The sequence below is a fragment of the Phaeobacter sp. JH20_34 genome (assembly GCF_048056095.1).
GTDB lineage: Bacteria > Pseudomonadota > Alphaproteobacteria > Rhodobacterales > Rhodobacteraceae > Phaeobacter > Phaeobacter bryozoorum.
The window spans coordinates 1076530-1187506 of record NZ_JAYMWT010000004.1 but is presented as its reverse complement, the minus strand read 5'-3'; the positions used below and the strand labels follow the sequence as shown (position 1 = coordinate 1187506).

Annotated in this window: 113 protein-coding genes and 2 tRNA genes (2 of these 115 running past the window's edge); 65 read left to right on the top strand and 50 right to left on the bottom strand. The window is 61.0% G+C overall.

What is annotated here, in order from left to right:
- From soxZ to VWZ81_RS07200, 7 genes are all read left to right on the top strand, one after another.
- Positions 1 to 50, top strand: the end of a protein-coding gene (gene soxZ / locus VWZ81_RS07230) for a thiosulfate oxidation carrier complex protein SoxZ (RefSeq protein WP_340545304.1). 280 nt of this gene lie to the left of the window's left edge; 50 of the gene's 330 nt are visible here — the last part of the coding sequence; its start codon lies beyond the left edge, outside the window; its stop codon occupies positions 48 to 50.
- A 73-nt stretch (positions 51 to 123) separates the two neighbouring features.
- Positions 124 to 975 (top strand): sulfur oxidation c-type cytochrome SoxA, encoded by an 852-nt coding sequence (gene soxA, locus VWZ81_RS07225; protein ID WP_416536194.1) that lies wholly within the window; start codon positions 124 to 126, stop codon positions 973 to 975.
- Between the two features lie 98 nt (positions 976 to 1073).
- On the top strand, positions 1074 to 2771 hold the full coding sequence (gene soxB / locus VWZ81_RS07220; protein WP_416542408.1) for a thiosulfohydrolase SoxB: 1698 nt from the start codon (positions 1074 to 1076) through the stop codon (positions 2769 to 2771).
- A 76-nt stretch (positions 2772 to 2847) separates the two neighbouring features.
- Positions 2848 to 4119: a sulfite dehydrogenase gene (gene soxC, locus VWZ81_RS07215; RefSeq protein ID WP_416538631.1), complete on the top strand. Its 1272-nt coding sequence runs from the start codon at positions 2848 to 2850 to the stop codon at positions 4117 to 4119.
- A 61-nt stretch (positions 4120 to 4180) separates the two neighbouring features.
- Positions 4181 to 5212 carry a c-type cytochrome gene (locus tag VWZ81_RS07210; RefSeq protein ID WP_416542464.1) on the top strand — a complete coding sequence of 344 codons (1032 nt, stop codon included), beginning with the start codon at positions 4181 to 4183 and terminating at the stop codon, positions 5210 to 5212.
- Positions 5213 to 5396: 184 nt separating this feature from the next.
- Positions 5397 to 6647 carry an Hsp70 family protein gene (locus tag VWZ81_RS07205; protein ID WP_416542406.1) on the top strand — a complete coding sequence of 417 codons (1251 nt, stop codon included), beginning with the start codon at positions 5397 to 5399 and terminating at the stop codon, positions 6645 to 6647.
- Positions 6648 to 6828: 181 nt separating this feature from the next.
- Positions 6829 to 7638 carry a lytic murein transglycosylase gene (locus VWZ81_RS07200; RefSeq protein ID WP_416542463.1) on the top strand — a complete coding sequence of 270 codons (810 nt, stop codon included), beginning with the start codon at positions 6829 to 6831 and terminating at the stop codon, positions 7636 to 7638.
- A 59-nt stretch (positions 7639 to 7697) separates the two neighbouring features.
- Here the strand turns inward: VWZ81_RS07200 and VWZ81_RS07195 are convergent, their stop codons facing one another.
- Positions 7698 to 8705, bottom strand: coding sequence for a GlxA family transcriptional regulator (locus tag VWZ81_RS07195; protein ID WP_340545309.1), 1008 nt, complete (start codon positions 8703 to 8705; stop codon positions 7698 to 7700).
- A 273-nt stretch (positions 8706 to 8978) separates the two neighbouring features.
- Between VWZ81_RS07195 and VWZ81_RS07190 the strand changes: the two genes are divergently transcribed.
- The 3 genes from VWZ81_RS07190 to VWZ81_RS07180 all read left to right on the top strand — a co-directional run bounded on the left by VWZ81_RS07190 (position 8979) and on the right by VWZ81_RS07180 (position 11486).
- Entirely contained in the window at positions 8979 to 9611 is a 633-nt protein-coding gene (locus tag VWZ81_RS07190) for an ATP-dependent Clp protease proteolytic subunit (protein WP_340545310.1), read from the top strand.
- A 140-nt stretch (positions 9612 to 9751) separates the two neighbouring features.
- Complete coding sequence (clpX, locus tag VWZ81_RS07185) at positions 9752 to 11020, top strand: ATP-dependent Clp protease ATP-binding subunit ClpX (RefSeq protein WP_340545311.1); 1269 nt, start codon at positions 9752 to 9754, stop codon at positions 11018 to 11020.
- 106 nt (positions 11021 to 11126) lie between these two features.
- On the top strand, positions 11127 to 11486 hold the full coding sequence (locus VWZ81_RS07180; RefSeq protein WP_340545312.1) for a RidA family protein: 360 nt from the start codon (positions 11127 to 11129) through the stop codon (positions 11484 to 11486).
- Between the two features lie 29 nt (positions 11487 to 11515).
- On the opposite strand, the gene VWZ81_RS07175 is transcribed toward VWZ81_RS07180, so the two are convergent.
- Positions 11516 to 11803 (bottom strand): hypothetical protein, encoded by a 288-nt coding sequence (locus VWZ81_RS07175; RefSeq protein WP_416542405.1) that lies wholly within the window; start codon positions 11801 to 11803, stop codon positions 11516 to 11518.
- 172 nt (positions 11804 to 11975) lie between these two features.
- Between VWZ81_RS07175 and VWZ81_RS07170 the strand changes: the two genes are divergently transcribed.
- From VWZ81_RS07170 to VWZ81_RS07160, 3 genes are all read left to right on the top strand, one after another.
- Positions 11976 to 12362 (top strand): NADH:ubiquinone oxidoreductase subunit NDUFA12, encoded by a 387-nt coding sequence (locus VWZ81_RS07170; RefSeq protein WP_416542404.1) that lies wholly within the window; start codon positions 11976 to 11978, stop codon positions 12360 to 12362.
- Between the two features lie 95 nt (positions 12363 to 12457).
- Complete coding sequence (mlaD, locus tag VWZ81_RS07165; RefSeq protein ID WP_340545315.1) at positions 12458 to 12910, top strand: outer membrane lipid asymmetry maintenance protein MlaD; 453 nt, start codon at positions 12458 to 12460, stop codon at positions 12908 to 12910.
- Complete coding sequence (locus VWZ81_RS07160; protein WP_416542403.1) at positions 12910 to 13272, top strand: DUF2155 domain-containing protein; 363 nt, start codon at positions 12910 to 12912, stop codon at positions 13270 to 13272. The genes mlaD and VWZ81_RS07160 overlap by 1 nt, the downstream gene beginning before the upstream one ends.
- Here the strand turns inward: VWZ81_RS07160 and aat are convergent.
- The 9 genes from aat to VWZ81_RS07115 form a co-directional block, all read right to left on the bottom strand.
- Positions 13236 to 13868 carry a leucyl/phenylalanyl-tRNA--protein transferase gene (gene aat, locus VWZ81_RS07155; protein WP_416536180.1) on the bottom strand — a complete coding sequence of 211 codons (633 nt, stop codon included), beginning with the start codon at positions 13866 to 13868 and terminating at the stop codon, positions 13236 to 13238. The genes VWZ81_RS07160 and aat overlap by 37 nt on opposite strands.
- A 128-nt stretch (positions 13869 to 13996) precedes the next feature.
- On the bottom strand, positions 13997 to 15349 hold the full coding sequence (accC, locus tag VWZ81_RS07150; RefSeq protein WP_340545318.1) for an acetyl-CoA carboxylase biotin carboxylase subunit: 1353 nt from the start codon (positions 15347 to 15349) through the stop codon (positions 13997 to 13999).
- Positions 15350 to 15358: 9 nt separating this feature from the next.
- Positions 15359 to 15853: an acetyl-CoA carboxylase biotin carboxyl carrier protein gene (gene accB / locus VWZ81_RS07145; RefSeq protein ID WP_340545319.1), complete on the bottom strand. Its 495-nt coding sequence runs from the start codon at positions 15851 to 15853 to the stop codon at positions 15359 to 15361.
- A 160-nt stretch (positions 15854 to 16013) separates the two neighbouring features.
- Positions 16014 to 16550, bottom strand: coding sequence for a PAS and helix-turn-helix domain-containing protein (locus VWZ81_RS07140; RefSeq protein WP_340545320.1), 537 nt, complete (start codon positions 16548 to 16550; stop codon positions 16014 to 16016).
- A 201-nt stretch (positions 16551 to 16751) separates the two neighbouring features.
- Positions 16752 to 17507 (bottom strand): ABC transporter ATP-binding protein, encoded by a 756-nt coding sequence (locus VWZ81_RS07135; RefSeq protein WP_340545321.1) that lies wholly within the window; start codon positions 17505 to 17507, stop codon positions 16752 to 16754.
- A gap of 11 nt (positions 17508 to 17518) precedes the next feature.
- Positions 17519 to 18274, bottom strand: a complete 756-nt coding sequence (locus VWZ81_RS07130; protein ID WP_340545322.1) for an ABC transporter ATP-binding protein — start codon at positions 18272 to 18274, stop codon at positions 17519 to 17521.
- 12 nt (positions 18275 to 18286) lie between these two features.
- Positions 18287 to 19489 carry a branched-chain amino acid ABC transporter permease gene (locus tag VWZ81_RS07125; protein ID WP_340545323.1) on the bottom strand — a complete coding sequence of 401 codons (1203 nt, stop codon included), beginning with the start codon at positions 19487 to 19489 and terminating at the stop codon, positions 18287 to 18289.
- A gap of 4 nt (positions 19490 to 19493) precedes the next feature.
- Positions 19494 to 20516 carry a branched-chain amino acid ABC transporter permease gene (locus VWZ81_RS07120; protein WP_340545324.1) on the bottom strand — a complete coding sequence of 341 codons (1023 nt, stop codon included), beginning with the start codon at positions 20514 to 20516 and terminating at the stop codon, positions 19494 to 19496.
- Positions 20517 to 20670: 154 nt separating this feature from the next.
- Complete coding sequence (locus tag VWZ81_RS07115) at positions 20671 to 22017, bottom strand: substrate-binding protein (RefSeq protein WP_340545325.1); 1347 nt, start codon at positions 22015 to 22017, stop codon at positions 20671 to 20673.
- 232 nt (positions 22018 to 22249) lie between these two features.
- Between VWZ81_RS07115 and VWZ81_RS07110 the strand changes: the two genes are divergently transcribed.
- From VWZ81_RS07110 to VWZ81_RS07090, 5 genes are all read left to right on the top strand, one after another.
- The gene (locus VWZ81_RS07110; protein ID WP_340545326.1) at positions 22250 to 23563 is read left to right on the top strand and encodes a short-chain fatty acyl-CoA regulator family protein; all 1314 of its coding nucleotides are present in this window, start codon (positions 22250 to 22252) and stop codon (positions 23561 to 23563) included.
- 99 nt (positions 23564 to 23662) lie between these two features.
- Positions 23663 to 24109 carry a response regulator transcription factor gene (locus VWZ81_RS07105; protein ID WP_340545327.1) on the top strand — a complete coding sequence of 149 codons (447 nt, stop codon included), beginning with the start codon at positions 23663 to 23665 and terminating at the stop codon, positions 24107 to 24109.
- Positions 24106 to 24441, top strand: a complete 336-nt coding sequence (locus tag VWZ81_RS07100) for a hypothetical protein (RefSeq protein ID WP_416536172.1) — start codon at positions 24106 to 24108, stop codon at positions 24439 to 24441. The genes VWZ81_RS07105 and VWZ81_RS07100 overlap by 4 nt, the downstream gene beginning before the upstream one ends.
- On the top strand, positions 24441 to 27119 hold the full coding sequence (locus VWZ81_RS07095) for an ATP-binding protein (protein ID WP_416542402.1): 2679 nt from the start codon (positions 24441 to 24443) through the stop codon (positions 27117 to 27119). Before VWZ81_RS07100 ends, VWZ81_RS07095 begins: the two co-directional genes overlap by 1 nt.
- Before the next feature lie 81 nt (positions 27120 to 27200).
- Positions 27201 to 28583 (top strand): FliM/FliN family flagellar motor C-terminal domain-containing protein, encoded by a 1383-nt coding sequence (locus tag VWZ81_RS07090; protein ID WP_416542401.1) that lies wholly within the window; start codon positions 27201 to 27203, stop codon positions 28581 to 28583.
- Between the two features lie 201 nt (positions 28584 to 28784).
- Here the strand turns inward: VWZ81_RS07090 and VWZ81_RS07085 are convergent, their stop codons facing one another.
- The 4 genes from VWZ81_RS07085 to VWZ81_RS07070 all read right to left on the bottom strand — a co-directional run bounded on the left by VWZ81_RS07085 (position 28785) and on the right by VWZ81_RS07070 (position 31030).
- The gene (locus tag VWZ81_RS07085) at positions 28785 to 29234 is read right to left on the bottom strand and encodes a TIGR01244 family sulfur transferase (RefSeq protein WP_416542400.1); all 450 of its coding nucleotides are present in this window, start codon (positions 29232 to 29234) and stop codon (positions 28785 to 28787) included.
- Between the two features lie 11 nt (positions 29235 to 29245).
- Positions 29246 to 29677, bottom strand: a complete 432-nt coding sequence (locus VWZ81_RS07080) for a DUF6691 family protein (RefSeq protein ID WP_416542399.1) — start codon at positions 29675 to 29677, stop codon at positions 29246 to 29248.
- Positions 29677 to 30105, bottom strand: a complete 429-nt coding sequence (locus tag VWZ81_RS07075; RefSeq protein WP_416542398.1) for a YeeE/YedE family protein — start codon at positions 30103 to 30105, stop codon at positions 29677 to 29679. The genes VWZ81_RS07080 and VWZ81_RS07075 overlap by 1 nt, the downstream gene beginning before the upstream one ends.
- A 61-nt stretch (positions 30106 to 30166) precedes the next feature.
- Positions 30167 to 31030, bottom strand: coding sequence for an MBL fold metallo-hydrolase (locus VWZ81_RS07070; RefSeq protein WP_416536162.1), 864 nt, complete (start codon positions 31028 to 31030; stop codon positions 30167 to 30169).
- A 343-nt stretch (positions 31031 to 31373) separates the two neighbouring features.
- Here VWZ81_RS07070 and VWZ81_RS07065 point away from each other — a divergent pair, with 343 nt between their 5' ends.
- Positions 31374 to 31604 (top strand): hypothetical protein, encoded by a 231-nt coding sequence (locus VWZ81_RS07065; RefSeq protein ID WP_340545335.1) that lies wholly within the window; start codon positions 31374 to 31376, stop codon positions 31602 to 31604.
- A gap of 116 nt (positions 31605 to 31720) precedes the next feature.
- On the opposite strand, the gene VWZ81_RS07060 is transcribed toward VWZ81_RS07065, so the two are convergent.
- Positions 31721 to 31939: a hypothetical protein gene (locus VWZ81_RS07060; protein ID WP_416542397.1), complete on the bottom strand. Its 219-nt coding sequence runs from the start codon at positions 31937 to 31939 to the stop codon at positions 31721 to 31723.
- A gap of 233 nt (positions 31940 to 32172) precedes the next feature.
- Here VWZ81_RS07060 and VWZ81_RS07055 point away from each other — a divergent pair, with 233 nt between their 5' ends.
- The 4 genes from VWZ81_RS07055 to preA all read left to right on the top strand — a co-directional run bounded on the left by VWZ81_RS07055 (position 32173) and on the right by preA (position 36029).
- The gene (locus tag VWZ81_RS07055) at positions 32173 to 32436 is read left to right on the top strand and encodes a DUF2312 domain-containing protein (protein ID WP_014874404.1); all 264 of its coding nucleotides are present in this window, start codon (positions 32173 to 32175) and stop codon (positions 32434 to 32436) included.
- 190 nt (positions 32437 to 32626) lie between these two features.
- A complete protein-coding gene (locus VWZ81_RS07050; RefSeq protein WP_340545337.1) occupies positions 32627 to 33022 on the top strand; it encodes a RidA family protein in 396 nt (131 codons plus the stop codon).
- A gap of 314 nt (positions 33023 to 33336) precedes the next feature.
- A complete protein-coding gene (locus VWZ81_RS07045) occupies positions 33337 to 34671 on the top strand; it encodes an NAD(P)-dependent oxidoreductase (protein WP_416542396.1) in 1335 nt (444 codons plus the stop codon).
- 53 nt (positions 34672 to 34724) lie between these two features.
- On the top strand, positions 34725 to 36029 hold the full coding sequence (gene preA, locus VWZ81_RS07040) for an NAD-dependent dihydropyrimidine dehydrogenase subunit PreA (RefSeq protein WP_340545339.1): 1305 nt from the start codon (positions 34725 to 34727) through the stop codon (positions 36027 to 36029).
- A 115-nt stretch (positions 36030 to 36144) separates the two neighbouring features.
- Here the strand turns inward: preA and VWZ81_RS07035 are convergent, their stop codons facing one another.
- Positions 36145 to 36771, bottom strand: coding sequence for a TetR family transcriptional regulator C-terminal domain-containing protein (locus VWZ81_RS07035; RefSeq protein WP_416540787.1), 627 nt, complete (start codon positions 36769 to 36771; stop codon positions 36145 to 36147).
- A 240-nt stretch (positions 36772 to 37011) separates the two neighbouring features.
- On the opposite strand from VWZ81_RS07035, the gene VWZ81_RS07030 reads away from it, so the two are divergent.
- The 8 genes from VWZ81_RS07030 (at position 37012) to VWZ81_RS06995 (ending at position 45770) form a co-directional block, all read left to right on the top strand.
- Positions 37012 to 38262, top strand: coding sequence for a Zn-dependent hydrolase (locus VWZ81_RS07030; protein ID WP_416536158.1), 1251 nt, complete (start codon positions 37012 to 37014; stop codon positions 38260 to 38262).
- A 196-nt stretch (positions 38263 to 38458) separates the two neighbouring features.
- A complete protein-coding gene (gene hydA / locus VWZ81_RS07025; protein ID WP_416540294.1) occupies positions 38459 to 39913 on the top strand; it encodes a dihydropyrimidinase in 1455 nt (484 codons plus the stop codon).
- Between the two features lie 60 nt (positions 39914 to 39973).
- Entirely contained in the window at positions 39974 to 40813 is an 840-nt protein-coding gene (locus VWZ81_RS07020) for an ABC transporter ATP-binding protein (protein ID WP_340545342.1), read from the top strand.
- 105 nt (positions 40814 to 40918) lie between these two features.
- Complete coding sequence (locus VWZ81_RS07015; protein ID WP_340545343.1) at positions 40919 to 41836, top strand: ABC transporter permease; 918 nt, start codon at positions 40919 to 40921, stop codon at positions 41834 to 41836.
- An 85-nt stretch (positions 41837 to 41921) separates the two neighbouring features.
- On the top strand, positions 41922 to 42767 hold the full coding sequence (locus VWZ81_RS07010; RefSeq protein WP_416542394.1) for an ABC transporter permease: 846 nt from the start codon (positions 41922 to 41924) through the stop codon (positions 42765 to 42767).
- 117 nt (positions 42768 to 42884) lie between these two features.
- On the top strand, positions 42885 to 43871 hold the full coding sequence (locus VWZ81_RS07005; RefSeq protein WP_416536154.1) for an ABC transporter substrate-binding protein: 987 nt from the start codon (positions 42885 to 42887) through the stop codon (positions 43869 to 43871).
- Between the two features lie 137 nt (positions 43872 to 44008).
- Positions 44009 to 44227, top strand: coding sequence for a DUF6500 family protein (locus tag VWZ81_RS07000; RefSeq protein ID WP_416542393.1), 219 nt, complete (start codon positions 44009 to 44011; stop codon positions 44225 to 44227).
- Positions 44228 to 44516: 289 nt separating this feature from the next.
- Positions 44517 to 45770, top strand: a complete 1254-nt coding sequence (locus tag VWZ81_RS06995; protein WP_416542392.1) for a 4Fe-4S dicluster domain-containing protein — start codon at positions 44517 to 44519, stop codon at positions 45768 to 45770.
- 48 nt (positions 45771 to 45818) lie between these two features.
- On the opposite strand, the gene VWZ81_RS06990 is transcribed toward VWZ81_RS06995, so the two are convergent.
- From VWZ81_RS06990 to acs, 3 genes are all read right to left on the bottom strand, one after another.
- Positions 45819 to 46319 carry a flavin reductase family protein gene (locus VWZ81_RS06990; RefSeq protein WP_416536150.1) on the bottom strand — a complete coding sequence of 167 codons (501 nt, stop codon included), beginning with the start codon at positions 46317 to 46319 and terminating at the stop codon, positions 45819 to 45821.
- Positions 46320 to 46511: 192 nt separating this feature from the next.
- Positions 46512 to 47195 carry an adenylate kinase gene (locus VWZ81_RS06985; protein ID WP_416536148.1) on the bottom strand — a complete coding sequence of 228 codons (684 nt, stop codon included), beginning with the start codon at positions 47193 to 47195 and terminating at the stop codon, positions 46512 to 46514.
- A gap of 8 nt (positions 47196 to 47203) precedes the next feature.
- Positions 47204 to 49165 carry an acetate--CoA ligase gene (gene acs, locus VWZ81_RS06980; RefSeq protein ID WP_416540292.1) on the bottom strand — a complete coding sequence of 654 codons (1962 nt, stop codon included), beginning with the start codon at positions 49163 to 49165 and terminating at the stop codon, positions 47204 to 47206.
- A 602-nt stretch (positions 49166 to 49767) separates the two neighbouring features.
- Between acs and VWZ81_RS06975 the strand changes: the two genes are divergently transcribed.
- The 8 genes from VWZ81_RS06975 to VWZ81_RS06940 all read left to right on the top strand — a co-directional run bounded on the left by VWZ81_RS06975 (position 49768) and on the right by VWZ81_RS06940 (position 57780).
- A complete protein-coding gene (locus tag VWZ81_RS06975) occupies positions 49768 to 50784 on the top strand; it encodes a C4-dicarboxylate TRAP transporter substrate-binding protein (protein ID WP_340545351.1) in 1017 nt (338 codons plus the stop codon).
- Between the two features lie 86 nt (positions 50785 to 50870).
- Positions 50871 to 51521, top strand: coding sequence for a TRAP transporter small permease subunit (locus tag VWZ81_RS06970; protein WP_416542391.1), 651 nt, complete (start codon positions 50871 to 50873; stop codon positions 51519 to 51521).
- Between the two features lie 11 nt (positions 51522 to 51532).
- Positions 51533 to 52933, top strand: coding sequence for a TRAP transporter large permease (locus VWZ81_RS06965; protein ID WP_340545353.1), 1401 nt, complete (start codon positions 51533 to 51535; stop codon positions 52931 to 52933).
- 186 nt (positions 52934 to 53119) lie between these two features.
- Positions 53120 to 53602 (top strand): hypothetical protein, encoded by a 483-nt coding sequence (locus VWZ81_RS06960; protein ID WP_340545354.1) that lies wholly within the window; start codon positions 53120 to 53122, stop codon positions 53600 to 53602.
- Positions 53603 to 53721: 119 nt separating this feature from the next.
- Positions 53722 to 54090, top strand: a complete 369-nt coding sequence (locus VWZ81_RS06955; RefSeq protein ID WP_416542390.1) for a glycine zipper family protein — start codon at positions 53722 to 53724, stop codon at positions 54088 to 54090.
- Between the two features lie 194 nt (positions 54091 to 54284).
- The gene (locus VWZ81_RS06950) at positions 54285 to 54962 is read left to right on the top strand and encodes a response regulator transcription factor (RefSeq protein ID WP_416536140.1); all 678 of its coding nucleotides are present in this window, start codon (positions 54285 to 54287) and stop codon (positions 54960 to 54962) included.
- A gap of 25 nt (positions 54963 to 54987) precedes the next feature.
- The gene (locus VWZ81_RS06945; RefSeq protein WP_416542389.1) at positions 54988 to 56421 is read left to right on the top strand and encodes a sensor histidine kinase; all 1434 of its coding nucleotides are present in this window, start codon (positions 54988 to 54990) and stop codon (positions 56419 to 56421) included.
- Between the two features lie 153 nt (positions 56422 to 56574).
- On the top strand, positions 56575 to 57780 hold the full coding sequence (locus tag VWZ81_RS06940) for an MFS transporter (RefSeq protein ID WP_416542388.1): 1206 nt from the start codon (positions 56575 to 56577) through the stop codon (positions 57778 to 57780).
- 56 nt (positions 57781 to 57836) lie between these two features.
- On the opposite strand, the gene VWZ81_RS06935 is transcribed toward VWZ81_RS06940, so the two are convergent.
- Positions 57837 to 57911: transfer RNA gene (locus tag VWZ81_RS06935), tRNA-Asn, on the bottom strand.
- 86 nt (positions 57912 to 57997) lie between these two features.
- On the bottom strand, positions 57998 to 58912 hold the full coding sequence (locus VWZ81_RS06930; RefSeq protein WP_416542387.1) for an MBL fold metallo-hydrolase: 915 nt from the start codon (positions 58910 to 58912) through the stop codon (positions 57998 to 58000).
- An 84-nt stretch (positions 58913 to 58996) separates the two neighbouring features.
- Here VWZ81_RS06930 and VWZ81_RS06925 point away from each other — a divergent pair, with 84 nt between their 5' ends.
- Positions 58997 to 60316, top strand: a complete 1320-nt coding sequence (locus tag VWZ81_RS06925) for an ATP-binding protein (protein WP_416542386.1) — start codon at positions 58997 to 58999, stop codon at positions 60314 to 60316.
- Between the two features lie 21 nt (positions 60317 to 60337).
- Here VWZ81_RS06925 and VWZ81_RS06920 read toward each other — a convergent pair whose 3' ends face one another.
- Both VWZ81_RS06920 and VWZ81_RS06915 read right to left on the bottom strand, forming a co-directional pair.
- Positions 60338 to 61444: a Gfo/Idh/MocA family protein gene (locus VWZ81_RS06920; protein ID WP_416542385.1), complete on the bottom strand. Its 1107-nt coding sequence runs from the start codon at positions 61442 to 61444 to the stop codon at positions 60338 to 60340.
- A gap of 8 nt (positions 61445 to 61452) precedes the next feature.
- Positions 61453 to 62163 carry a GntR family transcriptional regulator gene (locus VWZ81_RS06915; RefSeq protein WP_416542384.1) on the bottom strand — a complete coding sequence of 237 codons (711 nt, stop codon included), beginning with the start codon at positions 62161 to 62163 and terminating at the stop codon, positions 61453 to 61455.
- A gap of 101 nt (positions 62164 to 62264) precedes the next feature.
- Here VWZ81_RS06915 and VWZ81_RS06910 point away from each other — a divergent pair, with 101 nt between their 5' ends.
- The 6 genes from VWZ81_RS06910 to dctP all read left to right on the top strand — a co-directional run bounded on the left by VWZ81_RS06910 (position 62265) and on the right by dctP (position 68063).
- On the top strand, positions 62265 to 63419 hold the full coding sequence (locus VWZ81_RS06910; protein ID WP_416542383.1) for an LLM class flavin-dependent oxidoreductase: 1155 nt from the start codon (positions 62265 to 62267) through the stop codon (positions 63417 to 63419).
- Entirely contained in the window at positions 63419 to 64309 is an 891-nt protein-coding gene (locus tag VWZ81_RS06905) for an aldo/keto reductase (protein ID WP_416542382.1), read from the top strand. Before VWZ81_RS06910 ends, VWZ81_RS06905 begins: the two co-directional genes overlap by 1 nt.
- Entirely contained in the window at positions 64309 to 64830 is a 522-nt protein-coding gene (locus VWZ81_RS06900) for a flavin reductase family protein (protein WP_416540284.1), read from the top strand. Before VWZ81_RS06905 ends, VWZ81_RS06900 begins: the two co-directional genes overlap by 1 nt.
- 62 nt (positions 64831 to 64892) lie before the next feature.
- A complete protein-coding gene (locus tag VWZ81_RS06895; protein WP_416538654.1) occupies positions 64893 to 65483 on the top strand; it encodes a TRAP transporter small permease in 591 nt (196 codons plus the stop codon).
- The gene (locus tag VWZ81_RS06890) at positions 65483 to 66958 is read left to right on the top strand and encodes a TRAP transporter large permease (RefSeq protein WP_340545366.1); all 1476 of its coding nucleotides are present in this window, start codon (positions 65483 to 65485) and stop codon (positions 66956 to 66958) included. The genes VWZ81_RS06895 and VWZ81_RS06890 overlap by 1 nt, the downstream gene beginning before the upstream one ends.
- Before the next feature lie 46 nt (positions 66959 to 67004).
- On the top strand, positions 67005 to 68063 hold the full coding sequence (dctP, locus tag VWZ81_RS06885; protein WP_416542381.1) for a TRAP transporter substrate-binding protein DctP: 1059 nt from the start codon (positions 67005 to 67007) through the stop codon (positions 68061 to 68063).
- Positions 68064 to 68122: 59 nt separating this feature from the next.
- Here the strand turns inward: dctP and VWZ81_RS06880 are convergent, their stop codons facing one another.
- Complete coding sequence (locus VWZ81_RS06880; RefSeq protein WP_340546311.1) at positions 68123 to 68596, bottom strand: tetratricopeptide repeat protein; 474 nt, start codon at positions 68594 to 68596, stop codon at positions 68123 to 68125.
- Between the two features lie 48 nt (positions 68597 to 68644).
- Between VWZ81_RS06880 and VWZ81_RS06875 the strand changes: the two genes are divergently transcribed.
- On the top strand, positions 68645 to 69961 hold the full coding sequence (locus tag VWZ81_RS06875; protein ID WP_416542461.1) for a cytochrome-c peroxidase: 1317 nt from the start codon (positions 68645 to 68647) through the stop codon (positions 69959 to 69961).
- A gap of 36 nt (positions 69962 to 69997) precedes the next feature.
- On the opposite strand, the gene VWZ81_RS06870 is transcribed toward VWZ81_RS06875, so the two are convergent.
- The 9 genes from VWZ81_RS06870 to VWZ81_RS06830 form a co-directional block, all read right to left on the bottom strand.
- The gene (locus tag VWZ81_RS06870) at positions 69998 to 71467 is read right to left on the bottom strand and encodes a mannitol dehydrogenase family protein (protein WP_416542380.1); all 1470 of its coding nucleotides are present in this window, start codon (positions 71465 to 71467) and stop codon (positions 69998 to 70000) included.
- Positions 71468 to 71496: 29 nt separating this feature from the next.
- A complete protein-coding gene (locus tag VWZ81_RS06865; protein ID WP_416542379.1) occupies positions 71497 to 72270 on the bottom strand; it encodes an L-iditol 2-dehydrogenase in 774 nt (257 codons plus the stop codon).
- A complete protein-coding gene (locus VWZ81_RS06860; RefSeq protein WP_416536116.1) occupies positions 72267 to 73271 on the bottom strand; it encodes an ABC transporter ATP-binding protein in 1005 nt (334 codons plus the stop codon). The genes VWZ81_RS06865 and VWZ81_RS06860 overlap by 4 nt, the downstream gene beginning before the upstream one ends.
- A gap of 12 nt (positions 73272 to 73283) precedes the next feature.
- Entirely contained in the window at positions 73284 to 74114 is an 831-nt protein-coding gene (locus tag VWZ81_RS06855) for a carbohydrate ABC transporter permease (protein WP_340545371.1), read from the bottom strand.
- Between the two features lie 9 nt (positions 74115 to 74123).
- The gene (locus VWZ81_RS06850; RefSeq protein ID WP_416542378.1) at positions 74124 to 74990 is read right to left on the bottom strand and encodes a carbohydrate ABC transporter permease; all 867 of its coding nucleotides are present in this window, start codon (positions 74988 to 74990) and stop codon (positions 74124 to 74126) included.
- Between the two features lie 116 nt (positions 74991 to 75106).
- Positions 75107 to 76408 (bottom strand): ABC transporter substrate-binding protein, encoded by a 1302-nt coding sequence (locus VWZ81_RS06845; protein ID WP_416538660.1) that lies wholly within the window; start codon positions 76406 to 76408, stop codon positions 75107 to 75109.
- A gap of 114 nt (positions 76409 to 76522) precedes the next feature.
- Positions 76523 to 77554: a LacI family DNA-binding transcriptional regulator gene (locus tag VWZ81_RS06840; RefSeq protein WP_340545374.1), complete on the bottom strand. Its 1032-nt coding sequence runs from the start codon at positions 77552 to 77554 to the stop codon at positions 76523 to 76525.
- Between the two features lie 193 nt (positions 77555 to 77747).
- A tRNA-Ile gene (locus tag VWZ81_RS06835) sits at positions 77748 to 77823 on the bottom strand.
- A gap of 12 nt (positions 77824 to 77835) precedes the next feature.
- Positions 77836 to 78792: a LysR family transcriptional regulator gene (locus VWZ81_RS06830; protein WP_416542377.1), complete on the bottom strand. Its 957-nt coding sequence runs from the start codon at positions 78790 to 78792 to the stop codon at positions 77836 to 77838.
- 118 nt (positions 78793 to 78910) lie between these two features.
- On the opposite strand from VWZ81_RS06830, the gene VWZ81_RS06825 reads away from it, so the two are divergent.
- The 3 genes from VWZ81_RS06825 (at position 78911) to purN (ending at position 81651) form a co-directional block, all read left to right on the top strand.
- Positions 78911 to 79888: an MBL fold metallo-hydrolase gene (locus tag VWZ81_RS06825; protein WP_416542376.1), complete on the top strand. Its 978-nt coding sequence runs from the start codon at positions 78911 to 78913 to the stop codon at positions 79886 to 79888.
- A 123-nt stretch (positions 79889 to 80011) separates the two neighbouring features.
- Positions 80012 to 81058, top strand: a complete 1047-nt coding sequence (purM, locus tag VWZ81_RS06820; protein WP_416542375.1) for a phosphoribosylformylglycinamidine cyclo-ligase — start codon at positions 80012 to 80014, stop codon at positions 81056 to 81058.
- Positions 81055 to 81651: a phosphoribosylglycinamide formyltransferase gene (purN, locus tag VWZ81_RS06815; RefSeq protein WP_340545378.1), complete on the top strand. Its 597-nt coding sequence runs from the start codon at positions 81055 to 81057 to the stop codon at positions 81649 to 81651. The genes purM and purN overlap by 4 nt, the downstream gene beginning before the upstream one ends.
- A 29-nt stretch (positions 81652 to 81680) precedes the next feature.
- Here the strand turns inward: purN and VWZ81_RS06810 are convergent, their stop codons facing one another.
- Positions 81681 to 81875, bottom strand: a complete 195-nt coding sequence (locus VWZ81_RS06810; RefSeq protein ID WP_416542374.1) for a hypothetical protein — start codon at positions 81873 to 81875, stop codon at positions 81681 to 81683.
- Positions 81876 to 82105: 230 nt separating this feature from the next.
- Here VWZ81_RS06810 and rnd point away from each other — a divergent pair, with 230 nt between their 5' ends.
- Positions 82106 to 83263: a ribonuclease D gene (gene rnd / locus VWZ81_RS06805; RefSeq protein ID WP_416536108.1), complete on the top strand. Its 1158-nt coding sequence runs from the start codon at positions 82106 to 82108 to the stop codon at positions 83261 to 83263.
- Positions 83264 to 83362: 99 nt separating this feature from the next.
- On the opposite strand, the gene VWZ81_RS06800 is transcribed toward rnd, so the two are convergent.
- On the bottom strand, positions 83363 to 83887 hold the full coding sequence (locus tag VWZ81_RS06800; protein ID WP_340545381.1) for a hypothetical protein: 525 nt from the start codon (positions 83885 to 83887) through the stop codon (positions 83363 to 83365).
- A 163-nt stretch (positions 83888 to 84050) separates the two neighbouring features.
- Here VWZ81_RS06800 and VWZ81_RS06795 point away from each other — a divergent pair, with 163 nt between their 5' ends.
- Positions 84051 to 84461, top strand: a complete 411-nt coding sequence (locus VWZ81_RS06795) for a SufE family protein (protein WP_340545382.1) — start codon at positions 84051 to 84053, stop codon at positions 84459 to 84461.
- Between the two features lie 33 nt (positions 84462 to 84494).
- On the opposite strand, the gene VWZ81_RS06790 is transcribed toward VWZ81_RS06795, so the two are convergent.
- Positions 84495 to 85205, bottom strand: coding sequence for a helix-turn-helix transcriptional regulator (locus VWZ81_RS06790; protein ID WP_416536944.1), 711 nt, complete (start codon positions 85203 to 85205; stop codon positions 84495 to 84497).
- Positions 85206 to 85300: 95 nt separating this feature from the next.
- Here VWZ81_RS06790 and VWZ81_RS06785 point away from each other — a divergent pair, with 95 nt between their 5' ends.
- Positions 85301 to 85930, top strand: coding sequence for a glutathione S-transferase family protein (locus tag VWZ81_RS06785; RefSeq protein ID WP_416542373.1), 630 nt, complete (start codon positions 85301 to 85303; stop codon positions 85928 to 85930).
- Positions 85931 to 85976: 46 nt separating this feature from the next.
- Here VWZ81_RS06785 and VWZ81_RS06780 read toward each other — a convergent pair whose 3' ends face one another.
- Both VWZ81_RS06780 and VWZ81_RS06775 read right to left on the bottom strand, forming a co-directional pair.
- Positions 85977 to 86702: a DUF1638 domain-containing protein gene (locus VWZ81_RS06780; protein ID WP_416542372.1), complete on the bottom strand. Its 726-nt coding sequence runs from the start codon at positions 86700 to 86702 to the stop codon at positions 85977 to 85979.
- A 1-nt stretch (position 86703) separates the two neighbouring features.
- Positions 86704 to 87405, bottom strand: coding sequence for a corrinoid protein (locus tag VWZ81_RS06775; protein WP_340545386.1), 702 nt, complete (start codon positions 87403 to 87405; stop codon positions 86704 to 86706).
- Between the two features lie 222 nt (positions 87406 to 87627).
- Here VWZ81_RS06775 and VWZ81_RS06770 point away from each other — a divergent pair, with 222 nt between their 5' ends.
- Positions 87628 to 88734: a PA0069 family radical SAM protein gene (locus tag VWZ81_RS06770; RefSeq protein WP_416542371.1), complete on the top strand. Its 1107-nt coding sequence runs from the start codon at positions 87628 to 87630 to the stop codon at positions 88732 to 88734.
- Positions 88735 to 88820: 86 nt separating this feature from the next.
- On the opposite strand, the gene bmt is transcribed toward VWZ81_RS06770, so the two are convergent.
- The 3 genes from bmt to VWZ81_RS06755 all read right to left on the bottom strand — a co-directional run bounded on the left by bmt (position 88821) and on the right by VWZ81_RS06755 (position 92514).
- A complete protein-coding gene (bmt, locus tag VWZ81_RS06765) occupies positions 88821 to 89837 on the bottom strand; it encodes a betaine--homocysteine S-methyltransferase (RefSeq protein ID WP_416542370.1) in 1017 nt (338 codons plus the stop codon).
- 89 nt (positions 89838 to 89926) lie between these two features.
- Positions 89927 to 92083 carry a phosphatidylglycerol lysyltransferase domain-containing protein gene (locus VWZ81_RS06760; protein ID WP_416542369.1) on the bottom strand — a complete coding sequence of 719 codons (2157 nt, stop codon included), beginning with the start codon at positions 92081 to 92083 and terminating at the stop codon, positions 89927 to 89929.
- Between the two features lie 113 nt (positions 92084 to 92196).
- Complete coding sequence (locus VWZ81_RS06755; RefSeq protein ID WP_340545390.1) at positions 92197 to 92514, bottom strand: DUF1476 domain-containing protein; 318 nt, start codon at positions 92512 to 92514, stop codon at positions 92197 to 92199.
- A 280-nt stretch (positions 92515 to 92794) separates the two neighbouring features.
- Here VWZ81_RS06755 and purC point away from each other — a divergent pair, with 280 nt between their 5' ends.
- The 7 genes from purC to VWZ81_RS06720 all read left to right on the top strand — a co-directional run bounded on the left by purC (position 92795) and on the right by VWZ81_RS06720 (position 101710).
- A complete protein-coding gene (gene purC / locus VWZ81_RS06750; protein ID WP_340545391.1) occupies positions 92795 to 93556 on the top strand; it encodes a phosphoribosylaminoimidazolesuccinocarboxamide synthase in 762 nt (253 codons plus the stop codon).
- A 102-nt stretch (positions 93557 to 93658) separates the two neighbouring features.
- A complete protein-coding gene (purS, locus tag VWZ81_RS06745; protein WP_416536096.1) occupies positions 93659 to 93892 on the top strand; it encodes a phosphoribosylformylglycinamidine synthase subunit PurS in 234 nt (77 codons plus the stop codon).
- A complete protein-coding gene (purQ, locus tag VWZ81_RS06740) occupies positions 93889 to 94557 on the top strand; it encodes a phosphoribosylformylglycinamidine synthase subunit PurQ (RefSeq protein WP_340545393.1) in 669 nt (222 codons plus the stop codon). The genes purS and purQ overlap by 4 nt, the downstream gene beginning before the upstream one ends.
- Positions 94558 to 94594: 37 nt before the next feature.
- Positions 94595 to 96364, top strand: coding sequence for an ATP-binding protein (locus VWZ81_RS06735; protein ID WP_340545394.1), 1770 nt, complete (start codon positions 94595 to 94597; stop codon positions 96362 to 96364).
- Between the two features lie 29 nt (positions 96365 to 96393).
- Positions 96394 to 97731 (top strand): sigma-54 dependent transcriptional regulator, encoded by a 1338-nt coding sequence (locus VWZ81_RS06730; protein WP_340545395.1) that lies wholly within the window; start codon positions 96394 to 96396, stop codon positions 97729 to 97731.
- Positions 97732 to 98296: 565 nt separating this feature from the next.
- A complete protein-coding gene (locus VWZ81_RS06725; RefSeq protein WP_416542368.1) occupies positions 98297 to 101212 on the top strand; it encodes an Rne/Rng family ribonuclease in 2916 nt (971 codons plus the stop codon).
- A gap of 75 nt (positions 101213 to 101287) precedes the next feature.
- Positions 101288 to 101710, top strand: coding sequence for a DUF4440 domain-containing protein (locus VWZ81_RS06720; protein ID WP_416542367.1), 423 nt, complete (start codon positions 101288 to 101290; stop codon positions 101708 to 101710).
- An 82-nt stretch (positions 101711 to 101792) separates the two neighbouring features.
- Here the strand turns inward: VWZ81_RS06720 and VWZ81_RS06715 are convergent, their stop codons facing one another.
- Positions 101793 to 102026, bottom strand: a complete 234-nt coding sequence (locus VWZ81_RS06715; RefSeq protein ID WP_340545398.1) for a sulfurtransferase TusA family protein — start codon at positions 102024 to 102026, stop codon at positions 101793 to 101795.
- Positions 102027 to 102119: 93 nt separating this feature from the next.
- Here VWZ81_RS06715 and VWZ81_RS06710 point away from each other — a divergent pair, with 93 nt between their 5' ends.
- The 3 genes from VWZ81_RS06710 (at position 102120) to VWZ81_RS06700 (ending at position 105803) form a co-directional block, all read left to right on the top strand.
- Entirely contained in the window at positions 102120 to 102872 is a 753-nt protein-coding gene (locus VWZ81_RS06710; RefSeq protein ID WP_416536090.1) for a cytochrome c biogenesis CcdA family protein, read from the top strand.
- 244 nt (positions 102873 to 103116) lie between these two features.
- Positions 103117 to 104367 carry a hypothetical protein gene (locus VWZ81_RS06705; protein WP_416542365.1) on the top strand — a complete coding sequence of 417 codons (1251 nt, stop codon included), beginning with the start codon at positions 103117 to 103119 and terminating at the stop codon, positions 104365 to 104367.
- Positions 104367 to 105803: a cytochrome P450 gene (locus VWZ81_RS06700; RefSeq protein ID WP_416542364.1), complete on the top strand. Its 1437-nt coding sequence runs from the start codon at positions 104367 to 104369 to the stop codon at positions 105801 to 105803. Before VWZ81_RS06705 ends, VWZ81_RS06700 begins: the two co-directional genes overlap by 1 nt.
- 47 nt (positions 105804 to 105850) lie before the next feature.
- Here the strand turns inward: VWZ81_RS06700 and VWZ81_RS06695 are convergent, their stop codons facing one another.
- The 4 genes from VWZ81_RS06695 to fumC are packed head-to-tail and all read right to left on the bottom strand — an operon-like array spanning position 105851 to position 107832.
- Positions 105851 to 106018, bottom strand: coding sequence for a hypothetical protein (locus VWZ81_RS06695; protein ID WP_416542363.1), 168 nt, complete (start codon positions 106016 to 106018; stop codon positions 105851 to 105853).
- Positions 106019 to 106047: 29 nt separating this feature from the next.
- Complete coding sequence (locus tag VWZ81_RS06690; RefSeq protein ID WP_029601902.1) at positions 106048 to 106266, bottom strand: ribbon-helix-helix domain-containing protein; 219 nt, start codon at positions 106264 to 106266, stop codon at positions 106048 to 106050.
- Positions 106259 to 106438, bottom strand: a complete 180-nt coding sequence (locus tag VWZ81_RS06685) for a DUF4169 family protein (RefSeq protein WP_340545402.1) — start codon at positions 106436 to 106438, stop codon at positions 106259 to 106261. The genes VWZ81_RS06690 and VWZ81_RS06685 overlap by 8 nt, the downstream gene beginning before the upstream one ends.
- Positions 106438 to 107832 carry a class II fumarate hydratase gene (gene fumC / locus VWZ81_RS06680; RefSeq protein WP_340545403.1) on the bottom strand — a complete coding sequence of 465 codons (1395 nt, stop codon included), beginning with the start codon at positions 107830 to 107832 and terminating at the stop codon, positions 106438 to 106440. Before fumC ends, VWZ81_RS06685 begins: the two co-directional genes overlap by 1 nt.
- A 312-nt stretch (positions 107833 to 108144) precedes the next feature.
- Between fumC and VWZ81_RS06675 the strand changes: the two genes are divergently transcribed.
- A complete protein-coding gene (locus tag VWZ81_RS06675) occupies positions 108145 to 108687 on the top strand; it encodes a hypothetical protein (protein WP_340545404.1) in 543 nt (180 codons plus the stop codon).
- A 231-nt stretch (positions 108688 to 108918) separates the two neighbouring features.
- Here the strand turns inward: VWZ81_RS06675 and VWZ81_RS06670 are convergent, their stop codons facing one another.
- The 3 genes from VWZ81_RS06670 to VWZ81_RS06660 all read right to left on the bottom strand — a co-directional run.
- Complete coding sequence (locus VWZ81_RS06670; protein ID WP_416538673.1) at positions 108919 to 109395, bottom strand: SspB family protein; 477 nt, start codon at positions 109393 to 109395, stop codon at positions 108919 to 108921.
- A 136-nt stretch (positions 109396 to 109531) separates the two neighbouring features.
- The gene (chrA, locus tag VWZ81_RS06665; RefSeq protein ID WP_416542362.1) at positions 109532 to 110839 is read right to left on the bottom strand and encodes a chromate efflux transporter; all 1308 of its coding nucleotides are present in this window, start codon (positions 110837 to 110839) and stop codon (positions 109532 to 109534) included.
- Positions 110840 to 110968: 129 nt separating this feature from the next.
- A protein-coding gene (locus VWZ81_RS06660) for a nuclear transport factor 2 family protein (RefSeq protein ID WP_340545407.1) crosses the window boundary here: on the bottom strand, positions 110969 to 110977 show its 3' portion. The gene runs 432 nt beyond the window's last position; 9 of the gene's 441 nt are visible here — the last part of the coding sequence; its start codon lies off the right edge, out of view — the gene reads right to left on this strand; the stop codon is at positions 110969 to 110971.

The window sequence follows — 110977 nt, the reverse complement described above, 5'->3', positions numbered from 1 at the left end:
ACGATGACGGTTCTGTCTACACGGAACAAAAACCGATCGCGATCGGCTGATCCCTTCCGGATCCATAGGCAAACGCCCTGTCCGGAACGCCGGGCGGGACGACCACCCAAGGGAGGAAACAAGATGAATAATAAGGCAATCACCGCAATTGCCATGGCGCTGGCCTTGCCCGTTACCGCCTTTGCTGAGGCGGATGATGATACGCTGGTCGTCAATGACGAGATCGAAATGGTCACCAAGACCGCCGCACCCGCGCATGTTGCTGATGTGCTGGACGAGGTGATGTCAGGCTGGCATTTCCGCTCGGATGAGACGCAGGCGCTGCAGATGGATGATTTTGACAACCCTGCAATGGTCTTTGTCGATCAGGCAATGGATACATGGTCCAAGGTTGAAGGCACCGCGGAGAAATCCTGCGCCTCCTGCCACGACGATGTCGAAGAGAGCATGGTCGGCGTCCGCGCGGTTTACCCCAAGTGGAACGAGGATGCAGGCGAGATGCGTACGCTCGTCATGCAGATCAACGACTGCCGCGAGAACCAGATGGGCGCGGAGAAGTGGAAATACACCAGCGGCAAGATGGCGGCCATGGAAGCGCTGATTTCGGTGCAATCGCGCGGGATGCCGGTTAACGTGGCCATTGACGGCCCGGCCCAGTCCACCTGGGAACAGGGCAAGGAGCTTTACTACACCCGCACCGGTCAGCTGGAACTCTCCTGTGCCAATTGCCACGAAGACAACTATGGCAACATGATCCGCGCCGACCATCTGAGCCAGGGCCAGATCAATGGCTTCCCGGTCTACCGCTTGAAGAACACTAAGCTGAACACGGCCCATGCGCGGTTCAAAGGCTGCGTGCGTGACACCCGCGCCGAGACTTACAAACCGGGTTCGGCTGAGTTTGTGGCGCTGGAGCTCTATGTCGCATCGCGTGGCAACGGCCTCTCGGTCGAGGCACCGTCTGTCCGCAACTGATCCGCGTGGCCCCGTGTCAGAGATGATGCGGGGCGCGTTTCCCTCAATATCATTCAAACATGCGAATATATCGTGTGTCTCAGTAGGAAGATGAACCCATGATCTCGCGGCGTGATTTCTTGCAGGTCTCCATGGCAGCGTCAGCGCTTGTCGGGGCCTCAGGTTTTGGCAGCTGGGCCAGACTGGCAGCGCAGCAGAAGCTGACACAGGATCAGCTCCTGCAGTTTGACACCTATGGCAACATCAGCCTGATCCATGTCACGGACATTCACGCTCAGCTGAAGCCGATCTATTTTCGTGAGCCCTCGGTCAATCTTGGGGTTGGTGACAATAAGGGCCATGTTCCGCATATCACCGGCGCGGATTTCCGCAAGGCCTATGGGATCGCCGATGGCAGCCCCTCAGCTTATGCACTGACCTATAATGATTTTGCGTCGCTTGCGCAGGGCTATGGCCGGGTCGGCGGGCTGGATCGTGTTGCAACCATTATCAATGCGATCCGCGCCGACCGCCCCGATGCGCTGTTGCTGGATGGCGGCGACACCTGGCATGGCTCCTATACCTGTCATCACACCGAAGGCCAGGACATGGTCAATGTGATGAACGCGCTGAAGCCGGATGCGATGACCTTCCATTGGGAGTTCACGCTGGGATCGGACCGGGTGAATGAGATCGTCGAGGGGCTGCCCTTTGCCGCACTTGGCCAGAATATCTTTGACGCGGAATGGGATGAACCGGCTGAGCTGTTCAAACCTTATAAGTTCTTCGACCGTGGCGGCGCGAAGGTTGCGGTGATCGGTCAGGCCTTCCCCTATATGCCGATTGCAAACCCCGGCTGGATGTTCCCGGAATACTCCTTTGGGATCCGCGATGAACATATGCAGGAGATGGTCGACGAGGTACGCGCCGCTGGTGCGGATGTTGTTGTGGTGCTGTCGCACAACGGTTTTGACGTTGATAAGAAAATGGCCGGTGTGGTCAGTGGCATCGACGTGATCCTGTCCGGCCACACCCATGATGCGCTGCCGGAACCGGTTCTTGTTGGTCAGACCCACATTGTTGCGTCTGGGTCCAATGGTAAATTCGTCTCCCGCGTGGATCTGGATGTGCGTGACAGCCAGCTGATGGGGCTGCGGCATAAGCTGATCCCGGTGTTTTCCGACGTCATTGCGCCGGATCCGGTGATCAGCCAGCTGATCAACGACCAGCGCGCGCCCTATGAGGCAGAGCTGGCCGAGGTGATCGGCCAGACAGATGAGCTGCTCTATCGGCGCGGCAATTTCAACGGCACTTGGGACGATCTCATCTGTGACGCGCTGCTGACCGAGCGTGAAGCCGACATCGCCCTGTCGCCCGGCGTGCGTTGGGGGCCGTCCTTGCTGCCCGGCGATGACATCACCCGCGAGGATATCTGGAATGTCACGTCGATGAGCTACGGTGCAGCCTATCGCAATGAAATGACAGGCGAATTCCTGAAGGTGGTGATGGAGGACGTGGCCGACAACATTTTCAATCCCGACCCTTATTACCAGCAGGGCGGCGACATGGTGCGCGTCGGTGGCATGGGCTACCATATCGACATCACCAAGCCGCAGGGCGAACGGATCAGCAATATGACACTGCTGAAGACGGGCGAGGCGATTGACCCGGCCAAGACCTATATCGTTGCCGGTTGGGCCAGCGTGAATGAAGGGACCGAGGGCCCGCAGATCTGGGATGTGGTCGAAAGCCACATTCGCAAGATGGGCACCGTTACCCTTTCCCCGAACAATTCCGTGCAGGTGTCGGGCGCCTAAGCCCGGCATCCGCCAAAAATTTTTGCGCTGATGAATTCACGAAAGTGAATTTTTCGATGTAAGGAGGCAATCAGAGATGACTGATAAACCGAAGCAAACCAGCCGGTCGCGCCGCCAGTTTCTGGCCGGTGCTGCGGCGGTTGGGGCAGGGGCAGTGGCGAGCCGTTCTGCTGGCGCCGCGACACCCGACCCGCTGATCACAGAGGTGCAGGACTGGGCATCCGGTCTTGGCGACGGCGTGGATACCACCCCCTACGGCCTGCCGATCAAATACGAAAGCGACGTGGTCCGGCGCAATGTGGAGTGGCTGACGGCGGACACCATCAGCTCGATCAACTTCACGCCGATCCACGCGCTGGACGGAACCATCACCCCGCAAGGCTGCGCCTTTGAACGTCATCACTCCGGCGCGATTGAGCTGCGCAAGGATGACTACCGGCTGATGATCAACGGCCTGGTCGACACGCCTTTGGTGTTTACCTATGCGGATCTGGAACGCTTCCCGCGCGAAAATCGCGTCTATTTCTGCGAATGTGCTGCGAATTCCGGCATGGAGTGGGCCGGCGCGCAACTCAATGGCGCGCAGTTCACCCATGGCATGATCCACAACATGGAATATTCCGGTGTCCCGCTGCGCACCCTGCTTGAGGAAGCGGGCGTAAACCCCGCAGGCAAATGGGTTTATGTCGAGGGGGCGGATGCGTCCTCCAACGGGCGCTCGATCCCGCTGGAAAAGGCGATGGACGACGTGCTGGTCGCCTTCAAGGCCAACGGTGAGGCGCTGCGCAAAGAGCACGGCTATCCGGTGCGCCTCGTAGTGCCCGGCTGGGAAGGCAATATGTGGGTCAAATGGCTGCGCCGGATCGAGGTCATGGCAGGTCCGGTCGAGAGCCGCGAGGAAACCTCGAAATACACCGACACGCTGGCCAATGGCATCAGCCGCAAGTGGACCTGGGAGATGGACGCAAAATCCGTTGTGACCAGCCCAAGCCCTCAGGCACCTATTACCCATGGCGCCGGGCCGCTGGTGATCACTGGCCTGGCCTGGTCCGGGCGCGGCGCAATCACTGGCGTGGATGTGTCCCTGGATGGCGGCAAGACCTGGACCGAGGCGCGGCTGGCGGCACCAGGAACGGACAAGGCGCTGACCCGGTTCTATCTGGATATCAACTGGGACGGGTCCGAGATGCTGCTGCAAAGCCGGGCTCGCGACGCGTCGGGCTATGTGCAGCCAACCAAGGCGCAGCTGCGCGAGGTGCGGGGGCTGAATTCGATTTATCACAACAACGCCATCCAGACCTGGTGGGTCAAGGCAAACGGGGAGGCGGAAAATGTCGAGGTTTCTTGAAGTGGTGATGAAGCCCACCGAGGGGAGGCGGAGTTTGCTTGCAGCGGCTGTCTTGTCCACGATGGTCGTGACGCCAGCCGCAGCGGAAAAATTCGGCCTCGGTCGCCCGGCCTTGCCGGAGGAAATCGCGGCTTGGGATCTCGATGTCTCTCCCGATGGCACCGGGCTACCCGAAGGCTCGGGCGATGTCTTCACCGGCGAGGAGGTCTTTGCCGAAAAATGTGCGGTCTGCCACGGCGATTTCGCCGAGGGTGTGGGCAATTGGCCCAAGCTCGCGGGCGGGCAGGGCACGCTCGACCATGACGATCCGCTGAAAACTGTCGGCAGCTACTGGCCGTATCTCTCGACCACGTGGGATTACGTGAACCGTTCCATGCCCTTTGGCGACGCACAATCTCTGACCCCGGATGAGGTCTATGCGATTGTCGCCTATATCCTCTATTCCAACGACCTGGTCGATGATGAGTTTGTGCTGTCGGACGAAACCTTTGCCGGGGTGCAGCTGCCCAATGCGGATGGCTTCATTCTGGATGACCGGCTGGAAGCGGAAAAACACTTCTGGACCGCTTCGCCCTGCATGGAGAGCTGCAAGGACAGCGTCGAGATTACCATGCGCGCCATGGTGCTGGATGTGACGCCGGACGAAACTGATGCCGCTGAGACACAAGCGGACACCGCAGCCGAACCGGCCGTTGCCGCCGCAGCGGCAGACAGCGCGTCCGTTAAAGAGGCCGTCGCCCCAGAGGTTACCCCAGACATCGGCCCAGACCCTGAGCTGGTCGCAAAGGGCGAGAAGACCTTTCGCAAATGCAAATCCTGCCACCAGATCGGCGCGGGCGCGAAATCGAAAACCGGTCCGATCCTGAACGGAATCATCGGCTCGCCAGCCGCCCATGTTGATGGGTTTCGCTATTCCAAGGCGCTGCTAGCGGCGGCAGAAAATGGGCTGGTCTGGGATGAGGCCGCGCTTGCGGCCTTTCTCGCAAATCCGAAGAAATACATGAAAGGGACCAAGATGTCCTTTGCCGGGCTGAAGAAAGACGCCGATATCGAAGCGGTGATCGCTTATCTGAAGGCCGCAACCGCCGACTGACCCCGCCAGCACTCCTCAGTGCGGGCGTCAGGCGATGCCTGCCTCCCACCACCTCCGCGATGGCTATCGCGGTGGTGGTTTGCGTTCCGCCAGAGTTGTGTCTTTCCGCCGCTGTCTGAACACTTGTTTTGCCCAACGTCTTCAGATACTCACGCCGGTTCTTTCTCAGCGACAGGTGCCAGACATGACCACTCCCAACACCCTTGGAATCGACTTTGGCACCTCCAACTCGGCAGCCGGTGTTGCGGTCAACGGACGACCCTGGCTGGTGGAGATCGAGCCGGGGGAAACCACGCTGCCAACGGCCGTGTTCTTTGATCCTGATCGTCGCAAGATGATTATCGGGCGGCCAGCCACCCGCGCGTTGATCAATGGGGACGAAGGCCGCTTCATGCGTGCCTTGAAAAGCCTTCTCGGCACGCCGCTGATGTATGAAAAGCGTCGTCTGAACGGTGAGCTGGTCGATTTTGTCACTATCGTGGCCCGTTTTCTGGCCGAGCTGAAGACCCGGGCAGAGGCGGCAACCGGCCAGTCGTTCAGCCATGCGCTGTCAGGCCGTCCGGTGCTGTTTCACAGCAAGGATGCAGCCCGCGATGCCCAGGCCGAAGTGGACCTGCGCGCCTGCTATCTGGCCGCAGGGTTTGAGGAGGTCCGTTTCATGCTGGAACCCGAAGCGGCCCTGCGCTCGGCACTGCCCAAGCCCGGCATCGGCCTGATCGTTGATATCGGCGGCGGCACCTCGGACTTCACAGCCTTTGAGCAGTCACGGGATGGGACCGCGCGTATTCTGGCCTCGCATGGCGTGCGTCTTGGCGGGACCGATTTCGATCGGCAGCTGAGCATTGATTACGTGATGCCGCTGTTGGGGCGCGGCAGTGCCATTCGCAACAGTTTTGGCGGCGGCAGCCTGCCTGCACCCAACCGGCTGTTCAACGATCTGGCGACCTGGCAGATGATCCCTTTCCTCTATGCTGCCGACAGTCGCCGCGCCGCGCAGGATCTGGCGCGCAATGCCGAAGAACCTGAAAAACTGGCACGGCTTGTCTCCGTGTTGGAAGATGAGCTGGGGCACGATCTGGCCTTTGCCGTTGAGCGGGGCAAAATCGCGGTCAATCACCCAGATCGCCGCCGCGCGGTGATTGATCTGAAGGTTCTGGAACCGGGGCTGTCGGTGCCCCTGGACACGCAGACGCTTGAGCAGAGCCTGGCGAGCGATATCGACGAGATCACCGCCTGCGCCCGCGAGACCCTTCGTCGGGCGGATCTGCGCGGTGATCAGGTCACGCGGGTGGTTCTGGTCGGGGGTTCAGCCCTGCTTGCGGCGGTGCAGACGCAGATGCAGCAGCTCTGTCCGCGCGCTGAGCTATATTCGGAGAACGCGATGACAGCTGTCGCCGATGGTCTGGCGCTGGCTGCGGGCAGCGCGTTTGCCTGAGGCCGCGAACTGACGCCGGACATAGGCTTGCGCCGGGGTGATCTGATGGCTGGTCTCGACGCAGATTTCAGCTAGACTGAAGGTTCAGCCCATAAGCTTCGGATTCAGGTTTTTTAAGATGTTCCAGTTGTTTCGCCCCTTCACCTCAGATGCCACCACCACTCATCGTCGAGCGCCGCTGCTGCTCAGCCGTCGACTGTCAGCCATCGCCGTCGCCGCGATACTGGCCTCTGGCCTTCCCCTTGCCGCGATGGCGGCATCCTGCGGCAATACCTCTGCCGGGTTTGAGACCTGGAAACGCGATTTCGCCCAGGAGGCGCAACGCGCCGGCGTCCGCCAGGCCGGGCTGAACGCGCTGGCCAATACCAGCTACGCCAGCCGCACCATCGCCGCAGATCGCAACCAGAAGAGCTTTCGCTATTCTCTTGAGAAATTCATGCAGATCCGCGGCGCCAATACGATCATCGCCCAAGGCCGCAAGCGCAAGGCACGCAATGCGGAGTTCTTTGCCGCCTTGGAACGCAAGTTCGGGGTTCCGGCCGGGATCCTGATTGCGATTCATGGTATGGAAACTGCGTTTGGCAATTACATGGGTGACAGTCAGGTGGTCTCGGCCATCGTGACGCTGACCTACGACTGCCGCCGCTCCGATTTCTTCAAACCCCATGCCATTGGTGCGCTGAAACTGGTGGATCAGGGCGCCATTACCGGCGCGACCAAAGGCGCCAAACACGGCGAACTGGGGCACACCCAGTTCCTGCCGGGGAATGCGCTCAACTACGGTGTGGACTGGGATGGCAACGGGCGGGTGGATTTCTACAACATGGGGGATGCGCTGGCCTCAACCGCCCATTTCCTGCGCAAGAAAGGCTGGAAACCCGGGCGTGGCTACCAACAGGGGGAGCCGAATTACCGCGTGCTGAAGGAATGGAATGCGGCAACCGTCTACCAGCAGTCGCTGGCCATCATGGGGCGCAAGATCGACGGCTGAGGACACCGCCTGCTCATCCGCAACGGGGGGAGACTGCTGCTGTCGGCTGCTGCTGCGGCTCAGTTCCACCCCTTGCGGAAAAAATGCGGGCTGGCGCCGAACTTGCGTTTGAACTGGCGCGAGAAATGCGTGGCGCTGTTGAAGCCAGAGGCTAGCGCGATCTCGGTCACTGACATCGAGGTCTCGTTCATCAGCGCAAAGGCATGGCTGAGCCGCATGTCGAAGTAGACATGCATCGGGCTCTGGTCGAGATAGCGCGCAAACAGCCGCTCCAGCTGACGGCGCGAGATATCCAGCCGATCACAGAGCTCGCCGATGGAGAGCGGCTCCTCAATTGATTCCTGCATCAGCTGAAGCGCGTTCAGCAGCCGTTGGTTGCGGCTGCCGATTGCGACCGCGTAATTGGACTTCTGCGGTGTGCTCTGCCCGCCGGTACGCACATGCAGGCACATGTCGGCAACAATGATCGCCAGCTGCTTGCCATGGCGTTCCTCGATCAGGTTCAGCATCATATCTGTGGCTGCATTGCCGCCGCCGCATGTCATCAGAGTATCGCTGATTTCAAAGATCCGGGGCGATGGGAGCAGGTCCGGATATCTCTCGACAAAACCGGGCTGGTTCTCCCAGTGCAGGGTGAACCGATGCTCGCCCAGTAGCCCAGCCTGCGCCAGAGCAAAGGCCCCGGTGCAGATGCCGCCGATCGAGCGGCCAAAGCGGCGTTCGCGCCGCAGCCAGTTCAACACCGTCTCACTGGCGGCATTCTGCGGTTCCACGCCCGAGCAGACAAAAGCCAGAGCATCCCCCGGGAGCGGACCCATTGGCAGGTCCGGCGTGATGGTCATCCCGTTTGAGCAGCGGATCGGTTCGCCATCCGGTGTCATCACATACCAGCGATAGAGCTGCGTATTGGTGACCTGATTGGCAATGCGCAACGGCTCGACGGCGGCCGCGATGGGCAGCATCGTCGCCTTCGGCAGCAGCAGGAAATAGAAATCCTGCGGCTCACCGTCAAAGGGGATCGTCAGATTGGCCGACGCCCCTTTTTGCACAAAATAGTCATCGATCATTTCGGGAACCTGTAACAAACCGGTTTCGGTTGGGTCTGTGATCTTTGCTAGTTAACCCCGATCTGCGGCCCGCATCCCACCTTTTGCGACGGCGGGGCGATGGTTTTCGACGCGGACCTGACTGTTTGCGCCACCGAGGCCGCATTCGGGTGCAGGGCACAGGCCAGCGCAAAAACAATCGCCGCCCCTTGCAGCCCAAATGTGGCGGCACTAAGACTCGGGTAATACTCAGTCGGCTATGATGCCGATACAATTCAAAGCAGGCAGGTCAATATGGTCGATCCAAGAGAAACATACATGAACACGCTGGTGCCGATGGTGGTGGAACAGACCAGCCGCGGTGAACGCGCCTATGATATCTTTTCGCGCCTGCTGAAGGAGCGGATCATTTTCCTTAATGGTCCGGTTCACGACGGCATGAGCTCCCTGATCGTGGCCCAGCTGCTGCACCTCGAGGCGGAGAACCCGTCGAAAGAGATCTCGATGTATATCAACAGCCCCGGCGGCGTTGTGACCTCGGGTCTGTCGATCTATGACACCATGCAATACATCAAGCCGAAGGTTTCGACACTGGTGATCGGCCAGGCGGCCTCCATGGGCTCGCTGCTGCTGACGGCGGGTGAGGCGGGGATGCGGTTCTCGCTGCCCAACAGCCGCGTCATGGTGCATCAGCCCTCCGGTGGCTTCCAAGGGCAGGCGACGGATATCATGATCCACGCCGAGGAAACCCTGAAGCTGAAGAAGCGCCTGAACGAAATCTACGTCAAGCACACCGGCCAGGAATACGACAAGATCGTGAACGCGCTGGAGCGGGATAATTTCATGTCTCCCGAAGAGGCGAAGGAATTCGGATTGATCGACGAAATCGTCGAAAACCGCAGCAAGCTGGACGACGAGGACAGCTGATCAGCGGTGTGAGCTGGCAGGTGTGCCCCGTCGTCATCGGGGCACACTTTGCGATTGTGGCTGCTGTGCCTGTGGCATAAGCTGCCAATATTACGGGTGGCGCAGGAGGCGCATGCACGCCCTGGACGGAAAGGTAGACCATGGCAACGAACTCAAGCGGCGACAGTAAGAACACGCTTTATTGCAGCTTCTGCGGCAAGAGCCAGCATGAGGTACGCAAGCTTATTGCGGGCCCAACCGTGTTCATCTGCGACGAATGCGTCGAACTGTGCATGGACATCATCCGCGAAGAGACGAAGGCCTCCGGGCTGAAGTCCACCGACGGCGTTCCGACGCCGAAGGACATCTGCGAGGTCCTTGACGATTATGTGATCGGTCAGGCAATGGCCAAGCGGGTGCTGTCTGTTGCGGTGCACAACCACTACAAGCGCCTGAATCACGCTCAGAAGGCGGGTTCGGACATCGAATTGTCAAAATCCAACATTTTGCTGATCGGCCCCACCGGCTGCGGCAAGACGCTGCTGGCGCAGACGCTGGCGCGTATTCTGGATGTGCCCTTCACCATGGCGGATGCGACCACGCTGACCGAAGCCGGTTATGTGGGCGAGGATGTCGAGAATATCATTCTCAAGCTGTTGCAGGCGTCGGAATACAACGTCGAACGTGCGCAGCGCGGCATCGTCTACATCGACGAGGTCGACAAGATCACCCGCAAGTCGGAAAACCCCTCGATCACCCGCGACGTGTCGGGCGAGGGGGTGCAGCAGGCGCTGCTGAAGCTGATGGAAGGTACCGTGGCCAGCGTGCCGCCGCAGGGCGGGCGCAAGCATCCGCAGCAGGAATTCCTGCAGGTGGACACCACCAATATCCTGTTCATCTGCGGTGGTGCCTTCGCCGGTCTCGACAAGATCATCAAACAGCGCGGCAAGGGCTCGGCCATGGGCTTTGGCGCGGATGTGCGTGATGACAGCGATGCGGGTGTCGGTGAAACCTTCAAGAAGCTTGAACCTGAAGACCTGCTGAAATTCGGCCTGATCCCGGAATTCGTCGGCCGTCTGCCGGTTCTGGCAACACTGGAAGATCTGGATGAGGACGCGCTGATCACCATTCTGACCAAGCCGAAGAATGCTCTGGTCAAACAGTATCAGCGCCTGTTCGAGCTGGAAGATACCGAGCTGGACTTTACCGAGGAAGCGCTGAGTGCGATTGCGAAGAAAGCGATCGAACGCAAAACCGGCGCCCGTGGTCTGCGCTCCATTCTGGAGGATATCCTGCTCGACACCATGTTTGAGCTGCCGGGAATGGACAGCGTCGAGAAAGTGGTCGTGAACGAAGAGGCTGTGAACTCGGACGCACAACCGCTGATGATCCACGCCGACGCCGAAAAAGAGTCGGCGACAGCTGGTTAAGCTTTGTAGCGATGCCAATGGCAGAGCTGAGATGATTGAAAGGCGGCGTGAGGGTAACCTTGCGCCGCTTTTCCATGTGATTTTCGGTAAGAAAGAGACAGAGAACATGATCAAACGCATTTCCTCCGGAGGCGAATTTGAGGCTAAGATCGGCTATTGCCGCGCTGTGGTTGCGGGCGGCTTTGTGCATGTCGCAGGCACCGTGGGACAGGGGGACGACGTGGTCGCGCAGTGCCAGTCAGCGCTTAATATCATTGGGGCCGCGCTTGAGCAGGCGGGCAGCAGTTTTGCCGATGTGGTACGGGTGAACTACTACCTGCCCGATCGCGCTGAGTTCGAGCCCTGCTGGCCGCTGTTGGCGCAGACCTTTGGCGATAACCCGCCAGCTGCCACGATGATCGAATGCGGGCTGATTGATCCCAAGTTTCGGATCGAGATCGAGGTAACGGCCCTGGCGTCGGCCTAAGGGGAACTCTGGCCTGGGCCGACTGCGGGCTAGAACTCGAAACTACGCATAGGGGCGGTTTCCTTGCGGCGCCGCTCCATCAGCTTCTGCAACTCGCTTTTCTCTGGTTCTGCATTCAGGCCCAGCATGGATTTCGCCGCGTCCAGCGTTTTCATTGTCATCTGCTGCCAATCTCCTTCATCCGGTTCGGCCAGGCGGATCGTCTTTGGCCCCTGCTGGGCACGGTCGCCGTGGATCATCAGGCTGGTCACTTGCATCAGGTCCATCACGGTAACGGCGACAATAAGGGTCGCGAGCAGAGAAAGGATGAAGCGCACGGGCGGCCTCGCTATCGGATGTTAAGAATTCACGCGCATCTTAGGCGGCAATTATGGCCCGATTGTGCAAATGCCCGAGAAGTTTTGCGACAATCCCTATGGGCGGGTGCAGCGTGTCTGGACCTTGGCGGCAAATTGCGCCATATCAGAAGCGAAATTTTCGGAGGAACCGATGGGAATCCTGAACTCTCTCTTGCGGGCTGTGACCTGGTGGAACGGCTCGACCCTGAATACGCGTATCTTCACCGCCCGTAAGGGCACCAAGGTGGGTGAGGACGATCAGGGCAACGTGTATTATCGCAATGCCGACGACAGCAAGCGCTGGGTGATGTTCAACGGCGAGGTTGAGGCCTCGCGCATCGGGGCAGATTGGCATGGCTGGTTGCACCGCACGTTTGACGAAGTGCCGTCCGAAAAACCTCTGGCGCATAAACCCTGGGAAAAGCCGCATCAGGAAAACCTGACCGGCACCATGCTGGCCTATGCGCCGACCGGGTCGATCCGCGCAGCCGGAGCTCCCAAGGAACGCAGCGACTATGAAGCATGGTCGCCGGAATAAGCATCGGTCACATCTGATCGAGACAACAGCGTCGCCAGCGGCGCTGGCCGGTCGGCGCAGGTGTCGACCCATCCAAAGGCAGGGGCTGAAACAGCATGTCGCATAACACTACCGAGGTTCTGGCAGGTGGGCTGGTTCTGGCCGCTGCCATCGGATTTGCCGTCTATGCCGGTCAGGCTGCCGGTCTGTCGCGCGCCGGCTCTGCTTATGAACTGAACGCCTCGTTCCGGTCTCTGGAAGGGGTGAGCGTCGGCACCGATGTCCGTCTTGCCGGTGTCAAGATCGGCACGGTCACCGGTGTTGAACTGAACCCGCAGACCTTTCGTGCCGATACCCGGTTCTCCGTCAAGGAAGGGATCGAGATTCCCGACGACAGCGCGGTGGTGATTTCTTCCGAAGGCTTGCTTGGCGGCAACTTCGTTGAGGTGATGCCTGGCGGATCGCCCTTTGCCTTTGAGGCGGGGGACGCGGTGGAGGACACTCAGGGCGCTGTCAGCCTGATCTCGCTTCTGGTGAAATTTGTTGCAGGCAGCGGAGACGAAGGCTGATGCGTCTGATAGCGGCGCTTTTTGCACTTGTGATGGCCACGGGTGCCGCTTGCGCGCAGGGGGCTGCTGAAAATGGCACCTCCGCCGTTCTGCGCGGCCTCGACAAGGTCAATGGTCAGACGCAGGATCTGGAAATTCCGGTGGGCGGCAGCGCTGAGATATTTGGCGTGATCGTCAGCCTGCAGGAATGCCGCTTTCCTGCCGACAACCCAACCGGCGATGCCTATGCCTATGTGACGGTGCGCAATCCCAATGATGCCACGGTTTATTTTGACGGCTGGATGATCGCGTCAAGCCCGGCTTTGAACGCGCTGGATCACAGCCGCTATGATATCTGGGTGATGCGCTGCACCAACGCCTGAGGCGTGGGCAGGGGGGCGGCGGTAAAATCCGCGTCAATATCCAGCGCCTCCCGCAATTGGCGGCGATAGCGCGCCCGGCTGATCTCGACCGCGCCGAGAGAGGCGAGATGCGGCGTCAGGAACTGCGTATCACAGAGGGTGAAACCCGTCTGTTGCAGCCGATCCATCAGATAGGCCAATGCGATCTTTGACGCGTCCCGGCGCCGGGAGAACATGCTCTCACCGAAGAACGCACCGCCCAGCACAACCCCATAGACGCCGCCTGTCAGCTCACCTGCGTGATAAACCTCAAGCGAATGGGCGTTGCCCTGCTGGTGCAGATCAATGTAGCGGGCGCGGATTTCTGGGTTGATCCATGTCTCGGCGCGATCGGCACAGCCGTCAAGCACTGCGGCAAAATCCCGGTTCACGGCAATTTCATGCCCCCCCTTTCGCAGGGTTTTGGCCAGCGAGCGCGACAGATGAAATCCACCGATCGGGAACACGCCGCGCCGCTTCGGATCTACCCAGAAAACGTCGGGGTCGTCCCGGCTCTCGGCCATGGGAAAAACGCCGACGGAATAGGCGTGAAGCAGCAGTTCTGGCGTGAGGGTCATAAGGCTAGTCTAAAACGGGATCGTGGGTCCGGGGAAATGGAAAACGCGATGATACAAGGCAAAGGGCAGGGGTAAAAATCGGGCAGCGGGAAAGAAAAAAGGCGGCCCCGCAAGGCCGCCCCGAATGATCAGGCGTTACCGAGATTGGTTTCCAGCCATTTTTCCAGCCAATGAATATTGTACTGCCCGGTGTGGATATCCTTCTCTTCGAGCAGCGCGTGGAACAGCGGAACGGTGGTGTCGACACCATCCACGATCAGCTCTCCCAGGGCACGGCTGAGACGCGCCAAGGCCTCTGGCCGGTCGCGGCCATGCACGATCAGCTTGCCAATCAGGCTGTCGTAGTAGGGCGGGATCGAATAGCCGTCGTAAAGCGCCGAATCCATCCGCACACCCAGCCCGCCGGGGGCGTGATACTGGGTGATCTTGCCCGGACAGGGCGAGAAGTTCGGCAGTTTCTCGGCGTTGATCCGCACCTCGATCGAGTGACCGTTGATCTCCAGATCGTCCTGTGTGAACGACATCGGCAGGCCTTCGGCGACCCGGATCTGCTCGCGCACCAGATCGACACCGAAAATGCTCTCGGTGACCGGATGTTCCACCTGCAGGCGGGTGTTCATCTCGATGAAGTAGAATTCACCGTTTTCATAGAGGAACTCGATGGTGCCAGCGCCAATGTAATTGATCTTTGCAACAGCATCCGCACAGGTCTTGCCGATCCGCGCGCGTTCCTCTGGGGTAATGCAGGGGCCGGGAGCCTCTTCGAAAACCTTCTGGTGGCGCCGCTGCAGTGAACAGTCGCGCTCGCCCAGATGAACGGCATTGCCCTTGCCGTCGCCAAAGACCTGGATCTCGATGTGGCGCGGTGTGGTCAGGTATTTCTCGATATAGACCTCATCGTTGCCAAAGGCGGCTTTGCCTTCGGCGCGGGCAGTCATGAAGGCCTGTTCCATGTCGGCGGCGGTCTTGGCTACCTTCATGCCACGTCCGCCACCGCCGGCGGTGGCCTTGATGATCACCGGATAGCCGATGTCCTCGCCAATTTTCTTGGCAGTTTCCAGATCCGGTACACCACCATCGGAGCCGGGCACGCAGGGCACGCCCAGATCCTTCATGGTGTCCTTGGCGGTGATCTTGTCGCCCATGACGCGGATATGTTCCGCGGTGGGGCCGATAAAGGTCAGCCCGTGGTCTTCGACGATCTGAACGAAATTGGCATTCTCCGACAGGAAGCCATAGCCGGGATGGATCGCCTGAGCACCGGTGATCTCGCAGGCGGAGATGATGGCGGGGATCGACAGGTAGCTGTGGGTGCCGGACGGCGGTCCGATACAGACGGATTCGTCGGCCATGCGAACATGCATCGCATCCGCGTCAGCGGTGGAATGCACGGCAACCGACTTGATACCCATTTCCCGGCAGGCGCGGATCACGCGCAGCGCGATCTCACCTCGGTTGGCAATCAGGATCTTATCAAACATGTTGGACCCTTACTCGATGATGACCAGCGGCGTTCCGAATTCGACCGCTGCGCCGTCTTCGACGAGGATACGCTTGATGGTGCCGGCCTTCGGGGCCGGGATGTGGTTCATGGTCTTCATGGCTTCGACGATCAAGAGGGTATCGCCCTCGGCCACCTGATCGCCAACTTTTACAAAGGTAGGCGCGCCCGGTTCGGGCTGGGTGTAGACGGTCCCGACCATCGGCGAGGGAACGGCGCCGGGGTGGCTGGCGGGATCCTCTGCGGCGGCGGGTGCTGCGGCAGGGGCGGCGGCCGCCGGGGCAGCTGCCGCGGCCACCGGGGCCGGTGCGGCATAAGCCTGTACAGGGGCCGCGGCCATGGTCTGGCGCGATACGCGCACGTTCAGGCTGTCGTCTTCGCCGTAGTCACGTTTGACCTGCAATTCGGTCAGATCATTGTCGCGCAGCAGTTCCGCCAGCGCTTTGATGAAGGATACGTCTGCTTCGTGGGTCTTATTTGTCATTGTTGTCCTCAGCCGGTTCCGACAGGCCCGCAGATCCCTACGGGCATAAGAATTGAAGGCGCTTATAGGGTATGCTTTACCACAAGGAAAGCGCTGACAAGATAGCCGCTAACATGAGCGCCATTGGCAGGATTTGCAATCTCGTCGCGCAGATCAGAGCTCAGAGCGGCATTCCGGTCAGTTTTGCCACCAGTTCCGGCAGCTTGCGGGCGGAGAATTTGACCAGGAGATGGGCGCGATGGGTTTCTATCGTGCGATACGAAAGGTTCAGTTCCGCACCGATTTCCTTGGCCGACAGCCCGCGGCAGGTAAGGATCGCCACATCCCGCTCGCGCGGGGTGAGGCTGACCACCGGTCGGTCGTCTGAAATATCGGCAAAGCTCCAGACACCGCTGCGAAAATGCTGCTCCGGTGTCAGCGACCGCCCGCGCACCCGGCACCAGAACAGATCGCCGTTGCGACGGCGCATGATCCGTTCGTCGTTATAGTGGCCGGATTGCGCATCCGCCTGTTGCAGCCGATCTCCAATCCGCTGGAAGTCTTCCTGACTGGGGTAAAGCTCGGCGATGGGCAGGCCGACATAACTGGCGCTGGCGCCGCCAAAGGTTTCGGCAAACTGCCGGTTGCAGCGCTGGATCACCCGTTTGTCAAGCAAAGCCAGCCCCACCGGGGCAAATTCAAAGGCGAGATCGGTCATGCGGGCAGATAACCGCTGTTATTGTGCAAAGCAAAGCGAATTCCGCCCGATAGGGGCCAGTGCCGATCTGTCTCGTGGTGGCAGGCCTTCATTGTCCGGGATTCCGCGCGGATGCGGCACCAAAAAAGGGCTGATGCACTGGCATCAGCCCCAAGGTGCCAAGGTCGGCCATTCGTACCGACCCGACGGGGAGTGTTTGGATCAGATGGCCAGATATTCGGCGCGCAGTTCCTCGTTTTCCAGAACCTCGGCCGCTGAGCCATCAAAGACGATGCCTCCGGTGTCGAGGATCACCGCGCGGTCGGCCAGTTCCAGAGCGCGCACCGCGTTCTGTTCGACGATGACGGTGGTGATGCCCTGCTGTTTGATGTGGATGAGGGTCTTTTCGATCTCATCGACGATCACGGGGGCCAGACCTTCATAGGGTTCGTCGAGCAGCAGCACCTTGATGTCACGGGCCAGCGCGCGGGCGATGGCCAGCATCTGCTGCTCCCCACCGGAGAGGGTCACGCCCTCTTGCTTGCGCCGCTCGCCAAGACGCGGGAACAGTTCATATAGACGTTCGATCGACCAGCCGATGGGCGGGGCAATCTGGGCCAGCTGCAGGTTTTCCTCAACCGTTAGGCCGGGGATGATGCGGCGATCTTCCGGCACCAGACCCAGGCCCGCCGCCGAAGCCTCATGCGAGGACATCGTGTGCAGCGGCTGATGATCGAGCCAGATTTCACCCTTGGTCACCATCGGTGAACCCGTGCGCGCGATGGAACGCAGGGTCGAAGTCTTGCCAGCGCCGTTGCGACCCAGAAGCGCCAGGATCTCACCTTCATGCACATTGAAGGAAATGCCCTGAACGATGTAGCTCTCGCCGTAATAGGCGTGCATGTCCCAGACCGAGAGAAAGGCCGGGGCCGTGGTGGCGTGGTTGGCGTGTTTGGAAAAGTCGGGTTTGACGTTCATCTGTGATCTCCTTACGCCGACTCGCCGAGGTAGGCTTCGCGCACCTTCGGGTTGCCTTTGATGTTTTGCGGATCATCCTCCACCAGTGGTTTGCCCTGCGCCAGCACGGTGATCCGGTCCGCCAGCGAGAATACGACGTGCATGTCGTGTTCGATGATCGCGATGGTGATGTCGCGCTCGGACTTGATCTGTTTCAGCAGATCAATGGTGTTGTTGGTATCGGCCCGCGCCATGCCCGCTGTGGGTTCGTCCAGCAACAGGAGGCGCGGTTCTTGTGACAGACACATGCCAATCTCAAGCCGTCGCTTATCTCCGCGTGACATGGAGGCCGCGTTCATGTGCCGTTTATCGGCCATGTTCATCTCCTCCAGCATATGCTCTGCCTTTTCCAGAATGTCGCGCTGGCTGGAGACGGCGCTGATCGCATTCATCTCAAAGGCGCCGTCGCGTTTGGCAAAGCAGGGGATCATCATGTTCTCCAGCACCGAGAGGTCGCCAAAGATCTCTGGCGTCTGGAAAACGCGGGAAATGCCCATCTGGTTGATCTCATAGGGCGCGCGGCCCAGAACGGATTTGCCGTCAAACATCACCGACCCTGTATCCGGGATCAGTTTGCCCACCAGGCAGTTCAGAAGGGTCGATTTGCCTGCACCATTGGGGCCGATGATGGCATGGACCGTGTTTTCGCGCACGCTGAGGTTCACCTCTGACAGCGCCTGAAGGCCGCCGAACCGTTTGCCTACGTTTTTGACTTCAAGGATACCCATTGGTCTTGCTCCTTATTCCGCAGGTTCAGTTTTGCCCGAGGGGCTGTCTTTTTCGTGTTTGCGCCCCTGGATCCAGCCGCGCAGCTTCTGTCCGCCTTCGACCAGGCCACCGGGCAGGAAGATCACAACCAGCATGAACAGGATGCCCAGCGTCAGGTGCCAGCCCTTGCCGATGAAGGGGTGGACGATGAAGACCATCGCATCCTCGATCCCGTCGGGCATGAAGCTGAACCAGCTGTGCAGGACGTTGTCGTTGATCTTGGAGAAGATGTTCTCGAAGTATTTGATGAACCCTGCGCCCAGAACTGGCCCGATCAGGGTGCCTGCTCCGCCGAGGATTGTCATCAGAACCACTTCACCAGAGGCGGTCCACTGCATCCGTTCGGCGCCTGCCAGCGGGTCCATTGAGGCCATCAGGCCGCCAGCGAGACCGGCATACATGCCCGAGATCACAAAGGCAGCCAGCGTGTAGGGTCGGGTGTTCAGGCCGGTGTAGTTCATCCGCTGCTGGTTCGATTTCACCGCCTTCAGCATCAGACCAAAGGGCGAGCGGAAGATACGGATCGACAGGTAGAATGCGGCCAGCAGGATCAGTGCGCAGAGGTAGTAGCCCGCGTTGAACTGGAAGGCCCACGGACCCACGACCATCTCGAAGGTCGAGCGCATCTCCAGGCCAAAGAGGCTGGTCACCGGGATCGAGCCATCAGCGGTCGCCGACACGCCCAGAATGCGCGGGTCATCCAGCGTCAGCTGCAGGCCGGTCTCGCCATTGGTGATTGGGGTCAGCACCGAATAGGCCAGATTGAAGGACATCTGCGCGAATGCCAGCGTCAGGATCGAGAAGTAGATGCCGGAGCGGCGCAGGCTGACATAGCCGATCACCAGTGCAAACAGACCCGCGACGATCACCGACAGCGCGATGGCCGGAACCACGTTCATGCTGAGCAGCTTGAACATCCAGACCGCTGAATAGGATCCAACACCAAGGAAGGCGGCATGACCAAAGGACAGGTAGCCGGTGAGGCCAAAGAGAATGTTGAAGCCGATGGCAAAGATCCCGAAGATCACAAACCGCTGCATCAGGTCCGGGTAGCCCGCGTTGAACTGCGCCAGGGCGCTGCCCGTCGGGAAGGGGTTCAGGATGAACGGTGCAAACAGGGTCAGGATGGCAACGACCAGCAGCAGCGTCTTGTCTTTTTTGTTGAGTGCGAACATGTGCTTAGTCCTCCATCACACCTTTGCGGCCCATCAGGCCTCGAGGGCGGGTGAGCAGAATGATGATTGCGACCACATAGATGATGATCTGGTCGATACCGGGGATCAGGGATTTAATTTCATTCATCGAGGCGAAGCTTTCGAGCACGCCAAGAAGGAACCCTGCAAGCACGGCGCCGGGCAGCGATCCCATACCTCCGACAACCACCACCACAAAGCTCAGCACCAGGAAATCCATACCCATGTGGTAGTTGGGGGAGTTGATCGGTGTGTACATAACGCCGGCCAGTCCCGCGACGGCGGCCGCGATGCCGAACATGATGGTGAAGCGGCGGTCGATATTGATCCCCAGCAGCCCGACGGTTTCGCGGTCGGCCATACCGGCGCGCACCACCATGCCGAATGTGGTAAACTGCAGGAAGGAGAAGATGCCGCCGATGATCACAAGGGCAAAGCCGAAATAGACCACGCGCCAGACCGGATAGATGATGTCGAGGCCGATGATCGCACCCAGATTGATCACGCCGTTCAGCGCATCGGGCGCAGGCGTCTGGATCGGGTTGGCGCCGTAGAAATATTTCACCACCTCCTGCAACACGATGGCGAGGCCAAAGGTCACCAGAATCTGATCCGCATGGGGGCGCTTGTAGAAATGCTTGATCAGCCCGCGTTCCATCACATAGCCAACCGTAATCATGATCGGGATGGCAAATAGGATCGCCAACGGCACGGCCCAGTCGACGATGGCACCGCCCACCTCGGGGCCGAACCAACTCTCCACATAGGGGGTTTTCACCTTGAGCGGATTGCCCAGAAAATCCTTCTGGGTTTCATCCACGGTTTCAAAGCTGAGGCTCAGGACGCGTTGCACGGTGACCGCACAGAACGCGCCGATCATGAACAGCGCCCCATGGGCAAAGTTCACCACGCCGAGCGTGCCAAAGATGAGTGTCAGACCCAGCGCGATCAGCGCATAGGCCGAGCCCTTGTCGAGCCCGTTCAAGATTTGCAATAGGATTGCGTCCATTGTCCCCACCTTCGGTTGGTCCGTCTGGAATTGGCATAAGTCGGCTGTTCAGCGCCGCTGGCGCTGGTCCTGTCGTCTAGACATGTCGGGCAGGGTCAAGCCGGGAGAGTGACGGGACGGGCACCGTTGAGAGTGCCCGCCCCGGTTATCGCGATCAGGCGCCGCTGTTGCAGGTGCCCAGGGCACCGCCTGCAAACATCGGGTGATCCGGCGGGTAAGTCACCTGCGCTGCCGGGGTCACTTCGACCACTTCAAGCAGGTCGAACTCCGAGGTCGGGTTTTCCTTGCCGCGCACAACCAGAACGTCCTTGAAGCACTGGTGGTCTTCGGCGCGATAGAGCGTCTTGCCGTTGCCCAGACCGTCGAATTCGAACCCTTCGAGGGCTTCGACAACCGCACAGGGGTTGAACGAACCCGCGCGTTCCACCGCATCTGCATATAGCAGGGTCTGACAGTAGACGGTATGCGCGGCCTGGCTGGGCGGGAAGCCATACTTGGACCCGAAGGAACGTACGAATGCCTGCGAGCCTTCGTCCTGCAGCGACCAATGCCAGTTGGTGGAGCCGTGGATGCCCTTCACGTTCTCGCCCGCACCTTTCGCCATCAGACGCGAATAGAGCGGTACGACAATCTCGAAGTTCTTGCCGTTTACAACCTTTTCACGCAGGCCGAACTGAACCGCGTTGGTCAGCGAGTTCACCATGTTGCCGCCATAGTGGTTCAGCACCAGCACATCCGCGCCGGAGTTCAGAACCGGGGCGATGTAGGACGAGAAGTCGGTTGCAGCCAGCGGCGTGCGCACCTTGTTCACGGTGTTCCAGCCCAGGGCCTCGGTGGCGGCGGCGATGGATTCTTCCTGGGTCCAGCCCCAGGTGTAATCCGCCGTCAGGTGATAGGCGTTCCGGTCAGTGCCGTAGAGGTTCTTCAGCACCGGCGCCAGGGCAGCGCCGGACATGTAACCGTTGAAGAAGTGACGGAAGCCGTTGGCTTTCTTGTCTTTACCAGTGGTGTCGTTGGAGTGGGTGAGACCCGCCATGAAGATCACGCCGGCCTCCTGGCAGAGACCCTGCACGGCAATCGCAACACCGGAGGACGAGCCACCGGTGATCATTACGGCACCGTCCTTTTCGATCATCGACTTGGCGGAGGCACGGGCGGCGTCAGATTTCGTCTGAGTGTCGCCGGTGACGTATTTGACTTCTTTGCCCAGGATACCGTTGCCCTGTAGCGACTTGGACGAGAAGGTGTTCATCATGCCGCCGTCGCCGCCGCCATTCAGATGTTCGACCGCCAGCTTGTAGGCGCGCAGCTCGTCCGCGCCTTCGTCGGCATAGGGGCCTGTTTGCGGAACGTTGAAGCCCAGCGTCACGCTGCTGCCGGTCGGTTCGTTGGTAAACGCCGCAGCAGACGATGCGGTAAAGATTGTCGGAAGCGCAACGCCGGCACCTGCCAGGGCGCCGGTCTTCAGGACTCCGCGACGTGATACGTCAGTCTTGGACATGTAATCCTCCCATTTGTGTAATGACGACAACAGCTCCTCACTTCCGCTGGCGCCCGCACGTTTTCGTGCAAAATCAGTATGGGCGCGGCTTGTAAAATTGCGCAATAAAACCCTTGAAATGCAGGTTTATTCTGTAAAGAAATGAACAGGTGTTAAGGATTATTTGTAAAGAAACTTATGTTGCGTTGCAGAAAACCCTTGATCCACCGTGTTTTTGAGAGGGGGCATTGCCATGGGCCGTGACACGCTGACAGGAAGCCGTATCCGGGAGAGGCGCTTGATGTTGGGACTGCGTCAGGCGGAGCTGGCCCGGCTGGTCGATATCTCGGCCTCCTATTTGAACCTGATTGAACACAATCGCCGCAGAATCGGCGGTAAGCTGCTGGTGGATCTTGCACGGGTGCTGGCGGTTGAACCCTCCATGCTGACCGAAGGGGCAGAGGTGGCGTTGCTGGCGACCCTGCGGGAGGCGGCGGCTGATCTCACCCGACCTGTGGCCGAACTTGACCGGGTAGACGAATTTGCGGGCCGCTTTCCCGGCTGGGCCGAGGTTCTGGCCCAGGGCCGACTGCGGATTGCCAGCTTGGAACGGACGGTCCAGACGTTGTCGGACCGGCTGACACATGATCCTCAGCTGGCGGCTTCGCTGCATGAGGTGCTGTCTACCGCTGCCGCCATCCGGTCGACTGCCTCGATCCTCGCCGAAACCGGCGAGCTGGAGGCCGAATGGCGGGATCGGTTCCACAAGAACCTCAACGAGGATTCCCGGCGTCTGGCCGAGAGCAGCCGCGCGCTGGTGAATTTTCTTGATGAGAGCAACACATCGGTCGAACGGCGGGGGATGCCCCAGGAAGAGGCGGAGCAGTTCTTTGCCGCTCATGAGCACCACTTCGTGGAACTGGAAGTTGCGGATGTGGCCGCCCGCCCCGGGCTGATCGAGGCGCTGCTGTCGCAGGCCGATGAGCTGGTCAGCGCCGCCGGAACCGCCATTGCCCGCGCCGGGCTGCTGCAATATTGCGCCGATGCCGAGGCGATGCCGCTGACAGATTTGGCCGAGCGGCTTGCCCGCGATGGCGTGGCCCCTGTCGCCCTGGCGCGTGCGTTCGACTGTGACCTGCCGACGGTGCTGCGGCGGCTTGGGGCCTTGCCGCCTGAAGTTCTGGGGCAGGAGGCAGGGCTGGTGATCTGCGATGCCTCGGGGTCGATCCTGTTCCGCAAGCCTGTGACCGGGTTCGCCCTGCCGCGTTTTGGAGCCTCCTGTCCGCTCTGGCCGCTTTACACGGCGCTGTCGCGGCCGCAGGAACCCGTGCGCCGCGATGTGGTGCAACAGGGGCGCAATGCAGTCGGGTTTGATTGTCTGGCGGTTTCCTGGCCGCATCAGCGACCGGATTTCGACAGCGATCCGTTGTATCATGCTGTGATGCTGATCCTGCCCAAGCGTGACGTGGCCGAGACCGCTCAGCCGGTCGGCGCGAGCTGCCGGATCTGTTCGCGCCGCGACTGTGTGGCGCGGCGCGAGCCGTCGATCCTGAAGGAAGAGTTTTGACAGCGGCGCAAGCGCAGCGCTACTGTTGCGCCAGGGACGGAGGCGCCTGGGGGCAATGACCCCGCGAAGGTTCGGGCGTAGGGGAGGACTATCCACACAATGGGCAGGCATGTTGTTCTGGTCGAAGACGAGCCGAATATCACCGAAGCAATCCGGTTTCTGCTGACCCGCGACGGCTGGCAGGTGGACAGCCATGCCGATGGCAGTGATGCGGTAGAGGTGATCTGTGCAGCCAAGCCGGATCTGGTGATCCTGGATCTGATGTTGCCGGGCAAAAGCGGCCTGGAGATCATCCGCGAGCTGCGCGAGAGCGCGCGATTGCCGGGGTTGCCGGTGCTGATGCTGACCGCAAGGGGGCAGCTGCGCGACCGGGAGATGGCCGAACAGGCCGGAGTTACGCGGTTCATGACCAAACCGTTTTCCAACAATGAGGTGCTGACCGCTGTGCGGGATCTGCACGCGCAGGCTGCCCAGAACCGGGCCAAACTGTCTGATGCGGCGGCTGCCGCCGCTGCCGATCTGGCCGAACAGGCCCGCCAGGGATGATCCGTGGCGACGGGGCCGAAGGCGAGGGTGAAACCGCGGCGCCGTTTGTCGAGCGCAAGACCTACCGCCGCCGTCGCCTGATGGATGTCGCACGATTCTTGCCGGTGCTCGGCGCGCTGCTGTTTGCGGTTCCGCTGATGTGGCCTGACCCTGATCCCTATCCGGCCCCCGACACGGTGTCGGGTATGCCCCTGTCGCGGGCAATGATCTATATCCTGGTCGTTTGGGCGGGGCTGATCCTGGCCAGCTTCGGCTTTGCGCTGGCGGTGCGCCGCTGGGCGGAACATTGGACAGAGGGTGGCGAGCCGCGCCGAGGCGGGGACGCAGACTGATGGCGTCACTCAATGTTCTGGCGCTGGTCTGTCTGGGATATGTCGCCCTTCTGTTCATCGTCGCCTTTGCGGCGGACCGCCATGCCAGCCACGGTCGCGCTGCCCGCTGGATGCGATCTCCGCTGATCTATACGCTGTCGCTGTCGATCTACTGCACGGCCTGGACATTCTATGGCGCCGTGGGCTACGCGGCACGTTCGGGACTGGAGTTTATCACCATATACCTCGGCCCGACGCTGGTAATGGTCGGCTGGTGGTGGGGGCTGCGCAAGCTGGTACGGGTCGGCCGCAGCCAGCGGATCACCTCTATCGCTGACCTCTTGTCTGCGCGCTATGGCAAGTCGAACCTTCTGGCGATTGGCGTCACGATTCTGGCGGTGATTGGTACGACACCCTATATTTCGCTGCAATTGCAGTCCATTACACTGTCTTTCTCGATCTTTGCCGAGGCTGATCCGCTGCGCAGCGTCAATGAAACGCAGACGGTATTCTGGGTGGCGGCGGGGCTTGCGGCCTTTGCCATTCTGTTTGGTACGCGCAATCTCAACGCCAACGAACGCCATCATGGTGTTGTCACCGCCGTCGCGCTTGAGGCCGTGGTAAAACTGATCTCCCTGCTGGCGGTGGGCATTTTTGTGGTCTGGGGAGTGGCGGGTGGTGTGGGCGAGACGATGGCGCGGATTGACGCCTCCAGCATAGGTCAGTGGCAGGTCGATGGCGGTCGCTGGGCCACAATTACATTCCTATCGGCCGCCGCCTTTGTCTGCTTGCCGCGTATGTTTCAGGTCATGGTGGTCGAGAATGAGGATGAACGCCACCTGCGGGTCGCGGCCTGGGCGTTTCCACTTTATCTGCTGTTGATCTCGATCTTCGTGGTGCCGATTGCTGCCATCGGGCTGGAGTTGCTGCCGGCCGGGTCGAATCCGGATCTGTTCGTGCTGACCCTGCCGCTGGCGCAGGGGCAGCAAGGGTTGGCGATGCTGTCTTTCCTTGGCGGGTTTTCCTCGGCTACATCCATGGCCATTGTGGCTGCAATGGCGCTGTCGACGATGGTGTCGAACCATATCGTGATGCCGATCTGGCTGCGCTGGCAGGAGGTGGGCGCCTCGGTCTCGGGGGATGTGCGGCATGTGGTGCTGCTGTCGCGACGTCTGTCCATCGCAGGCATCATGGCGCTGGGGTATTTCTATTACACGCTGTCAGGCGGCGGTGCGGCGCTGGCCGCCATCGGTCTGATCTCCTTTACCGGTATCTCCCAGATGCTGCCGAGCCTTGTCGGGGGCCTGTTCTGGCGCGGCGCCACGCGCAGCGGTGCGCTGGCCGGCCTGTCGGTCGGCTTTGCGATCTGGCTTTATACAATGCTGCTGCCGGAGCTTGGCGGTGGGCTGTTGCCCGCGCGGGTGCTGGCCGAGGGGCTGCTGGGCCTATCCTGGTTGCGGCCACATGCGCTCTTTGGGATCGAGGGCCTTGATCCGACGGTCCATGCGGTGCTCTGGTCGATGGCCTTGAACACGGCGGCGTTTCTTATCGGATCATTGCTGACCTTTCCGAGCCCTTTGGAGCGGTTACAGGGCGCGCAGTTTGTTCATGTGTTTGATCATTCGTCGGGGCCGCGCGGCTGGACCGGCTCGGTTGCGCAAAGCGAGGATCTGATGATCATGTCGCAGCGTATTCTGGGCGCGGGCGAGGCTCAGCAGTTCTTTCAGAGCGAATTGGCGCGGCAGGGAGGGCGTGGTCCGTTGCCGGAGCCGACGCCTGCGTTTCTGGAGCGGCTGGAACGCGAACTCAGCGCCTCGATCGGGGCGGCGGCGGCCCACGCCATGGTGGGGCAGATTGTGGGGGGATCGTCGGTGTCGGTGCAGGATCTGCTGGCTGTGGCGGATGAGACCGCGCAGATCCTCGAGTATTCCAACCGGCTTGAGGTGCAATCTGAAGAGCTGTCAAGAACCGCGCGCAAGCTTCAGGAAACAAACGAAAAGCTGACCCAGCTATCGCAGCAGAAGGATGCGTTTCTTAGCCAGGTGAGCCATGAATTACGCACGCCGATGACTTCTATTCGCGCCTTCTCCGAAATCCTGCGCGACACTGAGAACCTCGAACCCCGTGATCACAGCCGCTATGCTGGTATCATCCATGACGAGGCGCAGCGGCTGACCCGTCTGCTGAACGATCTGCTGGATCTGAGCGTGTTGGAAAACGGTCAGGTCAGCCTCAACATCAGCGCCGGGCGGCTCGGCGATGTGCTGGATCATGCGGAGGCAACCGCGCTGGCGGATGGTTCCGCGCGGTTGAAGGTTCAGCGTGATGCCGCGACGGATGAGATGCGGCTGTCATCGGATCTGGACCGGCTGGCACAGGTGTTTATCAATCTGATCGCCAATGCCGACAAATACTGCACCGCGGCAGAGCCGCAGCTGCGTATCATGGCGCGGCAGAGCGGTGACTGGTTGTTCATTGACTTCATCGACAATGGGCAGGGAATCCCGGCGGAGTTTCGGACCATGATTTTCGAGAAATTCTCGCGAGTTAGCCCAGAACGTGCAGGCGGTGCCGGTCTTGGTTTGGCGATCTGTCGCGAGATCATGCAGCGCCTCGGCGGTGATGTGGCCTACCTATCGGATGAGGTCGGCGGCGCGTTTCAGGTTTCCTTACCTCTTCGTCGGGAAAACCCGGTTTAACTGTTTATCGTAAAGTTATTGGTAACCACTCTTGGGGTAGACCTATGGCAAAGCGGTGCGAGAGGGGCAGGTTTACAACCTATGTCTGAAACGAAATCGGAATCGGCAGCGACTGGTGGCAGCGGCGTATTGGCCCGCAAATTGGCCGCCACCAAAGAAGGCAAAGGCGGGCTTACCAGCTCCCTGACCCTGAAGGCGTTGCGCCGCTCGATTGCGCGGGCGGCGGCGGATCTGTGTGATCTGCCGGTCGCTGTGCTGGCCGCGCGCCAGTCCAACCGTGTTCCGGAAGATCTGCCACCGCATCTGTCGGACAAGCATCTGCTGGTGGTATTGGACGGGCCGAACGGGCGTATCGGTGCTGCGACACTGGACGCGCCAACCGTGACCGCCCTCATTCAGCAGCAGACCATGGGGCAGGTTCTGGGCAAGGCGCCGAGCGAACGTAACTACACCCCGACAGACGCGGCCATGGTTGCCGATTTTCTTGAGCGCACCTTTGCCAAGGTGGTCTCCATGCTGGCCCAGCAAAAGGATGAGGCGATCTTCTCCGGCTACCGTTTCGGCGCGCAGGTAGAGGATGTGCGCAGCCTCGTTCTGGGTCTTGAGGCTGAAGATTACCGGGTGATTGAGCTGACGCTGGATCTGGCCTGCGGTGCCATGCAGGGCGGGCTGACATTGATCCTGCCGGAACCCACGCCGGAGGATCTGGGGCAGGCCGGGCAATCAGCCCATGCTGCGGGACCGTCACTGGGCAGCAACATGGGGTCAATGCGTGCAGAGCTGCGCGCGATCCTCTGCAAGATGAAGATCCCCGCAAATGAATTCTCCTCGCTCGAGGAGGGGGATCTTCTGCCGCTGGATCAGGCCTATCTCTATGAGACGGAAATGATCTCGATCAGCGGCCAAGCCGTTGCGCAGGGACGTCTGGGGCAGATGAATGGCGCCCGCGCCGTGCGGCTGACAGATCCCCGGACCAAACTTGTGAATGATAGTACGGCCGATCAGGGCTCGTTCTCAACTCATATGGGCGGCGATGCCGCTGCGCTCGACCATGAACCTCCGACGCTGGATCTCTCTATCGCGGCCGACGGGTTGCAAGACCCGATGGGCGGCATGGGTGGGCTAGGTGATGGGCTTGGCGATATGGGCGGCGATCTTGGGGATTTCGGCGGTGATCTTGGAGCCGACCTTGGCGGCGATCTGGGAGGCGACCTTGGCGGCGATTTCGGCGGAATGCCAATGGGCGATGGCCTCGGTGATGGGCTTGGCGACGGTCTTGGTGATGCGATGTCTGGTGATCTGCCGGATCTTGGCGAATTGCCGGACCTTGGCGCGATGCCCATGGGGGACGGGCTGGGTGATGGATTCGGAGATGGGCTGGGAGATGGGCTGGGCGAGTTCAACGCCGACGCCGCCGCGATGGAAATCTCCGATCTGGCCGGGCTGAACAGCGGTACCGGCTGACCCCGATAACGCAATCCCATCGCGCCTGATGCTGTCCTGCCAGTCTCCGCACGGTGCGCGGCAATGCGACCCTTTCGAAAGCTCAGCTGAACACCCGCTATCGGCAGAAACAACAAAGACAGTGCACGATCGGCACTGTCTTTATTTTTCATATGTTTATATGGCGAAGCTTATCTGGCGTTGCGGGCTTTGGCCACGACGTCAGCTGTCGCCTTCGGCAAGGGCGGATTGGGTTGCGACGGCGATCAGAGTCGGCCGGAGCCCGTCCAGCTGATAGCCCGCCTGCGCGGTTGCGGCGAGGATTTCATCCACCGGCATCACTGGCGCTTGCCCAAGGGCCCAGATGACCGAGCAGCGCGTGCCCGAGGCACAGTAGGCCAGAACCGGACCTTCGGAAGCCTCAATAAAGGCCTGTTGCTGCGCAACATTCTCAGGCGTCATGGTCTGGTGGGTCAGGGGAAGCACCTCAAACCGAAGCCCCTGCGCCTCAGCGGCGGCGCGGATAGCCTCGGCCTGATGGCATGGCGGTACCTCGGCATCGGGCCGATTGCAGATCACCGTGGTGAAACCGGCCTCGGCCAGCTGTGGCAGGTCCTCAACCGAAATCTGCGGCGAGACGGAATAGCGGGGGGTCAATGTGCGTGCATCCATGGATCTGTCTTTTACGTGCTTGCTGCGGTTCGGTCCAGTCGCTGGACGACGGGCGGTGCCGCAATCATGCCGGCGCCCATCGAGACCAGGAAAATGACGCCTCCAAACCCACCATAGCTGAGCGAGGCCATTGCTGGTCCGGGGCAGAGACCGGCAAGCCCCCAGCCCATCCCGAAGAGGACCGAACCGATCACCAGGCGCCTGTCCAGTTCCTGGCGTGGCAGGCTGGGAAAGGAGCCACCGACCAGTGGGCGGCGTCCGTCGGTCAGTTGCCAGGCCACTGCCATTGGCAGGATCGCGCCGCCCATTACGAAGGCCAGCGTGGGGTCCCAGTTGCCAAAGATATCCAGCCAGCCCTGGACCTTTTGCGTGTCGGTCATCCCTGACAGAAACAGTCCCAGACCAAAAAACCCGCCGGCGACGAAGGACAGCAGTACCCGCATTAGATCAGCCCCCAGAGATGACGAAACAGGGCCAATGTCACGGCGCCTGCAAGAATGTAGATGAGAGTTGCCACCAGCCCGCGCAGCGACAGCCGCGATATGCCGCAGACGCCATGGCCGGATGTGCAGCCATTGGCGATACGGGTGCCAAGACCAACCAGCAGGCCCGCTGCGATGATCACCACGGTGTTGCTGGTCAGATGGGTGTCAGGGGCGTCGGCCACGGTCAGCCAGATCACCAGCGGCACCAGAATGACACCGGCGATGAACGCGATGCGCTCGCCCGACGTATTGCGCCCGCTGCCGTCGATCAGCCCGCCAAGGATGCCGCTGGCGCCCATGATACGGCCGTTGCAAAGCAGATAAACTGCCCCGCCTGTGCCGATCAGCGCACCGCCAATCAGTCCCCAGATCCAATCTGCATTCATCGTGATATCCCTTGTTTATGGCCGCTTGTGCCCAGTTCGGCGCAGTGTGTGTCAGGCCCGATCAAAGCTTGTCGATCGGCACCTTGAGGTAGACATGGCCGTCGTCCTCCGGTTCTGGCATCCGGCCGGCCCGCATATTGACCTGGAGTGATGGCAGGATCAGCCGGGGCATGGCCAGAGTGGCGTCGCGGGCATCCCGCATGGCCACGAATTCCTCGATGGGACGGCCCTGACCGATATGGATGTTGAGCGCCTTCTGCTCTCCAACGGTGGTTTCCCAGGCATAGTCGTCGCGGCCGGGCGCCTTGTAATCGTGACCGACAAAGATTCGGGTCTCATCGGGCAGGGCGAGAATTTTCTGGATGGATTGAAACAGCGCCTCCGAGGATCCACCCGGAAAATCGCAGCGGGCGGTGCCGAAGTCCGGCATGAACAGCGTATCACCGACAAAGGCGGCGTCGCCAATCACATAGGTGAGGCAGGCCGGGGTATGGCCCGGTGTGTGCAGCACGTCGCCGCGCATCTGGCCGATGTGAAAACTATCGCCATGTTTGAACAATGCGTCGAATTGGCTGCCGTCGCGCTGAAACTCGGTGCCTTCGTTGAAGACCTTGCCGAAAGTGTCCTGTACCAGCGTGATATTGGCACCAATGCCTATCTTCCCGCCCAGCTGTTCCTGAAGATAGGGCGCTGCCGACAGGTGGTCGGCATGAACGTGGCTTTCGAGGATCCATTCCACCCGCAGCCCTTCGGCCTTGACCCAGGCAATCATCTCATCAGCGGACCGGGTATCGGTGCGCCCTGCGGCATGATCAAAATCCAGCACGGAATCGATCAGCGCGCAGGCGCTGCCGTCCGGCTCCCGCACCACATAGGATACGGTATTTGTCTGTTCATCAAAAAAGGCTTTGACGATCGGCTTCATGGGGACCCTCCTGCTGTGGCACTTACATATATTAAATAATGAATATGTTCAAGTGGGCATTCACCCGGGGCTGCGAAAAATCGACCGTAAATCAGGGCGCGGGGTCGGTGCCCTGGCTTGTACCTGCTCATTTTCTCGTTATGGTTGATCTCGCTCAAAGTCATGCTGCGGATACTATGCTACTGTGGCGATTGTGGTGAGGTGAACCGCGATGACTTGTGCAGAACACAAGGGGTGTCGGGAGCGGACAGAGGGGCGTTGTTGAGCCCCCCGGTCCCGGTTCATACCCCCGTGTTGCGGCGCGGGTGATGCCCGCCGCGCAGGCTCTAGGGAGGAGTGTGGAATGACCAACGACAATAGCAGGATCGACAGTCTGATACAGCGGGCCGAAGGGCTCGAACGCAAGATATTGGCCGCACATCGCCAGGATCGGCTTGCGCTGCATCCTGATTTTAACCGGACATTGGCACGTCTGCGTGTGGCGGGTGGGCGTGTGCCGACCCGCATGGTGCGACTGGAGCAGATCCTTAGCGAGGAATCCGCCGAGGATATGTTCGACAATATGCCGGTTTGAAAGATGGCGCTGTGTCCGGCGGTCAGCCGCTGGCCTGTCATGGTCACGGTCGGCCTGCCCGGGGGGCAGTGCGTCACCGACACGGTGGAGAAAACGGCGCCACCGCAAGGCGGGGCTTAGCCCAGGCTGAGCCCCAGCATGACCAGCATCAGGCCGATAACCGACAGGAATAGCGCGCCCAGATTATAGGGCAGGACCTTTTGGATGACGGCCCGCAGGGCGTCGTCGTCCAGCTTCTGACGTTTGGCCTGCATCACGCGCAGAACGCTCCACATCAGCCCAAAAAGACCGGCCACAGATACAGCCGCACCAGCCCAAACCAGAATCTCGTACATCGCACTCTCCGATGGCGGCGCGCCAATGCGCCGGTCGTTTTCAGGGGCAGCGCCTATCGGATTGCTGCGCCCGGGGCAACCCGCGCGGGCCTGGTGGGTTATGGTGTGTGGCAGATTTTGCCTATTGGGGCGGGCGCTGCGCGGGATTGTCCTATCACTGCTTGCGGACTGAGGTGCGCACTTGTATCTGGAGGGCTGATCCGAATGTCTACCCTTTGCCGACGGAGCCCACGATGGATATGACCGAAGACGAAAAAAGCGACAGCTACCGTGTGACCGCTGGTGAATTGCGCCAGTTTATCGAACGGTTCGAGCGTCTGGATGCCGAGAAAAAAGATCTCGCAGAGCAGCAGAAAGAGATCATGGCCGAAGCCAAAGCGCGCGGCTATGACACCAAGGTGATCCGCAAGGTGATCGCCCTGCGCAAGCGGGACAAGGACGATATCGCCGAGGAAGAAGCGGTTCTTGAAATGTATAAAGAAGCGCTTGGCATGTAACGGCGGCCTCAGACCGCGCGTGACTGCAAGGTGACGACATCGGCCCTCCGCCAATGCGGGGGGCTTTGTTGTTTCTGGGCCTTTGATCCCGGTTATGCTTTAGGTCTGTAAATTTTAAGCTTGAAGTATTATCTTAGGTGACCGATATTGGCGGATAATTGTCCCCCGTCCGCCGATGCAGGAGTCCCCAATGCCCACAATCAACGTGCACCCCGATGGCTGGAAACCTGCAAAAGGCTATGCGAATGGCATGATCGGCGAGGGGCGGATGTTGTTCGTCGGTGGCCAGATTGGCTGGACTGCGGATCAGGTGTTTGAAACCGATGACTTCATCGGCCAAATGAGCCAGGCGCTTCAGAATATCCTGACCGTGGTGCAGCAGGCAGGCGGGCAGGCCAGCGATATCACCCGGCTGACCTGGTATGTCACCGACAAGGCGGAGTATCTGGCCCATCAGGCGGAGGTTGGCGCCGCCTATCGTGCGGTGATGGGTTATCATTTCCCAGCCATGACAATGGTCGTTGTTGCAGACCTGGTGGAAGACCGTGCCAAGATCGAGATCGAAGCGACGGCCATGCTTGCCTGAGGTGGCTGGGGCTTAGCCGCGCGCTGAATCTCTCCATGCGAATGGTCCTGTAGGCAGCGCTGCGGGCGCTGTTTTAGATCAGTTGTCCTGACCTTTTTTGACACCGATACTGCCCCGAGCGCGCGGGTAGATTGAGGGATGCCGCGCCTGCCCATATTCTGGGCGGCGCGGTTTTCGTTTTTGTTTTTAACGCCTTGAGTGGAGGCTCGGCAGGGCAGGCTAAGAAAAACGTCATTTCAAAATTTTACCAGTTGATAAAAAATCAAACTGTGGCACTCTGGTTTGCATAATAAACAAATCCAGGGAGACACCCAATGGCGACCAGCCATCAGGCATCCGGCGTTCAGGCAGGGCGTTTGTCCGCCTCAGAAATTGCCGACAACTTTGGAGATCTGCATCCGCAATATGAGGCGCATGAGGCGGCGGTGGCAGCGGATCGCTGCTATTTCTGCTATGATGCGCCCTGTATTACGGCTTGCCCAACCTCCATCGACATTCCGCAGTTCATCCGCGAGATCCAGACCGGCCACCCGGAAACGGCGGCGAAGACTATTCTCGAACAGAACATCCTTGGCGGGATGTGCGCGCGGGTCTGCCCGACCGAAACCCTCTGCGAGCAGGCCTGCGTTCGTGAAGCGGCCGAAGGCAAGCCGGTCGAGATTGGCCGTCTGCAACGCTATGCAACCGACACGCTGATGGAAAAGGGCGTGCACCCTTTCAGCCGCGCCGAAACAACCGGCAAGAAAGTGGCCGTGGTTGGTGCCGGTCCGGCGGGTCTCTCTGCGGCGCACCGTCTTGCGATGTTGGGCCATGACGTTGTCGTTTATGACGCCAGGTCCAAGGCGGGCGGCCTGAATGAGTTCGGGATCGCCGCGTATAAATCCACCAATGATTTTGCGGCGAAAGAAGTCGATTGGCTTCTGCAGATCGGTGGAATTGCCATGGAATACGGCAAGAAGCTTGGTGGCGATCTGAGCCTCGATGCCCTGAAGGCCGAATATGACGCAGTGTTTCTGTCCATCGGTCTTGCCGGTGTGAACGCACTGCGGGCGGCGGGCGAGGATAAGGACGGTGTGCGTGATGCAGTCGATTTCATCGCCGAGCTGCGTCAGGCCGATGATCTGGCAAACCTGCCGGTCGGTCGCAATGTCGTGGTGATCGGCGGCGGCATGACTGCGGTTGACGCGGCTGTGCAGTCCAAGCTTCTTGGTTCCGAGAATGTCACCATCGCCTACCGCCGCGGCCGTGACGCCATGGGGGCGAGCCGGTTCGAGCAGGACCTTGCGGCCACCAAGGGTGTAAAGCTGATGTTCAACGTTCAGCCGGTGGCTGTGCACGGGAATGGCGCCTGTGCGGAAATCGAGCTGGAGTATACCACCAGCGAAGGCGGTCAGCTGACCGGCACCGGCGAGACGGTGCGGATCGCAGCTGACCAGATCTACAAGGCGATCGGGCAGACGCTTGAGGGCCAGCCGGACGCGCTGGCGCTTGATGGGCGCAAGATCAAGGTGGACGCGCAGGGCCGGACATCGGTCGCGGGGGTCTGGGCCGGGGGTGATTGTGCCTCTGGCGGCGAGGATCTGACAGTGACGGCAGTCGCCGAAGGTCGCGATGCGGCCATGGATATTCACGCCAGCCTGATGGGCTAAGCCAGCAGCAGGGCCGGACCCGGCCCTGTGTTGCCAGTGTAAGGAACAGACAAATGGCTGATCTGACAGCAGATTTTCTGGGGATCAAATCTCCGAACCCGTTCTGGCTCGCCTCTGCGCCGCCGACGGATAAAGAATACAACGTGCGCCGCGCCTTTGAGGCCGGCTGGGGTGGGGTGGTCTGGAAGACCCTCGGCTCCGAAGGCCCGCCGGTGGTCAATGTGAACGGTCCGCGCTATGGCGCGATCTGGGGGGCGGACCGCCGCCTTCTGGGGCTCAACAATATCGAGCTGATCACCGACCGCCCGCTTGAGGTGAATCTGGAAGAAATCACCCGCGTGAAAAAGGACTATCCAGATCGCGCCATCATCGTTTCGTTGATGGTGCCCTGCGAGGAGCAGGCCTGGAAGGATATCCTGCCGCGTGTCGAAGCCACCGGTGCTGACGGGATCGAGCTGAACTTTGGCTGCCCGCATGGGATGGCCGAACGTGGTATGGGCTCTGCCGTGGGGCAGGTGCCGGAATACATCCAGATGGTCACGGAGTGGTGTAAGAAATACTACTCCAAGCCGGTGATTGTGAAGCTGACACCGAATATTACCGACATTCGCCACCCAGCGCGGGCGGCCAAAGCGGGCGGTGCCGACGCGGTCAGCCTGATCAATACGATCAATTCGATCGTATCGGTGGATCTTGATGCCATGGCGCCTGAGCCAACCATCGGCGACAAGGGCACACATGGCGGCTATTGCGGCCCGGCAGTGAAGCCGATTGCGCTGAATATGGTGGCCGAAATCGCCCGATGCCCGCAGACTCATGGCCTGCCGATCTCGGCCATTGGCGGCGTCACCACCTGGCGCGATGCGGCTGAGTTCATGACCATGGGTGCAGGCAACGTGCAGGTCTGCACCGCTGCCATGACCTATGGTTTCAACGTGGTGAAGGAGATGATCTCGGGCCTGAACCAGTGGATGGATGACAAAGGCTACAACCGTCTAGATGATTTTGTTGGTAAAGCCGTGCCCAATGTCACCGACTGGCAGTATCTGGATCTGAACTACGTCGCCAAGGCCAAGATCAATCAGGATGATTGCATCAAATGTGGTCGCTGCTTTGCCGCCTGCGAAGACACCTCGCATCAGGCTATCGCGATGAGCGAGGACCGCGTCTTTACCGTCAAGGATGACGAATGCGTCGCCTGTAATCTTTGCGTGAATGTCTGCCCGGTCGAAGGCTGCATCACCATGGAGGAGGTGCCCGCCGGTCAGATCGACGAACGCACGGGCAAAGTGGTGTCCGATGAATATGCAAATTGGACCACCCATCCCAACAACCCGTCGGTGACGGCGGCCGAATAGGGGGCCTGGCGGCCTAACACGCTGCCCGACTGACATAATTGGAAACGGCGCGTCCTGATCGGCGCGCCGTTTGCTATTGATCGCATCACACTGTTGAATGGGGGTTTGGCTAGGATCAGGACCTGCCGGAACCGGGAGGTGTCAGCATCCGGCGGAACATCCGGTCGAGATGCTCTGGTGCCGCATCAAACGGATCCTCATCCCCCATCAATGTGCGGACCTGCACATCGAAATCCGCATAATGCTGGGTCAGCGACCAGATCGAAAACAGAAGATGCTTCGGATGGGTCGGGTTCAGCTTGCCGTTTGTCATCCAGCCTTCGATCAGATCCGCTTTTTCTTCCAGTAGCGGTTTTAGATCCTTGGACAGGGTTTCCAGCATTCGTGGGGCGCCCTGGACAATTTCATTTGCAAACAGGCGGCTTTCGCGCGGGTAATCCCGACTCATCTGCAACTTGCGCTGTACATAGGACAGCAGTTCCTCCAGCGGGTCACCCTCGGCGTCGATGGCGCGCAGCGGATCCAGCCAGGTGTCAAGCAGCCCCGACAGCAGTTCCGTGAAAATCGCCTCCTTCGAGGGGAAATAGTAGAGAAGATTGGGCTTGCTTAACCCGGCGGCACGGGCAATCTGGTCGACAGTGGCGCCGCGGAATCCGCTGTTGGAGAATACTTCCAATGCGGCCTCCAGAATGGTGGCGCGATTCTTTTTCTGAATGCGGGTGGGGTTGCGATCCTTGGGCATGGGGCTGTTTGGGCTCTCGCTGGTGGCCGCAACACCGCTGCGCGCCTGAATTTCGCTCAACCGGCTCTGCGCGCCGGAGTTTTCTTGTCTTGTTAGACGCAATTTCTTGACTGAATGTCCACCCGTGATAGCCTGAGTTTGACCAGTTGGTCAAATCATGACCAGCGTTTCAAAGCCACCGACAAGGCGCAAAGCCGCGGGACCCTGCAAAAAAGCAGGGCAACAGGGAAGGAAGCTGAGATGACGTCGCTTGGACAGAATCTGAAGATCAATGGTGACAGGCTGTGGGACAGTCTGATGGAGATGGCAAAAATCGGACCCGGCGTCGCGGGCGGCAACAACCGCCAGACGCTCACCGATGAAGATGCCGAGGGGCGCGCGCTGTTTCAGACATGGTGCGAAGCGGCAGGTTGCACTATGGGGCTGGACACGATGGGCAATATGTTCGCCCGTCGCGAAGGAACCGACCCCGATGCGCTGCCGGTCTATATGGGATCACATCTGGATACGCAGCCCACTGGCGGTAAATATGACGGCGTCCTTGGGGTGCTGGGCGGGCTGGAAGTCATCCGCACACTCAATGATCTAGGCATCAAGACCAAACATCCGATCGTGGTTACCAATTGGACCAATGAGGAAGGCACGAGGTTCGCTCCGGCGATGCTGGCCTCCGGTGTTTTTGCAGGCAAGCATACGCAGGACTGGGCCTATGCGCGGGAAGATTCCGAGGGAAAGACCTTTGGTGACGAGCTGAAACGTATTGGCTGGGTGGGCGATGAAGAGGTTGGCGCGCGCAAGATGCACGCGATGTTCGAATTGCACATCGAACAGGGGCCGATCCTTGAGGCGGAAAACAAGGATATCGGCGTGGTGACCCATGGCCAGGGCCTGTGGTGGCTGCAATGTACGGTCACGGGCAAGGACGCCCATACCGGATCGACCCCGATGAACATGCGTGTCAATGCAGGCCTTGGCATGGCGCGCATGACGGAGGCGGCGCATCAGATTGCCATGGCGCACCAGCCCCATGCGGTCGGGGCAGTCGGACATTGTGACGTCTACCCGAACTCGCGCAATGTGATCCCCGGAAAGGTGGTCTTCACCGTCGATTTCCGGTCGCCCGATCTTGAAAAGCTGACGTCGATGCGGTCGAAATACGAGGTAAAGGCGAAGGAGATCGCCGACGAGCTGGGCCTTGGGCTGGAGATTGAACCGGTCGGTCATTTTGATCCTGTCACCTTTGATGAGGGCTGCGTCAGCGCGGTGCGCTCGGCGGCCGAGCGGCTCGGTTATAGCCATATGGATATCGTGTCAGGTGCAGGACATGATGCCTGTTGGATCAATGATCTGGCGCCGACGGCGATGATCATGTGCCCCTGTGTGGACGGTCTGAGCCACAATGAAGCCGAGGAAATTTCCAAGGACTGGGCGGCCGCCGGAACCGATGTCATGCTACATGCGGTGCTGGAAACTGCAGAGATCGTCGTGTGAGATGCGCCCCGGAAAGGTTTGGGGTGTGGGTTGCGGCAATCTGCGGCGTGCAGTGAAGGGGGCGCTGCCCCCGCGGCCCGCCGGGCCGCTCCCCCGGGATATTTCCGGCCAGAAGAACAACCAGAGGAACAGGGCACCTGTTCTTAAAGAACACGCGGAGGCGTAGAAACACGCCCCAATCCAGGGAGTTGTTACCATGAGTAGAGTCATCAAGAACGGCACCGTCGTGACGGCCGATCTGACCTATAAAGCGGATGTGCTGATCGAGAACGGGGTGATCACCGAGATTGGCCCGAACCTGAAAGGCGACGAGGAGCTGGACGCCACCGGCTGTTATGTGATGCCGGGGGGGATTGACCCGCATACGCATCTCGAAATGCCCTTTATGGGGACCTATTCCTCGGATGATTTTGAAAGCGGTACCCGGGCCGGGCTGGCGGGGGGCACCACCATGGTGGTGGATTTTGCGCTGCCGAATCCAGGCGAGAGCCTGCTGGACGCGCTGAAACGCTGGGACAATAAATCGACCCGCGCCAACTGCGACTACTCTTTCCACATGGCGGTGACCTGGTGGGGCGAGCAGGTTTTTGACGACATCAAGACCGTGATCCAGGAGCGCGGCATCAACACGTTCAAGCACTTCATGGCCTATAAGGGCGCGCTGATGGTGAATGATGACGAGCTCTATGCCTCCTTCCAGCGGCTGGCTGAGCTTGGCGGCATAGCCATGGTGCATGCTGAAAACGGCGATGTGGTGGCGGAGCTGTCGGCCAAGCTGTTGGCAGAAGGCAACACCGGCCCCGAAGCACACGCCTATTCCCGCCCGCCGCAGGTGGAGGGCGAGGCCACCAACCGCGCCATCATGATTGCCGACATGGCTGGCGTGCCGCTCTATGTGGTGCATACCTCCTGCGAGGACAGCCACGAGGCCATTCGCCGGGCCCGCATGCAGGGCAAGCGCGTCTGGGGCGAGCCGCTGATCCAGCATCTGACGCTCGATGAGAGCGAGTATTTCAACACGGACTGGGACCACGCCGCGCGCCGGGTGATGTCGCCGCCGTTCCGCAACAAGCAGCATCAGGACTCGCTCTGGAACGGCTTGCAGTCGGGCTCCTTGTCGGTGGTGGCGACGGACCACTGTGCCTTTACCACCGAGCAGAAACGCTATGGCGTTGGCGATTTCACCAAGATTCCCAATGGTACCGGCGGGTTGGAAGACCGGATGCCGATGCTATGGACCCACGGCGTCGAAACCGGCCGGCTGACCCCGAATGAATTCGTGGCCGTCACCTCGACCAATATTGCCAAGATCCTGAATTGCTATCCGAAAAAGGGCGCGGTTCTGGTCGGCGCCGATGCCGACCTGGTGGTCTGGGATCCGGAGAAGCGCAAGACGATTTCCGCGGCCAGCCAGCAGTCGGCGATCGACTATAACGTGTTCGAGGGGCATGAGGTGAAGGGCCTGCCGCGCTTTACCCTGACCCGTGGCCATGTGGCAGTGCATGACGGAGAGATCCGCTGTCAGGAGGGCCATGGCAAGTTCGTCGCCCGCGAGGCCAATGCCACTGTGAACAAGGCGCTGTCGACCTGGAAGGAGCTGACGGCGCCGCGCCCGGTGGAGCGGTCGGGAATTCCGGCAACAGGTGTGTAATCCAGGGACGGGCTGCCAGCTATGGCGGCCCGTTTTCCTGTGTGTAATCAAGGCGAAGAAATGAACATGGAAACGACCACCCAGGCGCTCAATTCCCAGGCCGCCGCTTCCGACATCAACCCGCTTGGCCCTGTCATAGAGGCGAAGGCGCTCGATCTGACGTTTCAGACCAATGACGGGCCGGTGCACGCGCTGAAGAATGTCAGCCTGGAGATCAATCGCGGCGACTTTGTCTCTTTTATCGGGCCGTCCGGCTGCGGCAAGACAACTTTCCTGCGCTGCATCGCGGCGCTGGAACAGCCCACCGGTGGCAGTCTCAGTGTCAATGGCATGACCCCCGATGAAGCGCGGCGCAAGCGGGCCTATGGCTATGTGTTCCAGGCGGCCGGGCTCTATCCGTGGCGAACCATCGCCAAGAACATCAAGCTGCCGCTGGAGATCATGGGCTACTCAAGGGCGGAGCAGGACAAGCGGGTCGAACGGGTTCTGGACCTGGTGGAACTCACCGGGTTTGGCGGCAAATACCCCTGGCAGCTGTCGGGCGGTATGCAGCAACGTGCCTCGATCGCGCGGGCGCTCGCCTTTGATGCGGATATCCTCCTGATGGATGAACCCTTTGGGGCGCTGGACGAGATTGTGCGCGACCACCTGAATGAGCAGCTCTTGAAACTCTGGGCGCGCACCAACAAGACCATCGGCTTTGTCACCCACTCGATCCCGGAGGCGGTCTATCTGTCGACCAAGATTGTGGTCATGTCGCCGCGACCCGGGCGGATCCATGACGTGATTGACAGCCCGCTGCCAAAGGACCGACCGCTGGATATTCGCGACAGCCCGGAGTTCATCGAGATTGCGCATCGTGTTCGTGACGGTCTGCGAGCGGGGCATGCCGATGACTGATGTGGTCTGTTTGCGGGGCGGGGCACCGGAAGATTCCAATTTTCCGGGACATTTTCGTGGAAGAAACAGGGGGTCGCGGAGCGCTGGGTCCGGAGGGGCAGGATCATGAAAACCGCACTTGCTATATTAAGTGTTCTCGCCGCGATAACCGCGATCTGGTACGCGGCCTGTGTGCCAATGAACATCAAGGGAGTTCTGGACGCTGCGGAACGCGCGGGTGCCGAGGTGACACCGGCCACCGCGCGTGAGCGGCGAGATATGGCGGCGTTTGGGCTGGTTTTTGGCAACCCCGCTGTGGTGACACAGGTTTGGTCGCAGGACCGGCCCCGACTGCCGGCTCCTCATCAGGTGGCGGTGGAGCTTTGGGAGACCACGGTTGAGAAGAGGATCACCTCAAAGCGCAGTCTGATCTATCACGGTCAGGTGACGCTGTCGGCGACGCTTCTCGGCTTTGTGATCGGCACCGGGCTGGGCATTCTTCTGGCGGTTGGAATCGTACACAGCCGGGTGATGGATATGTCGGTGATGCCATGGGCCATCGTCAGCCAAACTATCCCGATTATTGCACTGGCACCGATGATCATCGTGGTTCTTTATTCCATCGGGGTACAGGGAATCCTGCCAAAGGCGGTGATCTCGGCCTATCTGAGTTTTTTCCCGGTTGTTGTGGGTATGGTGAAAGGCTTGCGTAGCCCGGACCAGATGCAGCTTGACCTGCTGAAGACCTACAATGCGAGTGTCGGGCAGGGGTTCTGGAAGCTGCGGTTGCCTGCCTCGATTCCCTATCTTTTTGCCTCCCTCAAGATCGGCATTGCCGCATCGCTGGTCGGGGCCATCGTCGGGGAGTTGCCAACGGGCGCCGTTGCGGGCCTAGGCGCGCGGCTTCTGGCGGGGAGCTACTATGGGCAGACCGTACAGATCTGGTCGGCGCTCTTTGCGGCTGCGATCTTGGCCGCCGCGTTGGTTGCATTCTTGGGACTGATCGAACGGCTGGTGCTGAAACGGATGGGGGTGACCGTATGATTGATGTTTGGGCCAAGGGCTCTGCCCTCGCCGCTGCGCGGCTCACCCGGGATATTTTCGGCCAGAAGAACAAGGGGATCAGATCATGACGATGGTTGCGATTGCGCTGCTGGTCTGGTGTGGAGGCTGGTGGCTCAACAGCCGTCTGGCCAATGGTCCACGCGCCCATACCCGTGTTGTGAAGCTGCTTGTCCCGGCAATTTTTGGCGTGACGCTTCTTGTCGTCTGGGAGCTTCTGGTGCGGGGGCTTGCGGTTTCGCTGGTGATCCTGCCTGCGCCTTCGGTCATTGCGGAGCGGTTTGCGACCAGCCTGCCCATTCTCTGGCAGGATTTTCAGCAGACCATTCTCAAAGGGGCGCTGTCTGGGTATATCATCGGCTGCGTCGCGGCGCTTTTGATGGCCATTGCGGTGGACCGCAGTGACTTCCTCCGGCGGGGATTGCTCCCGGTTGGCAATTTTGTGGCCGCGCTGCCGATTGTCGGCACCGCACCGATTCTGGTGATGTGGTTCGGCTTTGACTGGCAGTCAAAAGCGGCCGTTGTGGTGGTGATGGTGTTTTTCCCGGTTCTGGTGAACACCGTGGCCGGGCTGCGGGAAACCTCGGCCATGCAACGCGATCTGATGCAGACTTATGCGGCGAGCTACTGGCAGGGGTTCTTCAAACTGCGCCTGCCTGCGGCGCTGCCCTTCATCTTCAATGGTCTGAAGATTTCGACCACGCTGGCCCTGGTGGGGGCCATTGTGGCGGAGTTCTTTGGCTCACCGACGGTGGGGATGGGGTTTCGGATCTCGACCTCGGTCGGACAGCTGGCGCTGGACATGGTCTGGGCCGAAATCCTGGTGGCTGCATTGGCGGGGTCGGCATTCTACGGCATGATGGCTTTGGTTGAGAAAACGCTTACTTTCTGGCACCCGTCGCAACGGGGATAGGCGGGGGCGGGCCGTCGTTCCCCGGCCCCGTAAAAACTGGAAAAAACCTTTGGAGACACAGGGAAATTCGCGCAGAATTCGCAAAGAACAACAGACATAACAACAGGGAGAAGACAGATGAAAACACTGCTGACCGCCGCCGCATTGGCGCTGGGAACGGCATCGGTTGCGCAGGCTGCCGATGAGGTGAAGCTGCAACTGAAATGGGTCACGCAGGCCCAGTTCGCGGGCTATTATGTCGCGCTGGATCAGGGGTTCTACGAGGCCGAGAATCTCGATGTGACCATTCTGCCCGGTGGTCCCGATATTGCGCCAACGCAGGTGATTGCAGGCGGCGGTGCGGATGTCACGGTCGAGTGGATGCCGGCCGCGCTTGCGGCGCGTGAAAAGGGCTTGCCACTGGTCAATATCGCGCAACCCTACAAAAGCTCGGGCATGATGCTGACCTGTTGGAAGGACACTGGCATCGCAGCGCCTGAAGATCTGGCAAATCGTACGCTGGGGGTCTGGTTCTTTGGCAATGAATTCCCCTTCATGAGCTGGATGAGCCAGCTCGGGATTTCCACCGAGGGCAAGGGTGAGAAGGGCGTCGAAGTTCTGAAACAGGGCTTCAATGTCGATCCGCTGCTGCAGCGTCAGGCCGACTGCATTTCGACCATGACCTACAATGAGTATTGGCAGGTGATTGATGCCGGCGTGTCGCCGGATGAGTTGATTACCTTCAAATATGAGGATCAGGGCGTGGCAACGCTTGAGGATGGTCTTTACGTTCTCGAAGACAAGCTTTCTGATCCGGCCTTTGTCGACAAGATGCAGCGTTTTGTCCGGGCCTCCATGAAGGGCTGGAAATGGGCTGAGGAGAACCCGGACGCCGCAGCAGAAATCGTCCTGGACAATGATGCCTCGGGCGCGCAGACCGAAGAGCATCAGAAGCGGATGATGTCGGAAGTCGCCAAGCTGACAGCTGGCAGCAACGGCGCATTGAGCGAGGCTGATTACCAGCGCACGGTGAAGACGCTGCTGGATGGCGGCTCAAGCCCGGTGATCACCAAGGAGCCGGAAGGCGCCTGGACCCATGTCATCACCGATGCCGCGCTGAACTGAGTTTCAGTGCAGTGATCTGGCCCCTGTCCGCTGTTCTGCGGGCGGGGGCTTTTCTATTGTATTGCGCACAGGCGCGCTATGGGGCGCTGTGATCCTCGCCTGTCTCGGCAGGCCAGCGGTGGGGGCGGAAGCATCTTATGAGAGACAGTTTGAGGGCAAAGATCATCGCCGTCTGCAACGACAAGATCGCGAAAAAGGGGGATGGCGTTGGCCTTTCCTTCTATGCGTTTTTTGCCAATCGGAATGACGATCCCGAGGCGCTGATGGAGGCGGCAGAATGGTGGATCAAGCATCATGAGCTGGACCATTTTGAAAAGGCTGTAAAGATTCGCCAGATGGTGGAGACAGGTCTGTGACCCTGCCGTCGTTGTTGCGCCGCAGCCGGTGCGGCGGCTGGTTCTGCACCAGTTGCGCCCGGTCTGTGGGCAGGTGGCCCATTTCCCTGTCCCTTCAGCAGCTGTTGACGCCGACAGAAACGGCGTGACCGCCGATCGGATAGGGCGGATCTTTCAGAATAAATGACAGTTAAAAGTTGAGTCTTATTTTCGATTACACGTTACAGGTCGAAATTCCATGTTAGCCTCATCTCATCAAACGATGGGGATTTTCGGCTGTGGTTTGGTTCTCAATCTGAAGGGAGAGGCCATGACTGTCTGGGAAAATGTGCAACTCTGCCTGCGCTCTCAACCCAATGTGCGCGAAATGGCTGATCTGCGGACTGCGGTCCGGGTGTCGCATCCCGGTGCCTCCTATCGACGGTATAACCCCGAAAGCCATGTGCGCTGGCCGCTGGCAGATCTCTGTGAGGCGGCGGTGCGGCGGCGTCAGCAGCATTCGCGGTTGGGAGCGTCGGCGCCGCGCTCCGATCAGGTGCTGGTGATGTATGATGCCCGCGCAGTGGAGCAGCTATCCTGGTTGAAGAACCATCCCCCGGTGGCGGGTATGGATGTCACAGCTGCGGCCACCAGCGGTCTGGAACGCGCTGGTCACGCGGATCTCTTACACGCGATTTCCGACGGGTTTGACTGGGTGCTGCTGGAATCCGCAATTGAAGAGAACGCGCGTCTGGCGCAACTGCGGGAGATGGAGCTGGCCGCTTGTCTGGGGCTTGAGGGGCGGGTGGTCCTGTTCCATTCGGCGGCGCATCTGGAGCAGCTGCTGGCGGAAGGTATTGCGCAGCTGCCGGTGATGGAGCACCGTCGTGTCGACACCGAGAGCAACGCCAAGCCGCGCCGTCGGCGCGAGGCGCTGCAGCTCTTTGCCAGTGTGACCCTGTCGCAAGACACTGATGTCATCGCGTTGCCGCAGGACGCCCCTTATGGCGGGATCGAGCTGACTGGGGATTGCACCCTCTGTCAGGCCTGCACCTGGATGTGCCCCACCAATGCGCTGATCGGAGCGGAGAACGGAGGCGGGCTGGACTTTATAGAGGCGGACTGCATGCAATGCGGGCTATGCGTATCGGTGTGCCGCCAGAATGCGATCAGATTGGTGCCACGGCTGGAGCTGAAGCGGGACCGGCTGCCGGTATCGCTGACCCAGCCGGATTTCTTCTGGTCGGATGGGCTGTCCGGCGGGGCCGAAACCGCAACGGGGGAGACGGCGCCGCAGACGGCCAGTTGCGGTTCCGGGCCGACCATCGATACGCCGGGCGCTGCTCGGGCGACTGAGGCAGCGGCATCGGGCAAGACCGAGATCGATGATGATCATGACGATCCCGATGATTGGATGGGCGGTGGCGGCGCTGACTGGTCCGGGCATACTGTCCGGGAGAGGACAGACCGGGGGGCTGGCACGGGTTCGTCGCTGCTGCGGCTGAATGATCTGGGCGCGCATTGGCCTGACTGGGCGCGTTTGACGGGACTTATGGCAAAACGGCGCGAAGATCCGCTGTCCTAGGACCTTCGCGTGGCTGTGCAGAGGGGCGACAGATCTGGAGATCCGAAGCTAGCTCTGCTCCATAAACCCGCCGTATTGGCCGCGTTTGAAAATCAGACCCTTGCCCGGGCGGCTTGTGGTACGCAGCACCGCGCCGACAAGAATACTATGATCGCCGCCGTCGTGGCAGGCATGGGTGCGGCAATCAAATCGGGCAATGACATCAGGCAGAACGGGTATTCCCTCGTCATTGTCTCGCGCTGGAATACAGGAAAAATCTTCGCCGTTGCGGGCAAAATGCATCGCCATGTCCAATTGATCCTCGGCCATGACATGAATCGAAAAATGGGTGGCAGAGACAAAGGGATCGTGGCGTTTGGACGCGCGGGCGGGACACCAGAGCAGCAGTGGCGGATCCATCGAGACAGAGGTGAAGCTGTTGGCTGTGATTGCCAGCGGCCCACGGTCCGTGCGTGTGGTCACCACGGTCACGCCAGTGCCGAAACACCCTAGGGCGTCTCGGTAGGCCCGCAGGCTGTCGGGACCGGGGATAAAGCTGGTTTCGGACATCTCGCGCGCCTTTGGTTCAGTTCTGTGCTGGGTGCCATGGGAACAAGCCCATGTCCACCAGCTACCAATGTGGCACGCATCCCCTCAAAAGCCAGAGAGGATTGAAAACAGGCCCACATTTCTGCGGACCTGTCTGGTAATTAATGTTTTTCGACAACACGCTTTGATTGAACGTCGTGGTGCTGACCTTCGTCAAGCGGTTGCAGCACGTACAACTTTGCTCAGCGAGTTCGCGATCTGGTTGATCTCGCCCATTGCATCGATTCGGTTCAACACATCTTTGTCGTCGTAATAGCTGATGAGCGGCGCGGTCTGAGCATGATAGGCGGCCAGACGGCTGCCCACGGTTTCGGCATTGTCGTCCGCCCGACGCGTCATCTCTGTGCCACCACAGGCGTCACAGGTGCCCTCGACGCGTGGCTGCTTATACTGGTCGTGATAACCTTCGCCACAGCCTGCGCAGGTATACCGTCCGGCAACCCGCGCCACCATTGCGGCATCGTCCACCTCCAGGCTGACAGCGGCGTTGATCCGCTGACCGGTTTCCGCCAGCAACTTGTCCAGTGCCTCCGCCTGGACCGTCGTGCGGGGGAAGCCATCCAGGATGACGCCCTTTGCACAATCCGGTTCCGCCAGCCGGTCACGCAGGATGTTGATCACGATCTCGTCGCTGACCAGCTCGCCTGCCTCCATTACGGCTTTTGCCGCGAGGCCCGCCGGAGTGCCCGCAGCGACGGCAGCCCGCAGCAGATCGCCGGTGGATAGCTGGACAAGGCCAAAACTCTGTTCCAGTTTACGCGCCTGGGTGCCTTTGCCAGCGCCGGGCGGTCCAAGCAGGATCAGAACCGCAGGGCGGGTGAGAACATCAGTCTCCATGTCAGCAATCATCCTTTGTCGGCCCGGTTTGCAATGAGGTCGTCGACCACGGAGGGGTCGGCGAGGGTCGAAGTGTCACCAAGCGAGCCGAAATCGTTCTCGGCGATCTTGCGCAGGATACGCCGCATGATCTTGCCCGACCGTGTCTTTGGCAGACCCGGCGCCCATTGGATCACATCCGGGCTGGCAATCGGCCCGATCTCGGTCCGCACCCAGGTGCGCAGCTCCTTCATCAACTCATCCGAGGGCTCGCGGTCGTTCATCAGGGTGACATAGCAATAGATGCCCTGGCCCTTGATCTCATGCGGGTAGCCAACCACGGCGGCCTCGGCCACGGCGGCGTGGGCCACCAGCGCGCTTTCGACCTCAGCGGTGCCCATGCGGTGGCCGGAGACATTGATCACGTCATCGACGCGACCGGTGATCCAGTAATCGCCGTCGGCATCGCGGCGGCAGCCGTCGCCGGTGAAGTAGTAGCCTTTGTAGTCGGAGAAATAGGTTTTCTCGAACCGCTCATGATCACCCCAGACGGTGCGCATCTGGCCGGGCCAGCTGTCCTTGATGCAGAGCACGCCCTCGACGCCGTTGCCGTTGATTTCCTCGCCGGACTGCGGGTCCAGAACGACGGGGGCCACACCAAAGAAGGGTTTCATCGCAGCACCCGGTTTGGTCGCATGGGCGCCGGGCAGGGGGGTCATCAGATGGCCACCGGTTTCAGTCTGCCACCAAGTGTCGACAATGGGGCATTTCCCCTTGCCGACCACATCATTGTACCAGGTCCAGGCTTCCGGATTGATCGGCTCGCCGACGGTGCCGAGGGTGCGCAGCGAGGAAAGATCGCATTTCTGGACCCATTCATTGCCCTGACCCATCAGGGCGCGCAGGGCGGTGGGTGCGGTGTAGAACTGCGTCACCTTGTGCTTGTCGCAGACCTGCCAGAAGCGCGAGGCATCCGGGTAGGTCGGCACGCCCTCAAACATCAGCGTGGTGGCGCCATTGGCCAACGGGCCATAGACGATATAGCTGTGGCCGGTGACCCAGCCCACATCCGCCGTACACCAGTAGATGTCGCCGTCGTGGTAATCGAAGGTGATTTCGTGGGTCATCGCGGCATAGGTCAGATAGCCGCCGGTGGTATGCACCACGCCCTTCGGCTGGCCGGTTGAGCCGGATGTGTAGAGGATGAACAGCGGATCCTCGGCATTCATCTCGGCCGGTTTGCAGTAATCATCCGCTTCCAGCGCCATTTCGTTGTAGTCGTAGTCGCGCCCGTCGACCCAGGTGGTCTGACCGCCGGTGCGCTTCACCACGAGACATTTCACCGTGTCTTTTGTGTGCAAGAGGGCTGCGTCGGCGTTTGATTTCAGCGGGGTCTTGCGGCCGCCGCGCGGCGCCTCGTCGGCGGTGATGATCACCTTGGCGTCGCAGCCGTTGATCCGGGCTGCCAGCGCATCGGGGGAGAAGCCGGCAAAGACGATGGAATGAATGGCGCCAATGCGGGCGCAGGCCAGCATGGCATAGGCCGCTTCGGGGATCATCGGCAGGTAGATCACCACCCGGTCGCCCTTGCGCACGCCCATGGTCTCCAGGATGTTTGCCATCCGGCAGGTACGGGTATGCAGCTGTTTGTAAGAGATATGCTGGGCAGGCTCTTCCGGATCATCCGGTTCCCAGATGATCGCGGTCTGATCGCCTCGGGTGTCCAGGTGGCGATCAATACAGTTGGCGGAGACGTTCAACGTACCGTCCGCGTACCAGTTGATCGAGACATTGCCGAGTGTGAAATCCACATCCTTCACCTGGCTGAAGGGCTTAATCCAGTCGATCCGCTTGCCCTGTTCGCCCCAGAACCCCTCGGGATCCCGCATCGAAGCGGCGTACATCTCGTCGTATTGTGCAGCGTTGACATGGGCGCGTGCAACCGTCTCCTCCGACGGCGCATAGGCTTTGCTGTCGCTCTCCTGGGTCATCTTGTGTCCCTCCCTCCAGTCTGTTCTCGGAATGGCACACCACAGCGCACAGCGAGATGTGTCAAACCTTTTCCGTCCTCCACAGCGATAATACCCAAGCTTGAAAATAAGGAAATAAGTGTCAGAGGAATAAGGATTTACCTGTAAATCTATTTCCGAGGTCGGTCTGAGGTAGTAAACTTATTCTGGCGTTGGCACATCAATCTTTTGTTTATCATGATGTTAGGTGTAAATATCGACCGGAGCGCCCGTGCTGGCAAATCAGCGGCCTGCGCGATGCTGGCGCTATCATCGGGCGCCGACTGGCACCATCGCCTGCGGCAAACTGTGCCAGGGTACGACGCCCTCGGGTGCCTGTCGGTCCATGGGGCCGGGCGCGTCTGCGGACCGCTGCCAGGTTGTCAGGCAGGTTTTGTGCCCATGGCGCACCAGCGCCTTGTGGGGTTGGCAGCGCCCTGGCTTAGCGCTAGCGTGGTGCCAGATGCTCGCAACTCTGCGGACCTGAGGGCTGTGATCGCAGGATCACAGCAAGCCCGGCACCCGGCGACGCCAAGGTGCAGGGGGGGCGCAAGAGGGACAAGGGCACAAACTGGGAGGTACTCATGAAGACCAATTTGACCGCCGCAACTGCGGCGCTTGTCGGCCTGTCCATTGCAGGCAGCGCTGCGGCCACCGAATGGAACGTTTCTGTCTGGGGCAAACGCCGCGCCTTTACCGAACATGTCGAAAAGCTGGCTGAGCTGGTGTCCGAGAAAACCGGCGGCGAATTCACCATGAACATCAGCTATGGTGGCCTGTCGAAGAACAAGGAAAACCTTGACGGGATTTCCATCGGTGCCTTCGAGATGGCGCAGTTCTGCGCGGGCTACCACCGCGACAAGAACCCGTCGATCACCGTGCTGGAACTGCCGTTCCTTGGCGTGAATACGCTGGAAGAGGAAGTCGCTGTCAGCCATGCGGTCTATGCACATCCGGCCGTACAAAAGGATCTGGCGCGCTGGAACGCCAAGCTGCTGATGACTTCACCCATGCCGCAGTACAATATAGTCGGCACCGGCGAAGCGCGCGATGAGCTGGGTGAGTTCAAGGATATGCGGGTGCGGGCCACCGGCGGCATCGGTCAGGCATTTTCTGCCGTGGGCGCGGTGCCGACATCCGTGACTGCAACAGAAGCCTATAACGCGATGGAATCCGGCGTTGTCGATACCGTTGCCTTTGCCCAGCACGCGCATCTCAGCTTTGGCACCATCAACAAGGCCGACTGGTGGACCGAAAACCTCAACCCCGGCACCGTGAACTGCCCGGTGGTCGTGAACACCGATGCCTATGACGCGCTGAGCGATGCCGAGCGTGAAGCCCTGGACAGCTCGGTGGATGAGGCAATTGCCCATTACCTTGCGAACTATGGCGTGCTGCTTGAGAAATGGGACAGCGTTCTGGCCGAAAAAGGCGTCGAGAAGGTCACTATCTCCGAGGATCAGCTGGCTGAATTCCGCAAGGTTGCCGCCGATCCGATCCGCGAGCAGTGGATCGCCGACATGAGCGCGCAGGGGCTGCCTGCGCAGGAGCTTTATGACCTGGTGCAGAAAACCCTGAGCGACCTGCGTTCGGGAAGCTGATTTTCATCCAAATGATGAAAGGGCCGGGCAAAGCTGCGCCGGCCCTTTCTTACGTGATTGCAAAGTAGATATGACGGGGGCAGACGATGGCAGGCAGTGCGGCGGTGCTGGTAGATGACAGCCTGATCAGCAGTTTGGACAGGCGTCTGCTGCGGCTGGAACGCCGATTGGCCCTGGTCAGTGGTCTTGCGGTGTTTTCGCTGATGGTACTTGCGGTGGTCTCGGTTGGCGGGCGCAATGGTTTCAACGCGCCGCTACCTGGCTATGTGGACTGGATCGAACAGGTGATGCCGCTGATCGCCTTTATGGGCATTTCCTTTGTTCAGCGCGACGGCAGCCATATTCGCATGGATCTGGTGATCTCGTCGCTGCGGGGGCGTGCACTCTGGCTGTTTGAGCTGTTCTCGGTGTTATTGATCCTGGCCCTGATGTTGGCGCTGCTCTGGGGCAGCTGGTCGCATTTCCAGCGCTCCTTCGATTTTGCCGCCCCCCTGTGGAGCCGCGACAGCTCCATCGATATCGGTCTGCCGATCTGGCCGGCCAAGCTGCTGGCGCCGGTCGCATTTGGCGTGCTGTGCCTGCGCCTGTTGCTGCAGGTCTGGGGCTATGGCCGCGCGCTGGTTCTGGGGCTGGACAGCCCGGCTGCGGTTCCGCTGGTGCAGAGCGCCGCAGAGCAGGCAGCGGCCGAGGCTGAACATCTGGGCGGGGTGTCGACCACCGCCAGTGACCGCGACTAAAGGGGCAGACTATGGAACCTATCGAAATTGGCCTCTGGGTCAGCGGCTTTCTTCTGGTAACTGTGTTCTTGGGGATGCGGGTGGCCTTTGCCGCCGGTCTCGCTGGGCTGGTCGGCCTTGTCTGGATCTTCTGGGCCAAGTTTGGCTATGATCCGGCGCGGTTCACGAAGGCGCTGACCATCGCCGTGAAGACCGCAGGGCAGGTGCCCCATTCCAAGGTCTCAAGCCAGGCGCTGAGCCTCATTCCGACCTTCATCCTGATCGGCTATCTCGCTTATTACGCAGGCCTCACCAAAGCGCTGTTTGAGGCCGCAAAACGCTGGTTGGCCTGGGTGCCGGGCGGGCTGGCGGTGTCGACCGTCTTTGCCACGGCGGGCTTTGCCGCCGTCTCTGGCGCCTCTGTTGCGACATCCGCTGTCTTTGCCCGGATCGCGATCCCCGAGATGCTGGCAATCGGTTACGACAAACGCTTTGCCGCAGGTGTGGTGGCGGCCGGCGGCACGCTGGCCTCGCTGATCCCGCCCTCTGCGATCCTTGTTATCTACGCGATCATCGTCGAACAGGACGTGGGCAAGCTCCTGCTGGCAGGCTTTATCCCCGGTGCCTTCTCGGCACTGATTTACGGTTTGCTGATCATCGGCATGGCGATGACGATCAAGGGCTTTGGCCCTGCTGTCACCGGCTTTACCTGGCGCGAGCGCTTTGTCTCGCTGCCGCCTGCGCTGCCGATCCTGTTTGTGGTCGCGACGATCATTTTGTTTGTTTACAACCCCTTTGGGGGCGATGCTTGGGGGACCCCGACAGAGGGTGGCGCAATCGGGGCCTTCGTGGTGTTTTTGATGGCGCTGTATCGCGGGATGCGATGGGCGGAGTTCAAGGACGCGCTGCTGGAAACCGCAAAACTGTCGGTGATGATCTTTACCATCATCTGGGGCGTCCTGATCTACGTCCGCTTCCTTGGCTTTGCTGAACTGCCGGCGGCGTTTTCCGACTGGATCACCTCGCTCACCCTGTCGCCGATGCTGATCCTGATCTGCATCCTGCTGGCCTATGCGGTGCTCGGCATGTTCATGGATGCCATCGGTATGCTGCTGCTCACGCTTCCGGTGGTTTATCCGGCGGTGATGGCGCTCAACGGAGGTGAATACGTTTCAGCGGCGGAAAGCACATTTGGCATGTCCGGGCCGATGTGTGCGATCTGGTTTGGTATTCTGGTGGTGAAAATGGCCGAGTTCTGCCTGATCACCCCCCCGATCGGTCTCAACTGCTTTGTCGTTGCGGGTGTGCGGGACGATCTGACGGTGCAGGATGTGTTCAAGGGCGTGACGCCGTTCTTCATTGCCGATGGTATTACCATCGCTTTGCTGGTTGCTTTCCCCTCTATCGTGCTCTGGCTGCCAAGCCTCGCCTAAGGTTCTGCCAGATATAAAGAATACAGCTTCGGGCCACGACAGATCCTCTGCCGTGGCCCAAAAAATCCCAAGCTTACAGAATTGTAAGCTCCGCGCAGAGACCCTGTAAGACTGGACCTGCATATTCGTCTCATCAGCCAGACACGGCGTCCACCGCCCTGGCGCAATAGATGAGAGGAATGGAAGATGATCACCAAGACAACGACACGTATCGTGATGACCGCAACCCTGATTGCAGGTGGCTTTGCCGCACAGAGTCTGCGCGCGCAGCAGGCGCCAGAGGTGGCCCCGGTCGAGGTGGCAGAGGCCGAGCTGACCTATGCGGATATGCTCGCCGTGCCTGTCACCTTTGATCAGGTCATGCGCACAGCATTGGAAAACGCCGAAGGCCGACTGGTGGAAATCAGCCTTGATGACCTTCACGACACGCCTGTGTTTGTTGCGGTTGTCGCCAGTCCGACCAGCCTGACAGAGATCGTGGTGTCAGCCACCGATGGCTCGATCCTGAATACCGCGACCCAAACCGCGGCCTCACCCGAAATGATGCAGCAGCTGTTGGACGATGAGTTCGAGGACGGGCTGGACTTCGCAAGCCTGATTGATGAACTCGAAGATGATGAGTGCGATTGCGACGATGACGACGATGAGGATGACGATCACAAAGGCTGATTACCTCGTCCGGATCTGATGACGGGCCGGAGCGTGGGCTCCGGCCTTATCGAAGTATTCCCTAGACCATCCTTGCCGCCGCGAGAAAGACAGATCAGGCGGCTGGCCGGAGACCATTCATGAAAAAGCTATATCTTGGCTGCCTCGCGGCAGTCGCCCTTGGAGCCTGTGGTGACAGCTATGAAAAACCGCTCCTGTTAGATGGGCCGCAGCAAGTCGGGTTTCACTCCGATTTGGGCGCCTGCCGTGCGTTGGCCGAACAACACGTAGACAAAACGTTGAAATCCAGCGCTGTTCAAGGTGCGGTGATCGGTGGCATCATCGGAGCGGTAGACAGTGAGGATGGAGACCGCGCCGATGACGCATGGATCGGAGCTGCACTCGGCGGTGGTATCGGGGCGCTTGACGGGCAGAATGAACGCGACAAACAGCGCCGCACCATTCTTATCCGCTGCATGCAGGGGCGCGGGCATCGTGTGTTGGCGTGAAACCCTGCCCAGATCCCGTCGCCGACTTGCCGGTCGACAGATACGGCCGATCGTCCGGTGCGCCGGGTTCAACCTTGGGGAGCTTAATTGTGATCCGTTGAACTCCGGTCATCCGAAACGAGCTTGCACCCAATTGCAGCGCCAGGGGGCCGGCTTGGTCACTTGGGCGCGATGCTGAAACCGACGGAGTCCTGATGCGAATTCTCCTGCTCGAAGATGATCCTGAAATTGGCACCTGGACGGTCAAGGGCCTCATGGCAGCGGGCCATGTGGTCGACTGGATCGAGAATGGTCGCGAGGCGCTGCTGGCTGCAACAACCCGCGACTATGATGTCCTGATCTTTGACAGGATGACGCCGGATCTTGACGGGCTTTCGGCGCTGAAAACCCTGCGCTCTGCACGGATTGCCACCCCCTTGATCCTGCTCACCGCGCTCGGCGCGGTTGAGGACCGTGTCGAGGGGCTGGAAGCCGGTGCCGACGACTATCTCAGCAAACCCTTCGCCATGTCTGAGCTGCTGGCCCGTATCACCGCCCTGGGCCGTCGCGGACGGGCTGAGGCCGCAGAAATGACAACCCGGCTCTCTCATCGCGGGCTTGAGCTGGATCTCTTGAGCCAGACCTGTACCTGCAATGGCCAGACCGTCTTGCTGAACCCCAAGGAGTTTCGCCTGCTGGAGGTTCTGATGCGTTCAAAGGGGCGGATCCAGACCCGCGCCATGCTGCTTGAACGGGTCTGGGACATTAATTTCGATCCCGCCACCAGCGTTGTCGAAACCCATATGAGCCGCTTGCGGAACAAGATTGAAAAACCCTTCGGAACGGAGTTCATCAAAACCGTGCGCGGGTCCGGGTATATGTTCCTTGATTAGATCCTTCATAAAGAGCCTGTTGCGGATGAGCGCCCTGCGTCAGGCGATTGCCCTGTCGCTGGCGTTTCTGGTTCTGCTGACCATTGGCGGGCTGCTGCTTGACGATGTCATCACCGAAGAATTCCGCGCCGAGACGGAAGCGGCGCTGCGGGAGGAATATCAGCGCATCAGCGATCGGCTGACACGCACCGGTCGCTTCCCCGATCAGATCGTGACTGCCGAAGTGTTTTCCGACAGCGGTGTCGGCTATGCCGTTCTGCGCGCAGATGGCAAGGTTCTCGGCCCCGTGCTGCGGGGAGCTTTTGACAGGCCGGGGTTTGATATCCTGGAGGGCGAACAGCTGTTTCAACCTGAGGCACTGGAAACTCTGGACCGGATCTTTGAGCTGATCGAGTATGAAGATGAAGAGGACGATATATCCTCTGACCAGCCGGGGCGGAGCCCTGGCACCGCTCGCCAGCTGGGCTTCGATGTGGAGTTTGACAGCGACGCCGATCTCGGCTGGCGCATCTATAGCGGTGCGGTGCTGGATGGCCGCCTTCTGGTCTATGCGCCCGGTGTCAGTGCCTTTGGCGCGGATCTTACCGGCGTCATCCTTATCTTCGTCATCATCCTGTCGCTGCCTGCGCTGGTCATCGGATTGATCTTCGGGATCCGGGCACAGCGACGTCTGAACCGGATCGGCGCGGGGTTTGACCGTATTGCCGATGGCAATCTTGATCTTCGGCTGGCGCCCCGGGTGATCCGCGATGATATTGATGAACTGGCCGCGCGGATTGACGGTGCCACCGAACGTTTGCAGGCCTCGATGCGGCAGATGTCTGATTTTTCCGCCAATATTGCCCATGATCTGCGCACGCCACTGACACGTCTGCGGCTGCATCTCGATCAGGCCGAAGACGCCGAGGATCAGGCCGCCCATAGAGAGGCCGCGATTGCGCAGATGGATGATATCATTGCCATCTTTGGCGCCATCCAGCGGATTGCGCGGATGCAGAGTCAGCGGCGGCGGGACGGTTTTGCACCCGTCGAACTGGCGGCAGTCGTGGAGCAGGTGCACGAAATATACGAGGCGGTGGCGCAGGACGCCGGGCAAGAGCTGTCCTGCCGCGTCAGCGATGCCGTCACTATCAATGCGGACCGCAGCCTGATCATGCAGCTTCTGGCAAATCTGATCGAGAACGCAATCCGCCACGCCGGCGAGGGGGCCAGCATTGCAATCGACTTGAGCGGTCGCAGGCTATCAGTCACCGACACTGGCCCGGGAATCCCCGAGGCTGAACGCAGCCGCGTGCTGGATCCGCTCTACCGGCTCGATCGCAGCCGCAACACCGCCGGGGCAGGGCTTGGGCTGGCCATGGTAAAAGCGATTGCAGACCTGCACGAAGCGGAGCTGGCGTTGATGTCGGGACCAGATCAGCGCGGACTGCGGGTCGAGGTGAGATTTCCCGAAGGCTGACGTCGCCCGCCTGCCGTCGAGGATGCCATTTTGTACCGCTGCGCCAAAAAGCCGCGAAGCTGCGGAAATAGGGTTACCCATTGCGCGCGCGCCTCAGCTACTAAGTGCTGTGCCGCGTGTTGGCGCTGTTTCAGATCAAAAAAGACAAGCACCATGAAGTTGACCGGCCCCTTTCTGTTCATTCTTGCGACATTGATGATTGATGCGATTGGCATTGGCATCGTGTTTCCGATCATGCCCGATCTGATGCTGAGAGTGGGGGCCGAAAGTACCGCCGAAGGCGCGTTGTGGAGCGGCATCATGATGTCGGCCTATGCCGCCGCCATGTTTCTGTTCGGCCCGATTGTCGGCAGCCTCTCCGATGCCTATGGGCGTCGGCCGATCCTGATCCTCGCGCTTGTCACCCTGACGATCGACTATGTCATCATGGCGCTGGCCCAGACCTATTGGATGCTGCTGGTTGGTCGGGTCATCGCCGGGATGGCGGGGGCGACTTATATCACGGCGACCGCCTATATATCGGATATCGCCAAACCGGCAGAGCGCGGCGCTGCCTTTGGGATGATCGGTGCCGCCTTTGGTATCGGCTTTGTGCTGGGGCCTGCAATCGGCGGCATGGCGTCGGGGCTGCACATCAGCGCGCCTTTCTGGATCGCTGCGGGCCTTTCGGCGGTCAACGTGTTGTTCGGGCTGATCATTCTGCCGGAATCCCTGAAGCCGGAGAACCGTCGCCCGTTTGGCCGCCGTGATATCAACCCCTTCGCGACCCTTCTCCGCGCCTTTGTCATCCCCGGTCTGGCGATCCCCTTGATCTGTATCTTTGTCTTTGAGTTTGCCAATCTGGTCTACCCGACACTCTGGTCCTTCTGGGGGCGCGAGGTGTTTGGCTGGGACGGGTTCACCATCGGGCTGACCCTTTCAGCCTATGGTGTTCTGATCGCCGTGGTACAGGCGGGCATCCTGCCGCAGCTCACCAAACGTCTTGGGGACTTCAGAACACTGATCATCGCGATGGTGGCGGCGGTGATTTCCATGATCGGGTTTGGCGTTGCCAGTGCCATCTGGGTCGTCATTGTGTTTCTGCCGATCGCCGCCCTGTCAGATATGGCTCCGCCGCTGATCACCGCATTTGCGGCCAACCGGGTTGGCGAGGATCAGCAGGGTGTGGTTCAGGGCGTCATCGCCTCGCTGTCGTCGGTTGCTGCTGTCGCGGCTCCGCTGGTGCTTACCGGGGTGTTTGAACGGTTTGTCGGCGAGACCGGCTGGTATCTGCCAGGCGCCCCGTTCCTGGTCGCCGCTGTCCTTGTGGTGGCGATGGTGCCGCTGGTACTGCGTCTCAGGGCTCATGACACCGGCTGACGGCCTTCACAAAAGAAAAGGGCCTGGAGATGTAATCTCCAAGCCCTTGAAATCTTTGGCTCCGGCGGTAGGGATCGAACCTACGACCAATTGATTAACAGTCAACTGCTCTACCGCTGAGCTACGCCGGAACGGTTTGTGCCGTATAGCGGTCGGATCTGATGAGGTCCAGAGTCGTTTTGCGATTTTTTGAAAAAATCTGCGGTGATCCGGTTGTCTATGGGAGCTGAGCGAACAGCGCGCCGAATGACAGAGGGTCTGCGCATGTGACGCGGGATTGCCCTGCAAGATCAACGAGGTGGGCAAAAACATTGCGCTCGGCGGCGATGCGCAGCGCGGCCGGGGTTTCGGTGTAGATACGCGCGGTCAGCTCTGCCACGGTGGCCGGTCCTTTCGCAAGCTCCGCCATGATCGCAGCCTCACGCCCTTTGCGGTGGGTGATCAGCCAGGCGAGCCGGGCCGCAGGGTCGCAAACCGGTGCGCCGTGCCCGGGGTAGAAGACGCGCCAGTTGCGCGCGGCCAATCGCTGGCAGGAAGCCATGAAATCTGTCAGATCGCCATCGGGAGGCGACACCAGCGAACTGGCCCAGCCCATCACGTGATCGGCGGTAAAACAGGTGTCTTTCCAGGCAAAAGCGATATGATTGCCAAGATGTCCGGGCGTGTGGATCGCTTCCAGCTGCCAGTCCGGGCCGGCCACGATATCACCGTCGCGCAGCCTGATGTCTGGCGTGAAATCCACATCGATGCCCTCACCCCCACCGGCGAGGCCGGCGGCGGCCAGCTCCGTCATCACAGCGCTTCGCCCTGTTGTTGCATCGCCGAAGGCGTAGACCGGCGCGCCGGTGGCCTTGGCAAGCGGCCGGGCGAGGGGGGAATGGTCCAGATGGCTGTGGCTGACCAGAATGTGGCTGATGCGCTGATCCGGTTCCACGGCGTCAAGGATCGCCCGCAGATGGGCGTCACTCATTGGGCCGGGGTCGATGATGGCAATATCGCTGTGGCCCAGCAGATAGGTATTGGTGCCGCGATATGTCATCGCAGAGGGGTTCGGTGCGAGGATACGGCGCAGACCCGGTTCGACATTCTCCGCGATGCCTGCGGGGGGATTGAAATCGTCGGGTGCCTGCATCTGCTCTGATCCTTGGTGATAAACGGGGCGCGGAAGATGCGCGTTTTGCTTTTCAGCGGCGGGGTCGCGCGGTAGGTGTAGCGCATGTTCTTTCAATGGCTCAAACACTATATGCCGCGCAGCCTTTACGGGCGGGCGGCGCTTATCCTGCTGGTGCCGATCGTAACGCTGCAACTGGTGATTTCGGTTGTGTTCATCAAGCGTGACCTTGAGGATCTGACGGTCCAGATGACGCTCACAATGCTGCGCGAGCTGCGCCTGCTGGAGCAGATGATGGCACCGGCTGGCAGTCGCGAGGAGGCCCTGCAACTGGCCGATCCGCTGCTGCGACCGCTCCAGATGCAGCTGCGCTTTCTCGAGCCGGAGGAGCCGGTACCGCTGGATCAGATGGGGCTACTGGAGTTTTCGGGCCGGGTGGTGCGGGACACCTTGCAGGCGACGGCGCCACAGTTCATTTCTGCCCAGTTCCCCAACACGCGCCGAGTGCAGCTGGTGCTGGATAGCGAACACGGGCCATTGGCGCTGGTGTTTGACCGGCGGCGACTGACGGCAGCGGCGCCGCATCAGCTGATTGTCACCATGATCGTCTTTGGTTTCTTGATGACGGTCATCGCATTCGTCTACATGCGTAACCAGCTGCGCCCGATCAAGCAGCTCGCGGAAGCGGCACAGGCCTTTGGGCGGGGACGAACGGAGCCTTATTCGCCGCGCGGGGCCAATGAGGTGCGCGCCGCCGGCAGCGCCTTTCTGGACATGCGGGCGCGGATCGAACGTCAGATGGAGCAGCGCACGCTGATGCTCTCCGGTGTCAGCCACGATCTGCGCACGCCGCTGACGCGCATGAAACTGGGCCTGTCGATGCTGGATGACGAGGAGGCCGAGCCGCTGCGTCAGGATGTCGACGAGATGCAGGCGCTCCTGGATGCCTTTCTCGACTTCTCGCGCGGTGTTTCCACCAGCGAGCCGGAAGAAGTGGACCCGCATGTGATGATCACGCTGCTGGTCGATGGCTGGCGGCGGCAGGGCAAGGATGTGATGCTCGGCGAGATGAGCGGCGAAGGCAAGGTGATGCTGCGCGGCGCAGCAATGCGTCGGGCCGTGCAGAATCTGATCTCAAACGCAGTGCGTTATGGCACCCGCGCACGAGTGTCTGTTGCCATGACCGAGAAATTCCTGCGCATAAGGGTCGAGGATGACGGTCCCGGCATTGCAGAGGCGGACCGGACCGAGGCGACCCGGCCCTTTACCCGGCTTGATCCTGCCCGCAATCAGGATCTTGGCAGCGGGGTTGGTCTGGGGCTGGCGATTGTCACCGATATTGCGCGCGCGCATGGTGGGACGCTCCGGCTGGGCACCAGCGCCGAGCTGGGTGGGCTACAGGCCGATATCGTGATCGGCTTGTAATATCCCGTCACCGGGGCGCGCTCAGATCAGCTCTGAGATCTCTACGCTGCGCCGCTCGGCAATGGAGATCTGCGCCGCCATCCCCATGAGCACTGCCATCCGCCCATCATGAAGGGTCACCTCAGGTGTTGCGCGTTCGCCGCGGACCAGTTCGAGGAACTTCTGGTGCTGATAAAAGGTGGATCCGTTGTGATCACCCGCCTCAAGAAGTTCGGGATCAACAGGAATCTCTTGTGTTACAGGGCCTCTGGGGGAGCGTGGCGAGGTCACCAGCTTCGGCAGCGGCGGCGCGCCCAGATGGGTGGGCCAGAACCGCCCCGGTCCGGGCACAAAGGCTTCGATCTTGCCTGTGGGGCCGACAGCGGCGACCTCTTCCTGATATTCAGCGCCTTCTGCGAACATGCACAGGTCCAGCATCGCCCGGGCGCCGCAGCTGAAGTCGACGATAACATAACCATTGTCGAGGATGTCAGGCACACCATCGCTGTAGCGTTCATCGAGATGGTTCACATCCTGACCGCCGCTGGCCATAACCCGTAGCGGTTCAGAACCGAGCGTCAGCCGCATCAGATCGAAGAAGTGACAGCATTTCTCAACAAAGGTGCCTCCAGATTTGGCGTCAAACCGGTTCCAGTCATCGACTTTTGCGAGAAATGGAAACCGATGCTCGCGGATGCTCAGCATCTTGATGCCGCCGGTCGCTGTCTGGGCCTGCTTCAGGAAAGCCGCAATGGGGGGCATATAGCGATATTCCATCGCCACCCAAACGGGGGCTGGATAATCTGCTGCAAAACCGTCCAGTCGTGCCAGATCGGCAAGACTGGTGAACAGCGGTTTTTCGACCAGCACCGGCAACGGGCGCAGGCGGGCCAGGGTCTCCAGCTGCTCCAGATGGCGGAAATTGGGACTGGCGATCAACAGGCAGTCAAGCTCAGCGACAGCCAGCAGGGCCTCGATACTGTCCACAAACGCTGCATCAGGGGTCAGCGTGGCGGCAATCTCGCGCATGGCCGCATTGGGTTCATAGATCGCACCGACCCGCGTGTTGTCCAGCAGGGCGATATTGCGCAGATGTTCCTGGCCCATCATGCCGCAGCCGATGATCCCATAGGTGGTGGGGTGTGACATGTTTCCTCCTACGTCAGGCGCTGCACATAAAGCGCCTTGTCCGGGTCAAACCAAGTGCGTGAGAACTCCACGGCGGCCTCATCCTGTGCCCAGCTTAGCCGTTCGATATACCCAACCGTCGCGCCCGGGGGCTTGCCAAACCGTGTCGGCGCCCAGTCGGGCACCCGACCAAGCGATACCCGATCCTCGGCTCGGCTGATCCAGAAGCCCAGATTCAGCCGATAATATCTATAGAGGGAATCGGACAGCTGTCCGGCATCGACCTGTCCCGCGCCACCATCCAGCCAGATCTCTTCAACGGCGATCACCACATCATCGAGATACCGCAGCCGCCTGATCCGGGTGCCACTGCCTGACCTGCCAAATTCGGGCAGCGTTTCGGGCTTGGCGAGCGCGGTGACCGACAGAACATCTGCCGTGGGCAAGCCACCACCGCCGGGCAGCTCCAGCCGAAACATCGAATAGACGCTTTGCACTGACTGGGTGGTGCGGATGTAGTTTCCCGATCCCTGAACCCGTTCGAGCATCCCCTGTTTTTCAAGCTCCGACAGGGATTTGCGCAGGGTTCTTACGGTGGTTCCATACTGCTGCGCCAGCTGACGCTCGGGCGGCAATCGCTCCCCGTCGGCCAACCTCCCAGCCGCGATCTCACGGGTCAGGGACTCGCTGATCTGAAGGTAAAGCGGCAGCGCGCTGGCAGTGGAGCGGGCGGTGGGCATGGGGCCAATCGTCACCATGTGAGAAAAATTGATACACCATTGATCTACATCAAGGCGCAGGCTATGCAAGAGTTAAGTTGCCAACTGCGAGGGAGAGACCGATGAGCGTTGTTCCGGTAACATCCGCGGATCTTGATGCGGTCGAAGTGTCCTGGTTTGCGGCGCTCTGCTCGGACGATTACCAGTTTCTTGGTGTACCGGATGGTGACCTGCGGTCGTCCTGGGCGCATTGCTCTGACATCGTGAAAGAGGCAGAGGCGCAGGGGTTTCGCAATATCCTCTGCCCGTCGTCCTATCAGGTGGGTCAGGATACGCTCAGCTTTGTGGCGGGCTGTGCGCCGATCACTGACAGGATCAACATGCTGGCAGCGGTGCGCTGCGGCGAGATGCAGCCGATCATGCTGGCGCGTACCCTGGCCACCTTGGATCACATGCTGAAGGGGCGGCTGACGGTCAATATTATCTCCTCCGATTTTCCGGGGGAGACCGCCGACAGCGGCTTTCGCTATCAGCGCTCACGCGAGGTGGTGGAGATCCTGAAACAGGCCTGGACCCGGGATGAGATCAACCACAATGGCGAGGTCTACCAATTCGAAGGGCTGACCACCGATCCGGCGAAACCCTATCAGACCGGCGGGCCGCTGCTGTACTTTGGGGGCTATTCCCCGGCGGCGCTGGAGCTCTGCGGTGAACATTGCGACGTCTATCTGATGTGGCCGGAAAAGATGGAAGATCTGGCCGGTCGGATGCAGGCGGTCCATAGCGTCGCGGAAACTTATGGGCGTACGCTTGATTATGGTCTGCGGGTGCATGTGATTGTCCGCGACACCGAGGCAGAAGCCTATGAATACGCCGATCACCTTGTATCGAAACTGGATGATGCGCAGGGCAAGGCCATTCGGGAGCGGGCGCTGGATGCCACCTCGCTGGGCGTGGCGCATCAGGCCAAGAACCGCGATATTGCTGATGAATTCGGGTTTATCGAACCGAACCTCTGGACAGGGATAGGGCGGGCACGCTCTGGTTGCGGGGCGGCGCTGGTCGGATCCACCGATCAGGTCATGTCAAAGCTGGAAGCCTACCAGAAGATGGGCATCCGCGCCTTTGTGCTGTCGGGCTATCCGCATCTGGAGGAAGCGCGGCATTTCGGGGCGCGGGTGATGCCACATCTGAAAACCTGCTCACTGCCGCATGAATATGGCCGGGTGCCGCAATCGACCCCGGCGACACCCCTAGGGAACGGAGAACGTCGTTGATGGAACGGATCAAGATCGCAGAAGGGCTGGAGTTCAGCCGTCTGGTCTATGGCATGTGGCGTCTTGGCGATGACAGCGATACCTCAACCGCCCATGTCGAGGCCAAGATCGAGGCCTGTCTGGCGCAGGGGATCACCACCTTTGATCAGGCCGATATCTATGGCGGCTATACAGCCGAAGGGATCCTGGGGCGGGCGTTGAAGGCGAATCCAGCCCTGCGTGAGCAGATGGAGATCGTCACCAAATGCGATATCGTGGCTCCGGTCGGGCGCTATGCGGACGCGACGGTCAAACATTACGATACCTCCGCCGCCCATATCACCCGTTCGGTTGAGACGTCGCTGATGGAAATGGGCATCGACCATATCGACCTCTTGCTGATCCATCGGCCGGATCCGCTGATGGATCATGCCGAGACAGGGGCCGCGCTGGACGCGCTGGTCGCCGCAGGCAAATTGCGCGCCGTCGGCGTGTCGAACTTCCGTCCCTGGGATTGGGAGCTGCTGCAATCGGCGATGAAGACGCCGCTGGCCACCAATCAGATCGAACTCTCTTTGTCCGAGATCAGCCCTTTCACCAACGGCGATCTGGCCTTTCATCAGCGGCAGGAGCATCCGCTGATGGCGTGGTCACCGCTTGGCGGTGGGGGGCTGATGACCGGGAGCGGCCAATTGGCCGATCGGCTGGATGCGATTGCTGCCGCGCAAGGCGTTGACCGCGCCGCCGTCGCCATAGCCTTCCTGCTGCGGCACCCGGCTCAGATCCTGCCGGTGCTGGGCACCAATAATCTGGAGCGGATCAAACAGGCCTCTGACGCGCTGAAGGTCGAGCTGGACCGCCCGACCTGGTTCACCCTGTACGAGGCTGCATTGGGCCGGGAGGTCGCATGATGTCGGCACATGCAGGGCAGGGCAAACACAGCTTTGTTCCCGCACCGGACAACACGCGGCTGCTGCGCGACGCCTTTGGCCGGTTCGCAACTGGGGTCACCATCGTGACCGCAGCCTCCGATCAGGGGGTTGTTGCGATCACCGCCAACAGTTTTTCCTCGGTCTCGCTGACGCCGCCGCTGGTGCTGTGGTCGCCCGACCGCAACTCGCGCCGCTTTCCCTATTTCGAGAGAGCCCGCCACTACGCCATCCACGTTCTGGCGGCGGATCAGGATGATCTGTGTTGGCAGGTCGCAAAAGATGCTTTTGGGCTGAACCATTTGCAGCTGGAGCGCAACGAAAACGGGGTGCCGCTCTTGGAAAACTGTCTGGCGCGGTTTGAATGCACCCGTTCAGCCATCCATGACGGGGGAGACCACGCCATCGTGCTGGGTCACGTTGACCGCGCCACCATGCGCGAAGAAGGGGACGCATTGACATTCTACAAGGGCCAGATGGGCCAGATCGCCGTGTCACGCTAGCGACCGGCTGCCTGCACCAAGGGAGGTTGGTGCGGGCACATTGGGGGGAGGAGAGAGACGCGATGACGGCAGTTCTGTCGGTCCTGAACATACTGCGCCCGCTCAACACCGGCCTGCTTGCGCTCGGCCGATGGGTGGGCGTTTTTGCCATTGGCCTGATGGTTCTGGCGATCCTGATTCAGGTCTTCTTTCGCTATGTGCTGGGCAGTGCCTTGCCCTGGCCGGATGAGGCCGCGCGGTTCTGCATGTTGTGGATGACCGGCCTGATGGCGCCGACCGCACTGCGCAACGGTGGTTTTGTGGCCATTGATGTTATCGACTCCCTGCTGCATGGGCGGCTGTTCCACCTGCTGCAGCTGCTGCTATTGGCGATTGGCCTGACCGTGCTGATCGTTGGTATTCAGATCGGATATAGGGAGGTCACCGGTCTTGGCGGGCGGTTTGCCACCGCCTCGCTCTATGTTCCGACCTCTCTCGGTTTTGACAGCTGGCACCGGGTGCCCCGCAGCTGGATGATGCTGTCGCTTGTGGTGGGCCTGGGCCTGCTGATCCTGGTCAATATCGAGCTGATCCTGGAGCGCATCGTGCGACTGTTCGGTCAGGGTGATCGCCTGCCGGACCGTCCGGGCATGACCATCGGAGGGGCCGAGTGATGCTGATCTGGTTCCTGCCGCTGTTCCTGTTTCTTCTGCTGATCGGTCTGCCGGTCTTTTTCTGCCTTCTGGCAGCCCCGGGTGCCCTGCTGTGGCTGAATGGCCAAGAACGCGATCTCACCCTGTTGTATCGCAACCTCTATAACGGGATGGACAGCTTTCCGCTGATGGCGATCCCGTTTTTCATGCTGGCGGGCGAGTTGATGAACCGCGGTGGCATCACGGTTCGGCTGGTCGAATTCTCGCAGGCGCTGATGGGTCATCTGCGCGGCGGTCTGGCGCAGGTGAACATCCTGTCGTCGATCCTGTTTGCCGGCCTCTCGGGCTCTGCCGTGGCCGATACCTCTGCCCTTGGGTCCATGTTGATCCCGGCGATGGAGCGCGAAGGCTACAGTCGCAAATTCGCTGCGGCCGTCACTGCCGCCAGTTCGGTGATCGGGCCAATCATTCCGCCATCGGGCATCATGATCATCTATGCTTATGTCATGGGCGAAAGCGTTGCCGCGCTGTTCCTCGCAGGCATCGTTCCGGGTGTTCTGGTCGGCGTCGGCCTGATGATCATGGTCCGCGCCATGGCCGACCGGTATGAGCTGCCGGCCGCACGGCGGGTGGTGTTCGACAGCGTTGAGATCGGCGCTATGGAGCGCTGGTTCTCCTTTGGGCTGGTGCGGCTCAACCTTGGCCTGTTGCTGGCACAGTTTGTCCCGCTGGGCGAGGGGGCCGGAGCGCAGATCAAATGGCTGGTGTTCCTTGGCGCGGTTCTGTTTGCCCATGGGCTGATGCTGGGACTGCGCCGGATGGTCAGCCCGGCGTTTCGCACCATTTGCAAACGAGCGGTGGTGCCGTTGCAGACGCCTGTCCTGATCCTTGGTGGCATTCTTGCCGGCGTATTCACCCCGACCGAGGCCGCTGCCGTGGCGGTGGCCTATGCGCTGCTGATCAGCTTTCTGGTGCTGGGGTCGATGCGGCTGGCGGACCTGCCGCAGGTGTTCACGAGGGCGGGGATCACCTCCGCCGTGGTGCTGCTGCTGGTGGGCGCCGCGATGTCGTTCAAGACCGTCGTCAGCCTCAGTCACGCGCCGGAACAGCTGGCGGATTTCATCCTCACCCTCTCGGAAAATCCGCTGATCCTGCTGTTCCTGATCAATCTCTTGCTGTTTGTCGTGGGCATGTTCCTGGATGCGGGCCCTGCGATCATCATCCTTGGCCCGATCCTCGGACCGGTGTTCACCGATCTTGGCGTCGACTCGGTCCATTTTGCCATCATCATGTGTGTGAACCTGACGGTTGGTCTGGCGACACCGCCGATGGGGCTGGTGCTGTTTGTGGCAGCCGCCGTTTCGCAAGAGCGGGTGACAACAATTGCCCGGGCGATCCTGCCCTTTCTTGCGATTGAAATTGCGGTGATCTTTCTGATCACCTTTGTGCCGGCCATTTCGCTGACCATTCCGCGGTTGACCGGATTTCTGAACTAAGGACGACCCGATACCCAGAATAAAAGAGCAACAGGAGGAGACACGAATGCTCAGCAAAATGGTGAAGACACTGGCCCTGTCGGCCCTGATGGCAGGCACCGCCCTGTCGGCCTACGCCGCAGACTACAAGATCCGCGCGACCGCCAATTCCAACGAGAATGACGAGGATTACGACGGTCTGGTCGTGTTCAAGAACTACGTCGAAGCGGCCTCCAATGGCGCAATCGAGGTTGAATTGTTCATCGGCACCCAGCTTTGCTCCAACGGGGCAGAATGCCTGCAAGGCGTCGCGGATGGTTCAATCGACATCTATATTTCCACCTCCGGCGGCGCGTCGGGGTTGTTCCCTTACGTCCAGGTGCTGGATCTGCCCTATCTGATGGCGGATGACCGGATTGCCGAACATGTGCTGTCGGGCGATTTCACCCGCACCATGCGCCGGATGGCACTGGAGGATTCCGGCGATGCGATCCGCCTGATGACCATTGGCAACACCGGCGGCTGGCGCAACTTCGCCAATACCAAACGCCGGGTCGCGGAACCTGCCGACATGGAAGGTCTGAAAATCCGAACGGTCGTCGCCGACCTGCCGCAGGAGCTGGTAAAGGCGCTCGGGGCCTCTCCGACACCGATCCCCTGGCCGGAGCTGTTTACCTCGTTCCAGACCGGCGTGGTCGAAGGCTCCAAGAACGGCATCACGGATATCATGGGCATGAAATTCCCCGACGCTGGCCTGCAATATGTGACCCTGGACGGACACGCCTATATGGGGGCGCTGTGGTGGATGTCGAACCAAACCTTCACGAATATGCCGGAAGACATGCGGCAGGTCGTGGTCGATGGCTTCTACGCGCTGCAACAGGCCACATTTGCCTCGCCGAAGCGCAAGTCGATCCAGGCCTATGAGGATTTTGTTGCCGGTGGCGGCGATCTCTATGTTCCGACGTCCGAACAGAAGGCGGCGTTCAAATCCGCAGCCGAGCCGGTCTATGACTGGTTCAAATCCAACGTGACGCGCGGCGATGAGATCTTTACCGCGCTGACCGATGCAGTCGCCAAGGCCGAAGCCGACGTCAACGCGGCCCGTGCCGCCGATCTGAACTGATCAGTAGGCTGCAACACCAACCGGCGGTGCGGGATCTAGCCGCGCCGCTGCCCCGTTGGCTAGCGAAACGGATACATCCAGACCTTATAGTCCGCGACCAGAACATGCGCTTTCTCGATCTCCGCAGGGGTCATTTTCTTGACCACCTCTTCAAGGCTGATCGCCGCATCGGGATCACCGCCAATGGCCGACAGCGTGTACCACATATAGGCGCGCACCAAGTCGGGGGCGGGCAGCCCACGGCCGATTTCATAGTACCAACCGATACCCGATTGCGCGCCGGGGTGCCCTTTCATGGCGCTGCGAAGATACCATTCAAAGGCCCGCTGGTCATCACGGTCAACACCCAGCCCCATGGCATACATCACCCCGATCAGCTCTTCAGCGTCTGCGTTGCCGGAGCGCGCCGCTGGCCAGAGCGCCTCGCGCGCAGCCGCAAATTCGCCGGCCTCCATCAGGTCGCGCGCCTGCTCGATTTCGGCCCGCGCGGGCAGCGGGACCAGCAGCGTCAGGCTGCTCGTGGACAGCGCCATCGCGGCCAGAACCGGTTTCCATCTCTTGCGCATGTGCTCTCCTGTGTTGTGCTGGCGTTTGGCCTTTTTGCGGGGTCGGCGGCTGCGACTGATCGGCGGTTTCCGCCGCCGCTGGGGGCAAGCGATTTTCTACCCGTAGACCCCGAAAAGGCCGAGTTGGGTCGGCTGCTATTTTACGACAAGATCCTGTCCGGGAACAGAAATATCAGCTGCGGAACCTGCCATCATCCGCGCCATGGCACCTCTGACGGGTTATCCTTAGGCCTTGGAGAAGGCGGCGAGGGGCTGGGCCGGGCGCGGGTTTCCACCAGGGGCCGCAACCGGGTGCAAAAACGCATCCCCCGCAATGCGCCCGCGCTCTGGAACCTCGGGGCAAAATCCATCCGGGTTCTGATGCACGACGGGCGGATCAGCGCGGATCCGGTCTATGGCAATGGCTTCAACACCCCGGCAGAGGAGTGGCTGCCTGACGGGCTGCAATCCCTGCTGGCGGCGCAGGCGCTGTTTCCGATGACGTCCAGCGTGGAAATGGCCGGGAATGTCGGCGAGAATGAAATCATCGGTGCCAGCCGCGACCGGATTGATCTGGCCTGGCCGATCATTGCCAAACGCGTCCGCGGCCTGCCGACATATGCGGCGGGGTTTGTCGCCGCCTTTGATCACATCATGGCGCCTGAGGATGTGCAGATAACCGATATCGCGGAGGCTCTGGCCCAGTTCATGGTGCAGGATTTCACCTCGTTCGACAGCCCGTTTGATGCCTATCTGGCCGGGGATGCGACGGCGCTGACCGCGCAGCAAAAAGCCGGTGCCGATCTGTTTTTTGGCAGCGCCGGATGCAGCGGCTGCCATGCTGGGCCGCTGTTTTCGGATCAGAACTTCTACGCCCTTGGTCTGCCGGCCTTTGGCCCCGGTCGCGCGCGCCGCTTTGACCCCTACGCCCGGGACGTCGGTCGAATGGGAGAAAGCGATGATCTGTCAGATGCCTACCGCTTTCGCACGCCGATGCTGCGCAATGTGGAACTGACCGCGCCTTATGGCCATAATGGCGCTTTTCCGACGCTTGACCGGATGATCCGGCATCACCTCGATCCAGTCGCAAGCCGTTCTGCGTGGACGCCTGACGATCTGCAATTGCCAGATGTGCCCTGGCTGGCCGCCACGGATTTTGTGGTACAGCAGGACCGGTTCGAGATGGCGCGACAGGCGCGCGCGCGGGACATCTATCTACGCCGGGACCTCAGCGATCAGGACATCGCAGCGCTGATCGCTTTCCTCACAGCACTCACCGGGGCAGAGGCCCGCGCCGAAACGTCATCAGTGCCCGCATCCGTTCCAAGCGGCCTGCCCGTTGATGGGACCTAATCGCTGACCGGTCCAGCATTCCGCAATAGGACATGTTCATGCCGGGCCGAGATAGGTGCGAAGTGCCGAACGACAGCCCTGCGCCGTTATGACCTGCATCCAGTGGGAAAACCGCTGAACGAAAGGCACCTCAACCGACAGATCTGCGTAGATGGCGCTCTGCTGTAGCCAGGCTTCCGGGGCGTGCTGTGCCCGTTCGGCGTGGGTATTACGGACCTCCCAGTCCGGATCGTTTGGCGGGATGAGACTGCCATCTTCGCGAATGCCGGTACACATCCGCGCCCATAGCGCCTCGACAAGACACAAGCCATCAATCGCTCCGGCCTGCTGCACCGCATCTCGCAGGATGGGCAGCACAAAACCGGGATGGCGAGACGAGCCATCATAGGCCACCCGCCGCGTCGTGTCGCGGATCTCCGGGTTGGAAAACCGCGCCTCAATCAGGCTGAGGTAATCGCTCGGCGCCATGTCCGGGACGGCCGCGACATAGGGCAGGATTTCCTCCTGCTGGACCTTGCGAAAGAAGGCCGCCACCAAAGGGTCACCCATACAATCGGCGATGGTCGGGATCGACAATAGCTCGCCGACATTCGCCAGCACCTGATGCCCTGCGTTCAGCACGCGGATCTTCATGCTTTCATAACCGTGCACGTCATCAGTCATAATCGCACCAACTTGATCCCAATCGGGGCGGCCTGCGCAGAAATCATCCTCGATCACCCATTGGCGATAATTCTCATGGGTCACCGGGGCGCTGTCCTCAAGCCCGTATCCGCGCGCTAGTGCCACCTCTGCCGGGCCGGTGGCCGGAACGATGCAATCGACCATGGAGTTCGGAAAGGCTGCGTTCTGATCAATCCATGCCGCAAGCTCAGGATCGGTTTGTCGTGCCAGGGTGACAACGGCGGCGCGGGTGATCTGACCATTGCCCTGCAGATTGTCGCAGCTTTGCACGGTAAAGGCGGGCAGGCTGCGGCTTCTGCGCCGCCTCAGCGCTTCGACGATGGCGCCGAACACGCTGCGAGGATGGCCCGGATGGGCGATGTCGTGACGGATATCCTCGTGTTTGAGGTCAAGCCCACCCTGCTGCGGGTCCAGATAATAGCCGCCTTCTGTCACCGTAAGCGATACGATCCTGATCGCGGGGCTCGCCATCGTCGTGATCAGGCTTGTGTTGCCCGCCTCCACGGGGAGAAAGTCGATCATCGGGCCGATCACTTCGGCCGAGCGCCCGGTGGGGTCGAGTTCGATCAAAGTTGTCAGGCAGTCCTGCGCAAGCAGCCGGTCGCGCATTCTGGCGTCGGCGGCGCGCACACCTGCTCCGATAATGCCCCAGTCCATCGCAAGACCGCGCTGCATCAGCGCGTGGAGATACCAGGCCTGATGTGCCCGGTGAAAATTCCCAAGCCCGATATGGACGATGCCGGGCGTGATCTGTGCCCGGTCGTAGCCGGGGCGCGCGATTGTTTGCGGCAATTGTGTCAGGGTGTCATTCGATAGTTTCATGGCCGCTGCCTCCCGCTTGTGTTCCCGCATCAGCTCATCCATTGACCGCCGTCGACATTGTAGGTCTGGGCGACGATATAATTGGCTTCGTCGCTGGCAAGAAAGACTGCCATTCCGGTCAGATCCGATGCGGTGCCCATGCGGCCATAGGGAACGGATTGCGCCACTTCGGCCTTTTTCTGGCCGGGTGCCTTGCCTTCGTATCTGGCGAAGAAAGCATCGACACCGTCCCAATGCTCACCCTCGACCACGCCGGGTGCGATGGCGTTCACATTGATGCCATGCGAAATCAGGTTCAGTCCGGCAGATTGGGTGAGGCTGATCACCGCGGCCTTGGTTGCGCAGTAGACCGACACCAGCGGTTCTCCCCGGCGGCCGGCCTGGCTGGCCATGTTGATGATCTTGCCGCCATTGCCCTGCGCGATCATCTGCCGCGCGGCGGCCTGCATCATGAACAACGTGCCGGAGACATTGATATCAAAGGTGCGCTGATAGGCCTCCCGCGTGACCTCGACCAGCGGTGCTGCGGTGAACACGGCGGCATTGTTGATCAGGATATCCAGGCCTCCCAGCGCCTCCACCGTGCGGGCAAGCGCATGGTCAATGCTGGTCTGATCGGTGACATCAAGGTCGATGGCAATGGCGGCGTCGCCGAGACGCGCAGCGGTAGCCCCGGCGCGCGCATGATCGATATCGGCGATGACCACCCGTGCACCTTCGCGCAGATATGCTTCGGCAAAGGCCGCGCCGATGCCGCGCGCGGCCCCGGTGATCAGGGCGCGTTTTCCATGCAGCCGCGTCATCCGATCCGCAGCCCGTCAGAGCCGAACCGATGCAGATGCGCCATATCGGGCGTCAGAAAGACGCGCGCTCCATAGCGAAGATCGAGTTCGCCACCGGCACGAACAGTGAGCGGATCGTCAAAGGCCTCACATTGAACATGAAAAAACGTATCGGAGCCCAGATGCTCGGAAACGCCGATGGTTCCTTCCCACGATCCTTCGGTCTCGGAAATCGCGATGTGCTCGGGTCGAATGCCGATCGTTGCGGCATCCTGCGCCGCTGCCGCCGGTCCGGTCAGCAGGTTCATTCTGGGCGAGCCGATGAAGCCTGCCACAAATACATTGCGCGGTGCGCGATAGAGCTCCAGCGGGCTGCCAACCTGTTCGATGACCCCGGCATTCAGGACCACGATCTTGTCGGCCATGGTCATCGCCTCAACCTGATCATGGGTCACATAGACCATGGTTGTGGCAAGGCGCTTATGCAGTTCGGAGATTTCAAGACGCATCCCGACGCGCAGGGCGGCATCCAGATTGGACAGCGGTTCGTCAAACAGAAAGGCTGCGGGCTCACGCACGATGGCGCGACCGATGGCGACCCGCTGGCGCTGACCGCCGGACAGCTGCCCCGGACGGCGATCCAGATAATCGGTGAGGTTCAGCGCCGCTGCGGCATTTTCAATGCGTCGCTTCTGCTCATCCGCCGGGATGCCCGCCATCTTCATCGGAAAGGCGATGTTCTTGCGCACTGTCATATGCGGGTAGAGCGCATAGGACTGAAATACCATCGCCAGCCCGCGTTTGGCCGGGGGAATGTCGGTGGCATCCTGCCCGTCGATGCGGATGGTGCCGGTGGTAATATCCTCAAGCCCTGCAATCAGCCGCAGCAGCGTGGACTTGCCGCAACCGGAGGGGCCGACAAAGACGGTGAATTCGCCATCTTCAATGGTCAGGTCCAGCGGCGGGATAACCTCAACGGAGCCAAAGCGCTTGGTCACGCGTTCAAGTTTGATCTGTCCCATGGGGTATCTTCCTTATTTCACGGCGCCGAAGGTCAGGCCGCTGACAAGTTGTTTCTGGCTGAACCAGCCAAGGATGAGGATCGGCGCGATGGCCATGGTCGAGGCGGCTGACAGTTTCGCGTAGAACAGGCCTTCCGGGCTGGAATAGCTGGCGATAAAGGCGGTCAGGGGGGCAGCCTGCGCCGCCGTCAGGTTCAGCGTCCAGAAGGCTTCGTTCCAGGCCAGGATAATATTCAGCAGCAGCGTGGACGCGATGCCGGGAATGGCCATGGGCGTTAGCACATAGAGGATCTCCTCCTTCAGGGTGGCGCCATCCATGCGCGCCGCCTCAAGGATCTCGCCGGGGATTTCCTTGAAGTAGGTGTAAAGCATCCAGACGATGATCGGCAGGTTGATCAGCATCAGCACCACAACCAGGCCAAAGCGGTTGTCCAGAAGACCCATTTTGATGAACAGGATATAGATCGGGTACAGCACGCCGACCGCTGGCAGCATCTTGGTCGAGAGCATCCACAGCAGGATATCCTTGGTCCGTTTCGAGGGTACGAAGGCCATCGACCAGGCGGCGGGAACGGCGATGACTATCCCCAATATGGTGGAGCCGCCGGCAATGATCACCGAGTTCCACAGAAAGCGCATATAGTCGGAGCGCTCCTGGACGATGCTGTAGTTCTCAAGCGTCCAGTCAAAGAACAGGAAGACGGGTGGATCGCTGATGGCCTGTGCCTCGGTCTTGAAGCTGGTCAGGATGGTCCAGAGGATTGGAAAGAAGATCAGCAACCCAACAGCCCAGGCCAGCGCAGTATTGATGGCTTTGCGTCTAGGTGTAACGGCTCGTGCCATGGTGGCCTCCTATGCGTCGAGGTTCTTGCCAACGATGCGCATCAGGAAGATGGCAACGATATTGGCGAGGATGATGGCGTAGACACCACCGGCGGATCCCAATCCGACGTTCTGGCTTTCCAAAACGCGTTGATAGATCAGATAGGTCAGCGTCTTGGTCCCGAACGAGCCTTGGGTGGTGACGAAGATCTCCGCGAAAATCGACAGGAGGAAAATGGTCTGGATCAGCACCACGACGGTAATCGCGCGGCTGAGATGGGGCAGGGTGATATAACCGAAGCGTGCAACCGGCGGGGCGCCATCCATTTCAGCAGCCTCCAGCTGTTCGCTGTCCAGCGACTGGATCGCGGTCAGCAGGATCAGCGTGGCAAAGGGCAGCCACTGCCAGCCGACGATCAGGATGATGGATTGCAGCGAGGCCTCGGACAGCCATGACACCGGCTCGGCTCCGAAGGCCTTCCACAGGTGAGCAAAGAGACCGTTCACAGGATCCATGAGCATGTTCTTCCAGACCAGCGCAGAGACCGTGGGCATCACGAAAAACGGCGCGATCACCAGAATGCGGACGATGCCCTGTCCCCACATCGGCTGATTAAGCAGCAGCGCGAGGCACACGCCGAGGATCACAGTGATGAGGAGCACTCCACCAACGATGATCAGCGTCGCCTGAACGCTTGGCCAGAACGAGCTGGAGGACAGGAACCGGACGTAGTTGTCAAATCCCACCCAGCCCAGATCGCCGCCACGCAGTGGCAGATATTTCTTGAAGGAAAAGTAGAGCGTCATCGTCAGCGGGACCAGCATCCAGCCCAGAAGCAGGATCACTGCGGGGGCCATCATGATGCGTGCTGCCGACCGGGAATGCTGGGTCGCCATGGCAAATCTCCATTCTCGCCGGGGGCTGAGGCCGTCGTGAGCAATATTGGCTTGTTAGTTCCGGGGGGCCAGAGGGCGGCCAGATCGTGGCGCCGCCCTCTGGGAGGGAGGAGGGGTCAGTACCCTGCCGCTTCCATTTCGTCTGCGGCCAGCGCCTGCGCCTTGGCCAGCGCCTCGTCAGCGGTCTGTTGCCCGGCGAGGGCCGCCGAGAACTCCTGGCCAACCTGCGTCGCAATGCCTGCGAACTCGGGGATTGCCGCAAACTGGATCCCAACATAGGGCACTGGATCAACCGTCGGATTGTTCGGATCCGCCGACAAGATGCTGTCCAGTGTCATCTTGGCAAAGGGGATATCCTTGTAGTTCGGGTTGTCATAGAGCGAGGTCCGCGCACCCGGCGGGACATTGGCCCAGCCTTCTTTCTCGGCGACCAGCTCTATATAGTCCTTCGAAGTGGCCCATTGGATGAATTCCTTTGCGGCGGCCTCCTTCTGTGTTCCTGCCGGAATGGCCAGCGCCCAAGCCCAGAGCCAGTTGCTGCGTTTGCCGAGCCCGGTATCCGGCGCGAGGGCAAAGCCGACTTTGTCCGCGACCGTGGAATCATTCGGATTGGTCACGAAAGACGCCGCAACTGTGGCGTCGATCCACATGCCGCATTTGCCCTGCTGGAACAGCGAAAGGTTTTCGTTGAACCCGTTGCCCGATGCCCCGGGAGGGCCTGCGTCATTCATCAGGTCGATGTAGAAATTGAGCGTGTTCGACCAGGCATCACTGTCGAACTGAGGCACCCAGTTTTCATCGAACCAGCGCGCACCAAAGGAGTTGGACATCGCTGTAAGGAAGGCCGCATTCTCCCCCCAGCCGGCTTTGCCGCGCAGACAGATGCCATAGATTTCATTGTCCCTGTCGGTCATCTGACGTGCCGCATCGGCGACAAAGTCCCAGGTCGGTGCACTGGGCATTTCAAGACCGGCCTTTTCCATCAGGTCGGTGCGATACATGATCATGGAGCTTTCGCCGTAGAACGGCGCCGCATAAAGCGTGCCGTCATGGGACAGGCCACCCCGCATGGCGGGCAGGATATCGTCCACGTCATACTCGGCAGGCAGATCATCCAGAGGGACCAGCCAGCCGTTCTTGCCCCAGATCGGGGTTTCGTACATGCCGATGGTCATGATGTCGAACTGACCGCCCTTGGCCGAGATGTCGGTGGTGACACGCTGCCGCAGCACGTTTTCCTCAAGCGTGACCCATTCCACCTCATGGCCGGTCTTGGCGGTAAAATCCTCTGTCAGCCCCTGCATTCGGATCATGTCGCCGTTGTTCACGGTGGCGATTGTGATCGTATCGGCAAAGGCGGCGGTGCTGGCAAAAACGGTCAAGGCCGTTGCCGCATGCAATGCGCTCTTAAGGTACATCCTTATCCTCCCATGATTGGATGTTGCCACGTGAGGATACCGGAGCGGGTCATCGCGCGTCAATTTAAATTTAACGCGCGTAAAGTTTTGAAAGAGCTGGATGAATGGGAGTGCCTATGCGGATCCGCGCATGACCAGCTGTCCGTCAAACAGAATTTCCCGGCGGGGCGCCGCCGCCGCGCTGCCTTCGATTCGGGCCACCAGTGTTTCGGCACTGGTGCGGGCGATTGCGGTGTAATCCTGCGAAACGGTTGTCAGCGTCGGGCAGGTGTAGCGGGAAAACGGGTGGTCATCATGCCCTGCGATCCGCAGGGCGCAGCCATCCCCAAGGCCGACGCGCAGCCCCTGCTGATAGGCAGCGGACAACAGCCCGATGGCAAGCCGGTCATTGCTGCACAGGATGGTATCGGTTTGCGGTCGCTGACCAGACAGCACCCGGGTGCCCTCGCGAAAGCCGATCTCTTCAAAATCCCAGCCGTCACCTTCGACCTGGATCAGCTCGGGTTCGTGACCCAGCTGTTGCATCGCGGAAATATAGGCGTTGCGCCGTTTCACCGCATTGGGGTTCGTCGGCGTCTTCATCTCGAAAAAGGCTGGCGCATCGCCAGTACGGCACAGATACTCCACGATCGTGCCGATACTCTGTTGATTGTTCGAGCCGATGAAGGCGGCACCGGTCTCTTCCAGATTGGCATCAAACAGGACGGTCGGCACCTCTTCGCAGAACTGCCGGATCTGCGGGACCTCGGACCCGCGCCCAAGGGGCGCCAGCAGCGCACCGGCGGGTTTGAGCATACGCAGATTGGTCAGGTTCTCCAATTCCTGTGACGGCGTGCCGTTTGATCCCAGCAATACCGGCCGATAGCCTGCGGCGATGACATGATCCTCGATATGGCCGGCGATCTTGGCAAAGAACGGATCGGTGAGATTTGGAACCACGATGCCGATGGTCTTGGTCAGCCGCCGATTCTGGTTCATCGCATAGAGATTGGGTCGGTAGTCGAATTTCTCCAGCGCATCTTCAATCCGCTTGCGTGTCGAGGTGCGAACGCTGGCCGGATCGTTGAAGAACTTCGACAGCGTCGGGCGGGAGATGCCGCTAACGGCCGCGAATTCATCCATGTTCTTGATCTTGGGATCACTCATCAGTGGCGGTCCTTGTTGTCGTCCTTGGGCGTACGGAGAGGGGGGCGTCCGGGGGCATTCTTGCGGTCTGAATGCCAGCGCCCGTCGCCGCGGTGCGCCGCGCAGGATGTGGACTGTGTCACGCAAGTTGACGCGCGTCAAATTCCTTGCGGGTGCTCCGGCAGTAGTATCACCCTGGTCTGTAGCGGAGGAATGGTAGGCCCGGCAGGATTCGAACCTGCAACCAAAGCGTTATGAGCGCTCTGCTCTAACCGTTGAGCTACAGGCCCGCCACAGGTTGGTTAGGAAATGGGGCAGCCAAGGTCAAGCGGTGATTGCAGAGGGGCCGGTGTTTCCGCCGCTTGGGGCCGCAGCAGGGCGTCCAGCCGTGCCACGGTGTGTTCGATGGTCAGGTCCCGGCGGCGGTCTGGCGTGCGGCGCGACGGGTAGACGGCAAACACGTCCTTCAAAGGGGCTTCAAAGCCGGGAAGAACCTGTTCGTATTCCCCGCTGGCCAGTTGATCCTCCACCATGAAACGGGGCGCGCGGGTATAGCCGGAGCCGCTGCTGACGGCGCGCATGATCAGGTCCGGGTCGTCGGCGGTGAAACCAACCTGCACCGGTGCCGGATATTCCTGCCCGCCGCGGCGCAGCGGAAAGAAGCCGCGGGTCTGATCCTCGTGGTGCTGAATGAACTTGAGTCGTTTCAGCTCCTCCGGCGTTTGCGGGCGACCTTCGCGGTCCAGATAGTCCGGGGTGGCAAACAGCACTGTTTCCAGAGTGGAGATCTTGCGTCCAAATCCGTCTGTGTCGCCGAGTCTCCCGGTGCGGATCGCAAGGTCGTAGCCTTCGCGCACCACATGGACCAGCCGGTCCTCCAGCCGCATCACGATATTCAGGTCCGGGTGTTCGCGGTTCAGATCCAAAAGCATCGGCCCAATCACACTGCGCCCCAGAAAGGAGTTCACGCTGATGCGGAAGGTGCCGGAGACGCTGCCTTCCAGGGCGTCCACTTCGGCTGTCATGCGGTTGTAGCCGGACAGCAGGGCCTGCGCATGGCTGAACACCAGATCGCCTGCGCGGGTGGCGTGAATGCCCTTGGCGGTGCGGTGCAGCAATTGCTGGCCCATCAGCGCCTCTAGTTGCTTGATCTGCTGACTAACTGCAGACTGGGTAATGCCGCGGCGCTGGGCAGTGCGGTTCAGGCTGCCTTCGTCCAGGGCGATGGTGAAGGTTTCCAGCAGCGTCAGTTTGTCCATGGGGGCCTATAAGAGTTGCTAATAACAGTTATCGGTGCTGCCGGGCTGCAAGCCGTGAAATTACGGCCTTAAGTCCGGTGCACGGGAATATTTCCTGAAACAGATATTGGAGTTTCTTATGACAATCAATCGCAGGGCATTTCTGGGCGGGCTGGTAGCGGCCCCCGCGGCAGTGGCAACCGGGTTCGCGGGCGGCAGCTGGGCTTGGGCGGCAGAAGGGGCTGTAACGGCGAGCCCGGTTATCCACGCATTCACACTTGGGGATGCCAGAATCACGGTATTGCTGGATGGCCACTTGCCGCTGGGGACGCAGCTCTTCAACGGCTACGATGCTGCCAAGGCCGAAACCGTCCTGGCACAGGGCCTGCACCGGCTTCAGAACGATGCGTTGCAGATCCCTGTCAACGGCTACCTGGTGGAGCGGGGCGGGAAGAAGCTGTTGATCGACACCGGCACCGCGCAGCTGATGGGGCCGGGGCTGGGGGCGCTGGGTGCCGGACTGGCCGCAGCGGGCGTCGCGCCGGAGAGTATTGATACGGTACTCTTGACCCATATCCACCCGGATCATTCCGGCGGGCTGATCACGCCCGACGGTGCTGCGGCCTTTGCTAGTGCTGAGCTGGTTGTGGCGCAGCGGGAATGGGATTTCTGGCATGACGATGCCATCATGGCGGGCGTACCGCAAAGCAACCGCGGTTTCTTTGAAATGGCGCGCCGCACGGTTGCCCCCTATGCGGACCGCCTGCGCCTCCTGCAGGGCGAGGGCGAGGCCGCGCCTGGCTTCACCGCGCTGGAACTGCCGGGCCATACGCCGGGCCATACCGGCTTCATGCTGGATGCGGGCGGCGAGGGGTTGCTGTTCTGGGGTGACCTGATCCACAGCGCCGCGCTGCAGTTCGCGCTGCCGGAGTGGACCATCGCCTTTGACACCGATCCGGCCCAGACCGCTCAGACACGGCGGCGGATGATGGACCGGGCGGCGGCGGACAACCTGCTGGTCACTGGCGCGCATCTCGACTTCCCGGCGCTGGGCCGGGTGCTGCGGCAGGGAGACGCCTTTGCCTATCAGGCAGCGCCTTGGCAGTTCGGCATCTGAGACAGCTCTCCCGTCTTGAACAACAGCCTGCTGCGCCGTCCGGGATGGCGCAGCGGATTCCCTAGTTCCCTTCTGATGCGCCTTGCGCTAAAGGCTGCCCAACGTCTTTGAAGGAGCACTGAGATGACCAGCGGCAAGAACGGTTTGACCTACGCGGACGCGGGGGTGGATATTGATGCAGGCAACGCTTTGGTGGACCGCATCAAGCCCGCCGCGAAACGGACCAACCGTTCTGGCGTGATGAGCGGCCTTGGCGGCTTTGGCGCGCTGTTCGATCTGAAGGACGCAGGCTACAGCGACCCCATTCTAGTTGGCGCCACCGATGGTGTCGGCACCAAACTGCGGATTGCCATCGACACCGGTGTGGTGGATGGCGTTGGCATCGACCTGGTGGCGATGTGCGTCAACGATCTGGTCTGCCAGGGTGCTGAGCCGCTGTTCTTCCTCGACTATTTCGCAACCGGCAAGCTGGAAACCGACGTGGCGGCCCGCATTATCGAAGGCATCGCCGAGGGCTGCGTGCGCTCTGGCTGTGCGCTGATCGGCGGTGAGACGGCCGAAATGCCGGGCATGTACCCCGCAGGGGATTTCGACCTAGCGGGCTTTGCGGTGGGCGCAATGGAACGCGGCAGTGCGCTGCCTGCCGACGTGAAAGAAGGCGACGTGCTCCTGGGGCTGGCCTCTGACGGCGTGCACTCCAACGGTTACTCGCTGGTGCGCAAGCTGGTCGAGGTCTCCGGCCTCGGCTGGGACGCGGACTGCCCCTTCGGCGAGGGCACGCTGGGTGCGGCGCTGCTGACGCCGACCCGTCTCTATGTAAAACAATGCCTGGCTGCGGTGCGGGCGGGCGGCGTTCATGCGCTGGCTCATATCACCGGCGGTGGTCTGACCGAAAACCTGCCGCGTGTCCTGCCCGAGGATCTGGGCGCTGACATCGACCTGAATGCCTGGGACTTGCCGCCCGTGTTCAAATGGATCGCCGAGACTGGCGGTATTGCCGAGGCAGAGATGCTGAAGACCTTCAACTGCGGCATTGGCATGATCCTGTCTGTCTCTGCCGACCGCGCGGATGAACTGGTGAAGGTGCTGGAAACCGAGGGCGAGACCGTCTCGCGTCTGGGCACCGTCACAGCAGGCGCCGGTATGCGCTATTCGGGCAAGCTGCTGTGAGCCACAAGAAGGTCGCGATCCTGATTTCGGGCGGCGGCTCCAACATGGTGTCGCTGGTCGAAAGCATGACCGGTGATCATCCGGCGCGGCCCTGTCTGGTCTTGTCCAACATCGCCAGCGCCGGTGGCCTGACGAAGGCTGCCGCCGCAGGCATTCCAACTGCGGTGGTGGACCACAAACCCTATGGCAAGGATCGCGCCGCATTTGAGGCGGAACTGGTCAAGCCGATCCTTGCCTCCGGCGCGGATATCGTCTGTCTCGCGGGGTTCATGCGCGTTCTGACTGATGGTTTTGTATCGCAGTTTCAGGGGCGGATGCTGAATATTCACCCCTCGCTGCTGCCGAAATACACCGGTCTCAACACCCATGCACGGGCACTCGCTGCGGGCGACCGCCAGCATGGCTGCACCGTACATGAGGTGACGGCCGTGCTCGACGACGGGCCGATCCTGGGGCAGGCGCGGGTCGATGTCGCGGCTGACGACACGCCGGAGAGCCTGGCCGCAAAAGTTCTGGTGCAGGAGCATCAGCTCTATCCGGCCGTGTTGCGTCGCTATGCCGCCGGAGATCGCACGCCAGTCTATCTGCCCTGACGATCTGCCCCGACGACTATCTTCCCGGTCTAATTGCTCGGTTCTGGCATAGGCAGTGTCGCGCTGTTGCCATGCCAGTCCGGCGTCGCCCCCTGTGGTGACGGGGCCATCAGGGCGGGCAGGCCAAGCACCAGGACAAGCGCCACTGCTGCCAGGCTGGCGGCGGACAACCCGGAGCAGGCGAGGGCAAGGGGGCTGGTTTCACAGGGGGTCAGGGCGGTCATCGGTCATGCTCCTTTTTGGGCTATATGACCAACCTAGCCATCCGTTAGGTATTCCGAAAATGAATGTTTGATTGCCCTGTCATCACGTAAATTGAACATTTTCAGCGACTGTGCGCCTGCTACATCACGGCGGGGCTGAAATCCTCTGGCCCCCTCTGCACATGTTTGCATTGACCGGGACAAGCGCGTATCACGGCCCAATAATTCAGATAAAGAAAAAGCCGTAATTGATGAAAACTCTGACCTCTACCGAAGAACTGCAGGCCTTCTGCGAAGCTGCAGCGCAGCACGCCTATGTCACGGTGGATACCGAGTTTCTGCGTGAACGGACATATTATTCCAAGCTCTGCCTGATTCAGCTGGCCTTCTCCGGTGACGGAGAGACTGACGCCGTTCTGGTTGATCCGCTGGCTGACGGGATTTCTCTGGAACCGCTCTATGCGTTGTTTCGCAACGAGAATGTGGTCAAGGTGTTCCATGCCGCGCGGCAGGATCTGGAAATCTTCTGGGTTGACGCGCAGGTCTTTCCCAAGCCGCTGTTTGACACGCAGGTCGCGGCGATGGTCTGCGGCTTTGGCGAGCAGGTGGGCTATGAGACACTGGTGCGCAAGATCGCCAAACAGGGGGTCGACAAGACTTCGCGGTTTACCGACTGGTCGCGTCGCCCGCTGAGCGAGGCGCAGAAAACCTATGCGCTGGCGGATGTGACCCATCTGCGCCAGATCTACGAACATCTCGCGGCCGAGCTGCAGCGCACCGAACGCGCCCATTGGGTGGCTGAAGAGCTGCAGGTGCTCACCGATCCGGCGACCTATGATGTCGACCCGCAAGAGGCGTGGCGGCGCGTGAAAACCCGCACCAACTCCGGCAAATTCCTTGCAATCGTGCGCGAGCTGGCGGCTTTTCGCGAGAGCTACGCCAAGACCAACAATGTCCCGCGCAACCGTGTGTTCAAGGATGACGCCTTGGTGGAGCTGGCCTCGACCAAGCCGAAGAACAGCTCAGACCTCGGCAATTCGCGGTTGCTGCTGCGCGAGGCCCGCAAGGGCGCAATCGCCGAAGGCATCCTTCAGGCGGTTGCCAAGGGTGTGAACTGCCCGGCGGGATCACAGCCGCAACCGGATCGCAGCCGTGAGAAAATGCAGGTGAATCCGGCGCTCGCCGATCTGCTGCGGGTGCTTCTGAAGGCCAAGACCGAGGCCTCCGGTGTTGCGGCCAAGTTGATTGCCCCCAGCTCCGATCTGGACGCCATCGCGGCCGGTCAGCGCGATGTTCCCGCGCTTAATGGCTGGCGTCACGAGGTGTTTGGCGCCGATGCGCTGCGTCTCTGCAACGGCGAGATCGCGCTGGCTGCAAAGGGGCAGTACGTGAAGGTTGTAACCCTCTGATCGCTGCCCGATCACGTCGCCGGGGCACCGGGACATAAAACAATAAAGGCGCCCGTTGCAGGCGCCTTTTGCATATTCAGCCTATGTTGGGCGTGAACCTCAGCGGCGGCTTTCGCGTGCGTTCTGTGCGGCGACAACCCGGATGCTGCGTACGCTGGCAAGCTCCTGCTTGCTGAGGCTGAAAGCAGCGCGCAAGGTCCGGGTGCGGTCGCTGCCGACAGCCGTCCGATACTCGGGGTAGGTGGCGCGGAATGTGAAATCCAGCGTGTCGTCACGGGTACGCACGTCGCGATCGGCCTCGTCCAGGCGCAGCTCGACCCCATAGGCGCCCTGCCGCGCGGCAATGCCGGTAGCATAGACGATTGCGCCGGTTGGCGTGCGTTCCACCCGCATCTCGCTGACGCTTTGCACCAGCACGCTGTTGTCCACCGCATCGGGGCGGGCAAAGACGCTGACGCGGGTCTTCACCGGGATCAGCGGATTGACCGGCTCACCGCTGGTCTCCTGCACCTCGACCTCATCGGAGCCGCCAAACCAGTTCAACGGGTTCACCCGCGAATCGCGAAACCCACAGCCAGATAGCGCCACGGCTCCAATCAGGAGGAGTGCGAGAGATCGTTGCATGATGGTTCACCCGTTCGATATGTCCTCGCATGTGGTTACCCGATTGCAAGCCACTTGAAAAGCAGTTGAAAAGCCATTGTTTGCGCCTTAGGTCCAGCGGTGCCGGTGGTTGCGTGGATCAGCGCAGGACACCGGGCCGCAAAACCAGACGAGGAACACCCCCATGGCCAGTGCCGCCTTTGAAGAGATTGTCGAAGATTTCGAGTTTCTCGACGATTGGGAAGATCGCTACCGCCATGTCATCGAACAGGGCAAGGCGATGGATCCGCTGGAAGACGCGCTGAAGGTGCCCGCAACCAAGGTTGACGGCTGCGCCAGTCAGGTCTGGCTGCATCCCACCATCGAAAACGGTGTATTCCACTTCGACGGTGAAAGCGACGCGATGATCGTGCGCGGGCTGATCGCGGTGTTGCGTGCGCTGTATAACGGCCTCTCCCTTGAGGAGGTGCTGGCGGTCGACGCGCGGGCCGAACTGGCGCGGCTGGGTCTCAATGATCATCTGTCGGCGCAGCGTTCAAATGGGCTGACTGCCATGGTCCAGCGCATTCGCGAAACGGCAGCGGCGGCCGTCTGATCCAGCGGGCCGGTCCCGGGTGATCATCGCCCGTCATCGGGCCGCGCCTTCGCCACCGCGATCCCGCGAATGAAGGTGGTCAATGAACGCACGCAGCAGGGTGACACGCCGGGGGCGAAAGCTTTCTCCGGTCTTGCTGTAACCATCAATCCGGGTCACATGGAAACTGCGGAAATCCTCGCGTTTGCAGCACCAGGCCAGCAGCATCACGCTGCGGTCGTGATAGGATAGCGCCAGCGGATAGATCCGCCGCGTGGTCCGGGCGTCTTTCAGGTCGCGATAACCTATATCCAGCGCCTCCTCCGCCCACATCGCTTCGCGCAGGAGGGTCATGTCAATGGTGGGTTTGGCCGGTGCATAATAGCGATGGACCAGATTGACCGCATGCATGGCCTGCCGCTGCTGGCGTTCGGGCAATGTTGCGAGGATCTTGACCAGCGCATCTGTCGCTGCCTTCGCCAGATCGGGGTCGCCGCGCTGATTCACATCCGACAGCCCAAGGGTCAGCGCTTCCAGCTCGATCTGGGAAAAGGTCTGCGGCGGCAGCGCCGGATCTTCGGTCATCGTATAACCCAGCCCCGCCTCTCCCTCGATCCGCGCCCCTGCCGCGCGCAGGCTGTCGATGTCACGGTAGATCGTACGCTCCGACACCTCCATCGCGGCGGCAAGCCGGGCCGCCGTGACCGGCGGGCGCAACCCCCGGATCAGATGCAGCAGACGAAAAAGGCGATCTGTTTTAGGCATGGGTCCATCTATCCGCAAACATCCTGACAGAATTTGGCAGGAGGGTAGTCGCATATCACTACCATCAGCAACATAACAAATGGAAAGTCATTGAAATGCCGACGCTTTATCATTGCCCCAACAGCCGCTCCTCTCGTGTCATTGCGCAGCTTATGCTCATCGGCAAACTGGATGCGGTCGAGGTCGTTCCCGTCAGCGTAGAGCGCTTTGATGGCACCGGTCGCCGCGATCCACGCAATCCTCATCCCGAGGGGAAAGTCCCCTATCTGGTCACCGATGAGGGGCAGGGGGTCCGCGAGAGCGCTGCCATCATGATGTATCTGGATGAGCTGTACAGTCAGCCGCTCAGCCCCAAGATCGGCGCGCCGGATCGTGGCCGCTATCTCAGCTGGATGACCTACGCCGGCGGCGTGCTGGATCCGGTTCTGGTGGCGGCCTTCTCAGGCTTGGATCATCCGGCCATCAATGGGGCATATCGCGGTTTGGCTGAAGTCTGCACGGCGCTGGAAACAGCCCTGGCCGAAGGTGACTTCCTGCTGGGCGATACGCTCTGCCTCGCCGATATCCTGTTGGCGTCGCCATTTCAGTGGGCGCCGCATCTGATGCCCGACAGCGCCGTGATCAAGGCCTGGGTGGAGCGGGTCAGCGCCGCGCAGGACGGTCAGGCCATCGCGGCCTACGAGGCCGAAACAACCGCGCAGTTGAGCGCGCTGGAAGACGCCTGAGCGGGTCAGGGCAGCCACCCATTCCGATAAACCTGCGGCGCGCGGTCTAATCGCGCGCCGTCTTATCGCTCCAGGCCAGCACCGCGGTTTTCAGATCCCCATAACCGGTGTGGCGATGTTCAAACGCCAGCCCCATGCGCTTGGCGCAGAGTTCGGCTTTCTCAACCAGTGCCGGATCATCGATCTGCGATTGGTAAACCAGCTTGGTGTAGTTGCCGAACACAATGTCCCGCAGTTCTGGGTGCTTATCCAATCCCATCGGCCGCCAGACAAAGGCGTCGAATTGCTTCACCAGAAAATCCGTCAGGTAAAAGGCGGTGATCTCTCCGGCCTCGCCATGGGCGGCAAATTGGTCGTTGCCTTCGAAGAACGAATAGCAATGCGGGCCGGCAATCATCTCGACACCCAGCTCGGCGCATTTGCGCTCCAGCGCCCCCCCCGTACCGCAATCGGCATAGACGACATAGATGCTGTCATAGACGCGGGAATGTTTGGCGACGGCCCCGTCCACCGCATCAACAATCTGTTCGGGGTAAAGGTGCAGCTTGGCCGGCAGGCAGGTGAGATCAATGTGATCAAGCCCGTTGGCATCTTTGATAGCCAGAATTTCCCGGGCCAGCGCACCGCAGGCAATCAACAGGATACGGCCCGTTTTTCTCAAAGGTGCGGCGAGGCCCCGCTCGGTGAGGGAGGTTTCCTCAAGCGACCGCCCGGTGGGCGGTTGGAACGCCGCCCGCTCAGTCAGGCGGGCGGCGCGTCCTTTGCGTGCCAAATCAGGCGCTCATCTGGTTGTGCTTGCGCGCAACGAAGTCCTTCGCCATTTCCACGGCCACAGCCGCGTCACGGCAATAGCCATCTGCGCCAATTGCCTTGCCAAATTCTTCGTTCAGCGGCGCGCCGCCAACCAGAACGATGTAATCGTCGCGTTTGCCCTGTTCGATCATCGTGTCGATCACGACCTTCATATAGGGCATCGTGGTGGTCAGCAGGGCCGACATGCCGAGGATGTCCGGCTTGTGCTCTTCCAGAGCTTCCAGATAGTTCTCGACCGGGTTGTTGATGCCGATGTCCACCACCTCGAAACCGGCGCCTTCCATCATCATGGAGACGAGGTTCTTGCCGATGTCGTGAATGTCGCCCTTCACGGTGCCGATCACCATGGAGCCCATGCGCGGCGCGCCGGTTTCCGCCAGCAGCGGCTTCAGGATGGCCATGCCGCCCTTCATCGCGTTGGCTGCCAGCAGCACCTCGGGCACAAACAGGATGCCGTCGCGGAAGTCGGCGCCCACGATGGTCATGCCACCTACCAGCGCCTCAGTCAGGATCCGGTAGGGTGCCCAACCGCGCTCGAGCAGAATATTGACACTCTCTTCGATCTCTTCCTTGAGGCCGTCATAGAGGTCATCGAACATCTGCTGGACGAGTTCCTCGTCATTGAGATCTGCCAGGATGATGTCATCTGCGTCTTCCGACATGGGTGTATTCCTTGACTGGGCGGGGTGACCCCGGTTTGGCCTCGTTTAACTCGTATTGGTCCAGATTGACCCCAAGAGACTGCATTGTTTGCGACGTTGCCTTGGTCCGAACCGACGTATAGGCGCAAAAATGGCGGAATAATAATGAAGATTTCGCATGGAAATCTTCGGTTTCTTGCGTTTGTTCTTTATTTGTTCTCAACTTTGCGGCAAGATGCCCCGATGACCGAGATCTTACCACCACCTCCACAACGTCGCAAAGCCCGCGCCAGCCTTAGCAATGCGGCAGGGCGGTTTGATTTGGCGCGAGATGCCATTGATGACGGTTGGGGAGGGCTGCAGGATTCGCGTGATGACGGCGATGATGGCGGCGCGCCGAGGATCGAAACCGATATCCGGCATGAGGTGGCGCGCTCGTTGATTTCCTATAATAGATCGCCCGATCTGCCATTTGATCGCTCGATCAACACCTACCGCGGCTGTGAACATGGCTGCATCTATTGCTTTGCCCGTCCCAGCCATGCCTATCTGGGGCTGTCGCCGGGATTGGATTTCGAAACCCGGCTGATCGCGCGCCCCAATGCCGCCGAGGTGTTGCGCCGCGAACTGTCGCAGCCGCGCTACAAGGTGGCGCCGATTGCCATCGGGACCAATACCGACCCCTACCAGCCGTGTGAGCGTGATCTCGGGCTGACCCGCGCCTGTCTGGAGGTGCTGGATCAGTTCTCTCATCCGGTCGCCATCGTCACCAAGGGGACCCTGATTGAGCGGGATCTTGATATTCTGTCGGCCATGGCCGGGCGTGGCCTTGTGCGGGTTGGCATCTCCGTCACCACATTGGATGCTGAGCTGTCGCGCCGCATGGAGCCGCGCGCGCCGACGCCCGCCCGTCGCCTCGCGACCATCCGGCGCCTGTCTGAGGCGGGTGTCCCGGTGCGGATCATGACCTCGCCCGTCGTGCCGGGGCTGACCGACCATGAGCTGGAGGCGCTGCTGGCCGCCGGGGCCGATGCCGGCGCCGATGCGGCAAGCTGGATCATGCTGCGGCTGCCGCGTGACGTGTCGGAGCTCTGGCAGGAATGGCTGGCGGAGCATGTGCCGCTGCGCGCCGAAAAAGTCATGGCACGGCTGCGCGAAATGCACGGAGGGCGGGACTATGACCCGCGCTGGGGGCATCGTATGCGTGGCGAGGGGCCTTATGCGACGGTGATCGCCAACCGGTTCAATGCCGCGTGCAAACGGCTGGGCCTTGCGCAGCGCGCGCCTCAGCTGCGCTGTGATCTCTTTGCAAAACCGGCACAGGCCGGGGATCAGCTGGCGCTGTTCTAAAAGTCGTCGCAGGGCCGCGAAGGTGATCGCCCGAAGCCATCCTGAGACCGCTTCGGGCTGAAAACGCAATGCCGTTCGGGCGGGTGTTACCCGCGCCGACGGCCGCGACGGCTGCGCCGTTCGGGCGCGTTATCCTCGCCGGTGCCATCGCTGTCTGAGCTGAACGGCCCGAGGATCTGGACAATCTGCTCCAGCGTCGGATGCTCCCCGCGAGGGCGGGTATCCAGGGCCTCGCGCATGGCGCGCAGATGATCGGGCATGGTGCCACAGCAGCCGCCAATGATCTTGGCGCCGCAATCGCGCGCCATGGCGGCATATTCGCCCATCAGGGCTGGCGTGCCGTCATAATGGATGTGACCATCGACATATTTGGGAATGCCCGCGTTGCCCTTGGAAATGATCGGGCGGCTGGTGCCCTGCGCAGCAAAGCCAAGCACGGTGCGCAGAATATCCGAGGCACCGGTGCCGCAGTTGGCGCCAAACGCCAGCGGTGCCGGATCAAACTCCTCGACCAGCTCCGCCATGTCGGATGAGGTCACGCCCATCATGGTGCGCCCTGCGGTGTCAAAGCTCATGGTGCCGCACCAGGGCATATCGGCGAGTTTGAACGCCTCCGCCGCGGCGCGAAATTCCTCGGGCGCGGAGATCGTCTCCAGCCACAGAACATCAACGCCGCCTTCCTTCAGGGCCTCGGCCTGTTCATGGAACATCTCGACGGCCAGCGCATGGCTCAATTCGCCCACCGGCTGCATGATTTCGCCGGTCGGGCCAACGGATCCGGCCACCGCGATCTTACGCTCGGAGCGATCGGCGACATTGCGACCCAGCTCTGCGCCGGCAATGTTCAGCTCCCGCACACGGCGCTGCGCGTCGTGCAGCTTCAGCCGGGCTGCGGTGCCGCCAAAGGTGTTGGTCAGAAACAGGTCGCTGCCTGCATCGACCGATCCCTGATAAAGCGCGGTGATCTTCTTGGGTTCGTCCACATTCCACAGTTCAGGCGCGTCACCGGATTGCAGTCCCATATTGAACAGATTGGTACCAGTGGCCCCATCGGCAAGCAGGGCGTCCTTGGTTTCCAGCAGGGTTGTGAAAGTATTTGTCATGGGATGTTCCTGTGGGGTGATGTCGGTTGTTGGGCCGCGGCTCGCCGCTATCGGCACCTGGGGTCGGCTTGTGTCAATGGCCCGGTCTGTCATGCGCGGCGGGTGAGGGCAATTTCATTTTCTTCATCTTCATTATGAAGACGATCACCATCGGGCGGCGGATCATCGCGATCTGCCGCGTCGGACCATCTTCCCGAGGCCTGCCTTCGGGCCGCGCGGGCAGCTGCTGCGCGGCGCTCGAATTTGCGCCACAGGCTCTCTTCGGTCCGGGCGTTTGTGTCGGCAACGCTGCCGTTCAGCCGCTCGCCATCCGGTCCACGGTCGCCATCGCGCGGTGCTGTGTCGTCGCTGCCATCGGTTTCGGTCGATCTGGGCCAATGGGGCAGCGGCGCAGGATGATGGACCAGCCGCAGCAGTTCGCCAAGGGCGATGAGCATGTGCAGGAATGAGGGCGCGGCCACATAGCGATCTTCCCAGGTAGGGGCAAAGCTGGTCTTGAAGCGGCGCAAGCCGGGATCCAGGCGCTTGGCAAACCGATGATCGGGCACCGCGGCGAGTGACAGGCGCGAAACGCCGCTCTCCGCCGCCGCAGCAAGCGCCGCGCGGATCAGCGCGTGGCCGGTGCCATCGGGGGCATCGGGCAGCAGGCGCACCAGATCGAGGCACCATTCATGTGCGATGGCGTGAAGGCTGACAAAGCCGACCATGCGCTTGTCATGCCAGGCGATAAACACCTGCTGCTGTGCCAGATATTCTGCCTGAAACCGTCCCATCGTCGTGCCCTTGGCTTGTCCGTGGGTGGACTGCCAGGCGGCATCTATGGCTTTCATCTGTTCAATCGGCAGCTCGGCGGCTGCGGGCAGGGCGCAGACGCCCGCCTTTTCGGCCTGCCGGAGTTTGCGTCGCAGCTGGCGCCGGCTTGAGCCTGTTTCTCTGAAGGTCGCGGGGTGAAGCACCGCCTCCTGCGCGATCCGAAGCACCCGCCAGCTGGCACGGCGACACTCAACCGCGTCGCGGGCCGTGCACTTATAGAGGCAGGCAACGGCATTGCGGTGTTTGGCATGGTGGTGAAGGCCGGGAAGAAGTTCGCTTAGATGACCGCTCACCGCACCAAAGAGCGCGATTGAGGCCTGCGGGCTGTCTAGCAGCGCCACCTGATTGAAGCCAAAAGCATGCAGATGTCCGCCATTCTGCTGGATCACGGCGGTTTCGGCGACAGGACGGATCTGCGGCAGCTGTGCGGCTGGGCGCATCCGACTGCCGCTGAGGGCCTGCTTGTCTTCGGGACCAGAGAGCTCAGCGTCGGGCGCATTGCTTGCCAATCGTCGTGTCAGTTCGGCCAGCGCAGGCCACCCGAGGCAGATCCCGCCGATGATCGCGGGCAGCAGGTAGTAGACCAGACGAAACCCGAGGATAGCCGCGATAACTTCGGGGGTGATATCTGCGGGCAACATCGCGCAAAGCGCCAGTTCGAATGCACCGGCGCCGCCGGGCGCCGAGGAAAGGATCGCAACGCCAAGCGCCAGAAAATAGGCGGGCAACATTGCAGCAAGAGACAGCTCGACAGAGGCAGGCAGCAGCAGCCACAGCGCTGTGCCAGCTGCCACCACGTCGATCATGGCCCAGAACCCAAGCGCGGAAATCGCCATCAGCGAGGGCCAGCGCAGGGTCATCCGGCCGATCCGCACCACCGGCACCGCCACCATGGCAGCGGTCATGGCGAAAGTTGCAAGGAGAATAGCCGATCCCAGCCATGGGCTGGACACCGGGGGCGGGCTCAGGATCAGGGCACCGCCACAGATACCCGCCAGTGCAATCAGGAAGGTGATGGCGACCATTCCGGTCAGCTGGGCTGCACGGATCGGGCGCAGCCCCGTCAGCATGCGCCAGCGGGCAAAGGCGCCGGTGACCAGACCAAACCCAAGGGTTTGCGACACCGCTATGGCAATCATACCGGCGCGCCGCGCCTGCGGGCCATCCAGCCCGGTCCCGAGGTGCCTGTGCGCAACGCTGTCATAGCGGCCCAGAGCCCAGAAGCTTACCGCGGTGGCCATCAGCGCAGCGCCCCATTGCCACGGCGCAAGAGAGCGCAATATCCCGCGCAGTTCCGCCAGATCGGGCAGCGCCACATGGGCCTGCAGCAATGCCAGACAGCCGATCATGACGGCGACAGGCAGCATCAGGCGCAGACCGCGTGCGGCAGTCCGCGCAAAGATGCGGGTGGCAGGGGACAGTAGGCTGGGCATCAGCATCCTTGTGTCAAATGGCAGGTCGCCATCCGACACGCTACACCTGATGGATTGTCACCCGGTTAATGCCAGTCCCATCGCTGCCGGTCCTGCGTGAAATGCGCGTAAAATCATGCGCTGTCGTTCAGAACCTGGTCCTTGGCCTCCGGCAGCAGGGCGGCTCGCTTCTGGCGTACCTCATCCGCGGTGGCCCGACCTTCCAGGTCAGCACTGACCTTGCGCAGCACATCTTCAAACCCCGGTTCCTCGAAATCGGATTTGATCACCTCATGCGCATAGGCCTCGGCATCAGCGCCGGTTTTGCCCAGCAGCCCAGCGGCCCACAGCCCGAGCATCTTGTTGCAGCGGGCCTGCGCCTTGAACTGCATTTCCTCGTCATGGGCGTATTTCGCTTCAAAGGCGTGTTCGCGGTCGTCGAAAGTGGTCATGGATCCTCCCTCAGGGCGATAAGTGTCGTAGATCATTGTGATATGTGGATGGCGCGCGGCGCCAACAAGAGGCGGGCGGGGCAATTGATCCCAGAATCCGCGTGGCTCCCCGACCACGCCGGGCCATCATAGCACAGCAAGCCCGCAGGGACGAAAAGCCCGTCTCCCCAATCGTGATTGCGGGCGGGCCGGGACCAAGCTTGCGGCACGGCCCCCCTTGCCGTATGAGGGCGACAGTTCCCGGGCATGAGATTCCCGCTTTTTTCCCGAAAGGCTCCGCATGGCACGTCGCAAGAAGATCTACGAAGGCAAGGCGAAGACACTTTATGAAGGTCCCGAACCGGGCACCATCGTTCAGTACTTCAAGGACGACGCCACCGCTTTCAACGCGGAAAAGCGGGATGTCATCGAAGGCAAGGGCGTGCTCAACAACCTGTTGAGCGAGTTCTTCATGCAAGGTCTGGGGCAGATCGGCGTGCCAACCCATTTCCTGAAGCGGCTCAATATGCGTGAACAGCTGGTGCGCAGCTGCGAGATCATTCCCTTGGAAGTGATCGTGCGCAACTATGCGGCCGGGTCGATCTCCAAACGCCTCGGCATTGACGAGGGCACCCAGCTGCCGCGCCCGATTGTGGAATACTGCTACAAGGACGACGCGCTGGGGGATCCTCTGGTCACCGAGGAGCATATCGCCGCCTTCGGCTGGGCCAGCCAGCAGGATATGGATGATATCCTCAGCCTCGCGCTACGGGTGAACGACTTCCTGTCCGGTGTCATGCTGGCGGTCGGGATCAAGCTGGTGGATTTCAAGATCGAAATCGGCCGGATCTATGACGGCGATTTCCAGCGTCTGGTCGTCGCCGATGAAATCAGCCCCGACAGCTGCCGTCTGTGGGACATGAAAACCGGTCAGAAGCTGGACAAGGATGTGTTCCGCCGCGACCTTGGCAATCTGACCGACGCCTATACCGAGGTGGCCCGGCGTCTGGGCGTGATGCCGAACAACCCGCCGGCGAGCGGCAAGCCGACGCTGGTAAACTGACCTGATCCATGGATCCCGCCCTGACCAAAGGGCGGGATTTTGACTATCTAACTTAGAGGCCCCTAATCCGGGCTTTGCCATCGAAACCTGAGGGAAAATGCGATGAAGGCACGCGTGCATGTAATGCTGAAAAACGGGGTTCTGGATCCGCAGGGCGAGGCCGTGCGCCACGCGCTTGGCGCCATGGGCTTTGACAAGGTGGGCGGCGTGCGTCAGGGCAAGGTGATCGACCTCGATCTGGCGGATGATGCCACCGAGGCGGATGTGACCGCGATGTGCGAAAAGCTGCTGGCCAACACCGTGATCGAATCCTACAGCATCGAGATGCAGGGATGAAGGCGGCTGTTGTTGTCTTCCCCGGGTCCAACTGCGACCGCGATCTGGCGGTGGCGTTTGAACAGGCGGGCTGTGACGTCTCCATGGTCTGGCACAAGGACAGCGCGCTGCCCGAGGGTGTCGATATCGTTGGCGTGCCGGGCGGGTTTTCCTATGGCGACTATCTGCGCTGCGGCGCCATTGCCGCCCAGTCTCCAATCTGCCAGGCGGTTGTAGATCATGCCAATCGCGGTGGCTATGCCATCGGCGTGTGCAACGGCTTCCAGATTCTGACCGAAACCGGCGTGCTGCCGGGCGCGCTGTTGCGCAATGCCGGCCTGAAATACATCTGCCGCACCGTCGATCTGCAGGTGGCGACAGCCGACAGCGTCTTTACCGAAGGCTATGCGGCAGGTGATGTGATCGGCGTGCCGATCGCGCATCACGACGGCAACTACTATGCTGATGCCGACACCATCGCCGCCCTTCAGGATCAGGACCGCGTCGCCTTCCGCTATGTCGACAATCCCAATGGGTCGGTGGCCGATATTGCCGGTATCCTGTCGGAAAACCGCCGGGTTCTGGGCATGATGCCTCACCCGGAGCGGGCTGCGGATGCAGGCCACGGGGGCACCGACGGGGCGGCAGTGTTCCGCGCATTGGCCGGGCTAGTCACTGCGGCGTGACTTGTGAATGCGCGGCGGCTTGCGTTAGGTTTTGCCTATGACTGCCGCGCGTGACGCAACCCTATCCTCTGGAAAACCGCGCTCCCGCACGACCTCGTGGCGGGTGCGTCTTGCTTTGCTCTTGCTTATGGCCGTCGCTGCGGTGACCGTCTGGGTCACCAATCGGGCGCTGACCGATCGCTTCACCGAAAGCACCCGCAACCGGGCTGAGCTGCGTCTTGCGCTCTACTCTGGCAACCTGGTGAGCGAGCTGGGGCGCCACGCCATCGTGCCGCAGCTGCTGGCGCGGGATCAGGCACTGATCTCGGCGCTGCAATCGAATGATTTTTCGCTCTCGACCCAGCGGCTGATCTCCTTTGTCGAGGAAATCGGCGCCGCCTCCATCATGCTGATGGCGCAGGACGGGCGCACCGTGGCCGCCACCGATCGCAACCGGTTGGGCCAAACTCACCGCAATGCGGGTTATTTCGTCGACGCGCTGCGCTCCAAAACCACCGTGTTCTCGGCGATCCGCAGCGAGGTCGGCAGCTATCGTTTCACCTATTCGCGCCGCATCGTCGACACCTCCGGCATCCTCGGGGTGATCGTGGTGGAGGTCGATCTGCAGAAGTTCGAGCGCGCATGGGCAGGGATTTCGGATGCGGTGATGGTGTCCGACAGCACCGGCACCATCATTCTGGCAACGGAGTCGCGCTGGCGCGGCCTGTCGGAGGCGGATGCGCTGCAATTGCAGACCCCTGAGGGGGCCATTCAGCGGGCGATCCGGGCCACCACGGATTGGACCGCGCTGCCCGCCGATGCCTATCTCCAGGGCGAAGCGGTGATGCGGCTGGAATCCCGGATCCCGTTTCAGGGCTGGCGGCTGACCTCTTTCACCACCTACGCGTCGATCCGCGAACGGGTGAACACGGTTTTGGCGCTTGAGATCATGGGATTCGCCATTCTGCTGGCGCTGGCTTTCTATGCGCTGAGCCGTCGCACCGCGCTGCGCATGGCGCTGTTCCAGCGCGAGTCGGCAGAGCTTCGCGTATTGAACGCACGGCTACAGCGGGAAATTGCCGAACGCGAACGCATGCAGGAGACCCTCGCAGTGGCCGAACAGAGCCTCGCGCAGAGCTCGAAACTGGCCGCTCTGGGTGAGATGTCGGCGGCCGTCAGCCACGAGCTGAACCAGCCGCTGGCGGCGATGAAAACCTATCTGGCGGGGGCGCGGCTGCTGCTCAATCGCAACCGCCCCGAGGAGGCGCTGGCCTCCTTTGGCAGGATCGACGATCTGATTGAACGGATGGGCGCGATCACCCGCCAGCTGAAGTCCTACGCGCGCAAGGGCGGTGATACGTTCAGCCCCGTAAATATGGGCGATGCGCTTGCCTCCTCGCTGTCGATGATGGAGCCGCAGCTGCGTCAGCGGCACGTCAAGATCGCCCGTATCCTGCCCGAGGAACCGGTCTATGTGATGGGCGATCGGATGCGGATTGAGCAGGTGATGGTGAACCTGTTGCGAAACGCACTAGATGCTACAAAGTCAGTCGAAGACCCGGAGGTCGAAATCCTGCTGGCGGCGGGCGAGACAGCCACTCTGTCGGTGCGCGACAACGGGATGGGGATCAAGGATTTCGGCAGCCTGTTTGAACCCTTCTACACCACCAAGCAGCCGGGGGACGGGGTTGGGTTGGGGCTTGCCATCTCCTCGGGTATCGTGAACGACCTAGGCGGTCGGCTGACCGCCCGCAACGGGCAGAGCGGTGGCGCCGTATTTGAAATGCAACTGCCGATCCTTGTGGACGGTATCGAGGCCGCGGAATAGCGCGGTATCACTGGATGGAGGGCACGCGAATGGCACAGGCCATGAAAATCGCGATCGTCGATGATGAACAGGATATGCGACAGTCGATCAGCCAATGGCTGGCGCTGTCTGGCTATGACACCGAGACCTTTGCCAGCGCCGAGGACGCGCTAAAGGTGCTGGGGCCGGATTATCCCGGGATTGTCATCTCGGATATCAAGATGCCGGGCATGGACGGGATGCAGTTCCTGAAGAAACTGATGGGCAGCGACTCTGCCTTGCCGGTTATCATGATCACCGGTCACGGTGATGTGCCAATGGCGGTTGAGGCGATGCGGGTTGGCGCATTCGACTTTCTCGAAAAACCCTTTAACCCGGATCGCATGTCGGAACTGGCCAAGCGCGCCACCGGGGCCCGGCGCCTGACGCTCGACAACCGGGTGCTGCGGCGCGAGCTCTCCGACGGCAGCACCATCATGAAGAAACTCATCGGCTCCAGCCCGGTGATGGAGCGCCTGCGCGAGGATATCCTGGATCTGGGGCAGGCGGATGGCCATGTGCTGATCGACGGCGAAACCGGCACCGGCAAGACGCTGGTGGCCCACGCGCTGCACGCGGTCGGCAGCCGGGCGGGCAAGAAATTCGTGCTGGTCTCCTGCGCCGCGCTGGAAGAGGAGGCGCTGTCCAAACGCCTGTTCGGTCCGATGCAGCCCGAAGACAGCTCGCTCCCCGCCATTGAGGAGGCCCGTGGCGGCACCCTGGTGCTGGAAGATGTCGAAGCCCTGAGCGAAACGCTCCAGGCCAAGCTGCTTAGCGTCATCAATGAGCAGGGCATTCCGGGGGAGACACGCATCGTGGCGATCTCCAACCTGCAGGAAGCCGGCAAGACCTGCGAAGACGCGCTGCGCCCGGATCTGTTCTACCGGCTTGCCGCGCTTCGGATCACCGTGCCGCCACTGCGCCAGCGCGGCGAGGATATCCTGACGCTGTTCACCCGCCTGTCCGAACAGTTTTCCGAAGAATACGGCTGTGACGCACCTCAGGTGAGCGCCCAGGAGGCCGCGCAGCTGTTGCAGGCGCCCTGGCCGGGCAATGTGCGCCAGCTGATCAATATCGCCGAACGCGCGGTGCTTCAGTCGCGCCGTGGCTCGGGGACCATTGCATCGCTGTTGATGTCGGACCACGAGGATATGCAACCGGTGATGACCACCGAAGGCAAGCCGCTGAAGGAATATGTCGAAGCCTTCGAACGGATGCTGATCGACAACACCATGCGGCGCCACAAAGGGTCCATCGCCAGCGTCATGGATGAGCTGTGCCTGCCGCGCCGGACGCTCAACGAAAAGATGGCCAAATACGGGCTGCAACGTTCCGACTATCTGTCCTGACCGCCAAACCGCGCGTTAACCAAGATTGGGCCGCCTCCCTCCTGGGGGCGGTCCTTGTCGTACCGGTAACGGAATATTCATGATTTTCAGCCTAGGAACCAAGAGGATAGCATTTAGATTGCAGGTGTGACGAATGACCATTGTCATTACCTATCCACAGGTCTTATGCTGCCTAAATGGGGACGGGACTAGAGTGATCCTGCCCCTCTTGATGAGATTCGCTGCCTTTGTTTTTGTCCGGCAAGATCCGAGAAAGCAAAGTCAGACCGATTGGCCCCGCAGTATTTCGGGGCAGTTTAGCACCTGACTGGGGTTTCCCAGCAGGGATATAATCAGGGCAGGGCGCGGATATTCCCACCTGTCGGAGAAGAAACGCGATGACGCGCGCGAGAGAGAACAGCAGACAGGCAGGAGGGCCGGACAGATGTTCCGGGGCTAACCGCTGTACTGCATGGGCCAATCGCGCGCCTCAAGACATCGCCCAGACAAGACACCACCCCAATCGTTCACGTCCGCCCGGAAACGGGCCAGATGCGCGCGTGCGCGGCAGGTGCACCAAGGACTCATGGCAAAGAAGATGCTTATTGATGCCACCCACGCGGAAGAGACCCGCGTTGTGGTGGTCGATGGAAACAAGGTTGAGGAATTTGACTTTGAATCCGAAAACAAACGTCAGCTCGCTGGCAATATCTACCTCGCAAAAGTAACCCGCGTCGAACCCTCGCTGCAGGCAGCTTTTGTGGACTATGGCGGCAACCGCCATGGCTTCCTCGCTTTTTCGGAAATTCATCCCGACTATTACCAGATCCCCGTCGCCGACCGTGAGGCCCTGATGGAGGAAGAGCGCGCCTATGCCGAGGCACAGCGCGCCCGTGATGACGAGGAAGAGGCAAGGCCTGCCAAGCGCCAGTCGCGGTCGCGTCGTGGTCGCACTCGGGCTGCCGAGGTGAAATCCGCCGATGTCGTCGAGACGAAGGATGTCAGCCCGGAGGCCAGCGAAGGCGGCGCCGACATCGCGGGTATGGAAACCATCGACCTGACCGATGACATGGCCGCAGCTGACACCAAGCTGGCGGATGTGCCCGAGGCCACAGACGGCAATGAGACCGCCGCCGCAGAGGTGGTTGTCGAAGAAGCGGTGAAGGAAGCTTCGCCAGAGCCGGAAGCACAGGACGACAGCTCCGCTGACGATCTCGCGGCAGAGGCAGAAGACGCTTCTGATGCGGCTGCCGATGACGACGGCGACGATGCCGAGACCGCTGCCGATGCGACGGCCAAGGATGAGAATATCGAATCCGTTGCCGAGGAAGACGACAGCGAAGACATTCGTCCGGTGCGCAAACCGCGCCCGCGTCGCTACAAGATCCAGGAAGTCATCAAGGTCCGTCAGGTCCTGCTGGTTCAGGTCGTGAAAGAAGAGCGCGGCAACAAAGGCGCAGCACTCACCACCTATCTGTCGCTGGCTGGCCGCTACTGCGTGCTGATGCCCAACACCGCGCGCGGTGGTGGTATCTCGCGCAAGATCACCAATGCCGCCGACCGCAAAAAGCTGAAAGATATCGCGGTTGAACTGGACGTGCCGAGCGGCGCGGGGCTGATCGTGCGCACCGCCGGTGCCAAACGCACGAAATCCGAGATCAAGCGTGACTATGAATACCTCCAGCGCCTGTGGGAGCAGATCCGCGAACTGACGCTGAAATCCATCGCACCGGCTAAGATCTACGAAGAGGGCGATCTGATCAAACGCTCGATCCGCGACCTCTACAGCCGCGAGATCGACGAGGTTCTGGTTGAGGGCGAACGCGGCTACCGCATCGCCAAGGACTTCATGAAAATGATCATGCCGTCCCACGCCAAGAACGTGAAAAACTATCAGGATCAGCTGCCGCTCTTTGCCCGGTTCCAGGTCGAAAGCTACCTCGGTGCGATGTTCAATCCGACCGTTCAGCTGAAATCCGGCGGTTACATCGTGATCGGCGTGACCGAGGCGCTGGTGGCAATCGACGTGAACTCCGGTCGCGCCACCAAGGAAGGCTCGATCGAGGAAACCGCGCTCAAGACCAACCTGGAGGCCGCCGAAGAGGTGGCGCGCCAGCTGCGTCTGCGTGACCTTGCCGGTCTGATCGTCATCGACTTCATCGACATGGACGAGCGCAAGAACAACGCCGCCGTCGAAAAGCGCATGAAGGACAAGCTGAAGACCGACCGCGCCCGTATTCAGGTGGGCCGGATCTCCGGCTTTGGCCTGATGGAAATGTCGCGTCAGCGTCTGCGTCCCGGCATGATCGAGGCGACCACCGCGCCGTGCCCGCATTGTCACGGCACCGGTCTGATCCGGTCGGATGACTCGCTGGCGCTGTCGATCCTGCGCCAGATCGAGGAAGAGGGCACCCGCCGTCGTTCCCGCGAGGTGCTGGTGCGCTGCCCGGTCAGCATTGCCAACTATCTGATGAACCAGAAACGCGAGCATATCGCCCAGATCGAAACCCGTTATGGCCTGTCCGTGCGGATCGAGGGTGACCCGCATCTGGTCAGCCCGGATTTCTCGCTCGAGAAGTTCAAGACCGCCTCGCGTGTGGTTCCTGTTGTCACGACGCCGGTGGTATCCGTTGATACCTCGATCATGGATCAGGTCGACGCCGACGAGGCGGCCGAGGAGGCCGATGATGAGGTCGAGACCGATACCAATGACGCGGATGTCGCAGAGACCCAAGCCTCTGGCGACGAGGGCGATGGGGACAACAAACCCAAGCGCAAGCGTCGTCGTCGGCGGCGGCGGAAGTCCTCCGGCGGTGAGGGCGATGAGACCAACGGCGACGCTCAGGCGGATGCGAAATCTGATGACCAGAAGGCCGCAGACTCGGCAGATGGCGACGCAGACGACAGCGACGACAAAGCTGATGCCGCCGAAGGCAAGGACGCCGCACCCGAGGAGGGTGAGGGCGAGGTGAAGAAACGCACCCGCACCCGCACCCGTTCGCGCAGCCGCAAGAAGAAGACCGATGAGACCGTGGCAGCCGATGGTGAGACACCGGCCGAAGCCGGCGCAGAGGAGGCGGATCCCGCCCCGGAGCCTTCGGATGAGCAGGCGACGGCAGAGGAGGCGTCTGTGGAGGCCCCGACCGAGGAGGAGGTGGCACCCACACCAGCAGCAGCTCTCAACGGGGCGGCTCCGGTGGAAGAAACCCAAGCGGCAGACACCGTCTCCACACCCGAACAGCCAGACGCTGCGGAGGTTGAGCCGACCGCCGCGCAGGAGGTTCCAGCCGAACCGGCAACGGCCGACCCGATCGAGACCGATGAGGCGACGGCGCAGGATGTGGCGGCAGATCACGTCGAGGCGCCGACGGAGACCGCTGCCGAAGCGCCTAGCGAAGCGGCGCCTGAGGACCAGGCCGAACCTGCGCTGGCAGGCGCAGAGGCGGAGCCAGTCAGCCCGCCCAAGCCCAAGCGGCGCGGCTGGTGGTCGGTTGGCAGCTGATCAGCAAAACCAAAGAAAGGCGGGCGTTTAGCCCGCCTTTTTCATGTCAGGCCTCAAGACATCAGGAGCACCTCCATGCAGAGCGAGCCCCCCGTGATGGATCCGTTATTGGATCAGCTGCTGGCGGCGGAAACCGCCGTCTGGACGGCGTTGCAGCGGGGTGATGTTGCCGCAGACCGCGCCGCGCTGCATCCGCAGTTTCTGGGCGTCTACCCCAGCGGCTTTGCCGGGCGCGACGATCATTGCGAACAACTGGCCAACGGACCCACAGTAGCATGGTTCAGACTTGAGCAGGCGCGCGTCCTGTCGTTGGCACCCGATTGCGCGATGCTCGCCTATCGTGCCACCTATGCCCGCCCGGACCAGACCGGCGGGGATGCAGAGGCCGCCGCAATGTATGTCAGTTCAATCTGGCAGCGCGTCGATGCGGTCTGGATCAATATCTTCAGTCAGGACACCGAGGCCCTGCCAGAGGGGGCGGAAAACCCGCTCCCCTAGGCGCTGGCGATCACCAGCCTGCCCAGGCGCGCAGCCTGTCCGTGTCCGTACCCCGAACAGAGGGTTGCACGGGCTGATAGGCTCAGCCGCCTTTGCGGATCAGATAGGTCTGATGCTTCGGATTGTCGCGGATTTCCAGCAGCTCATGGCCCGCCTCATGACAGAAATGCGGGATATCCACCACCGCTGCCGGATCGTCGGCATGAACCTCCAGAACCATGCCAGAGGCCAATGGTTTCAGGCGTTTGCGCGCCTTCAGTACGGGCAGGGGGCACAGCAGCCCGATTGCGTCCAGAGTCTCTTTGGTGTCGGTCATACCTTGCAGATAATCCGGTTGTTTCATCCTGTCCACAAGGTTGTGACCGGCGCCCCCCGTGACCTTTGCAAGAGGCTGGTCTAAGGATTGGGCATGTTTGGTATTGAAATCATCGACGCAGGGCTGATCCCTGCCATGCTGGTGGCGCTGACGGCTGGATTGATCAGCTTTCTGTCGCCCTGTGTGCTGCCCATCGTGCCACCTTATCTGGCCTATATGAGCGGCGTTTCCATTGGCGAGATCCAGGGCACGACCCATGCCCGGCGCAAGGCCATCGTCGCGGCGCTGTTCTTTGTCATGGGGCTGTCGACGGTGTTTCTGCTGCTTGGGTTCACGGCCTCGGCTTTTGGTGCCTTTGTGCTGCAGAATCAGGAACTCTTTGCGCAGATCTCAGGCGTTGTTGTAATCATTTTCGGCCTGCATTTCCTGTCGGTTTTCCGCATTCCGATCCTTGACCGCGAGGCGCGGATGGAAACCGATCAATCCGGCGGCTCGGCCGTGGGGGCCTATATTCTCGGGCTCGCCTTTGCCTTTGGCTGGACGCCCTGTATCGGCCCGCAGCTCGGTGCCATTCTTTCGCTGGCGGCGACCGAGGCATCGGTGGCGCGCGGTACGCTGCTGCTCGGGATCTACGCGCTTGGTCTTGGCGTGCCGTTCCTGTTGGCGGCGATCTTCCTGACCCGGTCGATGGTCCTGATGAACCGGATCAAACCCTACATGGGGGTGATCGAGAAGTTCATGGGCCTGCTGCTGATTGTTGTCGGGTTCATGCTGGTCACCGGCCTGTTCTCTGAGTTCTCTTTCTGGCTGCTTGAGACCTTCCCGGCGCTGGCCACCCTCGGCTAACCTGCGGTCCGGGCTGGCGGTCGCTTTGCGCCGTTGCCACGATATCCCCGCCCGAGATCGCCCCGTCTGACAGAGGTCCGGCGGGGCTTACTCTTTTTGTAAGGCACCGCTAAGCTGGCGCGACGACAAACAGGCAAATCGGGTCGCGCAGTCCGTGCAAGAGCAAACAACCAAGACATCCGCCGTTGGCAAGCCCGATGCGCAAAAGAGTGGCGCCTCCCCGTGCGACGGGCAGGATCCGCCCGTGCGCCGCCGCAAGCTGTTCTACATCCCCGGCTATGATCCGATGCCACCGCGCCGCTACCGCGAGCTCTACCGGACGGAGGGCGCACGGCAGGCGGAGATTTCCGGCTACCAGTTGTCGCTTTCGCCCCGATCTGAGAGACCGCCGGCAGCTGCCGCAACACCCGGGTTCGGCTGGCAGGTCACCGCACAGATCGAGGGCTGCGAGGTCCACACCGATGTTGATGTGCTGATCTGGTCGGACATTGTTCAGGGCAGCATGGCGCCGTCGATTGCGCAGACCTATTGGCAGATGCTGCGCACCGCCTGGATCTATATCTCCACCGGCACCTTGCGGCGGCTCATGTGGCTGCGCAAAGGTCCGGTGATCGCGGCGCTTTATCCTGTGGGTATGCTGCTGCTTCAGCTGGTGCTTGCCTGTCTGCTTGCCGTGACCATCGCCCGGCTCGGGCAGGGCGCTGTTGCCTGGCTTGGTCTCTCCGCGGGCTGGGCTGCTGCGGCGGCAGCGGTGGTGTTCTGGGCGTTGGGGCTGATTGCGGCGGCGGCGCTGATGCGCTGGTTCCGGCGTCAGGACGGTCGGCTGTTTGCCTATTACCTGATGCATGATTACGCCCATTCCGCCGCGCTGCGCGGCGCCTATGCGCCCGAACTGGGGCAGCGTATTGCACAATTCGCCGGGGAGGTTGCCGTCGCCCTGAGTGACCCCAGCTATGACGAGGTGCTGGTCGTCGGTCATTCCTCCGGCGCCTATATCGGGGTCAGCGTACTGGCCGATGTGCAGCGCAGCGGGCTGGCCGGACGTCATGCCACCCTCGGCTTTCTGAGCCTCGGCCAGGTGGTCCCGATGGTCTCCTTCCTGCCCGAGGCACATCGGCTGCGCCGTGATCTGCACGACCTGTCCGGGCGCGGGGATCTGTGCTGGGTGGATGTCACCGCGCCGGGAGATGGCTGTGCCTTTGCGCTTTGTGATCCGGTTGCCGTGAGCGGCGTTGCTCCCGCGACAAAACGCTGGCCGCTGGTGATCTCGGCGGCCTTTACCCAGACCCTCAGCCCGGAACGATGGGCCGCGCTGCGGTGGCGGTTTTTCCGGCTGCATTTTCAATATCTCTGCGCCTTCGACCAGCCGGGGGATTACGATTATTTTCAGATCACGGCAGGGCCAAGGACGCTCGAAAGCCGCTATCGCAACCGCAACCCCTCGCGGTCCCGGATTGATGTCACCGCGTCCAAATATACCTCGTTGGGGGACTGATGGCGGGCAAAGGCAAAACGTCAGATCCAACCACAGCCATACCCGGCTCGGCGCCTGGTTCCGCAGGATCAACGGTAACTCCGCCCAAGCCGCCCGCGCGCGCCGACAAGGTCTCGCTCTGGCGCTATCTGCGGCTGTTTCGCGCCGATCTTCTATCGGCACAGCCCGCCAAACTCTACCGCGCCTGGATGGCAGAGTTTCGCACACCCTTCTTTCGCTCTTATCTGGTCAATCAGCCGGATCTGGTTGATACGGTGCTGAAACAGCGCCCGGAGAGCTTCCCGAAATCCAGCCGCATCAGCGAGGGGCTGCGCCCGCTGCTCGGGAATTCGGTGTTTCTGACCAATGGCGAGGTCTGGAAGCGCCAGCGCCGGATCATTGACCCGGCGTTTGAAGGTGGCCGCCTGCGCCAGATCTATCCGGCCATCCATGACGCCGCCGAGGCCGCGGTGGCGCGACTCACCGATCAACAGCGCGAAACCCCCGGCCACCCGGTTGAAATCGAATCCGTGACCTCTCACGCGGCGGCCGATGTGATCTTTCGCACGCTGTTTTCGATCCCGATAGAGCATCATATGGCGCAGGAGGTCTTTCATCGCTTTCGGGCCTATCAACAGGCGCAGCCGATCCTCAATATTGCCGCCTTGGTGCCGCTGCCGCGCTGGATGCCGCGGTTTCACCGCCTTGCCACACGCCGCAACGCCGCGCGGATCCGGGCTCTGATCACCGATCTCACCCAACAGCGGATGGCGACCATCGCGGCAGGCGGCGCCCCGGATGATCTGGCCACCAAGATCATGACTACGGCGGATCCCGAAACCGGAGATCTGTTCTCAACCCAGGAAATGGTCGATCAGGTCGCGATTTTTTTTCTGGCCGGGCATGAAACCAGTGCCTCCGCCCTGGCCTGGGCACTCTATCTGGTGGCCCTTGCGCCCGACTGGCAGGACAGGATCGCGGCGGAGGCTCAGGATCTGTCACTCGACAGTTTCGCGGAAGTGGGCAAGCTCAGGGTCAGCCGTGATGTATTCCGCGAGGCGCTGCGGCTTTACCCGCCGGTGCCGATGATGGTGCGCGAGACGACCTGTCCGCAGCAATTTCGTGGCCGCACCCTGCCAAAGGGCGCTCAGGTCGTGCTCAGCCCCTGGCACCTGCACCGCCATACGCGGCTCTGGGAGAACCCGGACGGGTTTGATCCGGGGCGGTGGCAGACCGAGAATGGCAAGACCTGTCAGCGCGAGGCTTATATCCCCTTTTCGGCCGGACCACGCGTCTGTACCGGCGCGGGGTTTGCCATGGTCGAGGGGCCGCTGATCCTGTCGATGATCCTGCGAAGGTTTCGGGTGACGCCGGTATCAGGCAAAGAGCCGATCCCGGTGGCCCATCTGACAGTTCGGTCAAAGAACGGGATCTGGCTGCAGCTGACACCGCGCTAGCCAAGAAAATTCGAATTTTATTGGCAAATTTCGTCTGGACATTTGCGTCACTGAATGATGCGCATTGCGTCCTGATGGCAAAAGAGGATCACCTGACTTACGTTTTCAACCGCGTGAACGCCCCTGCGTTTCAGCTCGCGCCGAAAATGCTCCCAACCCAGCAGCCGTTCGATGTCGCGCTTCTGGCGGCTGTCGGTGGTAGGCGGGGCGGGCATCGGTATGGCGATACGATCCCAAGCCCTGATTAACGTGACCTTAAGCGTCGCAAGACATGCAGGCGGATGGCCGAGGCCAGACCGCAATCCACGCCGCGCGTTTCGTCGATCTCGGCGGCCAGATCATTGATGGCGCGCCCGTCTTCGGCTGCAATCTCGCGGAAGGCCTGCCAGAATTCATCTTCCAGCGAGACCGAGGTGCGGTGGCCCCGCAGCGTCAGAGAGTGTTTTCTGGGCCGGTTAGTCATCGTCGCGCCGGTGCTTATCCAGCCGGTCGATCTCCTGCGCATTGCGCGCCTTGTCGAGATCCTTCTCGGCTTTGGTCCGGCCATAGGTCACGGCGTTTCGGTCAGCGCGGGCCTTTTTCTCGGCCCGCGCCTTGTCTTTGCGATACCGGTTCAGATTGACCGGTTTCACCATCAGCCCTTGGGACCGATCATCTGCTCAGGCCGCACCACCGCGTCAAATGTCGCCTCATCCACAAAGCCAAGCGCAATGGCCTCTTCCTTCAGCGTGGTGCCGTTCTTGTGGGCGGTCTTGGCAACCTTGGTGGCATTGTCATAGCCAATCGTCGGCGCCAGCGCGGTGACCAGCATCAGCGATTCCTTCATCAGCTTGTCGATGCGCGGCTCATTGGCCTCGATGCCGTTCAGCATCCGCTCGGTGAAGCTGTCCGCCGCATCGCCCAGGAGCTGGATCGACTGCAGTAGGTTGTAGGACATCATCGGGTTGTAGACGTTCAGCTCGAAATGGCCCTGCGAGCCTGCGAATTTGATCGCGGCATCATTGCCCATCACGTGGGCGGCAACCTGGGTCAGCGCCTCTGCTTGGGTCGGGTTCACCTTACCCGGCATGATCGACGATCCCGGCTCATTCTCTGGCAGGATCAGCTCGCCAAGGCCGGAGCGCGGGCCGGAGCCGAGGAAGCGGATGTCATTGGCGATCTTGTAACAGCTGCCCGCAATGGTCGCGAGCGCGCCGGACAGGAACACCATGGCGTCATGGGCGGCCAGTGCCTCGAACTTGTTCGGCGCGGTGACAAACGGCAGGCCAGTGATCTCGGCCATGTTGGCAGCGACCGTCTCGCCCCAGCCTTTTTGCGTGTTCAGTCCGGTGCCAACGGCGGTGCCGCCCTGTGCCAGCTCGTAGATGCCGGGCATCGCCGCCTCGACCCGGGCCAGACCCTGACGGATCTGATGGGCGTAGCCGCCGAATTCCTGGCCCAGCGTCAGCGGGGTGGCATCCTGCGTATGGGTGCGGCCAATCTTGATGATATCCTTGAAGGCCTCGGATTTGGCTTCCAGCCCTTCGGCCAGTTTCGTCAGCCCCGGCACCAGCACGTCGCGCACCATCATCGCGGTGGCGATATGCATCGCGGTGGGGAAGGTGTCGTTTGAGGACTGGCCCATGTTGCAGTGATCATTCGGATGCACCGGATCCTTGGAGCCGATGGTGCCGCCGAGGATCTCGATGGCGCGGTTGGCGATCACCTCGTTGGAGTTCATGTTGGACTGGGTGCCGGACCCGGTCTGCCAGACCACCAGCGGGAAGTTGTCATCGAACTTGCCCTCGATCACTTCGCCCGCAGCCTGGATGATGGCATCCGCCAGCGTCGCATCCAGCGCGCCCGATGCCTTGTTGGCCATGGCGCAGGCCTGTTTGATCACCCCCAGCGCGCGCACGATGGCGACGGGCTGTTTTTCCCAGCCAATAGGGAAGTTCATGATCGAGCGCTGGGTCTGAGCGCCCCAGTACTTGTCTGCAGGGACCTCAAGCGGACCGAAGCTGTCGGTTTCGGTGCGGGTATCGGACATAAGTCTCTCTCCGTCTGATGATGACTAAATGTATGCGTTGGTATGCCGTCTACCCCGTGCCGGACCACGAGGCAATTGCGCAGTTTCGCGCAGCATAGCCATTCCGCACCCGAGGTATAGAGGCCAATGCGGGATGAGCCATTGCACCGGGGCAGAAGACCGCTAGATTAGGCTCAGACAATCCGACGTCAGCCCAAACCGAAGGATCCGCCTGTGCTCAGACACCGACCATTGCAGCCATCTTTGGCCATCTCACAGGGCAGGCGCCACTGCACGCCCGAGGCGGCGACGCGGTGTGTATCACGGCTGCAGATGCGTCTTCAGGCCGGGTTTCTGACACTTGCGCTGATCGTGATCTTTGCCGGGCAGGCGCTGGCCGCTGATGTGCGGCCATTCTTTGGCCGCTATCAGGGCTCTCTGGTGGTGCCCAACGCTGACGGCAGCGAGGAACACCGTGATGCCACCGTGCAGATCGGCCCGATCGCCAAAAGCGATGAAGGCTTCTACGTGCAATGGACAACCACCTCACTGAAGAAGGACGGGCGGCGCAAGACCAAGTCCTATAGTGTCGAATTCCAGCCGACTGAGCGGGACGATATCTTTGCCGCCGCGATGAAGCGCAATGTGTTTGGCCATACCGTGCAGCTCGATCCGATGAAGGGCGAACCCTATGTCTGGGGCCGCATCGTGGGCGATACGCTGACGGTCTTCTCGATGTTCATCGGCCCCAATGGCGACTACGAGATGCAGCAATATGACCGGACATTGGCAGAGGGCGGGCTGGATCTGGTCTATTCCTCTCATCGCAACGGGTTGCCGCGCAAAGAGCTGAAAACTTTCCTCGAACGTCACTGACCGCCGCGACGGATCCGGGGAAATATTTTATTAACAGTCTCTTGCGGCGCAAAGCTAAGGCGTCACGGGCGGCGTCGAACAGGCGCGGCTACGGGGCATGTCAGGGCTGCACCGCACGGGACACAGTCTATCGCGGCCCATTCAGTGGCCCCACAGGAGCGCACCGATGCAAGCACCGGTTCACGAACCTTAGCGGTCAGATGTGAATGAATGGGCGCGTGGAACCGCGTGTTACTTGCGGAAACTGTCCAACGATACTACGTCGGCGGCCTTCTTCGCGTCCGGGTCTTCGTCGACCTCGATCTCGATGCCGTCGTCCAGTTCGGCAATCATCTCTTCGGCGTCGTCGTCATCCTCTGGCGTCTCAAACCTCAGGCCGAACTCAACCGAGGGATCGACAAAGGTCTTGATGGCGTCATAGGGGATATAGAGAGGCTCCGGCGCATCGCCGAAATTCAGCGTGATGGCAAAGCCGTCCTCGCCGACCTCCAGATTGTCGAACCAGTGCTGCATGACCACGGTCATCTCGCCAGGGTAGCGATCCGACAGCCAATCTGCCAGCTCCGCATCGGGGTGCGAGGTGTCGAAGGTGATGAAAAAATGATGATTTCCGGGCAGCCCGTGTTCAGCCACCCCATCCAGTACAGATCGGATCAGACCACGCATGGCCGAATGCATCAGATTTCCATAGTCAATTTCGCGGGACATTCCGATACCCTTAAGTCTCTATTGGTTTCAGAATACGGATTTCTACCGGAAACTAAAGGCCCGCTCGTTAGGGATTCGTAAATAATTTCTGACACTAGCAGGGGAATGCCCGACATTTGCGCTGGGATTGCGTTGCTCAGATGACCTGCGCCAGAAGGATGCCAAGTCCGCCCATCACCGGCAGTATCAGCGCCAGTCGTCCACCGCAGGCCAGCGCCACCACCGGTGCGGCCAGCACCAAAAGCGCAGCGCTGACATTCAGGCTGGCCATGACTGGCATCATCAGGGTGAGCGCGGGCAGTTCCAGAACCGCAATTTCGCGAAACAGCACATGCAGCAGAAACCAGACCGACAGGTTCAGGATGACGCCGACCACGGCCGCGGTGATTGCGCGCAGCGCAGCGCCCAGCCGGGGATGGCTGGCAATCCGCTCCACATGTGGAGCCGCGAGAAAGATCCACAGAAAACAGGGCAGAAAGGTCGCCCAAAGCGCGACCAGCCCGGCCGCAATCGCCATCCATGCCCCGGAGGCCAGCGCACCGGCCAGCATCGCCACAAATTGCGTCACCAGAATCAGCGGCCCCGGTGTGGTTTCCGCCAGCCCCAGCGCATCAATCATCTGGCCGGTATCGATCCACTGGTACTGCCCGACCACCGTCTGCGACATATAGGCCAGAACCGCATAGGCTCCGCCAAAGGTGACAACCGCCAACTTGGCAAAGAACCAGCCGATATCCGCCAGCAGCTGCGGGCCGAACAGGCTCAAAGCAGCCAGCGGCAGCAGCCAGAGCCCGCCCCAGATCAGCAGTGTCGACCAGAACGGTGCTGCGGCCTCGGGCCCGTGACCGATCGGCCCGGCGGGAGAGGGGGGCGCGTGCCGGGCCCCCAGCGCGCCGATCAGCGCAGCCGCCAGCACCACCAGCGGAAACGGCAGCCCGAACAGGAACAGCGCAACAAAGCCAAAAGCCGCCAGCCCATAATCGGTGACACCATGCAGCGCCTTCTTTCCCAGCCGTTGCAGCGCCTGAAGGACAATCGCGACCACCGCTGCCTTGATGCCGAGGAAAGCCGCCTGAACAACAGGTTGGGTGCCAAAGTTCACGTATAGAAAGACCAGGGCGGCGATCACCAGCGCGCCCGGCAGGACAAACAACAGCCCTGCAATCAGCCCGCCGATGCCACCGCGCAGCCGCCAGCCGGCGTAGGTGGCCAGCTGCATCGCTTCCGGTCCCGGCAACATCATGCAGAACGACAGCGCACGCAGAAATCCGGCCTCGCTCAGCAAGGGGCGATCCTCGACCAGCTCCTTGTGCATCAATGCAATCTGCGCCGCTGGCCCGCCAAAGGACAGCAGCCCAATGCGGCCAAACACCCGGATCAGATCCGCCATCGCGATCTGGGGGGGGACTGGGCTAATCTCGGGGTCTGCGGACATGTCGGTCATAGGCGCACCATTGGCTGGACGCTGACCTTGTAGCATTCTGCGCGACCAGTGCCAGTGGCCGCGGACCGTGGAAAGGCCGAAAACCGGAGAGGTTACAGAAACTTCACAGTGCCGCCTGCGGCTGCCTGGTCAGGTGTC

Coding starts and splice junctions, on each gene's coding strand:
- VWZ81_RS07020 (WP_340545342.1), top strand. CDS start 39,974: ATGAACATGGAAACGACCACCCAGGCGCTCAATTCCCAGGCCGCCGCT.
- VWZ81_RS06690 (WP_029601902.1), bottom strand. CDS start 106,266: ATGACTAACCGGCCCAGAAAACACTCTCTGACGCTGCGGGGCCACCGC.
- fumC (WP_340545403.1), bottom strand. CDS start 107,832: ATGTCCGATACCCGCACCGAAACCGACAGCTTCGGTCCGCTTGAGGTC.
- VWZ81_RS07135 (WP_340545321.1), bottom strand. CDS start 17,507: ATGAACGTCAAACCCGACTTTTCCAAACACGCCAACCACGCCACCACG.
- VWZ81_RS06915 (WP_416542384.1), bottom strand. CDS start 62,163: ATGCCCACCGCCCGCTCCACTGCCAGCGCGCTGCCGCTTTACCTTCAG.
- VWZ81_RS07105 (WP_340545327.1), top strand. CDS start 23,663: ATGGGCAGGCATGTTGTTCTGGTCGAAGACGAGCCGAATATCACCGAA.
- VWZ81_RS07170 (WP_416542404.1), top strand. CDS start 11,976: ATGGGAATCCTGAACTCTCTCTTGCGGGCTGTGACCTGGTGGAACGGC.
- accC (WP_340545318.1), bottom strand. CDS start 15,349: ATGTTTGATAAGATCCTGATTGCCAACCGAGGTGAGATCGCGCTGCGC.
- VWZ81_RS06930 (WP_416542387.1), bottom strand. CDS start 58,912: ATGCAGGCACCCGACGATTTCAATCCCCCCGCAGGCATCGCGGAGAAT.
- VWZ81_RS07005 (WP_416536154.1), top strand. CDS start 42,885: ATGAAAACACTGCTGACCGCCGCCGCATTGGCGCTGGGAACGGCATCG.
- purM (WP_416542375.1), top strand. CDS start 80,012: ATGACCAGCGGCAAGAACGGTTTGACCTACGCGGACGCGGGGGTGGAT.
- VWZ81_RS06775 (WP_340545386.1), bottom strand. CDS start 87,405: ATGTCGGAAGACGCAGATGACATCATCCTGGCAGATCTCAATGACGAG.
- purC (WP_340545391.1), top strand. CDS start 92,795: ATGGCACGTCGCAAGAAGATCTACGAAGGCAAGGCGAAGACACTTTAT.
- VWZ81_RS06990 (WP_416536150.1), bottom strand. CDS start 46,319: ATGTCCGAAACCAGCTTTATCCCCGGTCCCGACAGCCTGCGGGCCTAC.
- VWZ81_RS07110 (WP_340545326.1), top strand. CDS start 22,250: ATGGGCCGTGACACGCTGACAGGAAGCCGTATCCGGGAGAGGCGCTTG.
- VWZ81_RS07030 (WP_416536158.1), top strand. CDS start 37,012: ATGACGTCGCTTGGACAGAATCTGAAGATCAATGGTGACAGGCTGTGG.
- VWZ81_RS07130 (WP_340545322.1), bottom strand. CDS start 18,274: ATGGGTATCCTTGAAGTCAAAAACGTAGGCAAACGGTTCGGCGGCCTT.
- VWZ81_RS06715 (WP_340545398.1), bottom strand. CDS start 102,026: ATGACCGACACCAAAGAGACTCTGGACGCAATCGGGCTGCTGTGCCCC.
- VWZ81_RS06755 (WP_340545390.1), bottom strand. CDS start 92,514: ATGACCACTTTCGACGACCGCGAACACGCCTTTGAAGCGAAATACGCC.
- VWZ81_RS06670 (WP_416538673.1), bottom strand. CDS start 109,395: ATGTCCCGCGAAATTGACTATGGAAATCTGATGCATTCGGCCATGCGT.
- VWZ81_RS06985 (WP_416536148.1), bottom strand. CDS start 47,195: ATGGAGACTGATGTTCTCACCCGCCCTGCGGTTCTGATCCTGCTTGGA.
- soxA (WP_416536194.1), top strand. CDS start 124: ATGAATAATAAGGCAATCACCGCAATTGCCATGGCGCTGGCCTTGCCC.
- VWZ81_RS06970 (WP_416542391.1), top strand. CDS start 50,871: ATGGCAGGCAGTGCGGCGGTGCTGGTAGATGACAGCCTGATCAGCAGT.
- VWZ81_RS07120 (WP_340545324.1), bottom strand. CDS start 20,516: ATGGACGCAATCCTATTGCAAATCTTGAACGGGCTCGACAAGGGCTCG.
- VWZ81_RS07070 (WP_416536162.1), bottom strand. CDS start 31,030: ATGAAGCCGATCGTCAAAGCCTTTTTTGATGAACAGACAAATACCGTA.
- VWZ81_RS07060 (WP_416542397.1), bottom strand. CDS start 31,939: ATGTACGAGATTCTGGTTTGGGCTGGTGCGGCTGTATCTGTGGCCGGT.
- VWZ81_RS07125 (WP_340545323.1), bottom strand. CDS start 19,489: ATGTTCGCACTCAACAAAAAAGACAAGACGCTGCTGCTGGTCGTTGCC.
- VWZ81_RS07180 (WP_340545312.1), top strand. CDS start 11,127: ATGATCAAACGCATTTCCTCCGGAGGCGAATTTGAGGCTAAGATCGGC.
- VWZ81_RS07090 (WP_416542401.1), top strand. CDS start 27,201: ATGTCTGAAACGAAATCGGAATCGGCAGCGACTGGTGGCAGCGGCGTA.
- VWZ81_RS06955 (WP_416542390.1), top strand. CDS start 53,722: ATGAAAAAGCTATATCTTGGCTGCCTCGCGGCAGTCGCCCTTGGAGCC.
- VWZ81_RS07000 (WP_416542393.1), top strand. CDS start 44,009: ATGAGAGACAGTTTGAGGGCAAAGATCATCGCCGTCTGCAACGACAAG.
- mlaD (WP_340545315.1), top strand. CDS start 12,458: ATGTCGCATAACACTACCGAGGTTCTGGCAGGTGGGCTGGTTCTGGCC.
- VWZ81_RS06810 (WP_416542374.1), bottom strand. CDS start 81,875: ATGACCGCCCTGACCCCCTGTGAAACCAGCCCCCTTGCCCTCGCCTGC.
- VWZ81_RS06735 (WP_340545394.1), top strand. CDS start 94,595: ATGACTGCCGCGCGTGACGCAACCCTATCCTCTGGAAAACCGCGCTCC.
- clpX (WP_340545311.1), top strand. CDS start 9,752: ATGGCAACGAACTCAAGCGGCGACAGTAAGAACACGCTTTATTGCAGC.
- VWZ81_RS06925 (WP_416542386.1), top strand. CDS start 58,997: ATGTTCTTTCAATGGCTCAAACACTATATGCCGCGCAGCCTTTACGGG.
- VWZ81_RS06975 (WP_340545351.1), top strand. CDS start 49,768: ATGAAGACCAATTTGACCGCCGCAACTGCGGCGCTTGTCGGCCTGTCC.
- VWZ81_RS07065 (WP_340545335.1), top strand. CDS start 31,374: ATGACCAACGACAATAGCAGGATCGACAGTCTGATACAGCGGGCCGAA.
- VWZ81_RS06785 (WP_416542373.1), top strand. CDS start 85,301: ATGCCGACGCTTTATCATTGCCCCAACAGCCGCTCCTCTCGTGTCATT.
- purS (WP_416536096.1), top strand. CDS start 93,659: ATGAAGGCACGCGTGCATGTAATGCTGAAAAACGGGGTTCTGGATCCG.
- VWZ81_RS06920 (WP_416542385.1), bottom strand. CDS start 61,444: ATGTCACACCCCACCACCTATGGGATCATCGGCTGCGGCATGATGGGC.
- VWZ81_RS06945 (WP_416542389.1), top strand. CDS start 54,988: ATGAGCGCCCTGCGTCAGGCGATTGCCCTGTCGCTGGCGTTTCTGGTT.
- VWZ81_RS06965 (WP_340545353.1), top strand. CDS start 51,533: ATGGAACCTATCGAAATTGGCCTCTGGGTCAGCGGCTTTCTTCTGGTA.
- VWZ81_RS06695 (WP_416542363.1), bottom strand. CDS start 106,018: ATGCCCGCCCCGCCTACCACCGACAGCCGCCAGAAGCGCGACATCGAA.
- VWZ81_RS06905 (WP_416542382.1), top strand. CDS start 63,419: ATGGAACGGATCAAGATCGCAGAAGGGCTGGAGTTCAGCCGTCTGGTC.
- rnd (WP_416536108.1), top strand. CDS start 82,106: ATGAAAACTCTGACCTCTACCGAAGAACTGCAGGCCTTCTGCGAAGCT.
- VWZ81_RS07160 (WP_416542403.1), top strand. CDS start 12,910: ATGCGTCTGATAGCGGCGCTTTTTGCACTTGTGATGGCCACGGGTGCC.
- VWZ81_RS07140 (WP_340545320.1), bottom strand. CDS start 16,550: ATGACCGATCTCGCCTTTGAATTTGCCCCGGTGGGGCTGGCTTTGCTT.
- VWZ81_RS06675 (WP_340545404.1), top strand. CDS start 108,145: ATGCGTCTTCAGGCCGGGTTTCTGACACTTGCGCTGATCGTGATCTTT.
- VWZ81_RS07015 (WP_340545343.1), top strand. CDS start 40,919: ATGAAAACCGCACTTGCTATATTAAGTGTTCTCGCCGCGATAACCGCG.
- VWZ81_RS06865 (WP_416542379.1), bottom strand. CDS start 72,270: ATGACGCGGCTGCATGGAAAACGCGCCCTGATCACCGGGGCCGCGCGC.
- purQ (WP_340545393.1), top strand. CDS start 93,889: ATGAAGGCGGCTGTTGTTGTCTTCCCCGGGTCCAACTGCGACCGCGAT.
- bmt (WP_416542370.1), bottom strand. CDS start 89,837: ATGACAAATACTTTCACAACCCTGCTGGAAACCAAGGACGCCCTGCTT.
- VWZ81_RS06800 (WP_340545381.1), bottom strand. CDS start 83,887: ATGCAACGATCTCTCGCACTCCTCCTGATTGGAGCCGTGGCGCTATCT.
- VWZ81_RS06790 (WP_416536944.1), bottom strand. CDS start 85,205: ATGCCTAAAACAGATCGCCTTTTTCGTCTGCTGCATCTGATCCGGGGG.
- VWZ81_RS07195 (WP_340545309.1), bottom strand. CDS start 8,705: ATGATCGATGACTATTTTGTGCAAAAAGGGGCGTCGGCCAATCTGACG.
- VWZ81_RS07095 (WP_416542402.1), top strand. CDS start 24,441: ATGGCGTCACTCAATGTTCTGGCGCTGGTCTGTCTGGGATATGTCGCC.
- VWZ81_RS06880 (WP_340546311.1), bottom strand. CDS start 68,596: ATGGCGCTGTCCACGAGCAGCCTGACGCTGCTGGTCCCGCTGCCCGCG.
- soxC (WP_416538631.1), top strand. CDS start 2,848: ATGACTGATAAACCGAAGCAAACCAGCCGGTCGCGCCGCCAGTTTCTG.
- VWZ81_RS06850 (WP_416542378.1), bottom strand. CDS start 74,990: ATGGCGACCCAGCATTCCCGGTCGGCAGCACGCATCATGATGGCCCCC.
- VWZ81_RS07080 (WP_416542399.1), bottom strand. CDS start 29,677: ATGCGGGTACTGCTGTCCTTCGTCGCCGGCGGGTTTTTTGGTCTGGGA.
- VWZ81_RS06725 (WP_416542368.1), top strand. CDS start 98,297: ATGGCAAAGAAGATGCTTATTGATGCCACCCACGCGGAAGAGACCCGC.
- VWZ81_RS06890 (WP_340545366.1), top strand. CDS start 65,483: ATGCTGATCTGGTTCCTGCCGCTGTTCCTGTTTCTTCTGCTGATCGGT.
- preA (WP_340545339.1), top strand. CDS start 34,725: ATGGCTGATCTGACAGCAGATTTTCTGGGGATCAAATCTCCGAACCCG.
- VWZ81_RS06760 (WP_416542369.1), bottom strand. CDS start 92,083: ATGCCCAGCCTACTGTCCCCTGCCACCCGCATCTTTGCGCGGACTGCC.
- VWZ81_RS06860 (WP_416536116.1), bottom strand. CDS start 73,271: ATGGGACAGATCAAACTTGAACGCGTGACCAAGCGCTTTGGCTCCGTT.
- VWZ81_RS06940 (WP_416542388.1), top strand. CDS start 56,575: ATGAAGTTGACCGGCCCCTTTCTGTTCATTCTTGCGACATTGATGATT.
- VWZ81_RS07210 (WP_416542464.1), top strand. CDS start 4,181: ATGGTCGTGACGCCAGCCGCAGCGGAAAAATTCGGCCTCGGTCGCCCG.
- VWZ81_RS07115 (WP_340545325.1), bottom strand. CDS start 22,017: ATGTCCAAGACTGACGTATCACGTCGCGGAGTCCTGAAGACCGGCGCC.
- VWZ81_RS06895 (WP_416538654.1), top strand. CDS start 64,893: ATGACGGCAGTTCTGTCGGTCCTGAACATACTGCGCCCGCTCAACACC.
- VWZ81_RS07035 (WP_416540787.1), bottom strand. CDS start 36,771: ATGCCCAAGGATCGCAACCCCACCCGCATTCAGAAAAAGAATCGCGCC.
- VWZ81_RS06730 (WP_340545395.1), top strand. CDS start 96,394: ATGGCACAGGCCATGAAAATCGCGATCGTCGATGATGAACAGGATATG.
- VWZ81_RS06995 (WP_416542392.1), top strand. CDS start 44,517: ATGACTGTCTGGGAAAATGTGCAACTCTGCCTGCGCTCTCAACCCAAT.
- VWZ81_RS07045 (WP_416542396.1), top strand. CDS start 33,337: ATGGCGACCAGCCATCAGGCATCCGGCGTTCAGGCAGGGCGTTTGTCC.
- VWZ81_RS06950 (WP_416536140.1), top strand. CDS start 54,285: ATGCGAATTCTCCTGCTCGAAGATGATCCTGAAATTGGCACCTGGACG.
- VWZ81_RS06855 (WP_340545371.1), bottom strand. CDS start 74,114: ATGGCACGAGCCGTTACACCTAGACGCAAAGCCATCAATACTGCGCTG.
- VWZ81_RS06840 (WP_340545374.1), bottom strand. CDS start 77,554: ATGAGTGATCCCAAGATCAAGAACATGGATGAATTCGCGGCCGTTAGC.
- VWZ81_RS07100 (WP_416536172.1), top strand. CDS start 24,106: ATGATCCGTGGCGACGGGGCCGAAGGCGAGGGTGAAACCGCGGCGCCG.
- VWZ81_RS06770 (WP_416542371.1), top strand. CDS start 87,628: ATGACCGAGATCTTACCACCACCTCCACAACGTCGCAAAGCCCGCGCC.
- VWZ81_RS06795 (WP_340545382.1), top strand. CDS start 84,051: ATGGCCAGTGCCGCCTTTGAAGAGATTGTCGAAGATTTCGAGTTTCTC.
- VWZ81_RS06870 (WP_416542380.1), bottom strand. CDS start 71,467: ATGAAACTATCGAATGACACCCTGACACAATTGCCGCAAACAATCGCG.
- VWZ81_RS07050 (WP_340545337.1), top strand. CDS start 32,627: ATGCCCACAATCAACGTGCACCCCGATGGCTGGAAACCTGCAAAAGGC.
- VWZ81_RS06685 (WP_340545402.1), bottom strand. CDS start 106,438: ATGGTGAAACCGGTCAATCTGAACCGGTATCGCAAAGACAAGGCGCGG.
- chrA (WP_416542362.1), bottom strand. CDS start 110,839: ATGACCGACATGTCCGCAGACCCCGAGATTAGCCCAGTCCCCCCCCAG.
- aat (WP_416536180.1), bottom strand. CDS start 13,868: ATGACCCTCACGCCAGAACTGCTGCTTCACGCCTATTCCGTCGGCGTT.
- VWZ81_RS06960 (WP_340545354.1), top strand. CDS start 53,120: ATGATCACCAAGACAACGACACGTATCGTGATGACCGCAACCCTGATT.
- soxB (WP_416542408.1), top strand. CDS start 1,074: ATGATCTCGCGGCGTGATTTCTTGCAGGTCTCCATGGCAGCGTCAGCG.
- VWZ81_RS06700 (WP_416542364.1), top strand. CDS start 104,367: ATGGCGGGCAAAGGCAAAACGTCAGATCCAACCACAGCCATACCCGGC.
- VWZ81_RS06830 (WP_416542377.1), bottom strand. CDS start 78,792: ATGGACAAACTGACGCTGCTGGAAACCTTCACCATCGCCCTGGACGAA.
- accB (WP_340545319.1), bottom strand. CDS start 15,853: ATGACAAATAAGACCCACGAAGCAGACGTATCCTTCATCAAAGCGCTG.
- VWZ81_RS06710 (WP_416536090.1), top strand. CDS start 102,120: ATGTTTGGTATTGAAATCATCGACGCAGGGCTGATCCCTGCCATGCTG.
- VWZ81_RS07075 (WP_416542398.1), bottom strand. CDS start 30,105: ATGAATGCAGATTGGATCTGGGGACTGATTGGCGGTGCGCTGATCGGC.
- VWZ81_RS07010 (WP_416542394.1), top strand. CDS start 41,922: ATGACGATGGTTGCGATTGCGCTGCTGGTCTGGTGTGGAGGCTGGTGG.
- VWZ81_RS06910 (WP_416542383.1), top strand. CDS start 62,265: ATGAGCGTTGTTCCGGTAACATCCGCGGATCTTGATGCGGTCGAAGTG.
- VWZ81_RS07205 (WP_416542406.1), top strand. CDS start 5,397: ATGACCACTCCCAACACCCTTGGAATCGACTTTGGCACCTCCAACTCG.
- dctP (WP_416542381.1), top strand. CDS start 67,005: ATGCTCAGCAAAATGGTGAAGACACTGGCCCTGTCGGCCCTGATGGCA.
- VWZ81_RS07190 (WP_340545310.1), top strand. CDS start 8,979: ATGGTCGATCCAAGAGAAACATACATGAACACGCTGGTGCCGATGGTG.
- acs (WP_416540292.1), bottom strand. CDS start 49,165: ATGACCCAGGAGAGCGACAGCAAAGCCTATGCGCCGTCGGAGGAGACG.
- VWZ81_RS07055 (WP_014874404.1), top strand. CDS start 32,173: ATGGATATGACCGAAGACGAAAAAAGCGACAGCTACCGTGTGACCGCT.
- hydA (WP_416540294.1), top strand. CDS start 38,459: ATGAGTAGAGTCATCAAGAACGGCACCGTCGTGACGGCCGATCTGACC.
- VWZ81_RS06900 (WP_416540284.1), top strand. CDS start 64,309: ATGTCGGCACATGCAGGGCAGGGCAAACACAGCTTTGTTCCCGCACCG.
- VWZ81_RS06720 (WP_416542367.1), top strand. CDS start 101,288: ATGCAGAGCGAGCCCCCCGTGATGGATCCGTTATTGGATCAGCTGCTG.
- VWZ81_RS07085 (WP_416542400.1), bottom strand. CDS start 29,234: ATGGATGCACGCACATTGACCCCCCGCTATTCCGTCTCGCCGCAGATT.
- VWZ81_RS06845 (WP_416538660.1), bottom strand. CDS start 76,408: ATGTACCTTAAGAGCGCATTGCATGCGGCAACGGCCTTGACCGTTTTT.
- VWZ81_RS06825 (WP_416542376.1), top strand. CDS start 78,911: ATGACAATCAATCGCAGGGCATTTCTGGGCGGGCTGGTAGCGGCCCCC.